Annotated in this window: 115 protein-coding genes and 1 tRNA gene (1 of these 116 cut by a window edge); 53 read left to right on the top strand and 63 right to left on the bottom strand. The window is 70.3% G+C overall.

Annotated elements, in window-relative coordinates; translation table 11 throughout:
- Positions 1–530 carry the 5' portion of a B3/B4 domain-containing protein gene (locus tag ACFLIM_RS00580; RefSeq protein WP_393160664.1) on the bottom strand. 202 nt of this gene lie to the left of the window's left edge, so 530 of the gene's 732 nt are visible here — the first part of the coding sequence; it begins with the start codon at positions 528–530; its stop codon lies off the left edge, out of view.
- Between the two features lie 35 nt (positions 531–565).
- On the bottom strand, positions 566–1,825 hold the full coding sequence (locus ACFLIM_RS00575) for an MFS transporter (protein ID WP_393160662.1): 1,260 nt from the start codon (positions 1,823–1,825) through the stop codon (positions 566–568).
- Positions 1,826–1,909: 84 nt separating this feature from the next.
- Here ACFLIM_RS00575 and ACFLIM_RS00570 point away from each other — a divergent pair, with 84 nt between their 5' ends.
- Positions 1,910–2,737 (top strand): LysR family transcriptional regulator, encoded by an 828-nt coding sequence (locus tag ACFLIM_RS00570; RefSeq protein ID WP_393160660.1) that lies wholly within the window; start codon positions 1,910–1,912, stop codon positions 2,735–2,737.
- 26 nt (positions 2,738–2,763) lie between these two features.
- Here ACFLIM_RS00570 and ACFLIM_RS00565 read toward each other — a convergent pair whose 3' ends face one another.
- From ACFLIM_RS00565 to ACFLIM_RS00550, 4 genes are all read right to left on the bottom strand, one after another.
- Positions 2,764–3,291 carry a GNAT family N-acetyltransferase gene (locus tag ACFLIM_RS00565; RefSeq protein WP_393160658.1) on the bottom strand — a complete coding sequence of 176 codons (528 nt, stop codon included), beginning with the start codon at positions 3,289–3,291 and terminating at the stop codon, positions 2,764–2,766.
- A gap of 120 nt (positions 3,292–3,411) precedes the next feature.
- On the bottom strand, positions 3,412–4,446 hold the full coding sequence (locus ACFLIM_RS00560) for a hypothetical protein (RefSeq protein WP_393160656.1): 1,035 nt from the start codon (positions 4,444–4,446) through the stop codon (positions 3,412–3,414).
- A gap of 32 nt (positions 4,447–4,478) precedes the next feature.
- Entirely contained in the window at positions 4,479–7,400 is a 2,922-nt protein-coding gene (locus tag ACFLIM_RS00555; protein WP_393160654.1) for a bifunctional [glutamine synthetase] adenylyltransferase/[glutamine synthetase]-adenylyl-L-tyrosine phosphorylase, read from the bottom strand.
- A gap of 111 nt (positions 7,401–7,511) precedes the next feature.
- A complete protein-coding gene (locus ACFLIM_RS00550) occupies positions 7,512–8,189 on the bottom strand; it encodes a type 1 glutamine amidotransferase (RefSeq protein ID WP_393160652.1) in 678 nt (225 codons plus the stop codon).
- A gap of 169 nt (positions 8,190–8,358) precedes the next feature.
- Here ACFLIM_RS00550 and ACFLIM_RS00545 point away from each other — a divergent pair, with 169 nt between their 5' ends.
- Positions 8,359–9,219, top strand: coding sequence for an alpha/beta fold hydrolase (locus ACFLIM_RS00545; protein ID WP_393160650.1), 861 nt, complete (start codon positions 8,359–8,361; stop codon positions 9,217–9,219).
- A 123-nt stretch (positions 9,220–9,342) separates the two neighbouring features.
- Positions 9,343–9,966: a TetR family transcriptional regulator gene (locus tag ACFLIM_RS00540; RefSeq protein ID WP_393160648.1), complete on the top strand. Its 624-nt coding sequence runs from the start codon at positions 9,343–9,345 to the stop codon at positions 9,964–9,966.
- A gap of 22 nt (positions 9,967–9,988) precedes the next feature.
- On the opposite strand, the gene ACFLIM_RS00535 is transcribed toward ACFLIM_RS00540, so the two are convergent.
- Entirely contained in the window at positions 9,989–10,702 is a 714-nt protein-coding gene (locus ACFLIM_RS00535; protein WP_393160646.1) for a PaaI family thioesterase, read from the bottom strand.
- 595 nt (positions 10,703–11,297) lie between these two features.
- On the opposite strand from ACFLIM_RS00535, the gene ACFLIM_RS00530 reads away from it, so the two are divergent.
- Complete coding sequence (locus ACFLIM_RS00530) at positions 11,298–11,936, top strand: AAA family ATPase (RefSeq protein WP_393160644.1); 639 nt, start codon at positions 11,298–11,300, stop codon at positions 11,934–11,936.
- A 91-nt stretch (positions 11,937–12,027) separates the two neighbouring features.
- Entirely contained in the window at positions 12,028–12,372 is a 345-nt protein-coding gene (locus tag ACFLIM_RS00525; RefSeq protein ID WP_393160642.1) for a YciI family protein, read from the top strand.
- 47 nt (positions 12,373–12,419) lie between these two features.
- On the opposite strand, the gene glnA is transcribed toward ACFLIM_RS00525, so the two are convergent.
- On the bottom strand, positions 12,420–13,781 hold the full coding sequence (gene glnA, locus ACFLIM_RS00520) for a type I glutamate--ammonia ligase (RefSeq protein ID WP_393160640.1): 1,362 nt from the start codon (positions 13,779–13,781) through the stop codon (positions 12,420–12,422).
- Between the two features lie 155 nt (positions 13,782–13,936).
- On the opposite strand from glnA, the gene ACFLIM_RS00515 reads away from it, so the two are divergent.
- Together ACFLIM_RS00515 and ACFLIM_RS00510 are read left to right on the top strand one after the other, a co-directional pair.
- Positions 13,937–14,482 carry an EF-hand domain-containing protein gene (locus ACFLIM_RS00515; protein ID WP_393160638.1) on the top strand — a complete coding sequence of 182 codons (546 nt, stop codon included), beginning with the start codon at positions 13,937–13,939 and terminating at the stop codon, positions 14,480–14,482.
- A gap of 8 nt (positions 14,483–14,490) precedes the next feature.
- Positions 14,491–15,483, top strand: a complete 993-nt coding sequence (locus ACFLIM_RS00510) for a terpene synthase family protein (RefSeq protein ID WP_393160636.1) — start codon at positions 14,491–14,493, stop codon at positions 15,481–15,483.
- 58 nt (positions 15,484–15,541) lie between these two features.
- On the opposite strand, the gene ACFLIM_RS00505 is transcribed toward ACFLIM_RS00510, so the two are convergent.
- On the bottom strand, positions 15,542–16,504 hold the full coding sequence (locus ACFLIM_RS00505; RefSeq protein ID WP_393160634.1) for a DUF5937 family protein: 963 nt from the start codon (positions 16,502–16,504) through the stop codon (positions 15,542–15,544).
- A 59-nt stretch (positions 16,505–16,563) separates the two neighbouring features.
- Between ACFLIM_RS00505 and ACFLIM_RS00500 the strand changes: the two genes are divergently transcribed.
- The 6 genes from ACFLIM_RS00500 to ACFLIM_RS00475 all read left to right on the top strand — a co-directional run bounded on the left by ACFLIM_RS00500 (position 16,564) and on the right by ACFLIM_RS00475 (position 22,399).
- Positions 16,564–17,757, top strand: coding sequence for an MDR family MFS transporter (locus ACFLIM_RS00500; RefSeq protein ID WP_393160632.1), 1,194 nt, complete (start codon positions 16,564–16,566; stop codon positions 17,755–17,757).
- 77 nt (positions 17,758–17,834) lie between these two features.
- A complete protein-coding gene (locus ACFLIM_RS00495; RefSeq protein ID WP_393160630.1) occupies positions 17,835–19,286 on the top strand; it encodes a BTAD domain-containing putative transcriptional regulator in 1,452 nt (483 codons plus the stop codon).
- Positions 19,287–19,319: 33 nt separating this feature from the next.
- Complete coding sequence (locus tag ACFLIM_RS00490; protein WP_393160628.1) at positions 19,320–21,092, top strand: NAD+ synthase; 1,773 nt, start codon at positions 19,320–19,322, stop codon at positions 21,090–21,092.
- Between the two features lie 76 nt (positions 21,093–21,168).
- Positions 21,169–21,531 carry a metalloregulator ArsR/SmtB family transcription factor gene (locus ACFLIM_RS00485; protein ID WP_393160626.1) on the top strand — a complete coding sequence of 121 codons (363 nt, stop codon included), beginning with the start codon at positions 21,169–21,171 and terminating at the stop codon, positions 21,529–21,531.
- On the top strand, positions 21,528–22,058 hold the full coding sequence (locus ACFLIM_RS00480; protein ID WP_393160624.1) for an SRPBCC family protein: 531 nt from the start codon (positions 21,528–21,530) through the stop codon (positions 22,056–22,058). The genes ACFLIM_RS00485 and ACFLIM_RS00480 overlap by 4 nt, the downstream gene beginning before the upstream one ends.
- Positions 22,055–22,399, top strand: coding sequence for a GNAT family N-acetyltransferase (locus tag ACFLIM_RS00475; RefSeq protein ID WP_393160622.1), 345 nt, complete (start codon positions 22,055–22,057; stop codon positions 22,397–22,399). Before ACFLIM_RS00480 ends, ACFLIM_RS00475 begins: the two co-directional genes overlap by 4 nt.
- Here ACFLIM_RS00475 and ACFLIM_RS00470 read toward each other — a convergent pair.
- Positions 22,389–23,024, bottom strand: a complete 636-nt coding sequence (locus tag ACFLIM_RS00470) for an SDR family NAD(P)-dependent oxidoreductase (RefSeq protein ID WP_393160620.1) — start codon at positions 23,022–23,024, stop codon at positions 22,389–22,391. The genes ACFLIM_RS00475 and ACFLIM_RS00470 overlap by 11 nt on opposite strands.
- A 74-nt stretch (positions 23,025–23,098) precedes the next feature.
- Between ACFLIM_RS00470 and ACFLIM_RS00465 the strand changes: the two genes are divergently transcribed.
- Both ACFLIM_RS00465 and ACFLIM_RS00460 read left to right on the top strand, forming a co-directional pair.
- Entirely contained in the window at positions 23,099–23,482 is a 384-nt protein-coding gene (locus ACFLIM_RS00465; protein WP_393160618.1) for a MerR family transcriptional regulator, read from the top strand.
- A gap of 293 nt (positions 23,483–23,775) precedes the next feature.
- Complete coding sequence (locus ACFLIM_RS00460; RefSeq protein ID WP_393160616.1) at positions 23,776–25,134, top strand: sensor histidine kinase; 1,359 nt, start codon at positions 23,776–23,778, stop codon at positions 25,132–25,134.
- Between the two features lie 167 nt (positions 25,135–25,301).
- Here ACFLIM_RS00460 and ACFLIM_RS00455 read toward each other — a convergent pair whose 3' ends face one another.
- From ACFLIM_RS00455 to ACFLIM_RS00445, 3 genes are all read right to left on the bottom strand, one after another.
- Positions 25,302–25,904: a TetR/AcrR family transcriptional regulator gene (locus tag ACFLIM_RS00455; RefSeq protein ID WP_393160614.1), complete on the bottom strand. Its 603-nt coding sequence runs from the start codon at positions 25,902–25,904 to the stop codon at positions 25,302–25,304.
- Positions 25,905–25,911: 7 nt separating this feature from the next.
- The gene (locus tag ACFLIM_RS00450) at positions 25,912–27,477 is read right to left on the bottom strand and encodes an MFS transporter (protein WP_393160612.1); all 1,566 of its coding nucleotides are present in this window, start codon (positions 27,475–27,477) and stop codon (positions 25,912–25,914) included.
- A 159-nt stretch (positions 27,478–27,636) separates the two neighbouring features.
- Positions 27,637–28,887, bottom strand: a complete 1,251-nt coding sequence (locus ACFLIM_RS00445) for an MFS transporter (protein ID WP_393160610.1) — start codon at positions 28,885–28,887, stop codon at positions 27,637–27,639.
- Between the two features lie 135 nt (positions 28,888–29,022).
- On the opposite strand from ACFLIM_RS00445, the gene panB reads away from it, so the two are divergent.
- The gene (panB, locus tag ACFLIM_RS00440; RefSeq protein WP_393160608.1) at positions 29,023–29,853 is read left to right on the top strand and encodes a 3-methyl-2-oxobutanoate hydroxymethyltransferase; all 831 of its coding nucleotides are present in this window, start codon (positions 29,023–29,025) and stop codon (positions 29,851–29,853) included.
- A 50-nt stretch (positions 29,854–29,903) separates the two neighbouring features.
- Here panB and ACFLIM_RS00435 read toward each other — a convergent pair whose 3' ends face one another.
- Both ACFLIM_RS00435 and ACFLIM_RS00430 read right to left on the bottom strand, forming a co-directional pair.
- A complete protein-coding gene (locus ACFLIM_RS00435; RefSeq protein WP_393160606.1) occupies positions 29,904–30,848 on the bottom strand; it encodes a serine/threonine dehydratase in 945 nt (314 codons plus the stop codon).
- Positions 30,845–32,017 (bottom strand): trans-sulfuration enzyme family protein, encoded by a 1,173-nt coding sequence (locus tag ACFLIM_RS00430; RefSeq protein ID WP_393160604.1) that lies wholly within the window; start codon positions 32,015–32,017, stop codon positions 30,845–30,847. The genes ACFLIM_RS00435 and ACFLIM_RS00430 overlap by 4 nt, the downstream gene beginning before the upstream one ends.
- Before the next feature lie 60 nt (positions 32,018–32,077).
- Here ACFLIM_RS00430 and ACFLIM_RS00425 point away from each other — a divergent pair, with 60 nt between their 5' ends.
- Both ACFLIM_RS00425 and ACFLIM_RS00420 read left to right on the top strand, forming a co-directional pair.
- Positions 32,078–33,508 (top strand): aminotransferase-like domain-containing protein, encoded by a 1,431-nt coding sequence (locus ACFLIM_RS00425; RefSeq protein WP_393160602.1) that lies wholly within the window; start codon positions 32,078–32,080, stop codon positions 33,506–33,508.
- Between the two features lie 27 nt (positions 33,509–33,535).
- Positions 33,536–34,219 carry an alpha/beta hydrolase gene (locus ACFLIM_RS00420; RefSeq protein ID WP_393160600.1) on the top strand — a complete coding sequence of 228 codons (684 nt, stop codon included), beginning with the start codon at positions 33,536–33,538 and terminating at the stop codon, positions 34,217–34,219.
- Between the two features lie 15 nt (positions 34,220–34,234).
- Here ACFLIM_RS00420 and npdG read toward each other — a convergent pair whose 3' ends face one another.
- Positions 34,235–34,888: an NADPH-dependent F420 reductase gene (gene npdG, locus ACFLIM_RS00415; protein ID WP_393160598.1), complete on the bottom strand. Its 654-nt coding sequence runs from the start codon at positions 34,886–34,888 to the stop codon at positions 34,235–34,237.
- Positions 34,889–34,988: 100 nt separating this feature from the next.
- A complete protein-coding gene (locus ACFLIM_RS00410; protein WP_393160596.1) occupies positions 34,989–36,131 on the bottom strand; it encodes a lipase family protein in 1,143 nt (380 codons plus the stop codon).
- A 172-nt stretch (positions 36,132–36,303) separates the two neighbouring features.
- Here ACFLIM_RS00410 and ACFLIM_RS00405 point away from each other — a divergent pair, with 172 nt between their 5' ends.
- Positions 36,304–36,882, top strand: a complete 579-nt coding sequence (locus ACFLIM_RS00405) for a hypothetical protein (protein WP_393160594.1) — start codon at positions 36,304–36,306, stop codon at positions 36,880–36,882.
- Here the strand turns inward: ACFLIM_RS00405 and ACFLIM_RS00400 are convergent.
- Positions 36,879–37,832, bottom strand: a complete 954-nt coding sequence (locus ACFLIM_RS00400) for a LysR family transcriptional regulator (RefSeq protein ID WP_393160592.1) — start codon at positions 37,830–37,832, stop codon at positions 36,879–36,881. The genes ACFLIM_RS00405 and ACFLIM_RS00400 overlap by 4 nt on opposite strands.
- Before the next feature lie 73 nt (positions 37,833–37,905).
- Between ACFLIM_RS00400 and ACFLIM_RS00395 the strand changes: the two genes are divergently transcribed.
- Both ACFLIM_RS00395 and ACFLIM_RS00390 read left to right on the top strand, forming a co-directional pair.
- Positions 37,906–38,157 (top strand): CBU_0592 family membrane protein, encoded by a 252-nt coding sequence (locus tag ACFLIM_RS00395; protein ID WP_393160590.1) that lies wholly within the window; start codon positions 37,906–37,908, stop codon positions 38,155–38,157.
- Positions 38,154–38,561: a cyclase family protein gene (locus ACFLIM_RS00390; protein WP_393160588.1), complete on the top strand. Its 408-nt coding sequence runs from the start codon at positions 38,154–38,156 to the stop codon at positions 38,559–38,561. The genes ACFLIM_RS00395 and ACFLIM_RS00390 overlap by 4 nt, the downstream gene beginning before the upstream one ends.
- 8 nt (positions 38,562–38,569) lie before the next feature.
- Here ACFLIM_RS00390 and ACFLIM_RS00385 read toward each other — a convergent pair whose 3' ends face one another.
- Positions 38,570–38,746, bottom strand: coding sequence for a hypothetical protein (locus ACFLIM_RS00385; RefSeq protein WP_393161609.1), 177 nt, complete (start codon positions 38,744–38,746; stop codon positions 38,570–38,572).
- A gap of 32 nt (positions 38,747–38,778) precedes the next feature.
- Between ACFLIM_RS00385 and map the strand changes: the two genes are divergently transcribed.
- Positions 38,779–39,627, top strand: a complete 849-nt coding sequence (map, locus tag ACFLIM_RS00380; RefSeq protein WP_393160586.1) for a type I methionyl aminopeptidase — start codon at positions 38,779–38,781, stop codon at positions 39,625–39,627.
- A 12-nt stretch (positions 39,628–39,639) separates the two neighbouring features.
- On the opposite strand, the gene ACFLIM_RS00375 is transcribed toward map, so the two are convergent.
- The 4 genes from ACFLIM_RS00375 to ACFLIM_RS00360 all read right to left on the bottom strand — a co-directional run bounded on the left by ACFLIM_RS00375 (position 39,640) and on the right by ACFLIM_RS00360 (position 44,160).
- Positions 39,640–40,032, bottom strand: coding sequence for a sensor histidine kinase (locus tag ACFLIM_RS00375; RefSeq protein ID WP_393160584.1), 393 nt, complete (start codon positions 40,030–40,032; stop codon positions 39,640–39,642).
- Between the two features lie 207 nt (positions 40,033–40,239).
- Entirely contained in the window at positions 40,240–42,216 is a 1,977-nt protein-coding gene (locus ACFLIM_RS00370; RefSeq protein WP_393160582.1) for a cytochrome c oxidase assembly protein, read from the bottom strand.
- A 25-nt stretch (positions 42,217–42,241) separates the two neighbouring features.
- On the bottom strand, positions 42,242–42,832 hold the full coding sequence (locus ACFLIM_RS00365; protein ID WP_393160580.1) for a copper resistance CopC family protein: 591 nt from the start codon (positions 42,830–42,832) through the stop codon (positions 42,242–42,244).
- Between the two features lie 44 nt (positions 42,833–42,876).
- The gene (locus tag ACFLIM_RS00360; protein ID WP_393160579.1) at positions 42,877–44,160 is read right to left on the bottom strand and encodes a helix-turn-helix domain-containing protein; all 1,284 of its coding nucleotides are present in this window, start codon (positions 44,158–44,160) and stop codon (positions 42,877–42,879) included.
- 468 nt (positions 44,161–44,628) lie between these two features.
- Here ACFLIM_RS00360 and ACFLIM_RS00355 point away from each other — a divergent pair, with 468 nt between their 5' ends.
- On the top strand, positions 44,629–44,790 hold the full coding sequence (locus tag ACFLIM_RS00355) for a hypothetical protein (protein ID WP_393160577.1): 162 nt from the start codon (positions 44,629–44,631) through the stop codon (positions 44,788–44,790).
- A gap of 95 nt (positions 44,791–44,885) precedes the next feature.
- Here the strand turns inward: ACFLIM_RS00355 and ACFLIM_RS00350 are convergent, their stop codons facing one another.
- A complete protein-coding gene (locus ACFLIM_RS00350; protein WP_393160575.1) occupies positions 44,886–46,379 on the bottom strand; it encodes a helix-turn-helix domain-containing protein in 1,494 nt (497 codons plus the stop codon).
- A 95-nt stretch (positions 46,380–46,474) separates the two neighbouring features.
- Here ACFLIM_RS00350 and ACFLIM_RS00345 point away from each other — a divergent pair, with 95 nt between their 5' ends.
- Together ACFLIM_RS00345 and ACFLIM_RS00340 are read left to right on the top strand one after the other, a co-directional pair.
- Positions 46,475–48,673, top strand: a complete 2,199-nt coding sequence (locus tag ACFLIM_RS00345; protein WP_393160573.1) for a molybdopterin cofactor-binding domain-containing protein — start codon at positions 46,475–46,477, stop codon at positions 48,671–48,673.
- Complete coding sequence (locus ACFLIM_RS00340; RefSeq protein ID WP_393160571.1) at positions 48,657–48,890, top strand: EF-hand domain-containing protein; 234 nt, start codon at positions 48,657–48,659, stop codon at positions 48,888–48,890. The genes ACFLIM_RS00345 and ACFLIM_RS00340 overlap by 17 nt, the downstream gene beginning before the upstream one ends.
- 104 nt (positions 48,891–48,994) lie before the next feature.
- Here ACFLIM_RS00340 and ACFLIM_RS00335 read toward each other — a convergent pair whose 3' ends face one another.
- Together ACFLIM_RS00335 and ACFLIM_RS00330 are read right to left on the bottom strand one after the other, a co-directional pair.
- Entirely contained in the window at positions 48,995–49,912 is a 918-nt protein-coding gene (locus ACFLIM_RS00335) for an excalibur calcium-binding domain-containing protein (protein WP_393160569.1), read from the bottom strand.
- Positions 49,913–50,050: 138 nt separating this feature from the next.
- Complete coding sequence (locus ACFLIM_RS00330; protein ID WP_393160567.1) at positions 50,051–50,947, bottom strand: RNA-guided endonuclease InsQ/TnpB family protein; 897 nt, start codon at positions 50,945–50,947, stop codon at positions 50,051–50,053.
- 134 nt (positions 50,948–51,081) lie between these two features.
- Here ACFLIM_RS00330 and ACFLIM_RS00325 point away from each other — a divergent pair, with 134 nt between their 5' ends.
- A complete protein-coding gene (locus tag ACFLIM_RS00325) occupies positions 51,082–51,882 on the top strand; it encodes an HARBI1 family protein (protein ID WP_393161579.1) in 801 nt (266 codons plus the stop codon).
- A gap of 5 nt (positions 51,883–51,887) precedes the next feature.
- On the opposite strand, the gene ACFLIM_RS00320 is transcribed toward ACFLIM_RS00325, so the two are convergent.
- Positions 51,888–52,298, bottom strand: a complete 411-nt coding sequence (locus ACFLIM_RS00320; protein ID WP_393160565.1) for an RNA-guided endonuclease InsQ/TnpB family protein — start codon at positions 52,296–52,298, stop codon at positions 51,888–51,890.
- Between the two features lie 61 nt (positions 52,299–52,359).
- Here ACFLIM_RS00320 and tnpA point away from each other — a divergent pair, with 61 nt between their 5' ends.
- The 3 genes from tnpA to ACFLIM_RS00305 all read left to right on the top strand — a co-directional run bounded on the left by tnpA (position 52,360) and on the right by ACFLIM_RS00305 (position 54,673).
- A complete protein-coding gene (gene tnpA / locus ACFLIM_RS00315) occupies positions 52,360–52,776 on the top strand; it encodes an IS200/IS605 family transposase (protein ID WP_393160563.1) in 417 nt (138 codons plus the stop codon).
- Between the two features lie 207 nt (positions 52,777–52,983).
- Positions 52,984–54,099 carry an alanine dehydrogenase gene (gene ald / locus ACFLIM_RS00310; protein WP_393160561.1) on the top strand — a complete coding sequence of 372 codons (1,116 nt, stop codon included), beginning with the start codon at positions 52,984–52,986 and terminating at the stop codon, positions 54,097–54,099.
- A gap of 73 nt (positions 54,100–54,172) precedes the next feature.
- Positions 54,173–54,673 carry an EF-hand domain-containing protein gene (locus ACFLIM_RS00305; protein ID WP_393160559.1) on the top strand — a complete coding sequence of 167 codons (501 nt, stop codon included), beginning with the start codon at positions 54,173–54,175 and terminating at the stop codon, positions 54,671–54,673.
- A gap of 53 nt (positions 54,674–54,726) precedes the next feature.
- Here ACFLIM_RS00305 and ACFLIM_RS00300 read toward each other — a convergent pair whose 3' ends face one another.
- Positions 54,727–55,437 (bottom strand): DUF3105 domain-containing protein, encoded by a 711-nt coding sequence (locus tag ACFLIM_RS00300; protein ID WP_393160557.1) that lies wholly within the window; start codon positions 55,435–55,437, stop codon positions 54,727–54,729.
- A gap of 133 nt (positions 55,438–55,570) precedes the next feature.
- On the opposite strand from ACFLIM_RS00300, the gene ACFLIM_RS00295 reads away from it, so the two are divergent.
- Together ACFLIM_RS00295 and ACFLIM_RS00290 are read left to right on the top strand one after the other, a co-directional pair.
- Positions 55,571–56,197, top strand: a complete 627-nt coding sequence (locus ACFLIM_RS00295) for a DUF305 domain-containing protein (protein ID WP_393160555.1) — start codon at positions 55,571–55,573, stop codon at positions 56,195–56,197.
- Positions 56,197–57,618, top strand: coding sequence for a phytoene desaturase family protein (locus ACFLIM_RS00290; RefSeq protein ID WP_393160553.1), 1,422 nt, complete (start codon positions 56,197–56,199; stop codon positions 57,616–57,618). Before ACFLIM_RS00295 ends, ACFLIM_RS00290 begins: the two co-directional genes overlap by 1 nt.
- On the opposite strand, the gene ACFLIM_RS00285 is transcribed toward ACFLIM_RS00290, so the two are convergent.
- The 6 genes from ACFLIM_RS00285 to ACFLIM_RS00260 form a co-directional block, all read right to left on the bottom strand.
- Positions 57,615–58,691, bottom strand: a complete 1,077-nt coding sequence (locus ACFLIM_RS00285; protein WP_393160551.1) for a threonine aldolase family protein — start codon at positions 58,689–58,691, stop codon at positions 57,615–57,617. The genes ACFLIM_RS00290 and ACFLIM_RS00285 overlap by 4 nt on opposite strands.
- Complete coding sequence (locus ACFLIM_RS00280) at positions 58,688–59,317, bottom strand: SDR family NAD(P)-dependent oxidoreductase (RefSeq protein WP_393160549.1); 630 nt, start codon at positions 59,315–59,317, stop codon at positions 58,688–58,690. Before ACFLIM_RS00280 ends, ACFLIM_RS00285 begins: the two co-directional genes overlap by 4 nt.
- Positions 59,314–61,455 carry a DUF6421 family protein gene (locus ACFLIM_RS00275; protein ID WP_393160547.1) on the bottom strand — a complete coding sequence of 714 codons (2,142 nt, stop codon included), beginning with the start codon at positions 61,453–61,455 and terminating at the stop codon, positions 59,314–59,316. Before ACFLIM_RS00275 ends, ACFLIM_RS00280 begins: the two co-directional genes overlap by 4 nt.
- A gap of 71 nt (positions 61,456–61,526) precedes the next feature.
- Complete coding sequence (locus tag ACFLIM_RS00270) at positions 61,527–62,183, bottom strand: response regulator (protein ID WP_393160545.1); 657 nt, start codon at positions 62,181–62,183, stop codon at positions 61,527–61,529.
- 70 nt (positions 62,184–62,253) lie between these two features.
- Positions 62,254–63,912, bottom strand: a complete 1,659-nt coding sequence (locus tag ACFLIM_RS00265) for a serine/threonine protein kinase (RefSeq protein WP_393160543.1) — start codon at positions 63,910–63,912, stop codon at positions 62,254–62,256.
- Positions 63,912–65,375: a zinc ribbon domain-containing protein gene (locus ACFLIM_RS00260; protein WP_393160541.1), complete on the bottom strand. Its 1,464-nt coding sequence runs from the start codon at positions 65,373–65,375 to the stop codon at positions 63,912–63,914. Before ACFLIM_RS00260 ends, ACFLIM_RS00265 begins: the two co-directional genes overlap by 1 nt.
- A gap of 105 nt (positions 65,376–65,480) precedes the next feature.
- Between ACFLIM_RS00260 and ACFLIM_RS00255 the strand changes: the two genes are divergently transcribed.
- Both ACFLIM_RS00255 and ACFLIM_RS00250 read left to right on the top strand, forming a co-directional pair.
- Complete coding sequence (locus ACFLIM_RS00255) at positions 65,481–67,490, top strand: hydantoinase/oxoprolinase family protein (RefSeq protein WP_393160540.1); 2,010 nt, start codon at positions 65,481–65,483, stop codon at positions 67,488–67,490.
- Positions 67,475–69,133: a hydantoinase B/oxoprolinase family protein gene (locus tag ACFLIM_RS00250; RefSeq protein WP_393160538.1), complete on the top strand. Its 1,659-nt coding sequence runs from the start codon at positions 67,475–67,477 to the stop codon at positions 69,131–69,133. Before ACFLIM_RS00255 ends, ACFLIM_RS00250 begins: the two co-directional genes overlap by 16 nt.
- A gap of 6 nt (positions 69,134–69,139) precedes the next feature.
- Here the strand turns inward: ACFLIM_RS00250 and ACFLIM_RS00245 are convergent, their stop codons facing one another.
- The 11 genes from ACFLIM_RS00245 to ACFLIM_RS00195 form a co-directional block, all read right to left on the bottom strand.
- Positions 69,140–69,718, bottom strand: a complete 579-nt coding sequence (locus ACFLIM_RS00245; RefSeq protein ID WP_393160536.1) for a Uma2 family endonuclease — start codon at positions 69,716–69,718, stop codon at positions 69,140–69,142.
- Between the two features lie 63 nt (positions 69,719–69,781).
- Positions 69,782–70,420, bottom strand: a complete 639-nt coding sequence (locus ACFLIM_RS00240; RefSeq protein ID WP_393160534.1) for an adenosylcobinamide amidohydrolase — start codon at positions 70,418–70,420, stop codon at positions 69,782–69,784.
- Positions 70,417–71,190 carry an ABC transporter ATP-binding protein gene (locus ACFLIM_RS00235; RefSeq protein ID WP_393160532.1) on the bottom strand — a complete coding sequence of 258 codons (774 nt, stop codon included), beginning with the start codon at positions 71,188–71,190 and terminating at the stop codon, positions 70,417–70,419. The genes ACFLIM_RS00240 and ACFLIM_RS00235 overlap by 4 nt, the downstream gene beginning before the upstream one ends.
- Complete coding sequence (locus ACFLIM_RS00230) at positions 71,187–72,221, bottom strand: FecCD family ABC transporter permease (protein WP_393160530.1); 1,035 nt, start codon at positions 72,219–72,221, stop codon at positions 71,187–71,189. The genes ACFLIM_RS00235 and ACFLIM_RS00230 overlap by 4 nt, the downstream gene beginning before the upstream one ends.
- Positions 72,222–72,223: 2 nt before the next feature.
- Positions 72,224–73,153: an ABC transporter substrate-binding protein gene (locus ACFLIM_RS00225; RefSeq protein WP_393160528.1), complete on the bottom strand. Its 930-nt coding sequence runs from the start codon at positions 73,151–73,153 to the stop codon at positions 72,224–72,226.
- A 199-nt stretch (positions 73,154–73,352) separates the two neighbouring features.
- Complete coding sequence (locus ACFLIM_RS00220; RefSeq protein ID WP_393160526.1) at positions 73,353–73,694, bottom strand: hypothetical protein; 342 nt, start codon at positions 73,692–73,694, stop codon at positions 73,353–73,355.
- Positions 73,691–74,200: a Gfo/Idh/MocA family protein gene (locus ACFLIM_RS00215; RefSeq protein ID WP_393160524.1), complete on the bottom strand. Its 510-nt coding sequence runs from the start codon at positions 74,198–74,200 to the stop codon at positions 73,691–73,693. The genes ACFLIM_RS00220 and ACFLIM_RS00215 overlap by 4 nt, the downstream gene beginning before the upstream one ends.
- 32 nt (positions 74,201–74,232) lie before the next feature.
- On the bottom strand, positions 74,233–75,039 hold the full coding sequence (locus ACFLIM_RS00210; protein WP_393160523.1) for an SDR family NAD(P)-dependent oxidoreductase: 807 nt from the start codon (positions 75,037–75,039) through the stop codon (positions 74,233–74,235).
- Positions 75,033–76,226: a cytochrome P450 gene (locus ACFLIM_RS00205; protein ID WP_393160521.1), complete on the bottom strand. Its 1,194-nt coding sequence runs from the start codon at positions 76,224–76,226 to the stop codon at positions 75,033–75,035. Before ACFLIM_RS00205 ends, ACFLIM_RS00210 begins: the two co-directional genes overlap by 7 nt.
- Positions 76,223–77,179, bottom strand: coding sequence for a phosphotriesterase family protein (locus tag ACFLIM_RS00200; protein WP_393160519.1), 957 nt, complete (start codon positions 77,177–77,179; stop codon positions 76,223–76,225). The genes ACFLIM_RS00205 and ACFLIM_RS00200 overlap by 4 nt, the downstream gene beginning before the upstream one ends.
- Entirely contained in the window at positions 77,164–77,931 is a 768-nt protein-coding gene (locus ACFLIM_RS00195) for a phytanoyl-CoA dioxygenase family protein (RefSeq protein ID WP_393160517.1), read from the bottom strand. The genes ACFLIM_RS00200 and ACFLIM_RS00195 overlap by 16 nt, the downstream gene beginning before the upstream one ends.
- A gap of 97 nt (positions 77,932–78,028) precedes the next feature.
- Between ACFLIM_RS00195 and ACFLIM_RS00190 the strand changes: the two genes are divergently transcribed.
- Positions 78,029–78,673 carry a hypothetical protein gene (locus ACFLIM_RS00190; RefSeq protein ID WP_393160515.1) on the top strand — a complete coding sequence of 215 codons (645 nt, stop codon included), beginning with the start codon at positions 78,029–78,031 and terminating at the stop codon, positions 78,671–78,673.
- Between the two features lie 84 nt (positions 78,674–78,757).
- Positions 78,758–79,705, top strand: coding sequence for a TIGR03621 family F420-dependent LLM class oxidoreductase (locus ACFLIM_RS00185; RefSeq protein WP_393160513.1), 948 nt, complete (start codon positions 78,758–78,760; stop codon positions 79,703–79,705).
- Here the strand turns inward: ACFLIM_RS00185 and ACFLIM_RS00180 are convergent.
- Positions 79,695–80,663, bottom strand: coding sequence for a zinc-binding dehydrogenase (locus tag ACFLIM_RS00180; protein ID WP_393160511.1), 969 nt, complete (start codon positions 80,661–80,663; stop codon positions 79,695–79,697). The two genes, ACFLIM_RS00185 and ACFLIM_RS00180, sit on opposite strands and share 11 nt — an antisense overlap.
- Before the next feature lie 58 nt (positions 80,664–80,721).
- On the opposite strand from ACFLIM_RS00180, the gene ACFLIM_RS00175 reads away from it, so the two are divergent.
- A complete protein-coding gene (locus tag ACFLIM_RS00175; protein WP_393160509.1) occupies positions 80,722–81,306 on the top strand; it encodes a histidine phosphatase family protein in 585 nt (194 codons plus the stop codon).
- On the opposite strand, the gene ACFLIM_RS00170 is transcribed toward ACFLIM_RS00175, so the two are convergent.
- The 6 genes from ACFLIM_RS00170 to ACFLIM_RS00145 form a co-directional block, all read right to left on the bottom strand.
- A complete protein-coding gene (locus ACFLIM_RS00170) occupies positions 81,299–81,562 on the bottom strand; it encodes a sigma factor (RefSeq protein WP_393160507.1) in 264 nt (87 codons plus the stop codon). The genes ACFLIM_RS00175 and ACFLIM_RS00170 overlap by 8 nt on opposite strands.
- Entirely contained in the window at positions 81,562–82,458 is an 897-nt protein-coding gene (locus ACFLIM_RS00165; RefSeq protein WP_393160505.1) for a maleylpyruvate isomerase family mycothiol-dependent enzyme, read from the bottom strand. The genes ACFLIM_RS00170 and ACFLIM_RS00165 overlap by 1 nt, the downstream gene beginning before the upstream one ends.
- A gap of 21 nt (positions 82,459–82,479) precedes the next feature.
- Positions 82,480–83,238, bottom strand: a complete 759-nt coding sequence (locus ACFLIM_RS00160) for a hypothetical protein (RefSeq protein ID WP_393160503.1) — start codon at positions 83,236–83,238, stop codon at positions 82,480–82,482.
- 43 nt (positions 83,239–83,281) lie between these two features.
- The gene (locus ACFLIM_RS00155; RefSeq protein WP_138670670.1) at positions 83,282–83,539 is read right to left on the bottom strand and encodes a hypothetical protein; all 258 of its coding nucleotides are present in this window, start codon (positions 83,537–83,539) and stop codon (positions 83,282–83,284) included.
- A gap of 88 nt (positions 83,540–83,627) precedes the next feature.
- A complete protein-coding gene (locus tag ACFLIM_RS00150) occupies positions 83,628–83,864 on the bottom strand; it encodes a DUF397 domain-containing protein (RefSeq protein WP_043632079.1) in 237 nt (78 codons plus the stop codon).
- Positions 83,865–84,686, bottom strand: a complete 822-nt coding sequence (locus ACFLIM_RS00145; protein WP_393161577.1) for a helix-turn-helix domain-containing protein — start codon at positions 84,684–84,686, stop codon at positions 83,865–83,867.
- 221 nt (positions 84,687–84,907) lie between these two features.
- Here ACFLIM_RS00145 and ACFLIM_RS00140 point away from each other — a divergent pair, with 221 nt between their 5' ends.
- Positions 84,908–85,411, top strand: coding sequence for an ATP-binding protein (locus ACFLIM_RS00140; protein ID WP_393160498.1), 504 nt, complete (start codon positions 84,908–84,910; stop codon positions 85,409–85,411).
- A gap of 79 nt (positions 85,412–85,490) precedes the next feature.
- Positions 85,491–87,911, top strand: a complete 2,421-nt coding sequence (locus ACFLIM_RS00135) for a helicase-associated domain-containing protein (protein WP_393160496.1) — start codon at positions 85,491–85,493, stop codon at positions 87,909–87,911.
- On the opposite strand, the gene ACFLIM_RS00130 is transcribed toward ACFLIM_RS00135, so the two are convergent.
- The gene (locus ACFLIM_RS00130; protein ID WP_393160494.1) at positions 87,895–88,896 is read right to left on the bottom strand and encodes an ABC transporter substrate-binding protein; all 1,002 of its coding nucleotides are present in this window, start codon (positions 88,894–88,896) and stop codon (positions 87,895–87,897) included. The two genes, ACFLIM_RS00135 and ACFLIM_RS00130, sit on opposite strands and share 17 nt — an antisense overlap.
- 85 nt (positions 88,897–88,981) lie before the next feature.
- Here ACFLIM_RS00130 and ACFLIM_RS00125 point away from each other — a divergent pair, with 85 nt between their 5' ends.
- The 4 genes from ACFLIM_RS00125 to ACFLIM_RS00110 all read left to right on the top strand — a co-directional run bounded on the left by ACFLIM_RS00125 (position 88,982) and on the right by ACFLIM_RS00110 (position 92,474).
- Complete coding sequence (locus ACFLIM_RS00125) at positions 88,982–90,028, top strand: FecCD family ABC transporter permease (RefSeq protein WP_393160492.1); 1,047 nt, start codon at positions 88,982–88,984, stop codon at positions 90,026–90,028.
- On the top strand, positions 90,025–91,032 hold the full coding sequence (locus ACFLIM_RS00120) for a FecCD family ABC transporter permease (RefSeq protein ID WP_393160490.1): 1,008 nt from the start codon (positions 90,025–90,027) through the stop codon (positions 91,030–91,032). Before ACFLIM_RS00125 ends, ACFLIM_RS00120 begins: the two co-directional genes overlap by 4 nt.
- A complete protein-coding gene (locus ACFLIM_RS00115; protein ID WP_393160488.1) occupies positions 91,032–91,835 on the top strand; it encodes an ABC transporter ATP-binding protein in 804 nt (267 codons plus the stop codon). The genes ACFLIM_RS00120 and ACFLIM_RS00115 overlap by 1 nt, the downstream gene beginning before the upstream one ends.
- Before the next feature lie 90 nt (positions 91,836–91,925).
- The gene (locus ACFLIM_RS00110) at positions 91,926–92,474 is read left to right on the top strand and encodes an NAD(P)/FAD-dependent oxidoreductase (RefSeq protein WP_393160486.1); all 549 of its coding nucleotides are present in this window, start codon (positions 91,926–91,928) and stop codon (positions 92,472–92,474) included.
- Here ACFLIM_RS00110 and ACFLIM_RS00105 read toward each other — a convergent pair.
- Entirely contained in the window at positions 92,425–93,678 is a 1,254-nt protein-coding gene (locus ACFLIM_RS00105; RefSeq protein WP_393160484.1) for an ArgE/DapE family deacylase, read from the bottom strand. The two genes, ACFLIM_RS00110 and ACFLIM_RS00105, sit on opposite strands and share 50 nt — an antisense overlap.
- A 15-nt stretch (positions 93,679–93,693) precedes the next feature.
- Here ACFLIM_RS00105 and ACFLIM_RS00100 point away from each other — a divergent pair, with 15 nt between their 5' ends.
- Positions 93,694–93,831, top strand: a complete 138-nt coding sequence (locus ACFLIM_RS00100; RefSeq protein WP_393160482.1) for a hypothetical protein — start codon at positions 93,694–93,696, stop codon at positions 93,829–93,831.
- 28 nt (positions 93,832–93,859) lie between these two features.
- Positions 93,860–94,111, top strand: a complete 252-nt coding sequence (locus tag ACFLIM_RS00095) for an endonuclease/exonuclease/phosphatase family protein (RefSeq protein ID WP_393160480.1) — start codon at positions 93,860–93,862, stop codon at positions 94,109–94,111.
- Here the strand turns inward: ACFLIM_RS00095 and ACFLIM_RS00090 are convergent.
- Positions 94,098–94,661 (bottom strand): DUF1349 domain-containing protein, encoded by a 564-nt coding sequence (locus ACFLIM_RS00090; protein WP_393160478.1) that lies wholly within the window; start codon positions 94,659–94,661, stop codon positions 94,098–94,100. The genes ACFLIM_RS00095 and ACFLIM_RS00090 overlap by 14 nt on opposite strands.
- A gap of 75 nt (positions 94,662–94,736) precedes the next feature.
- Between ACFLIM_RS00090 and ACFLIM_RS00085 the strand changes: the two genes are divergently transcribed.
- Complete coding sequence (locus tag ACFLIM_RS00085) at positions 94,737–95,057, top strand: GroES family chaperonin (protein WP_393160476.1); 321 nt, start codon at positions 94,737–94,739, stop codon at positions 95,055–95,057.
- On the opposite strand, the gene ACFLIM_RS00080 is transcribed toward ACFLIM_RS00085, so the two are convergent.
- Together ACFLIM_RS00080 and ACFLIM_RS00075 are read right to left on the bottom strand one after the other, a co-directional pair.
- Positions 95,052–96,008 (bottom strand): TolB family protein, encoded by a 957-nt coding sequence (locus ACFLIM_RS00080; protein ID WP_393160474.1) that lies wholly within the window; start codon positions 96,006–96,008, stop codon positions 95,052–95,054. The genes ACFLIM_RS00085 and ACFLIM_RS00080 overlap by 6 nt on opposite strands.
- 55 nt (positions 96,009–96,063) lie before the next feature.
- Positions 96,064–96,519, bottom strand: a complete 456-nt coding sequence (locus ACFLIM_RS00075; protein WP_393160472.1) for a TIGR02611 family protein — start codon at positions 96,517–96,519, stop codon at positions 96,064–96,066.
- 149 nt (positions 96,520–96,668) lie between these two features.
- Here ACFLIM_RS00075 and ACFLIM_RS00070 point away from each other — a divergent pair, with 149 nt between their 5' ends.
- The 4 genes from ACFLIM_RS00070 to ACFLIM_RS00055 are packed head-to-tail and all read left to right on the top strand — an operon-like array spanning position 96,669 to position 99,706.
- A complete protein-coding gene (locus tag ACFLIM_RS00070) occupies positions 96,669–97,592 on the top strand; it encodes a phosphotriesterase family protein (protein WP_393160470.1) in 924 nt (307 codons plus the stop codon).
- Between the two features lie 46 nt (positions 97,593–97,638).
- Positions 97,639–98,028 carry a PPOX class F420-dependent oxidoreductase gene (locus ACFLIM_RS00065; protein WP_393160468.1) on the top strand — a complete coding sequence of 130 codons (390 nt, stop codon included), beginning with the start codon at positions 97,639–97,641 and terminating at the stop codon, positions 98,026–98,028.
- Between the two features lie 44 nt (positions 98,029–98,072).
- Positions 98,073–99,032 (top strand): sensor histidine kinase, encoded by a 960-nt coding sequence (locus ACFLIM_RS00060; RefSeq protein WP_393160466.1) that lies wholly within the window; start codon positions 98,073–98,075, stop codon positions 99,030–99,032.
- Positions 99,029–99,706, top strand: coding sequence for a response regulator (locus ACFLIM_RS00055; protein WP_393160464.1), 678 nt, complete (start codon positions 99,029–99,031; stop codon positions 99,704–99,706). The genes ACFLIM_RS00060 and ACFLIM_RS00055 overlap by 4 nt, the downstream gene beginning before the upstream one ends.
- Here ACFLIM_RS00055 and secY read toward each other — a convergent pair.
- A complete protein-coding gene (gene secY / locus ACFLIM_RS00050; protein ID WP_393160462.1) occupies positions 99,699–100,988 on the bottom strand; it encodes a preprotein translocase subunit SecY in 1,290 nt (429 codons plus the stop codon). The genes ACFLIM_RS00055 and secY overlap by 8 nt on opposite strands.
- An 85-nt stretch (positions 100,989–101,073) precedes the next feature.
- On the opposite strand from secY, the gene ACFLIM_RS00045 reads away from it, so the two are divergent.
- Positions 101,074–101,667, top strand: a complete 594-nt coding sequence (locus ACFLIM_RS00045) for an AAA family ATPase (protein ID WP_393160460.1) — start codon at positions 101,074–101,076, stop codon at positions 101,665–101,667.
- A 10-nt stretch (positions 101,668–101,677) separates the two neighbouring features.
- Here the strand turns inward: ACFLIM_RS00045 and ACFLIM_RS00040 are convergent, their stop codons facing one another.
- The 4 genes from ACFLIM_RS00040 to ACFLIM_RS00025 form a co-directional block, all read right to left on the bottom strand.
- Entirely contained in the window at positions 101,678–102,457 is a 780-nt protein-coding gene (locus tag ACFLIM_RS00040) for a putative hydro-lyase (protein WP_393160458.1), read from the bottom strand.
- Positions 102,458–102,561: 104 nt separating this feature from the next.
- A complete protein-coding gene (locus ACFLIM_RS00035; RefSeq protein ID WP_393161575.1) occupies positions 102,562–102,774 on the bottom strand; it encodes a winged helix-turn-helix transcriptional regulator in 213 nt (70 codons plus the stop codon).
- 45 nt (positions 102,775–102,819) lie between these two features.
- A complete protein-coding gene (locus ACFLIM_RS00030; RefSeq protein ID WP_393160456.1) occupies positions 102,820–103,059 on the bottom strand; it encodes a hypothetical protein in 240 nt (79 codons plus the stop codon).
- Complete coding sequence (locus tag ACFLIM_RS00025; RefSeq protein ID WP_393160454.1) at positions 103,056–103,283, bottom strand: DUF6158 family protein; 228 nt, start codon at positions 103,281–103,283, stop codon at positions 103,056–103,058. Before ACFLIM_RS00025 ends, ACFLIM_RS00030 begins: the two co-directional genes overlap by 4 nt.
- 95 nt (positions 103,284–103,378) lie before the next feature.
- Between ACFLIM_RS00025 and ACFLIM_RS00020 the strand changes: the two genes are divergently transcribed.
- The 3 genes from ACFLIM_RS00020 to ACFLIM_RS00010 all read left to right on the top strand — a co-directional run bounded on the left by ACFLIM_RS00020 (position 103,379) and on the right by ACFLIM_RS00010 (position 106,531).
- Positions 103,379–104,311, top strand: a complete 933-nt coding sequence (locus tag ACFLIM_RS00020; protein WP_393160452.1) for a LysR family transcriptional regulator — start codon at positions 103,379–103,381, stop codon at positions 104,309–104,311.
- Positions 104,312–104,397: 86 nt separating this feature from the next.
- Complete coding sequence (locus ACFLIM_RS00015; RefSeq protein ID WP_393160450.1) at positions 104,398–105,840, top strand: S1 family peptidase; 1,443 nt, start codon at positions 104,398–104,400, stop codon at positions 105,838–105,840.
- Positions 105,841–106,457: 617 nt separating this feature from the next.
- Positions 106,458–106,531: transfer RNA gene (locus ACFLIM_RS00010), tRNA-Ile, on the top strand.
- 424 nt (positions 106,532–106,955) lie between these two features.
- Here the strand turns inward: ACFLIM_RS00010 and ACFLIM_RS00005 are convergent.
- On the bottom strand, positions 106,956–108,548 hold the full coding sequence (locus tag ACFLIM_RS00005; protein ID WP_393160448.1) for a site-specific integrase: 1,593 nt from the start codon (positions 108,546–108,548) through the stop codon (positions 106,956–106,958).
- Between the last annotated feature and the right edge of the window lie 1,253 nt (positions 108,549–109,801).

Genomic DNA, 109,801 nt, shown 5'->3' with positions numbered 1-109,801 from the left:
TTGGTCCAGCGGCGGGCATGCGCGTTCCCGAGGGCGTCCGCGAAGATGACCTCCCCGGCCGGCGGGTGCTCCGTCTCGCCGGAGAAGGTCAGGTATGTCTCGTCGCCCGCCGCATGCCGCACTTCCACATACTCCGAGATCCGGGAGGCGTCGAACACTGCCACCGGGATGGCGTACGCGATGGAGACCGCGTTGCACAGGTCGATCACGGGATGCAGGCGCGGCAGAGATCCCTCTTTCCTGAAGCGGCGCAGCAGCGACTCCGAGGCGCACCGATATCGGGTCGGCTTGAGGCCCATCTTCGAGAACGCCCGCCGCCACGCCTGGATCTCCGGCAGCTCGCCTTCCGATGCGATGGCGAGCCTCTTGGCGGCGATCTCGCCGAACCGGGCGAGCCGGTCGTCGACGGAGACGTCCGTGGAGATGCCCGGCGCGAAGATCAACCCGGGCGCCAGCTCGGGAAAGTCCCGCCAGATGGCATCGGAATGCTGGAAATACATGGTCACCTCGTCATCGCGGCCGGGGAGCACGGGCCGATCACGATACCCGCATCCTCGCCTCCGGGTCAGGCGGGGATGGCGGGGTTGGCGGCGCGGGCGCGGCGGGCGGCCAGCGCGTAGCAGGCGCAGGTCACCGCCGTCAGGATGGCCGCCGCCAGCAGGGGCCGGCCGATGACGCCCATGACCGCCACGCCGAGGGTGGCGCCGACCTGGCGGAACGCGTTCAGGACGCCTCCCGCCGTGCCCGCCGTGCCCGGCGGAGCGCTGTTGACCATGCCCGCCATCAACGCGGGCAGCACGAACGACAACCCGAAGCCCATCACCACCAGCCAGGGCGCCAGAACGTCGGTGAGGGCGACGCCCGTCAGGCCGATCGCGAGCAGGGCGAGACCCCCGAGGATCGGCGGCCGGGGACCGTGGCGGGCCACCAGGCGGCCGGTGAGCAGCGGGTTCACCGTCATGGGGAGCGTGAGCGGCAGGAAGGCCAGCCCGGCGGCCATCGGGCTGAGGTGACGGGTGTCCTGGAGCAGGAGGGTGAGGACGAACAGAGCGCCGGAGAAGGCGAAGTTCGCCACCAGGCCCGCGAGCAGCTCCGGCCAGGTGGCGGCGAGCAGGCCCCCAGGCAGCGCCGGGGCGTGGCTGCGGCGCTCCGCGAGCACCAGCGAGACCAGGACGGCCGCCGCCAGAACGCCCGCCGGGAAAGAGGAGCCGATCAGCGCATCCGCCACCAGGCCCAGGAAGGCGCAGGCCAGCGCTTGTACCGGCCAGTCGATGCGCCGCAGGCCACGCGGCGAGCGGACCTTGCGCATGGCCAGCAGGCTGATCAGGGCGAGGGGTGGGTTGAGCAGGAAGACGGCGCGCCACCCGTACAGGTCCACCAGGAGGCCGCCGAGCAGGGGGCCGGCCGCGAGCGCGCTGCCGGTGATGGCCGCCCACAGGCCGGTGGCGCGGGCACGGGCGGCCGGGTCGGGGAAGAGCTGGGCGAGCAGGCCGAGCGAGCCGCCCGTGCAGAGCGCGCCCGCCACGCCGAGCAGGGCCCGCAGCGCGATCAGCGCGCCCAGGTTCGGCGCCGCGGCGCTCAGCAGCGAGATCACGCCGAACGCCGCCACGCCCACCTTGAAGATCCGGGCCGCGCCGTACCTGTCGGCCACCGCTCCCCCGGTGAGCAGGGCGGCGGCGAAGGCGACCGTGTAGGCGTTCACGGCCCATTGCTGACCGGCCAGCGAGCCGCCGAGCGAGGCCCGCAGGTCGGGCAGCGCGATCGTGAGCACGGTGGTGTCGAGGATCACCAGGAAGTAGGCGAGGGAGAAACCGAACATTCGCATGCGCCACAGCCTGATTAACCACGACATATCCCCTCAACAGGCACAACCGCAGGGAGCGTTCGGGAGAACCGTATGCTGACATCCATGGAATTGCGTCAGTTGCGGGGGTTCGTGGCGGTGGCCGGGGCGGGCACCGTCACCGGGGCGGCGACCAGCCTCGGCCTCGCCCCCGCGTCGGTGTCGGAGCAGGTGCGCAGGCTGGAGCGGAGCCTCGGCGTGGCGCTCTTCGAGCGCACGCCTCAGGGCATGCGGCTGACCGAGCCGGGCGCCACGTTGCTGCCCCGGGCGCAGGGCCTGCTCGACCATGCCGACGACGTACGCCGCGCCGTCACCGGACGCCGCCGCCGGGTGCGGATCGGCGCGCTGGAGATGCTGGCCGCGGCCAAGCTGCCCGCCGTGATCCGCCGCCTCTCGGAACGCCGCCCCGACCTGGAGGTGGACGTACGCTCGCGCACCAGGCAGTCGCTGCTGGCCGAGGTGGCCGGCGGCGAGCTGGACGCGGCGCTGCTGCTGGACTCGGGGATGCAGATCGGCGGGCTGGGGTTCACGCCGCCGCCCGACATGGACTTCCTGGACGTGGGCGAGGTCGGGTTGTCGCTGGTCGCGGCGCCGGGCGGCGACAGGGAGCCGCTGCTGGTGAGCGCGTCCGGCTGCTCGATCCGGCTGGCGGCCGACCGGGTGTTCGGCCCGGGGGTGCCGCGCAGGGAGCTGACCAGCATCGCCACCGCCCGCGAGTGGGCCAGGCAGGGGCTCGGCAGCGCGCTGCTGCCGGACTTCGCGCTGGAGCCCGACCTGGCCTCCGGCGCGCTGGTGGCGCTCGACTCCGACGCGCCCAGGCTGGCGTTGCGGCTGGTCTGGCTGCGCAGCCGCGAGCCCGCCCTGCGCGACGTCCTCTACGCCATGAGCGCCTGAGAGCGCCACGAGCGCCGGGCGTCGGCCTACGGGCGCTTGAGCCGGTAGAGCACGTGGCGCAGGAGGGGGCTGTCCGCGGGGAGCCGGGTGTGGTCGAAGTCCTCGGCGGGGTCACGCGTCATCCCGAGACGTTTCATCACGGCCTGGGATCGTGTGTTCCGCATGGCCGTCATGGAGATGATGTCGTCGAGCCCGGCCTCCTCGAACGCGTACCTGACGGCCTCCCTGGCCGCCTCGATGGCGTAGCCGTGGCCCCAGGCCGGGCGGGCCAGCCGCCACCCGACCTCGACGGCGGGCAGGAACGGCAAGTCGAAGGTCTGCAGCGCCAGGCCGGTGAAGCCGATGAACTGCCCGCTCTCGCGTACCTCCAGCGCCCACCACGAGTAGCCGAGCCGGTCGAACTGCTGCTCGATCGTGTCGACCATGGCGTCGCTCTGCTCACGGGTGAGCAGAGCGGGGAAGTGCTCCATCACCTCGGGGTCGGCGTTCATCGCCGCGAAGGGCTCCCGGTCCTCGTCGCGCCACCTGCGCATGATCAATCGCTCGGTTTCCATCCGAGCTAGAGTACGCGGGCTGCTCGGGTTGTCCAGGACGTCGGCGGGCGTGCATCCCGGTCGCCTGCGACGAGGACGGCCCTGCTCCCGATGCGCCGGCCACGGGCGGCACCACCCAGGTCAGCGCCTCGGCTTGATCCCCGTGATGCGGCGGAACACGTCCCACCAGAACGGCGCCCCGAACAGCAGCGCCACGTACGTCAGCAGGTAGCCGGGCCAGTGGCTCGGCGTGATGATCCGATCCCACCACAAGCCGCCGTTCCAGTGCATGGCCGGGTCGCCCTGCGCCGGGATCGACACGCTGACCAGCGCCTGGTCGAGCATCTTGACCAGCGCCGGCTGGCTGAGCGTCTCGGTGACGCACGGCACGGGGGCGCCGCCCGTACACTGCGCCTTGAGCTCGTTGTACGCGTCCGGCCCCGCCTCCGCCACGGCCGTCACCGACGCGCGGAAGGCGTTGTCCCGCAGCAGCGTCTTGGCGTATTCCAGCCCGTCCATCGAGAACAGCAGCGTCACCACGACGCCCAGCACGGCCACGACCCACTTGACGTACCGCTTGTAGAGCATGGACAGCCGCTGCATCTCCCCGTCGAACCAGATCTCGACCCCCTGCCTGAACCGGTCGAGGTCGCGCTGGGCCATCTCCCACACGCCCTTGAGGTGACCGTAGAGCGGGCTGCGCATCGCCTTGAGCTTGTCCAGGAAGCCTTCGACGCCGTCCGGATCCCCGGCGGCCATCTCCATCAGGGCGACCGCGAAGCGCCCTGGGGGGATGTTCGCGATGCTGGTCCGGCCCCTCTTGGGGTGGTCGATCTCCTGGACCCGCTGGTAGAGCAGGTTGACCATGGCGTCCTCCGCCTTGGTCTCGTGTGCGGGCAGGGCTCCCGGCTCGGCGGGCGCGGGCTGGTCGCTGTGCTTGGGCCGGGGGTCGCGGACGAACGGCAACGCGGCGAAGACGTCCCGCAGCTTGGCCGGCAACCACGACCTGCCCTGCGGGTCCGAGCCGTCCATGGTGTCCCTGAGATACGCCCACAGGAACTTGCTGCGGATGGCGAGCAGCCGTACGACCGCCTCGTTGAGCCCGCTCACCAGCAGCGACAGCAGCAGGAACGACACCACCAGGCCCAGGGCCAGGTCCACGTAAATGGAGATCACGCGCGCCTTGATACACCCTTTCCGGCACGCGATCAAGCCCCGTAGAAGACCCGATCCACCACTTGCCGTGCGCGGCGCGTCACGCGGCGGTAGTCGTCCAGGAAGTCCTCCGAGCCGTCCGGCGGGTAGCCGAGCGTCTGGGCGATCCGCTTGCGCTCGCCGGACTCGCGCGGCACGCTGTCGCCGGGACGGCCCCTGACCAGCATGATCGCGTCTCTGATGCGGGAGGCGAAGCGCCACGCCTCGGCCAGCACCGCCTCGTCGGTGGGGGAGAGCAGCCCCTCGGCCACGGCCGAGCGCAGGGCGTCCAGCGTACGGGTGGTGCGCAGGGAGGTCAGCGTGCCGGCGTAGCGGAGCTGCAGGAGCTGGGCCACCCACTCCACGTCGGACAACCCGCCGGGGCCCAGCTTGGTGTGCAGGGCGGGGTCGGCGCCGCGCGGCAGGCGTTCGGCCTCCATGCGGGCCTTCAGCCGCCTGATCTCCCTGACCGCGTCCTCGTGCAGCCCGCCCCGCGGGTAGCGCAGCTCGTCGATCATCGACGTGAACTCCCTGCCCAGCCCGGCGTCCCCCGCCGAGAACCTGGCCCGCAGCAGCGCCTGCGCCTCCCACGGCGACGACCAGCGCGAGTAGTAGGCCCGGTAGGAGGCCAGCGTGCGCACCAGCGGGCCCTGCCGTCCCTCGGGACGCAGGTCGGGGTCGATGATCAGGGGCGGGTCGGGGGCGGGCAGCGACAACAACCGGCGCAGCTCGTTGGCCACGGCGAAGGCGGCGTCGGTGGCCTCGCGCTCGGCCACCCCCGGCAGCGGCGAGTGGACGAACATGACGTCGGCGTCGCTGGCATAGGAGCACTCCATGCCGCCGAGCCGGCCCAGGGCGATGATGGCGAACGAGGTGACGTGTTCGGCCTTGCTGAGGGCGGCGTCGAGGGCCGCTTGGAGGGTCACGTCGGTCAACGTCGACAGAGCGCTCCCGACGGTCTCAATGTCGATAAGTCCGGAAATGTCGGCTACGGCCGTACGGAACAGCTCCCTGCGCCTGAGACCCCGCAGGGCCGCGACGGCGGTCTCGGGGTCGCCGCCATGCCGGGAGAGCGCGGCGGAGGCCTCGCCGAGCAGCGACTCCGCGGGGCGTACGGCGAGCTCCTCGTCGGAGCCCAGCATCGCGACCGCGTCGGGCGCGTGCATGAGCAGGCCGGTCGCGTAGCGGCTGGTGCCGAGCACGCGCGCCATCCTGGCCGCGACCGCCGTCTCGTCGCGCAGCAGCCGCAGATACCACGGCGTGCTGCCCAGCTTGTCGCTGACCTGCCTGAACCCGAGCAGCGCAGCGTCCGGATCGGGCGCGTCGGCGAACCAGCCGAGCATGACGGGCAGCAGCGTCCGCTGGATCGCGGCCCGCCTGGACACCCCCGTGGTCAGGCCGGCGATGTGGCGCAGCGCGCCGTTGGGATCGACGTAGCCGAGCGCCTCGAGCCTGGCCACCGCGGCCGTGGTCGACAACCGCGCCTCCGTCTCCGGCAGCCGCGCCACCGCCTGCAGCAGCGGCCGGTAGAACAGCTTCTCGTGCAGCCGCCGCGCCTCCATCGCGTGCCGCCGCCACCGCTCCGTGAACTCCCCCACCGGATCGACCTGCATACCGAGCGCCCTGCCCAGCCTGCGCAGGTCGGCCTCGCCGGAGGGCACGATGTGGGTGCGCCGCAGCCGGTGCAGCTGCAGCAGATGCTCGACCTGCCGCAGGAACGAGTACGCCTCCGCCAGCCCGCGCGCGTCGTCACGCCCCACATAGCCGCCACGGGAGAGCGCGGCCAGCGCCGGGAGCGTGGCCCTGCGGCGCAGCAGCGGATCGAGCCGGCCGTGCACGAGCTGCAGCAGCTGCACCGCGAACTCGATGTCACGCAGCCCGCCGGGACCCAGCTTGAGCTGCCGCTCCCCCTCGGCGCGCACGTGCGCCTCGACCCGGCGGCGCATGGCCTGCACGTCCTCCACGAAGTGCTCGCGGGTGGCCGCCGACCACACCAGGTCGTTGACCGCCTCGACGTAGGCCGCGCCCAGCTCCAGGTCGCCCGCCACCGGCCGGGCCTTGAGCAGCGCCTGGAACTCCCACGTCTTGGCCCAGCGCCGGTAGTAGGCCAGGTGGCTGCCGAGCGTGCGCACCAGCGGGCCGGAGCGTCCCTCCGGCCGCAGTCCCGCGTCCACCTCCCACAACGAGCCCTCGGAGGTGGTCGTGGTGCAGGCCCGCATCATGGTCTGGGCCAGCCTGGTGGCGGTGCGCAGGGCCTTGGTCTCGTCCGCGCCCTCCTTCGGCTCGGCCACGAAGATCACGTCTACGTCGCTGATGTAGTTGAGCTCCCTGGCGCCGCATTTGCCCATGCCGACGACCGCCAGGCGTACCTCGCTCGCGTCGATCTCGGCCCGCGCGATGGCGAGCGCGGCCTCCAGCGCGGCGCCCGCCAGCTCGGACAGCTCGGACGTGACCTCCCCCAGGGTGGCCTGGTGGGTGAGGTCGCGGGCGGTCAGGTGCATCAGGCGGCCCCGGTAGGCGACGCGCAGCGCCACCAGCGCGTTGGAACCGTATGCCCGGGGCTCGGGGTCGCCGGGCTCGGCGCCGACCGCGCGCAATAGCTCGGCCCGGGCCTCGCCCAGTTGGGGTACGCCCAGCAGCGCCACCTGGTCCGGATGGCGCACCAGATGTTCGCCGAGGGCGGCGCTGACGCCGAGCACGGCCAGCAGCCTGGACCTGAGGGGCTCGTCGTGGCGCAGGGTGTCGAGCACGGCCGGTTCGCGCTCGGCCAGGCGGGTCAGCGAGGTCAGTGCCAGGTCGGGGTCTGCCACGTCTACCAAGCATTCCAGGAGATCGTGCAAATCGCCGCCTGCTTGCCGTACGAGCTGGGCGGCCCTGGCGCCGTCGGCGAAGCCGAGCTTGGCGAGCCTGGCGGCGGTGGATTCGATCCTGGGCACCACTCCATCTTGACACCACTCTGGCATGTCGCCGTAACATGTGAACGCAACGTTGCGTTGCGTTTCTGGGGTGTCAGATGGAACGGGTTCCCGATCGTTGGCGGGCGAGGCTCAGGCGCTGGATCTGATCACATCCGCGAACGCCTCCGCCATCGGCCGCCAGGTCGCGATGAGCGCGCTCTCCGCGGCCTTGACCTCGGCGTTGAGCTCCTCGGCCGAGTCCAGTTCCGTCTCGCCGGTCCAGGAGGCGAAGATCTCCGGCGTGGCCTCCGGGTGGAACTGGACCGCCCAGGCGGCCTCGCCGAGACGGTAGGCCTGGTTCGGATACTGGGATCCGGTCATCAGCGGCACCGCGCCGTCGGGCAGGCGCGTCATGGCGTCCTGGTGATACTGGACGGCCACGGCCGTATCGACCCCCGACAGCAGCCGATCGGAGGCGGCGGCCGGCAGCGCGACGACTTCGCGGGCGCCCACCTCGAGACCGTTCGCACCCCGCTCGACCGTGCCGCCGCAGGCCATGGTCAGCAGTTGCGCACCCAGGCAGATGGCCAGCGTGGGGGTGGCCTCGTCAACGGCGCGGAGCAGCAGGTCGCGGGTGGCGGGCTGCCAGGGGCTCCGCTCGTCCTCCCAGGCGGCCGCCGCGCCGCCGAGCACGATCAGCCCGTCCGCCGGCCGCGCGGGAATCTCCTCACCCAGGTACGGCCGCACAACCTCACAGGCCAGCCCCAGCCAGCCACCCAGGTACCCCAGCCCAGCCTCGGCCTCATGCTCGATCACGGTGATACGCATATCGGTAATTATCCGGACTTTTCACACAGCAAATCCCACACCCTCTACCTCTCCAGCACCTCCTATATGACTCGCGCCTGGAACGTCGGGCCCCGGAAGCCCACAGGAGTGCCCGAGCCGCAACCCGGGCGACATACCACAAACGGACATTTGTCTCTAAGCTCCGGCTATGAGCTTCGAGTTCGAGGATGTCGGCGGGCTGCGCATCGCCACGTTCGGGGCGGGACCACGGCTGATCATCGCGGTCCACGGGATCACCGCCTCGCTGATGGCGTGGGGTGCGGTGGGGCGGCAACTGCCCGATGGGTGGTCGCTGGTGGCGATGGACCTGCGCGGTCGCGGGCACAGCGCGGCGCTGCCGGGACCGTACGGCCTGCCCAGGCACGCCGAGGACGTCCTCCAGGTCGCCGAGCACGTCGGCGCCGGTCCGGACGCGGTGCTCACCGGACATTCGATGGGCGCGTACGTGGCCGCCCTGGCCGGCGCCGAACGGGACTTCGCACGAGTCGTACTGGTGGACGGCGGGCTCCCGCTGCCACCGCTCCCCGAAGAAATGGACCCGGACGCGGCGCTGGAGGCCGCGCTGGGACCCGCGCTCGCGCGGCTGCGGCAAACGTTCCCCACGGCGGACGCGTACGTCGATTTCTTCAAGGCACATCCGGCCTTCATCGGGCACTGGAACGCCGACGTCGAGGCGTACGTGCGGTATGACCTGACGGGACCCGAGGGGGCGCTGCGGTCGCGTGCGGCCGGGGAGGCCGTGATGCAGGACGGCCGGTGGATGCGGCTGGAATCGGAGCGGATCGCGTCCGCGCTGGCTTCGATCAAAGCACCGTTGTCCCTGCTCAGGGCCCCGCGCGGACTACTCAACCAGGACGTGGGCCTGCTACCCGACGAATTGGCGCTCCCCTGGGCCGCCCGGCTTCCCGGCTTGAAGGAGGAGATGGTGCCGGACTGCAACCACTACACGATCCTGTTCGACGACCGCTGCGTGTCGACCATCGTGAACCGGCTCACCACCCCGGCCTGACCCCCTCGCGACTTGCCTTCCCATCGCTATGCGGTGGCCCACGTTTGCCGACCGGCTTGCCAGAGTCGGCCCAGAGACCATACGTTTGACTTGGAAGAAATACAGACGTATTGGCGGCAATACATGCGACCAGCAGAGGATCTCACGGCCAAGGCCCGGATCAGGGACACGGCATTGCGGCATTTCGCCGAGCACGGGGTGAAGGGGGCGACCATGCGCGCCATCGCCGACGATGCCGACGTGTCGCTGGGTCTGGTCCAGCATCATTTCGGCTCCAAGGAAGGTCTACGGGACGCTTGCGACGCCTACGTCGTCGCGTACATAAGGCAGGAAGTAGCAGAGGCGATCGACAAGGGGAGGCTGGAGGATCCCTCCTTCGTCGAGCACACCAGGCTCAGCTCGCCCCCCGTGCTGCGGTACCTGGGGCGGGCCCTGGTCGACGGATCGCCGACCGCCGCGTCCATATACGACCAGCTCGTGGCGGTGACCGAGCAGTTCTTGGCGGGCCGCGAGGACGCGCACGGGCATGCGGCCGTGTTCACCACCATGAAGCTCGGCATCTACGTGCTGCACGAGCACCTGTCCCGCGCGCTCGGCACCGACGCCTTCTCACCCGAGGCGATGTCGCGCGTCGGCTCGGCGATGTTGAACATCGTCTCACCCGAGTTCGTCGGCCCCGACCTCGTCGACCAGGCCCGCTCCGGTCTCGACAGTTACACCGCCGGGCAGGAGGCCCGAAATGACTGATGCTCCTGCTCATCCATGGGGGTCAGCGTGGAGCGATCCAGGTGGCGCGGGCGGCGGCCACCAGGGTGCCGTCCGCCTCGTAGATGGCGCTCTGGCCGTACATCTTGCGTCCGTCGCGACCGGTCGGGCGGGCCACCACGGAGTAGCGGCCGCCGGGCTGGACCGGGCGGTGGATCTGTACGGCGAGCCGCCCGAGCAGCGCGCTCTCGCCCGGACCGAAATGGGCCCAGCCGGTGATGCAGTCGAGCACCGCGCCCACGATCGAGGCGGGCACCCCGTCCTCCCCCGCCACCGTGAACGGCACCCGCCACCCGGCCGCCACCAGATCCGTACCCTCCACCGGACCGGGAAAGATGCGCAGGCCGTCACCGGGCTCACGCAGGCCGCAGGCGAAGCACTCGGCGAACGGGTGCACCTGCAAACCGACGAACCCGGCCTCGGCACGGGCGGCGTCGTTGAACGGCACGAACCCCGGCCCCTCCAGGTCCTCAGCCACGGGGATGGCCTCGACCAGCAGCTTGTCGCCGTCCGAGAGGGACACGGAGTTGGCCACGTGTTCCAGCCGGAGCTCGGTCTCCAAAGGTGTCGGCGCATGCAGCGTGACCTCGACCGCTGATCGACAACCGTTCAGAGCCTCCGCCATGGTGCCCGCTATCCAGCCGCCGTTGGCGACTCCCACGGGGCCCCGGAAACGCTCGGGAACGGTCAACACGGTCTGCAGGGCAGCCGTCGTCATGCCACACCCTCCAATATCGCCCATGAGGCGAGAAGTCCGGAAATATCGTAAAGAGCAGGCCGATTTTACCTGGACTCCCGATCATCCAGAGGTTGGGGGTCCTGACGCTGCCCGGCACCACTGCGTAACGCCCCAGAGCGCTCCGAAACTTCCCGCCCATCCCGGCCATCCCTGTCACCAGGGGTACCTGGGACGCTATGCGCCACACATCGCCTGGATGTGACTCGTGGGTCAGAAGCAACGAAAATCGGCCTCACTCCGAACCGCTCTGCGGAGTGAGGCCGATCAAGGCGTTGGCAGTACCCTATCCCGGGTTTCCGGCACCCCGCGACCAATCCGCCCATACAGCCGATGCGACAGGCGGCACCGCCCTCTTCATGGCCGTCGTAGGCAGCATCGCGGTCCTGGACGCGGAGCGCTCGATTCCCGACGGGAACATCAGGCGACGCCCTGTGGTGGTCGCTCGCGACCATGACCACGGTCGGGTACGGCGGCCATGGAGCGCCCATAATCCGCGCACATTGCCCCAACCTCGGGAAAGCTGGGAGGCACGCGTCGCTATCCTGGCGACGCGAACAGGTGAAGAGAACGGGGTGTGCCTGTGCAGGAGGCGACGTTGCGGTATCCGCCCGGTTCTCTGGTCATCCTGACCGGGCTCCCAGGCGCGGGCAAGACCACCCTGCTGCAACGCCTGTACGGGCTGCACGGCGCGGAGAGCCTGCCCGTCACCATGGGCACGGTCGTGGTGATCGACTCGGTCCAGTCCAGACGGCACTGGTACGGCAGGCTCGACTGGGCCCCCAATCCGGTACGCCGTGCCGTCGTCTTCGTCACTCACCTGAGCCGCATCCGCCAGGCCCTGACCCGCGGCCACTCGGTCATCGCACACAACCGCGGCTGCGGCCCGTACGTGCTCAGGGGTTTCGCCTGGCTGGCCCGCAGGCACCGCGCGAGCTTCCACCTCCTCCTGCTGGACGCCCCGCCGGAAGTGGCGCTGGCAGGGCAGCGCGCCAGGGGCAGGGTGGTGGCGCGGAGGACGTTCGCGCGCCATCAGCATAGGTGGCAGAGCCTGGTGAGCCGGGTGAAAGCGGGCGATCCGGCCCCGGCCACCGGCGCGCGGATCGTCGACAGGGCGGACGCCCACCTGCTGGAGACCATCGTGTTCGACGCAGCGCGCACCGGCAACCCCGGGGCGGCCAATCTGGCAAGTCGGAAATTCCGGATAACAGAATAACTTCATTCCCATCGGCTTTTCCGTCGGTGGATGTCGACCCGGGAGGGTGCCGTTCGTGTAAGGGGTGAGACCGCACGGAAAGGAATGTCGTATGAAGCACTACGTGCTCAGCATGTACCAGCCCGACGGAGAGCCGCCCGGGCCCGAGGTCCTCGACCCGATCATGCGTGACCTCGGCGCCCTGGAGCAGGAGATGAGGGACGCGGGGGTGTGGGTCTTCTCCGGTGCGCTGCGACCGCCGGCCCAGGCCGCCGTGGTACGGCTGAAGGGCGGCGAGGCGTTCACCACGGACGGCCCGTACACCGAGGGCAAAGAGCACATCGGCGGGTTCACGATCATCAGGGCGCCGGACCTGGACACGGCGCTGGAATGGGCCCGCAAGATGGCCACGGCGGTGGCCCTGCTGCCGATCGAGGTGCGGGAGTTCCAGGGCTGAGCGGCCCGGCGGGCGCCGCCCAGAGCGGCGCCCGCAGGCTCACAGCGTCAGAGCACGGGCAGGTAGCGGCCGAGCTCGAACTCGGTGACGGTGCGGCGGTATTCGCGCCACTCCGCCCGCTTGTTGCGCAGGAAGAAGTCGAAGACGTGCTCCCCGAGCGTCTCGGCCGCCAGCTCGCTGCGCTCCATGACCGCGATCGCCTCGTCCAGCGACCCCGGCAACGGCTGGATCCCGAGGGCCCGCCGCTCGGCGCTGGTGAGCGTCCACACGTTGTCCTCGGCCGCGGCCGGCAGCTCGTAGCTCTCCTCGATGCCCTTCAGCCCGGCCGCCAGGATCAGCGCGAACGCCAGGTAGGGGTTGCACGCCGAGTCGAGCGAGCGGAACTCGATGCGCGTCGAGCCCCCCTTGTGCGGCTTGTACATCGGCACCCTGACCAGCGCGGAGCGGTTGTTGTGGCCCCAGCACACGTAGGACGGCGCCTCGCCGCCCTGCCCGGCGATGGCCTCCGCCCCGCCCCAGAGCCGCTTGTACGAGTTGACCCACTGGTTGGTGATGGCCGTGATCTCGGCGGCGTGCTTGAGCAGCCCCGCGATGAACGAGCGGCCGATCTTGGACAGCCGGTACTCGGAGCCGGCCTCGTAGAAGGCGTTCCGGTCGCCCTCGAACAACGACATGTGCGTGTGCATGCCGGAGCCCGGGTGCTCGGTGAACGGCTTGGGCATGAACGAGGCCCAGATCCCCTGCTCCAGCGCGACCTCCTTCATGACCAGGCGGAAGGTCATGATGTTGTCGGCCGTGGTCAGCGCGTCGGCGTAGCGCAGGTCGATCTCCTGCTGCCCCGGCGCGCCCTCGTGGTGGCTGAACTCGACCGAGATGCCCATCGACTCCAGCATCATGATCGCCTGGCGCCGGAAGTCGTGGCCGGAGCTGTGCGGCGTGTGGTCGAAGTAGCCGCCGGAGTCGATCGGCTCGGGCCGCTGCCCCGCCTCGGGCCGGTTCTTGAGCAGGAAGAACTCGATCTCGGGGTGGGTGTAGAAGGTGAAGCCCATGTCGGCGCACTTGGCGAGCGTGCGCTTGAGCACCCAGCGCGGGTCGGCGTGGGACGGCGAGCCGTCCGGCATCAGGATGTCGCAGAAGATGCGCGCCGCGCCCGGCGTCTCACTGCGCCACGGCAGGATCTGGAACGTCGCCGGGTCGGGCTTGGCGAGCATGTCGGACTCGTAGACGCGGGCGAAGCCTTCGATGGCGGAGCCGTCGAAGCCGATTCCCTCGGCGAACGCGCCCTCAAGCTCGGCGGGGGCGATCGCCACGGACTTGAGGAAGCCGAGCACGTCAGTGAACCAGAGCCGGATGAACCGGATGTCTCGTTCCTCGAGTGTGCGGAGCACGAACTCCTGCTGGCGATCCACAGCATCCCCTCGTTCGACAGATAGTGCAGGTCTCCCTATCAGGATGCCGTGTCCGTGTTTCGCACACGTTACGGGGGGTGCCGGTGCGAGCCTCGCTGACAAAGGGCCCGCCCCGACTTACTGTGATCACGCAGTCAGTCTCGGGGGAGGCATTGGTGGCTATCGACCTGCTCAATCACAAGCTCGATCGGGCGTTCGACCACATCGACGCGAGCGGCAACGGCGTCGTCGAGCGTGAGGACCTGCTGGGGCTGGGCGCCCGCATCCTGGTGGGCTTCGGGGAGTCCCCCACCTCGGTCACCGGGGCCAGCCTGGTCGACAGCTTCGACGGCATCTGGTCCGCCCTGTCGCAGGCGCTCGAACGCGACGGCTACTCCGGCATCGCGCGCCCGGACTTCCGTGCCGGGATGAGGGCGGCGTTCGTCACGGGCGACCGGTACGACACGGTGTTCAGACCGGCCACGGTGGCCGTGGCGGAGTTGTGCGACGGCGACGGGGACGGCGACATCGGGCCGGGCGAGTTCCGCACGATGCTCAGCGCGTTCGGCATCGCGTACGACGACGTGGACGAGGCGTTCGACCGGCTGGATCGGACGGGCAGGGGCACGCTCACCGTGGACGAGCTGGTCCTGGCCGCCTCCGACTACTACCGCAGCGACGACCCGAACGCCGCCGGCAACTGGCTTTTCGGACCCCTGTGAAGACGCCGGTGAAGACTTCTGTTAACACCACCGTGTTCGCGACGGTGCGCACCGCGCTACGCAATGTGATGCACTGGAAGCCGATGATGCCGCTGCCCCGCAGGGGCGGATCGGCGGCTCTGGCGCTGCTGCCGCTCACCGAGCGGGTGCCCGCGATGGCCGCGCCGTGCCGGATGCACCCGGCCGTCTACGCGATCGAGGCCGCGGTCATCGACTGGGCCAGGCGCACCGGGTTGCGGGCCGATCCCGGGGTCGGCTTCCACCGGATGGCGGGCCGGGCGTTCGCCGAGTTCGACGCGGCCGCGGCGGCGTTGTTCGCGCAGTGGCTGACCTGGCTGTTCCACCTGGACGACGAGCTGGACGAGGGGTCGTGCCAGCCGGACATCTTCCAGGGCATGCTGGAGGGCGCGGCGCGGCATCCGCTGGAGGCGGCGTTCGCGGACCTGTGGCGGGTGACGAGCGCGCGGATGAGCGACCGGTGGCGGGCCAGGTTCGCGCTCGGGTTGCGGCGCCAGCACGACGCCTGCCGTACCGAGGCCGACAACCGGGCGTCGGGGCGGATGCCGACGCTGGAGGAGTACCCGGCGCTGCGCAGGGGCACGGTGGGGCCCTACGTCTATGACCTGGTCGAGCCGTGCCTGCGGGTGGAGGTGCCGGTCTGGGTGCACGAGGGCGAGCCCTGGCAGCAGCTCGTGAACGCCTGCAGCGACGTGACGGCGTGGTGCAACGACGTGGCCTCGCGGCCGAAGGAACGCGGCGACGTGCACAACTTCGTCGTGCTCGCGATGCGCCAGCTCGGGCTGGGCGAGCGGGAGGCGACCGCCTGGGTGCTGGACCGGATCGCCGGGCGCTGCCAGGACATGCGCCAGGCCGCCAGGCGGCTGCCGCTCGACGACCTCGAGCCGAAGACGGCCAGGGACGTCAGCAAGGTGGCCTGCGCGTATCTGGCCGCGCCGCGCGCCCACCTCGACTGGCTGCTGGAGTCCAAGCGCTACGCCTGACGTGCGCTGCCGGTGTCCAAGCGCCGCGCGTAGCGGGTCATCCGCTGCGCGTAGCGGCTCAGACCTGGCCGGCGAGCATGTCGCCGGCGGGGGTGCGGCGGTAGAGGACCTGCTTGCCGACCCGCATCCCCACCGCGAGCCCGCCGCCGCTGAGCACCCCGAGGTGCTGGCTGATCGCGCCGGGCGTGAGCGCCATGCGGGCGGCCAGGGCGGAGGTGGTGGCGGGCTCGGCGAGGGCGAGCAGGATCTGCGCCCTGCTCCTGCCGATCAGCGCGGCCAGCGCGCCGGGCGCGGGCGGCGGGCCCTGCTCCCACAACGTGCCGACGCCGAGCACCGGGTAGACCAGCATCGACTGGTACGGCGCCGACATCACCGCCACCGACGGCCACCAGAACGCGCTCGGCACCAGCACCAGCCCGTCCCCGTGCAGCCCGCCGGCCTCGCACCACGGCCGGTCGACGAGCAGCCGCTCCCCCGTCCAGACCACGGCCGGATCGAGCCCGGCGAACAACTCCCGCGCGCCGCCCTGCGCGAGCTGCCGCGAGCGGCGCAGCACGTCGCGCTCCAGCAGCGCGTACACGCGAGGCCAGAACTCCGCGAAGCACGCCTCCCAGTACGCCTCCAGCGCGTCGGCCACCCTGGCCACCCCCGCCTCGGGGTCGGCCATGAACCGCTCCAGCACGGCCCGGTCGGTCCCCTCGATCGTGGCGGCCTCCTGGCGGGCCAGCTCGGGAGATGTGCGCCGGACCCGGCCGAGTTCGGCGGCGAACTCCGGCAGCGGCGTGTCGGGCGGCGGCGTGATGAAGTCGGCGAGGTAGCCGCTCGGCGGCACGAGCGCGAACAACTCGGCCAGGTCCAGCCCGCCCAGCAGCGGCCGGACGGCCTTGATCCACGGCAGGTGGATCGACTGCCTGGCGGGCCCCTGGAGGGTGCGCAGGCTGGCGACGAGCTCCCACATCGGCGAGAACGCGAACCGGATGCGCGCCACGTCCTCCGGCTTCAACATCCAGGTTATGGACATCCTTTTAGTGTGCACTAAATCGTTCGCGTAGCGAAACCGGAAATATCACTCTTTATCGCGTGTCGAGCACCATCGTTGAGAAGCCGTCCTTCCTCCAGTCCAAGATCGGCGGCCTGCCCCGCCCTTTCTGGGCCCTGTGGGGCGGCACGCTCGTGAACCGCCTGGGCACCATGGTCATCCCCTTCACCGGCGTGTACCTGACCCAGAGCCGCGGCCTGTCGCTGACCGCGGCGGGCCTGGCGATGGGCGTGTTCGGCGCGGGCTCGCTGCTGTCGCAGCTGCTCGCGGGGGTGCTCACGGACCGGATCGGCCGCCGCGCCACGCTGTCAGGCGGCATGCTGGCCACGGCCGCGATCATGCTCGCGCTCGGCTACAGCACCTCGCTGCCGGCGATCGTGGCCTCGATGTTCGTGCTCGGCCTGGTGATCGACGTCTACCGGCCCGCCTCGAACGCCCTGGTCGCCGACCTGGTCTCGCCCGCGGAGCGGCCCCGGGCGTACGGGCTGCTGTTCTGGGCGATCAACCTCGGGTACGCCGTGGGCATGACGGCCGGCGGCTGGCTGGCCGGGCAGGGGTTCGTCTGGCTGTTCTGGGTCGACGCGCTGACGAGCGTGGTGTTCGCCGTGCTGGTCTGGCGGGCGGTGCCCGAGACCAGGCCGGAGGCGCACGAGTCGGCCGGCGGCTTCGGCGTGGTGCTGAGGGATCGGGTGATGATCGGGTTCACGCTGGTCGCGCTGGGCAACGCGCTGGTGTACTCGCAGACGATGACCATGCTGCCGGTGGCGATGACCAAGGTCGTGAAGCTGACACCGGGGCAGTTCGGGCTGGCCATGGCGCTGAACGGGGTATTGATCGTCATCGTCCAGCCGCTGGTGTCCGGCTGGCTGGGGCGCCGGGACGCCTCCCGTACGTTCGCGCTCGGGCTGGCCGTGATGGGGCTCGGGTTCGCGATGACCGCGTTCGTGAGCGACACGTTCGGACTGGCGGTCACGATCGCGGTGTGGACGGCGGGCGAGATCGTCACGGCGGGGATCCCCGGCGCGGTCGTGGCCGCGCTCGCGCCCGCGGAGCTGCGGGGGCGGTACGCGGGCCTGTTCGGGTTCTCGTGGTCGCTGGCCGCGGTGCTGGCGCCGCTGCTCGGCGGGCCGCTGCTGGAGATCGGGCCGCGGGTGTTGTGGTTCACGATCGGCGGGGTGGGCGTGCTGTCGGCGGCCGGCATGCTGCTGCTCGGACCCGCGATCCGACGCCGTTGAGAGAACTCCACGCCGAACTCCCGCTGTGAGATTTCGCCATATGCCCGGACACGTTCTCCCTCTACAGTTGCCCTGACATGTTGACATTCACCGCGCTGGGACCGTTCCAGGCCTGGGCCTACGGCTCCCCACTCGACCTCGGCGGACAGCGGCAACGGGCGGTGCTCGCGCGCCTGCTCGTGGCCGGCGGCCGCGCCGTGCCCGTGAACACCCTCATCGACGAGCTCTGGCCGGGCAATCCCCCCGCGCAGGCCCTGTCCACGATCCAGGGCTACGTCTCCCGCCTGCGCCGCGCCCTCGAACCCGACCGCGCGCCCCGCGAGGAGGCCGGCGTGCTGGTGTCCGCCCCGCCCGGGTACGCCCTGCGGGCCGGGATCGAGCAGGTGGACGCGTGGCGGTTCGAGGGCCTGGTGAAGTCGGACGGCGCTCCGGCTCAGGTGTGGACGGCCATGGACACCGCGCTGAGGTTGTGGCGGGGGCCGGCGCTGGCCGAGTTCGGGGAGCTGAGCTGGGCCGCCACCGAGGCGGGCCGGCTGGAGGAGTTACGGCTGATCGCCATTGAGCGGCGGGCCGGCGCCGGGCTCACGCTGGGGCGCGCGACGTCGCTGGTGGCCGACCTGGAGGCGCACGCGACGGCGTACCCGCTGCGTGAGGAGGCGTGGCGGCTGCTGTCGCTGGCTCTGTACCGGATGGGCCGCCAGGGCGACGCCCTGGCGGCGCTGCGCAGGGCGCGCGCGGTGTGGCGGGACGAGCTGGGGCTGGACCTGTCGGCCGGGCTGATGCGGCTGGAGGCCGACATGCTCTCCCAGCGCCTGGAGGAGCCGCCCGCCGCCGCCGCCGCCGTGGACGGCGCGGACGCGCTGCGGGTGCTGGTGGCCGACGACCAGGCCCTGGTACGGGCGGGGCTGCGGGCGATGCTGGACGCCGAACCCGGGGTAACGCTGGCCGGCGAGGCGGGCAACGGCGAGGAGGCGATCGCGCAGGTGCGCGAGACGCGGCCCGACGTGGTGCTGCTCGACATCCAGATGCCGCACCTGGACGGCCTGGCCGCCGCCCGCAGGATCCTGGCCGGGCACCGGCCGCCGAGGGTGGTGATGATGACCACGTTCGGCAGCGACGAGAACCTGTATGCGGCGTTGCGAGCGGGAGTGAGCGGGTTCGTGCTGAAGACGTCGGCGCCCGAGCAGTTCCTGGCCGCGATCCGGGCCGCGGCGGCCGGGGACGCGCTCATCGACCCGGCGGTCACCACGCGGTTGATCTCGGCGTTCGCCGGGCGCACCGACCCGGCTTCTCCCCCGGCGCTGGCCGGATTGTCCGACGCCCGGCTCGACGTGCTGAAACTCGTCGCCCGCGGCCTGACGAACCGGCAGATCGGCCAGACGCTCTCGCTGCCGGAGGAGGAGGTGAGCGTCATGGTCAAGTCGCTGCTGGAACACCTCGGATTGTTCGACCGGGCGCAGCTGGTGATGGCCGCGTACGAGTCCGGATTGGTGACACCTGGCGAAAAGGCCCACTTTTCGTCGCTTTGACGATAAAAATCATCGCGTATTAGGCTTGGTCGCGTGGCACAACTGCGCATTGCCCTGGCACAGACGAACCCGACCGTCGGCGACCTCTCCGCCAACGCGGACCGGCTGGTCGCGTGGACCCGCGACGCCGCCGACCGCGGGGCTCACCTCGTCGTCTTCACCGAGATGTTCCTCACCGGCTACCCCGTGGAGGACCTCGTGCTGCGCACGTCCTTCGTGGACGCCAGCATCCGCACCCTGGAGGAGGTGGCGCGCAGGCTGAAGCAGGAGGGCCTCGGCGACCTGCCGGTGGTGGCCGGCTACGTCGACCGCCTGGGCCTGGCCCCGCGCGTGGGCCAGCCGAAGGGCGCCCCGCTGGACGCGGCCGCGCTGCTCTACCGGGGCGAGGTGGTGGCCCGCACGTCCAAGCACCACCTGCCGAACTACGGGGTGTTCGACGAATACCGCTACTTCGTGCGCGGCGACCGGTTGCCGATCTTCCGGCTCCACGGGGTGGACGTGGCCATCGCGGTGTGCGAGGACCTGTGGCAGGAGGGCGGTCCCGTGGCCGTCGTCGGGCAGGCCGGAGCCGGGCTGCTGGTGGTGCCGAACGCTTCGCCGTACGAGAAGGAGAAGGACGACGTGCGCCTGGAGCTGTGCGCGCGCAGGGCGCGCGAGGCGGGGTGCGCGCTCGTCTACGTGAACCAGGTCGGCGGGCAGGACGAGCTGGTCTTCGACGGCGACTCGATCGTGGTGGACGGCTCCGGCTCGCTGGTGGCGCGGGCGGGGCAGTTCAAGGAGGAGCTGCTGGTCGTGGACCTGGACCTGCCGGTCTCGGACTCGGAGGTCGGTTCGTTCCCGTACGACGCGGGCGACGGCTCCACGATCACGGTGGACCGCCTGGCGCTGGCCTCCGACCCGGTCGAGCCCTACGCGCCGGCGCCGGCGCGGATCGCGGAGCGCCTGAGCCTGCAAGGGGAGGTGTACTCGGCCCTGGTGCTGGCGGTCCGGGACTACGTGGCCAAGAACGGCTTCCAGTCGGTCATCCTGGGCCTGTCCGGCGGCATCGACTCGGCCCTGACGGCCACGATCGCCGCGGACGCCATCGGCCCCTCCCGGGTCAACGTGGTGCTCATGCCCTCCCGATACTCCTCGGACCATTCCCTGGCCGACGCGGCGGACCTGGTGCGCCGGCAGGGCCTGGCGTCGCAGGTGGTGCCGATCGCCGAGATCGTCAACGCGTACGAGAAGGAGGTCGTCCTGTCGGGCCTGGCCGCCGAGAACCTCCAGGCCAGGGTACGCGGCATGATCCTCATGGGCCTGTCCAACGAGCACGGCCACCTGGTGCTGACCACGGGGAACAAGAGCGAGCTGGCAACCGGCTACTCCACCCTTTACGGCGATTCGGCCGGAGGTTTCGCCCCGATCAAGGACGTACCGAAGACGATGGTGTGGGAGCTGGCCAAGTGGCGCAACGCCCACACGGACCCTGAGTTCCTCCTGAAGGCGGAGACGCCGATCCCGGAGAACTCGATCGTCAAGGAGCCGAGCGCGGAGCTACGGCCGGACCAGCGGGACACGGACTCCCTGCCACCGTACGAGGTCCTGGACCGGTTGCTGGACGACTACGTGGAGAAGGACATGGGCTCGCAGGAGCTCATAGCGGCAGGCCACGACCCGGCGCTGGTGACGAGGGTCATCCGCTTGGTGGACCTGGCCGAGTACAAGCGCCGCCAATACCCTCCAGGCCCCAAGATCACCCCCAAGAACTTCGGCCGAGACCGCCGCCTACCCATCACCAACCGCTGGCGCGAAACCACGGGCTGAGGACCGGCGAGGAAGCCTCGCGCTGTCGGACGGAGGAAGCCTGGCTAACGCGTAACCGATGCGTTACGCTTTTTGGGTGGACGAGGTGGCAGGGGCGATCGCGGATCCGGTGCGGCGGCAGATCCTGGTGATGCTCCGGGATGGGCGCCTCTCCGCCGGAGAGGTCGCCGAGCGCTTCGCGATCAGCCGGCCCGCTGTGAGCCGCCACCTGCGCGTGCTCAGGCAGAGCGGGCTGATTCGCGCCGAACTCGTCGGCAGGCAACGCTTCTACACGCTCGATCCCGAGCAGTTCACCGAGCTCATTGACTGGCTCGACCACTTCGTCCGGCCCGCCGGGTGGGAGCACCGCCTCGACGCGCTGGAGACGGAGGTCTACCGAACACGCCGCGAACGCCGCCCGCGCGGCGCGACCGACGGCAGGAAGGAAGATACGGCATGAACCGGATCCCCACCGGCAAGCTGTTCCGGACGAGCGCGGGAACGGATCTCGTTCTCGGCCGGACGTTCCGCGCACCCATCGAGGACGTGTGGGCGAGCGTGACTGAATCCGACCGCACGGCCCGCTGGTTCGGCCCGTGGGAAGGCGACGCCGCGCCCGGCCGGACGATCAAGGTGCAGATGCTGTACGAGGAGAAGGCCCCCTGGTTCGAGATGCGCATCGACGCGTGCGACCCGCCACGCCGGCTGGCGGTGTCCTCGCTCGACGAGTTCGGGGGCTGGCACATGGAGCTGCTGCTGTCCGAAACGGACGGCTCGACGACACTGCGGTTCGTACAGCACCTCGACACCGAGGACGGCATCGGCGAGATCGGCCCCGGCTGGGAGTACTACCTCGACGCGCTCGTGGCCGCCCGCGACGACTCGCCCAAACCGGACTTCGACGATTATTACCCCGCGATGAAACCGTACTTCGACCAGCTCGCCGGCGAACACGGGGGCCGATCGGCCCCTGATCCGTCGCCATGACCGACACCCTCAGGGATGTCGACCTGCTCCGCATCGAGATCGGCGTGATCTGGACCCTCGACGACCATGGCCGCCTCCCCGGACCCGAGGACGTGGTGATCGGCGTGGCGGCCGACGGCATGATCGGGGCGGTGGGCAGGAACGTGCCCGAGGCGGGCACCTGGACCTCTCCCGCGTTCCGTGGCCGTGGGTACGCGGCCACGGCCACCGCCGCCTGGGCGGATCTCTTCTCGGGCACCCGCCTGTTCTACAGCACGAGCGCCGACAACCATTCGTCCCAGCGGGTGGCCGCGCGGCTCGGATTGCGCAACATCGGCTGGCTCTGGAAGCTCACGCGCTGACGCCGCTGTGCAGGATTTCGAGCTCCCATTCGTCCCGGGGCTGGGTGTGCAGGCGCCAGTAGTGCTCGGCGATTTCGTCGGGATCGAAGTCCGTGCCCGGCGCGACCGGCCCGGCGACGGTGACGCTGGCCACGTGGACGCCGGAGGGTCCGTACTCCTCGTCGAGCAGCGCCACCAGCGTCCGCACGCCCGCCTTGCCGAGGGAGAGGCTGACGTACCGTGCCTTGGGCTCGGGCATCCCCCCGGTGATGATGAACGTACCGCTGCCGCGCCGCGCCATCGCGGGCGCGACGTGCGCGGTCGCGACCAAAGCACCCACCACGTTGACCGCCCAGGCCTCCAGGTGAGCACGTACGGTCGCCTCTCCCGGTGTGTCTGGCCGGATGATCGCGGCGTTGTAGACCACGACGTCCGGCGTGCCGAGCTCTGCACCGGCCGCGTCGAGGGCCGCGCGGAGTTGGGTCTCGTCGCCGCTGTCGGCCGTGTACGCGAGCACCCCCTCCAGACCGAGCGTCTTACCGGTACGTGAGACAAGGGCGACCGGCAGCCCTTCTTTCGCGAACCGCCGGGCGACCGACCGGCCGATCCCCGGCCCCGCCCCGATAATCACCGCTCCCGGCATCATCGGCTCCTTCCCGTTGTTGCACCTGGACACAGCGACGCTAAGGCGTCACATCGATGTGAAGGTCAAGGGAGCAGATGAGGATCGGAGACCTGGCCCACGAGACCGGGGTGAGTCGGCGGCTGCTGCGGTACTACGAGGAGCAGGGCCTGCTCCGGCCGCTGCGACTGCCCAACGGCTACCGCGAGTACGGCGAGTCGGACGTCGCCGCGGTCCGCCACATCCGTACGATGCTGGCGGCCGGCCTGCCCACGGCGGTCATAGCCAGGCTGCTGGACTGCGTCCACGACGACGGCGACCGGATGGTGCCGACGGCCTGCCCGGGCATGGTGACCAATTTGCGACGAGAGCGCCGGCGCATCGCGGAGACGATCGAACGGCTCCAGACGTCCCAGCAGGCACTCGACACCATGCTCGCCGCCGCCCAATCAGGGCCTCGGCCGACGTCGGCCGCGCGATGAACTACGCAGGTCAGACGGACCCCACGCAAGGGGTCGGCTCAAGCCGCCTCCTTGGTCCGTCCATCGACAGATCACGTGGAGTCCCCGCATTCCCGGCCGGTGCGATCACCAGGTCCATCAGCTCTCGCCCCCGGTCGGGGGCGCGGACTCACCCAGCGCCGCAGCCCCGTGCCGAGCCGACGAGAGCGGGTTACGCAGCCGTGGAGGGGATTTGGTGAGGTGTTGGCCGAATGCGTTCTTTCATCTCACGAATGGCCAAGGGCACGCCTCTAGCCTGGTAGTAGGGGCAGACCATGATGACGCCATGGCGCCGCTGGTCGGTGCGGACTTCTTTGACCTTGGCGACGGTAGTCGTGATGAGTGTCCTGTGCGTGGCCATCAGCGTGCTGATCCTGGCGATGGTCCACAACAACCGCAACATGGAGCGCAATCGCGTCAATCAAGGCGCGGCCACGCGTGTGGTCGGTCTGCTCGCACGCAATCAGCTTCCCCCGATGATCGACGATCGTTCGGTTGCCGCCCTTCAAGTCCTCGCCCCCACTGGCCGGATCGTGTCCGCGAGCCCCACCATGGTCGGCCACCCGCGCATGGCCTCATTCACCCCGCCACGACCACAACGCCTGGGCCGCGCACAGACCGTGTGCCACGTGCCCGGCTTCGGGGATGCGTGCCTGCTCGTCTCGGTCCAGCGTGCCCCCAGGCCGGACGGCGACTGGATCATCTACGCAGCCGCCCCCGCCTCGCCCTGGTATGTCAACGATCAGCTCCCTGCGAGCTTGCTGGCGGGATCCGTGCTCTTCGTCGCAGTCACGGCGATCAGCGCGCGCCGTATCGTCGGCCGATCGCTCAAGCCGGTCGATGGCATCCAGGCGCAACTCTGCAAGATCACCTCAACCGACCTCAGATACCGGGTTCCGGTGCCCGTACCGCATGATGAGATCCGCGACCTGGCCTGCACCGTGAACAGCGTCCTGGACCTGCTGGAGACGGCGCTGCACCGCGAGCGGCGCTTGACCGCCAACGCCTCACACGACCTGCGCAGCCCCATTACCGCGATGCGCACCCAGATCGAAGAGGCACTCTTGTACCCCCGGGACACCGACTGGCCCGCCGTCGCCCAGGCCGTCCTGCAAAGCCTCGATCGCCTCCAAGTGATCGTCACCGACCTGCTGCAGCTCACCCGCATCGACGCGGGCGAGACCGGTGCGATGACGCCAGTAGACCTGAGCGACCTGGTACGCCGCGAACTGGCACGCTACCCCCGCGCGGTGAACATCGACTCTGACCTTCAGCCTGCCCTGGTCTATGGCCACAGCCTTCAGCTCGGCCGGTTGCTCACCAACCTCCTCGACAACGCCGAACGCCACGCCTCCTCTACCGTGACGGTCCGTCTGGATCGTGACAACGATCAGGCTGTGCTGGTGGTCCACGACGACGGCCCCGGCATCCCTGCCGATCAGCGGGATGTGGTGTTCCAGCGCTTTTCCCGGCTGGACACCGCCGGAAACAGGGACGCCACAGCCTCCGGCCTCGGGCTGCCGATCGCCCGGGAGATCGCCAAACACCACGGCGGAACGCTTACCCTTGAGGATTCCGAGCACGGCGCCCGTTTCGTCGCGCGCATCCCCCTCCACAACGCACAGTCGGACTAGCGCGCGCCGCGCGATCAGCGCCTCGATCGTCCTCCTGGTCGCGGCGGTGCTGTTCGTTAGGGCTTTTCAGATGGCGTATGGCGCCCAGGCCCGTGTGGCACCTGGAAATGACTCACGGAGGCGGCCACAGGGCTGCCTCCGTGAGCGGATCCAAGACTCCGCGAAACTCAGGGGGCCATTCCGGCCAGGGCCGCGTCGACGACGCGTTCGGCCAGGTCGGGGGGGAGATCCCCGGCGGGGCCCCACTTGGTGTGCCAGAGCATGACGCCCGAGAGCAGGGCCATGCCCATGTCGACGTCCAGGTCGGCTCTGAGCTCGCCGGAGGCGATGCCGCGCTCGATCACGGCTCGCATCGCCTCCCTGCGGGGCTCGATGGCCCGCTTCACGAAGCGCTCCATCAGCCGCGGGTAGCGGTCGGCCTCGCTCATCGCGATGTTCATCACGCAGCGGGAACGGGTGTGGCCCGCCTCCCTGCGCATCGCGTCGAGCAGGGAGATCAGGTCGTCGCGCACCGAGGTGCCGGTGAGCGGCGGCAGGGGCGCCTTGAGGGTGGAGAGCGCGTCGACGACCAGGTCCTCCTTGTTGGACCAGCGCCGGTAGATCGTGGTCTTGCCGACACCCGCCCTCGACGCGATCGCCTCGATGGACAACTCGGAGACTCCCATGCCCTCGCCGATCAGGTCGAGAGTCGCCTCGATGATCGCCTTTTCGGCCTTCTCGCTGCGCGGACGGCCCGCCGGACGGGCAGTCCCTGATTCCTGGATCGTCATCGAGGCCTCACACTACAACTGATTCCTTCTGTTCCGCGTGCTTGACTGGGCGCGGCTTTCCCGGCATCCACCTGGCGACCACCGCGACGCCGATCAGTGCGATCACGGCCGACACCAGCGCCGTGACGTGCATGCCGTCGATGAACGCGGCGAACGCGGGCTTGATCAGCGCCTGCCCCCTCTCGCCCAGCTCCTGGGCGAGGCCGAGCGTGGCCACGACCGACTCACCGGCGGCGTGTTGCGCGTCGGCGGGCAGCCCGGCCAGCGTGGGCGCCATCTCACCGCGGTAGCTGGAGGACAACACCGAGCCGAGCACGGCCACGCCGAGCGCGCCGGCCACCTGGCGGACGGTGTTGCTCATAGCCGAGCCGACACCGGCCTTCTCCCTGGGCAGCGACTCCATGATGGCGGTCGTGGCGGGCGGCATGATGTTGGCCATCGCGGCGCCCTGGACGAAGAAGATGATCTCGATCAGCAGGACGGGCGTGCTCTGGTCCATGATCGCGTAGCTGGCCAGCGCCCCTGTCACCACGATCATGCTGACCGTGGCCGACAGCTTGCCGCCGAACCGCTGGTGCACCCGCTGGCTGAGCGGCGCGAAGATGAGCTGCGCCGCGGCGAACGGGATCATCAGCGCCCCCGCCTGCACCGGCGAGAAGCCCAGCACGACCTGCAGGTAGAAGGTCAGGAAGAACATCCCGCCCATCATCGCGAAGAAGACGATGCCCATCATGCCGATGGCCGAGCTGAAGCGGACGTTGGTGAAGTTGCGCACGTCGAAGACCGGGTGGTCGATGCGCCGCTCCCACCACACGAACACGCCCAGCACCGCCAGCCCGATCAACGTCGGCACCAGCACCTCGGCGCTCGCCACCGTGGCCAGCTCGCCGCCGCGGATGATGCCGTAGACGACGGCCACCAGGCCGATGATCGACAACACCACGCCGAACGGGTCCAGCCTGGACGGCTTCGGGTCCCGCGACTCGGGCACGACGGTGGCGATAAGGATCATGCTGATGATCACGATCGGCACGTTGATCAGGAAGACCGAGCCCCACCAGAAGCGCTCGATGAGAAGTCCGCCCGTGATGGGGCCGATGGCCACCGCGAGCCCCACGCCACCGGCCCACACGCCGATCGCCTTGCCACGCTCACCGGGCGGGAAGATATTGGAGATGATGGCCAGGGTCGCCGGCATGATCGCCGCGCCGCCGATGCCCATCGCCGCCCTCGCGAAGATCAGTTGCATCGGATCCTGCGAGTAGGCACTGGCCAGCGAGGCCAGGCCGAACAGCGCCATACCGATGAACAACATGCGCTTTCGCCCTGTTCGGTCACCGATCACGCCGAACGTGAACAGCAACCCGGCGAACACCAGCGTGTAGGAGTTGATCGCCCACTCCAGCTCGCTCTGCGTCGCCCCCAAGCCGACCGTCTTGTCGGCGATGGTCTTCATCGCCACGTTGAGGATCGTGTTGTCCAGTACGACCGCCAGCAGGCTGAACACCAGCACGCCGAGGATTCCCCAGCGGCGTGGATGCCCTGTACTCGGGTCCACGACTACGTTCTTCATGAAAGTATCCCTAATTTCGATACGCCTGAGTTTCGCAACGTCACCGTATCGCAAGCTATTCCGATACGCAACGGTCCCGTTTCGTAAACCCTAGGTTAACTCCCCACCACCTCTCCCGGACGAGCCGGTGCGCACCCCCGGGCATCGCTCCGGGCGCGCTCAGGCCCGGGACGATGAGGCCGTTTCTGGTGTGTCCGCCACGGCCGCCACCACCCCTTCCACATCCATGACCGGTGCCGGGGAGACCGCCGGGCGGCGGCGCCAGAACGGGGCGGCGATCGCCACCATGGCCACCCCCACCAGGCCCGCCACCACGAACGCCCACGCAGGGCCGCTGCCGTCGATGATGGCCCCGGCGATGGGTGCCGACGTCGCGCCGCCGATCAGCAACGCGGTGCCGTGGAAGCCCATCGCCTCTCCCCGCGCCCCGGCGGGCACCCAGCGGGTGAGCGCGTCGACGGTGGACGACAGGGACGGCGCGCAGAGCAGACCGGCGGGCAGCAGCGCCAGGACCAGCCAGCGCCAGTCGCCTGTGGCCAGGCCCACCGGGACGGTCAGCAGGCCCATGGACGCGATGAGGACCAGGGGTGAGAAACCGCGCGACAGGCCGCCGTACACGAAGCCGCCGATCAGGGAGTAAACGCACCAGATGCCCACGGCGAGGCCCACCCACGCGGTCTGGCCCGCGTGGTTCATGGTGGCGACCAGCGACAACTCGCTCGCGGTGAGCACGAACGTGGCCGCCGCCGTCGTCCCGAGCAACGCCGCGAACCCCGGGGTGAGCCACTGCCGCCTGGGCACCTTCACCGCCTGCTCCGCGAGCTCGACGGCCGAGCGGGTGGGCGGATTGAGGACGATCAGGCCCAGGCCCGCCGCCGTCATGCCGACCCCGATGACCGTCATCGTCACGCCGCTGCCCAGCGTCGTCACGCCCGCCACCGCCAAGGCGGGACCGGTCATATAGGACAGCTCGACCAGCATCGAGTCGAGCGCGAACCCGATGCGCCGCTGCGGCACGGGCACCAGGGCGGCCAGGCACTGCCTGGTCACGCTGAACACCGGCAACGCCAGCAGCCCCGCCAGCGCCGCCGCCCCGACCAGCGCAGGGAACGGCAGCGCCCACGCGCACGCCCAGAACGCCGCCTGCACCACAGTGGTGACGGTGAGCACGGGACGCAGGCCGTGCTTGTCGACGAACCTTCCCGACAGCGGGGAGCCGATCGCCATGCCGATCGTGCTGGCCATCGTGATCAGCCCGGCCTTGCCGTAGCCCAGCTTCATCACCTCGGCCACGTGCAGCGTCAGCGCCATGCCCGTGGCCGTGTAGGGAATCCGCGCCAGCAGTCCCACCAGCAGCAACGTCGGGACGCCCGGGATCTTGAGCAGGCGTCGGTAAGGGTCGAGAGCCATGGGTTTCGTTACCTCCGCACTGATTCTGGCAAGCGGCACCGACAGTTTCGCCACAGGTTTTCCGCGCGTGACATCATCGGAGATGTCCGGGGACGCCACCGGGGCGCCTCGAGACGTTTCTGGAGGTTCTTGCGCATGTCCTCTTCAACCACGCTGTACGGCGGCGCCTCAGGACGAAGAGTCACCGTCCGCGACCTCACGGCCGCCAAGGAGCGCGGAGAGCGGTGGGCCATGGTCACCGCCTACGACGCGATGACGGCCGGGGTGTTCGACCGGGCGGGCATCCCGGTCCTGCTGGTGGGCGACTCGGCGGCGATGGTCGTCTACGGCTACGACTCCACGCTGCCCGTCACGGTCGACGACCTCCTGCCTCTCACGGCGGCCGTGGTACGCGGGTCGTCGCGGGCGCTCGTGGTCGCGGACCTGCCGTTCGGGTCGTACCAGTCCTCGCCCCAGCAGGCGCTGGAGTCGGCGGCGCGCTTCATGAAGGAGGCGGGCGCGCACGCGGTCAAGCTGGAGGGCGGCCGCCGGGTCCTGCCGCAGGTCGAGGCGCTGGTCTCGGCGGGCGTACCGGTCATGGCGCACCTCGGGCTGACCCCGCAGTCGGTCAACGTCCTGGGCGGCTACCGCGTGCAGGGGCGTGGCCAGTCGGGTGACGAGCTCACGTCGGACGCCAAGGACCTGGAGCGGGCCGGGGCGTTCTCGGTGGTGCTGGAGTGCGTGCCCGCCGATCTGGCGCAGCGGGTGACCACGTCGCTGGCGATCCCGACGATCGGAATCGGGGCGGGGGCGGCGACGGACGCGCAGGTCCTGGTGTGGCAGGACCTGATGGGGCTCACGCCACGCCCGGCCAGGTTCGTCAAGCGATATGCGGACCTGGCAGGCGAGATGGACCGCGCCGTCCGCGCCTTCGCCGCCGACGTGACGTCGGGGGCCTTCCCGGCTCCGGAACACACGTACAGCTGACTCAGGGACTCGGGCGGGCGTCGAGACGACCGCGCCCGCCCCGCGGCTGGTCAGGTGGTCAAGGTGGCAGGGTCGGTGTTGGAGCCGCACACCACGACCGCCACCCGCTCCCCCGGAGCCGGGGTGTAAACCCCCGACAGCAGCGCGGCGTACGCGGCCGCGCCCGCGTGCTCGGCCGCCACCCGGTGCCGCGCCCAGAGGGTACGCCGGGCCGCCACGATCGCCTCGTCGCTCACCAGCACACTCTCCACCCGCGCCCCGGAAGCAGGCCCCGCCAGGATCTCGAAAGCCAGGCCGCCGAGCTTGGTGGCGCCCAGGGCATCGGCCGCAACCCCGCCGACCTCGACCGGCACCGGCTCTCCCGCCCGCAACGCCGCGTGCAGGGTCGGGCACCGCTCGGGCTCCACGGCGACGATCCGCGGCCCCGCCGAAGAAGGCGCCGCCGCCGAGGACGTGCCCAGCGTGATCCCCGCGGCGAAGCCGCCGCCGCCGACGGCCACCACCACCGTGTCCACACCCCCGGTCTGCTCCATGAGCTCCAGCCCGGTGGTCCCCTGACCGGCCACGACCTCAGCCTGGTCATAGGCGTGCACCGCCAGCGCCCCCGTCTCGGCGGCCCGCTTGGCGGCGGCTTCGGCGGCCTCTGAGTAGATGGCCCCCGTCTGGGTGATGTGCGCGCCGAGCGCCTCGAGCCCGGCCACCTTCACCGGGCTCGCCACCTCGGGCACGAAGATCTCGGCCCGCACCCCCAGCTCCCGTGCCGCATAGGCGACGGCCAGCCCGTGATTGCCCCCACTGGCGGCGATCACCCCGCCGGCGGGCAGCGCACCGGCGGACAGGATCCGGTTGAACGCCCCGCGCACCTTGAAGGTCCCAGAGTGCTGGAGCAGCTCCAGCTTGAAGAACAACCCCGGAGAGACCTCGAGCACGGGCGTGCGGAGCACGAGCCCGGAGATCCTCCTGGCCGCCGCCGGCACGTCCTCGTGGGTGATCACGACAATGCCTGGGACACGTCGGCCCACAGGTCCTCGGGGTTCTCGATGCCCACGGAAATGCGTACGGTGCCCTCGCCGATGCCGTTGCGCGCCAGCTCATCGGCGCTGAGCGAACGATGCGACGTGGTGGCGGGATGCAGCACGAGCGTCTCGACGCCGCCCAGCGAAGGGGCGAGCAGCGCCAGACGTACGGAGCTCATGAACTTCTCCCCCGCCGCCCGCCCACCGGCCAGGTCGAACGAGAACACCCCGCCGAACCCGGACAGCAGCTTGCCCGCCAGCGCGTACGAGGGATGCGACTCCAGCCCCGGCCAGTGCACGGCCGCGACGGCGGGATGCGAGGCGAGCCGGGTGGCCAGGAACTCGGCGTTGGAGCAGTGGCGTTCCATGCGCACGGCCAGGGTCTGCAGCCCGCGCAGCGTCAGCCACGACGCGAACGGCTCGGCCGTGGCCCCCAGCGAGATCGCGAAGTGCCACACCTTCTCGTAGAGCGACGAATCGGCGAAGACCGCGATCCCGCCCACCACGTCGGTGTGCCCGCCCAGGTATTTGGTGGTGGAATGCACGACGACGTCCGCCCCGTGCTCGATCGGGCGGCACAGCAGGGCGGTGGCGAACGTGTTGTCCACCACCGACACGAGACCCAGCTCGCGGGCCGCCCCGCACATCCCGGGCAGATCGGCCACCAGGGTCATCGGGTTGCTGATCGTCTCCAGGTAGACGAGCACGGTCTCCGGGCGTACGGCGGCGCGCAGGGCGGCGGGGTCGTTCTCCGGCACATACGTCACGGTGATCCCGAACCTGCCCACCAGTTCGTTGATCATGGCGGCGGTCCCGCCGTACAGGGACGTCTGGGCGATCAGGTGGTCGCCGGGCTTGAGCAGGCCGAGCAGGACGGTGTTGATGGCCCCCATGCCCGAGCCCGTGGCGATGGCGCCCGCGCCGCCCTCGAGCCCGGCGACGGCCAGCTCCAGCGAGCGGACGGTGGGGTTGGTGTAGCGCCCGTACACGTACGCGCCGTCGGGACGTCCCATGGAGTCGGCCATCAGGGCGGGGTCGTCGAAGACGAACCCGGAGGTCTGGTAGATGGGCATGGTGATCGGACGGCTGCCCTCGACCATCGGCTGCGGCAGGTGCACGGCCCGGGTATCGGGGCGGAAATCGTTCATATGACCAGGATCCCTTGCGACGGGGATTCCGCGTCAGAGCCAATGCGGGACAATTGGTTCATGAATGGGGCCAATCTTGATGACCTCGTCGATCTGCTGGGGCGGTGGGCGTCCGGGCGTGGGCCACTCTACCTGCTGCTCACGGCCAGGTTGCGGGCGCTCATCGACGACGGGGTGCTGCAGCCGGACGAGCAACTGCCGCCCGACCGGGTGCTGGCCAAGCGGCTCGCGGTGGGCCGGGGCACCGTGGTCGCCGCGTACGATCTGCTGCAGCAGGAGGGCCGCGTGGTGCGCCGCCAGGGCAGCGGCACCCGGGTGGCCGCGCTCGACCTGCCCGCGACCAGGGCCGCCGACGGCGTGGTGACCAACCCGCTGCTGCTGCACCTCCTGCATCCGCCGGACGGGGTGCAACTGCTGACGTGCGCCGCTCCGCCCGACCCGCCGCGGGCGTTGTTCGAGGCGTACGAGGAGGCGGGCGCGCAGCTGGCCGACGTACGGGAGCTGGGCTATCAGGTGGCGGGCAATCCGGCCTTGCGGGCCGCGCTGGCCGCGTACTACACCGGGCGCGGCCTGCCGACGACGCCCGAGGAGATCATCGTCACCACGGGCGCGCAGCAGGCCCTCACCCTGCTCACCGGGCTGCTGGTGGCGCCGGGCGACACCGTGCTGACCCAGGCGCCGACGTACCCGGGCGCGCTGGAGGTATTCAGGCACGCGGCCGCGGTCGTCCGCCCCGTGCTCCTGGACCAGGCGGGCTCCGCCATGCGCGAACGCCCCTCGCTGGCCTACTTCGTCCCCACCGCCCGCAACCCGGACGGCGCCGTCATGGACAACCCGGCCCGCAGGCGGCTGGCCGCGCTCGCCGCCGAGCACGACGTGCCGCTGATCGACGACGAGGTACGCGCCGAGTTGTGCTTCTCGGGCGAGACGCCGCCGCCGCTGGCCGCGTTCGGGCGAGATGAGCAGGTCATCACGATCGGCTCGATGAGCAAGCTCGTCTGGGGCGGCATGCGGGTGGGCTGGATCCGCGCGGCGGCGCCGCTGGTGTCGCGCCTGGCCAGGCTGCGGGCCGTACACGATCTCGGGGGCGAGGTCTTCAGCCAGCTCGCCGCCGTCGCGCTGCTGCGCCGCCTGGACGAGATCCGCAAGGAGCGCGTGCGCACGCTGCGCGAGCGCCACGACCACCTGTGCGCCGAGTTGCGGGCGCACCTGCCGTCCTGGTCGTTCGAACCCGCCCGCGGCGGCCAGACCATCTGGGTACGCCTACCGCGCGGCGACGTCGACTCGTTCGTCCAGGTGGCGCTCAGGCACGGGGTCGCGGTGCCGCCGGGGAGGGCGTTCGACCCGCTGGGCGGGCACGGCGACCACATGCGGCTGCACTTCCTGTTTCCCGAGGACGAACTTTCGCGGGCGGTGAACAACCTGGCCGCGGCCTGGGCCGCCTACGACGGAGCCGGTCGCACGGTCTCCCGCCACACCCTCATCGTCTGACAGTGTGGAGTCATGGAGAGTGCAGCCATGGTTACCACTTTCGTCCTCGTGCACAGCCCCTCCGTCGGGCCTTCGACGTGGGCGCCCGTGGCGGAGTCGCTGGAGCGCCGGGGGCACGCGGCCGTGGTGCCCGACGTGACCGGCGCCGCGACGGGCGGGGCGCCGTACTGGCCGCGGGTGGTGGAGGCGGTGCGCGGCGCCGCCCCTGACACCCCCGTCGTGCTGGTCGTGCACAGCAACGCCGGATTCTTCCTGCCAGTGATCAAGGAGGGACTGGGCGATCGGGTGGTGGCGTGCGTGTTCGCCGACGCGCACATCCCGCCGCGCGACGGGCTGATCAAGGTCGCGAACGAAGGGTTCCTGCCCTTCCTGCACGACCTGGCGGGCCCCGACGGCGTGCTGCCGCGCTGGACCGACTGGTGGGACGAGGAGGACGTGGTGGCCATGCTGCCCGACCCCGCCGTACGCGTGCGGGTGGCGGCCGAGCAGCCCCGCCTGCCGCTCGACTACTACACGCAGACCCTGCCGGTGCCCGCCGACTGGGACGACGTCAGGTGCTCGTTCCTGTGGTACGGCCCCCCGTACGACGAGGTGGCCGAGGAGGCGGCCAGGAGGGGCTGGCCCGTGACCCGCCTGCCGGGCCTGCACCTGCACCAGCTCATCGACCCGGAGGGCGTCACGGACGCGCTGCTCAAGCTCTCGCGGAAGTGAAAGAGCCGGCGGTGATCAGATGTCGGTGATCCGCAGCCCCGCGTGCGCCTTGTAGCGGCGGTTCACCGAGATGATGTTGGCGGTGAGCGCCTCGATCTGGTGGGCGTTGCGCAGCCGGCCGCCGTAGACGCCGCGCACGCCGGGGATGACCTCCGCCAGCGCCTGCACCGTGTCCGTGGCCTCGCGGTCGTCCCCGAGCACCAGGACGTCCAGATCCACCTTGTCCACCGCGGGATCCATCAGCACGACCGCCGACACATGGTGGAACGCCGCCACCACCCGGCTGTCCGGCAACACCGCCGCGGCCTGCTGGGCGGCGCTGCCCTCCTCGACCGGCAGCGCGTAGGCGCCCTGCTTGTCGAACCCGAGCGGGTTGACGCAGTCGACCACGATCTTCCCGGCCAGCTCGGCCCGCAGGGACTCCAGCAATGCCTTGTGCCCTTCGTACGGCACCGCCACGATCACGAGGCCGGCCCGGGCGGCCACGTCGGCGTTCTCGCCTCCGGTCGCCCCGGACCCGATGGAGCCGGCCGCGTCATGAGCGCGCTGGGCGCTGCGCGACCCGATCAGCACCGGGTGCCCCGCCAGCGCGAACCGTCGCGCCAGCCCTTTCCCCTGGTCACCGGTGCCGCCGAGAATCGCGATGGAAAGCCCGTTCACGTCAGTCATAACCCAGATCATGCCAGCCCCGCCGAACGGCACCCGAACCCGCCCGTCACTCGTCCAGCCGGGAGCCGGGCCCGGATCGCCGGGCCCGGCTGGAATCGAGCTAGCAGTTGCCGAAGGCAGGCAGCCCGAGAATCCGCAGCGCCAGCCACTCGATGGCCAGCGGACCCCCTTCGATCGCCCCCGTGACATGGTCGGGCGCGGGCAGCGCGGTCCAGCGCACGTTCACCCCGGCCCGGCAGTACTCGGACCGCAACGTGGACCCGACCGCCAGCGGGATGATCTGGTCGCCTCTCGCGTGATACAGGAACATCGGCACCCGCGGCGCCATGGCCCCGAGCCGGTTCTCGCCGAGCCGCGCCAGCCACTTCGGCTGGTTGAGCAGGTCGACCGGGCTCAGGTCGGAGAAGCGCAGCCCGGCCAGCTTGCTCAGGTCGCCCACGCAGTCGTCGGCGGCGTCGGCGAGCAGGGCGCGGCCCCGGTCGTTGAGGTCGGCTTCGAGGTCGAGCTCGGGGTAGGCGGCGTCGAACCCGACCCCGGCGGCCGCGGCCAGCCCGAAGTCGGCTCCGCCGTCCAGGTGGTCGGCGACGGCGTGCAGGTCGGCGGGCACGCCTCCAGCGGCGACGCCCTTGAGCCGGAGGTCAGGCGCGTACGAGGGCTGCAACTGGGCGGCCCACCCGGCCGACGAGCCGCCCTGGGAGTAGCCCATGACGGCGACCGGCGCCCGGGTCGACAACCCGGCGCCGGACACCCGCGTGGCTGCCCTGATCGAGTCGAGCACGGCGTGCCCCTGCGAGATCCCGGCCATGTACGTGTGCTGGCCCGGCGTCCCGAGCCCCTCGTAGTCGGTCATGGCCACCGCGAACCCCTTGAGCAGGAACAGGCTCACCAGCGCGAGCTCGGCCTCCTGGCCCTGGCTCATGCTGACTGAGGGCGCGCACTGGTCGCCGAGGCCGTGGGTGCCGACGGCGTACCCGATGATCGGGCGGGCGCCGAGCGGGTAGCCGCTCTTCGGTACGAGCAGCGTGCCGGACACCGTGTTGAGAGCGCCGGTGGCGGAAGTGGAGTGGTAGAGGAGGTGCCAGGCGTTGACGGGCACCTCCAGCAGTTTGCCCGGTAGGAGGTAGACCGTGGTGGGTTGTGCGGAGACCACGTCCCCAGCGGCCGCGGCGCGGGCCGGGGTCGTGGTGAGGGACATGATCGATAACAGGATCATGGACATGCTGACGCGGACACGTAAGTTCATGTGCCGCCCCTCTCCGTGATGATCACACACTGGGACGGCGGCGCCGCCAGCCGATCGTTACCCGTGGGTAACCCCATGTCAAGGCCCGAAATGACGGAGACACACACCTCGTGTCAAACCATCACTCCCGAATCAGCCACCCCGCGTGTGCCGGTCGGGCACCATGGAGAACATGGACTCCGGATCGGTGGCCTTCCTGCGCGAGCTCCTGGCCGACAGCGGCTGGCTGGAGCGCGCTCGCGAGCTGGGCCTCGCCCTGCGTGCCACCCGCTCGCCCGGCGGCCTGCTGCTGGTCGGCACCCCCGACGACGAACCCTGGCACCTGACCGCGCATCTCAGCGACGAGGCCAGGCTCTCCGGCCTGCCGCAACTCTCCCCCACCCTGGTGCGCTGGGCGCCGCCCGCCGGCGCGCCCGCCCACCTGAGCATCGGCCTCGAACGCCTGGAGCAGGCGGCCCGGGGCGAGACGTTGTTCGTGCTGTCCGAGCAGCAGGCGCCGGTACCGCTGCTCGAACGCGTCGACGACGCCCGCCGCACGGGGGCGACGATCCTGGCGATCGAGGGCGGCGATCCGGAGCTGGCCGGGCTGGCGCACGACGCGATCGCGGTGCCGCGGGAGGGGCTGGTGACGTTCGACGGGGCCCAGCACCTGGTGAGCGCGGCGGCCGGCCAGGTCGAGCAACGCCCCAGCCTCCGGGCGCGCCTGGCCCGCCTGCTCGCGAAGGTCAGCGGCCCTCAGGTGACCGACTAGGAGTCGAGGGGCTCGGGCGTGCCGAGGTGCCCTCGCAGCGTCGTCTCCAGCGCCGCCGTGGCCTCCTCGATCGCGCCGATCACCACGGCCTGCACCGGGTCCGGCTCCCCCGACCTGGTACGGCTGACCCGCGTGACCGCGTCCAGCCTGCGTGCGCCCACGTCACGGACCTCGCTCACCCGTACCTCGCCCTCGGGCACGTCCAGCAGGGCCAGCGCGGGCACGATCGCCACCCCGTGCCCGGCCGCCACCAGCGCCAGCGTGGGCCCGAACTCCGTGATGACGTGCACCTTGCGCGGCTCGAACCCGTGCAGCCCGGCCAGCCGCTCCAGTGCCTGCCCGCACGCCTGGCTGGGCTCGCCGGCCACCCATGGGAGCTGCATCAGGTCGGCCGTGCCCGGCGGGTCCGGCCAGTCAGGGGGTAGCACGACGCGGTATTCGTCCACGTACAGCAGCCGCGTGGTCAGCGACGGCTGCGACAGGGCGGGCTGGCCCATGTCCTGTTCGGTGATGAGCAGATCCACCGCCCCCAGCCGCAGCTCCTGCAGCGCGGGCTGCCCGTAGATCTCGTGGATGATCGGCGTGATCTTGGGATGGCGTACGGCCAGGTCACGCATGGCGGGCACCAGCACGTGCTTGATGACCGTGGGAAAGGCGGCGATGCGTACCGGCCCGGCCAGGCGCTCGGTAAACCGGGTGAGCTCCCGCCTGGCCTCGATCAGCTCGTCCTCCACGCGTTCGGCGTAGCCGGCGAGCACGCGCCCGGCCGGGGTGAGCGACACGCTGCGCTGGGAGCGGTCGATGAGGGCGAGGCCGACCTCGCGTTCGAGCTGGGCGAGTTGCTGGGAGACGGCGGAGGGGGTCAGGTAGAGCGCCTCGGCGGCCCGCATCACACCGCCGCGACGGGCGACCTCGTGCAGGACACGCAGCCGCCGAGGATCAATGTCCATGCAGGTCAGCTTACGCGACCCTTTAGGTAACTTTAATTGTGCTTTATATCGAAAAATCCTGACAATAGCCCCTATGGATCTCCTCCTCGCCGCCGTCGGCTGGATCGGCGCCGCCCTGCTGCTGATCGGCTACGCCCTGGTCTCGTCGTCCCGCATGTCGGGGGACGGGCCGGCGTACCAGCTCATCAACCTCGCGGGCTCGGTCGGCCTGATGCTCAACAGCGCCTACAGCTCGGCCTGGCCGTCGGCGGGACTCAACCTCGTGTGGGCCGCCATCGGCGTCGTCGCCCTGGTCAAGCTCGCGCGAGTGGGGGTGGCCAAATGATCGCCGAACTGAGCCACCGCATCGTCGACGGCATGATCACGTATCCCGGCGTACCCGCCCCGAGGCTGAGCGTGCACCTGAGCAGGGAGGACTCGCGCAAGGTGTACGCGCCGGGCACCGACGCCTACTTCCACGGCCATCCCTACCTCGCGCCGGAGTCGGCGGCCTGGCTGGCCGATCAGGGCGCGGCGCTGGTCGGCATCGACTCCCTGAACATCGACGACACCCCGCCGCATGGCGAACGCCCCGCCCACTCGATCCTGCTGAAGGCGGGCATCCCGTTGGTGGAGCACCTGACGGGCCTGGCGGCGCTACCCGGCGAGGGCTTCCGTTTCCACGCCGCACCACCGATGGTCGCGGGCATGGGCACGTTCCCCGTCAGGGCCTACGCCATCGTGCCCTGACAGGACACCTAGTCGTCGTCTTGGTCGGCCTCGTCCCACGCCTTGTTGCGTTCGGCGGCCCGCTGCAGTGCCCCGGACGCCTCCTGCTCGGACACGTAGGGACCCATCCGGTCCTTGTTGGGGCAACCCGCGTCGGGCTCGACCCGCATGTGCTTGAGACAGAACCACCACTGGCCTTCGCTCACGAGGTCAATTCTGCCCCGTAGACTCAGGTTTCATGACGACACTGCTCCAGCCCGGGCGAGTCTCGCCCACCCGGAAGGTCCCCGCCCACATCGAGCGGCCGGAGTACGTCGGCAAGAAGCGCCCCAAGACCGGCGAGTCCGACGTGAAGAGCCTCGAGATCATCGAGCTTATGCGGGTGGCGGGCAGGATCGCCGCCCAGGCGCTCGAGGAGGTCGGCAAGCACGTCCAGCCGGGCGTCACGACCGACGAGCTCGACCGGATCGGCCACGAGTTCATGATCGACCACGGCGCCTACCCGAGCACGCTCGGCTACAAGGGCTACCCGAAGTCGCTGTGCACCTCGATCAACGAGGTAATCTGCCACGGCATCCCCGACGACACCGTGCTGCGCGAGGGCGACATCGTCAACGTCGACATCACCGCCTACATCGGCGGCGTCCACGGCGACACCGACGCGACCTACCTGGTGGGCGAGGTGGACGAGGAGTCGCGGCTGCTGGTGGAGCGCACGCGCGAGGCGATGATGCGCGCGATCAAGGCCGTCGCGCCGGGCCGGCAGCTCAACGTGGTGGGCCGGGTCATCGAGGCGTACGCCAAGCGCTTCGGCTACGGCGTGGTGCGTGACTTCACCGGCCACGGCATCGGCACGAGCTTCCACTCCGGCCTCATGGTGCCCCACTACGACGACCCGTCGCTGCGGGTGGAGCTGGTGCCCGGCATGACGTTCACGATCGAGCCCATGCTGACGCTGGGCACGATCGACTACGACATCTGGCCCGACAAGTGGACCGCCGTGACGAAGGACCGCAAGCGCACGGCCCAGTTCGAGCACACGATCCTGGTGACGGAAGCGGGCAGCGAAATCCTCACCCTCCCCTGAGCCGGCGCTGCGTCATCGGCGTTTGGCAGGCACCACCCCGGTCACCGTGGTGCCCTCTCCCAGCACGCTGTTGACCGACAGACTCCCGCCGATCTCGGCGAAAGCCGCCCGCATCCTGGCGATCCCACGCCCCGCCCCCGTCGCGGGAAAGCCCTGGCCGTTGTCGCTGACCGTCATCCGCAGCCCACTCTTACCAACGGTCACGGCGATGGACACGGTCCTGGCCCTGCTGTGCTTCTCGACATTGGACAGAGCCTCACGCATCGCGGCCATGACGCCGCCGGAAACATTCGACGGCACGTCCGTGGCCGGCAGTGCCCAGGTCTCGACCTCGATCCCCGTCCGCTCCGACCACTCGGCCAGGTAGCTCTCGAGGGCCTCGGCCAGGCTATGCCCCCCGCGCATCCGCGTCTCTTCCGACAATGGTTCTCGCCTTCCTCGGCACCCCGGGCCTGCGCCGGCCCCACTCCGGCGCTCCCACGTCGCGGTGCGCATCCCCCCTCAAGGCCTGCGCACGCTAGCTGATGGGGTTATGCCCGTCTCCCCTGTTAGGAAGGCTACCTGGCGGTCCAGAGACTTGTAGTGGGAAGATAGGAGGCCATGACCGAACGGCTACTCGCCCTTGTCAGCGCGGTTGAGACGGGCGAGGTAGGCGTTGTAGGAGTCGAGTTCTGGATCTCCGGCGCCGGTGCGATCGGCCCTGCGGTCGGCGCGCCGCGCCTGCCTGTCGTCGTCCTTGTACCACTGCGCGGCGATGGCCAGCAGCACGATCAGCGTCGGGATCTCACCGAACCCCCACGCGATCGCCCCTCCGTCCCGCTGCGTCTGCAGCAGCGTGTCCCCCCACGTGCGCCCGAGCTGCTCGTACCAGCCCGAGGCGATCACCGTCCCCATCATCATCAGCGCGATCCCGAAGAACGCGTGGAACGGCATGGTGACGAAGAGCGTCAGCAGCCGCCCCACGTACGGGAGCCGGTTGGGCCCGGGATCGACCCCGATGATCACCCAGAAGAACAGGGACCCGCTGATCAGGAAGTGCAGGGTCATCCAGATGTGCCCGAGGTGCTCGGTCATGGCCGACTCGAACAGCGGCGTGAAGTAGAGCGCGTACGTCGAGGCGATGAAGATCGAGGTGGCGACCAGGGGATGCGTGATCACCTTGGTGAACCGGCTGTGCAGGATCGTCGTGATCCACTCCCGCGGCCCTCTGTCGCCCCGCCGGGCGGCCGGTTTCAGGGCACGCAGCGCCAGCGTCACGGGCGCGCCGAGGACGAGGAAGATCGGCACGATCATGGAGAGCGTCATGTGCTCGATCATGTGCACGTCGAACATGACCTTGGCGTACCGGGCCAGCCCGCTCTGCGTGGCGAACACCAGCAGCGCCACCCCGATGAACCACGCGGCCGTACGCCCAGGGGGCCAGCGGTCGCCGCGCCGCCGGAGCCGGAGCACGCCGAGCGCGTAGAGGCCGGCCAGCGCGGCGGCGACCGCGGCGAAGAACAGGTCGAACCACCACAGAGAGAACACGTTCCCGAGCGTGATCTCCACCGGGAGGGGGAAGCCGAGCAGCTCGAAGGCCCGGTCGGCGGGGACGCTGAACTCGGGCGGCGGCGTGCGCGACAGCGCCACGGCCACGCCGATGGTGGCGAGCATGAGCAACATCTCGCCCCCGGCCAGCCGGGTGAACGCCTTGGGCCGGCCCGCTTCGAGGTCGGCCAGCGTGCGCTGCCGGTGCCAGTAGCCCACGTAGCCGAGCAGCACGAACGCCACGATCTTGGCCACGGCCAGCAGCCCGTATTGAGAGGTCCACAGGTCGGACACCGCGCCCAGCCGCGCGACCAGGCTGAACACCCCGGACAGCCCCACCCCGGCGTAGCACCACAACGCCATCCTGGAGAAGCGGGCCGCGGCCACCTCGAGCTGCGGCCGCCTGCGGATCGCGTGCAGGGCCAGCACGGCCAGCCCGCCCACCCACAGCGCGAGCGCGAGCAGGTGCAGCGAGACCGCCGACGTGGCCAGGTCGTGGTTGGGCGAGGAGGAGGTGTGCCCGGTGAGCGGCGGCGGCAGCAGCGTCGCCAGCGCGAACACCAGCAGCCCCGCGGCGGCGCCCGCCGTGATCGCGCCGCGCGAGAACAGCGCGATCGCCACCCCGAACAGGACCACGAGCGTGAGCGCCACGCCCTGCGTGGTCTGGGTGGCGTAGCTGGTGAGGATGGTGCGTTCGAGGATCTGGGGCACCGTCCTGCCGATGGACTCGGCGGCCCCGAACACGATGGCCAGGAACGCCGACCCGGCCCAGGTCAGCGCCGCCCAGGAGGCGGCCTTGACGTAGTCGACCGCGGTCTTGCCGAGCACGCCCTTGTCGTTGGGCAGCAGCGCGGCGGCCATCAGCAGCAGGCCGACGGTGGCCACGCCCGCCACGTCCATGAGCAGCTTGGACAGCGGCAGCCCCCACCTGACGACCGCCCCGGAGTCGGGCAGCCCGGGGATGATCCTCGGGAACGCCCTGCCCCCGGCGATCATCCCGATCACCAGGGCGACGACCGCGGCCGCCGCCCCCGCCAGCGCGAGACGCGCCGCCCTGCTCATGGCTTCACTCTCCGGACGCTGGTGCTCATAGCTTCTTTCTCCGGGCGCTGAGCAGGAACCCGATGCCGATGCCGACGAGCGCGCCGATCACGATGATCAGCCACACCGGGAACGTCGCCTGTTGGGCGGCCGACGCCTGGTCGGCCGCCGGCGTCGTCGCACCGGCCTGGGCGGGCGGGCTCGCCGACGCCTCAGCGGAGCTAGGGGGCGGGCTGGAGCTGGGGGGCGGGCTGGAGCTGGGGGACGGCGTCTCCGCCCCCTCCACCTTGAACGGGATCTCCCCCTCGATCGGATGCCCGTCGGAGGACACGACCCGGTAGGCGATCGTGTATTTCCCGTCGGGCAGCGGCCCCTCGACCGCCTGCGTCACCACGGCACCGTCCACCTGGGGCTTGCCCCGCTGGTGCTGGGCGTCGTCCGCGCCCCGCACGATGACGAACGGCAAACGCACCGTGGCGCTGAACTCGAGCCTGACCTCGTCCAGGGCCTTGACCTCTGCGCCCTTGGCCGGGGAGCTGCTCTTGAGCGCGTCGTGCGCCAGCGCGGGCGCGGCGGTGCCGGACACGAGCAGGGCGGCGAGAATCGCGGTGAGGGCCGCGAGCGGGGATCTCTTCATGGCACCCCCAAGGCTACCGACGCCACTGCCCGGTCCGGACCTCGCTACAGCCCGGCGCAGGCCAGAGCTCGCTGATATGCCTCCACGGCGCCGTCGGGGTCGCCCAGCTGCTCCATGGTCTCGGCCGTGGCGTACCAGGTCGAGGCCGAGCGTCGGGAGTCTGGCAGCGGCGTCAGCCAGTCACGCACGGACGCCACGTGCGTGATTGCCTCGGTGGAGCGCCCGACGGAGCCGTTAACCCTCCCGAGCAGGAGATTCGCCTCGGCTCCCAGCGCGTGCCCGAACTCGGGGACCAGATTCCTGCCGATGATGGCGTGCTCGACGGCCTTGTCGAGGTCACCGGCCATGTATTCGGCGTAGGCCAGCTCCACGTGGACCTTCGCCCGGTCGATCGTGCTGGTCGAGGTCTGCTCGAATTCGGCGACCGTCGCGCGCAACATGTCGCGTACGGCCGGGGCCTCGGAGGGCCGGGCCTTGAGCCGCTTCTGCAGGAGCGCGAGGCGCATCCTGGCGACGCTGCGGGGGTGGCCGTTCTCCAGTTGCACCGCCATGGCCCGCTCGGCGAAGGACAACGCCTCCTCGTTGTGGCCGGTGATGTAGGCGACGTTGGAAGCCATCCAGTTGGCTGCCACGATCGAGCGCGGCGTGCCGAGCGCGTCGGCCGCGTTGAGGAGCTCGGCCGCGAACTGACGAGCGCGCAGCAGGTCGCCGCGGTGCATGTAGGCCGACAGCAGGGTGGCGGCCAACTCGACGAGCGGATCGGTCCAGGGCAGACGGGCGCTGCCGCCGAGCATCTGCTCTCCCACCTCGACGGCCTCGGTCAGCCGCTCGCTATCCCGGTAGGCCCGGCAGAGCACCATGGCCACCTCGACGCGGCGGTCCTGGGACAGCTCCTCGTCGCGGAGCTTGAGCAGGATGGAGATCGCCTTGTCGAGGTCGCCGCACGACTCGTTCGCCAGCGCGAGGCCGAATTCGGTGTCTTGACGAAGAGTGGTGAGTCCTGTCAGGTTGTTGTTCGCTAGCAGCTCGGCGAAGCGGGTGCGGGCCTCGTTGACCTCACCGTTCTCGAGCGCCAGCCGCGCGTAGCCGAGGGCCAGCTCGATGTCCTCCATCTGCTCGGCGGTGACACCGTTGATCAGATAGGACAGCGAGCAGTCCAGTTTCTGGGCCAACAGCTCCAGAACCGCAGGGGTGGGGGTACGCTTGCCACTCTCGATCAACGAGACATAGCTGTCCGACAATTCGGGATGCGCCAGCTGTGCCTGCGACAGCCCACGTTGTCGCCGAACCGTCTTAATACGGAGTCCGACCAGGTCAGATGTGGTCACAGCCGTCGCTCCCTGAGAAGATGAAGTCCGAGCAACCCCACATAGGCGAGGGAGAACCCCCATGCGTATGCGTATTGCCCTATCCGCACTGGTCGCCGCATTCGCGGTCGCGGCGACCGTTGGAGGTAATGTTACGGCCGCGAGTGCCGAAACGTCTTCCCCCATCACTAACCAGTCGGACACCATCGACTGCTGCTGAGACTAGCTGGGCAAGAGGGGGCACACACCCAGCCTTAGGGCACGACACCGCACCGTGCCCGGCCAGACGAGCCAACCCCTCAGCAGATGACGACACCGCCTCGTCGTGTTGCCCCCTCTTCCTACCTCGCCCCCACTTCCCATTCAGACGACAGTCTAGCGAGCGACTTCTATATTCGATCTACATCTCCCCGTTGCCGTTCACGTGAACGGGAGAGTGGCTATTCTGTCTTGCTGACAGGGGGTTGAGAGGCGGCACCGGAGGTCTGCGTGAGCGAGGGGATCTTCATCCGCCTGCTGGGCGCGGTGAGCGCGGTGCACGGCTCCCGGCCCATCGACCTCGGCCCCGCCCAGCAGCGGACCGTCCTGGCCATCCTCGCCTCCGCCGCCGCCCATCCCCTTCCGATGGACCAGCTCGTCGCCGGGATCTAGGGTCGCTGCCGGCGGCGGGCTCGGGCGCGCCCGCTGGGAACGACGGCTCGAGGAAGAGCAGGCCGCCGGGCGAGAGGCGCGGGGTGCGAGCAGGGCTACCGGGGTGTTCCCGTGTCCCTGAGCGCCAGGAAGAAGTCGACCCTGTCCGCCATCGTCGCCAGGTTCCTGCCGGTGAGCTCCTCGATCCTGCGGATGCGGTAGCGCACGGTGTTCACGTGCACGTGCAGCTGCTCGGCGCAGGCGTTCCACGAGCCCGCGCAGTCGAGGAAGATCCCGAGCGTACGCACCAGCTCGGACTGGTGCCTGCGGTCGTAGTCGAGCAGCGGCGACAACAACCGGGCCGCGAACGAGCGGCGCACGTCTCCCGGCACCGTGGCCAGCAGCAACGCATGCGTGTAGATCTCGTCACTGGTCACGACACCGCCGGCGCGGGCCTCCGCCAGGCGCCTGGCGTGCCCGGCCTCCTCCACGCCTCCCTTGACGGCCGCGGCCCCGGTCAGCGCGCCGCTGAGCCCGACGCAGACGCGGGTGTCGGGCAGGGCGGCGAGCACCTCGGCCCCGGCCCGCAGCCGCTCTGCCAGCTCGGCCGTGGTGCGCTCGCGCAGCGGCACCACGGCGACCGCGCCGTCCGCGCCCGCCGCCGCGACCACCTCGCGGCCGAGCAGCTCCTCCACGATCTGCCCGCCGAGCGTGGCGGGGTCGGGCCCGCGGGTGGCGCCCGGTCTGGGGGCGGTGGCGTTCACGATCGCGTACGGCTCCGCCGCGTCGATCCCGCACGTCCGCAGCCTGGCGTTGAGCTCGGCCACGTCCGCTTCGGCCAGCGCGGCCACGATGAGCTGCTCGGTCAGCCGGCGCTCGACCCTGCGCCCCTCCTCCATGCGGCTGCGTTCGAGGCCCACGCAGGCGGCCAGCTCGTAGCCGATGTCGGCCCGGCTGATCATGTCGCCGTCGCAGGCCAGCGCCCAGCCGCCGGCCCGGTGCCCGCGGCCGACCGCGAAGATCGTGTGGTCGCCGACGTGCGCGGGCAGCCGCGGCGCCGTCAGGTACGCCCGCGCCAGGCGTACCGGATCCTGGGCCGCGCCGACGATCACTTCTCCCGAGGCGGACAGGACGGCGCCGGTGACGCCCAGTTCGGCGGCGGTGAGCTGGAACAGCTCGCGCAGGTCGGCGCCCTCGGCGATGGCCGCGACGAGCCTGCGGTGGCGGCCGAGCGCGTCGCGCACGTCGCCGGAAAGTCGGGGCACGACCAGCTCGGTCAGCGTGCGGAAGGACACCTCGGTGGGCACCTCGACCAGCGGCAGGTCGGCGGCCTGGCACGCGGCCACCAGGTCGGCGGGGACGTGGCCGAGCCAGGCCGCGCCGGCCCCGAGCGCGGCGACCCCCGCCTCGGCCAGCGCGGCCACGAACCTGGCCGAGTCCTCCGGCGCGTGCCGCCACAACAGCCCGGTCAGCACCAGCTCGCCCCCGGACAGGTAGCGGCCCGGCTCCGGCAGATCGGTGATGTGCACGGTGCTGAACTCGCGGGCGGGGTCGCCCACGAGCAGGGTCAGGTCGAGTTCGTCGATGGCCAGCAGGTCAGAGATGCGCACTTGGAGGAATATACAAGCCCGCGCGAGGAACCGCTGACCTGGATTTGACGTCACGCGCATAGGACGGGCCACGCGGCGGGTGCTCTACTCGGAAGATGACGGAGACGGCGTACACGACCCTTCATGGCGTCGGCGAGAGTGCGCGGCGACCCGACGCGGCGCTGAAGGTGACCGGCGAGTTCTCCTATGCCTCTGACCTGTGGCTGGACGGCATGGTGTGGGGCGTGACGCTGCGCAGCCCGCACCCGTCGGCGTGGATCCGCTCGATCGACGTGGGTCCGGCGCTGAAGATCGCGGGCGTGCTGACCGTGCTGACGCACGAGGACGTGCCGGGCGCGAAGTTCTACGGGCTGGAGCACAAGGACCAGCCGGTGCTGGCCATCGACCAGGTTCGCTACCAGGGCGAGCCGGTGGCGCTGGTGGCCGCGGACCACCCGGAGACGGCCCGCAGGGCGGCCGCGGCCATCGTGGTCGAGTACGAGCTCCGCGAAGCCATCACCGACCCCCGCAAATCCCAGAATTTCGTGAGACATCAGCCGGTGCGGCGCGGTGACACGTTCGAGGCCGAGGTCGTCGTCACCGGCGAGTACGAGGTCGGCATGCAGGACCAAGCCTTCCTCGGCCCGGAGTCGGGCCTGGCGGTCCCGGCCGAGGACGGCGGCGTGGACCTCTACATCGCCACCCAATGGCTGCACGTGGACCGCGACCAGCTCGCCCCCTGCCTCGGCCTGCCCCAGGACAAGGTACGCCTGACGCTGTCGGGCGTCGGCGGCGCGTTCGGTGCCCGCGAGGACCTGTCGATGCAGGCGCACGCCTGCATGCTGGCCCTGCGCCTGAACCGCCCGGTCAAGATCGTCTACGGTCGCGAGGAGTCGTTCTTCGGCCACGTGCACCGCCACCCGGCCTGGATGCGCTACGAGCACGGCGCCACCCGCGATGGCCGGCTCGTCTACGTCAAGGCCGACATCCTGCTGGACGGGGGCGCGTACTGCTCCTCGTCGCCCGCCGTGGTGGGCAACGCCGCGTCGCTGGGCGCGGGCCCGTACGAGGTGCCGAACGTGCGGGTGGACGCCACCGGCGTCTACACCAACAATCCGCCGTGCGGCGCGATGCGCGGCTTCGGCGCGGTGCAGGCCTGTTACGCCTACGAGTCGCAGATGGACCGCCTGGCCGAGGCGTGCGGCCTGTCCCCCGTCGAGATCCGCGTGCGCAACGCCGTCTCGCAGGGCTCCCGCCTGATCACGGGCCAGCTGATCGACTCTCCGGCCCCGCTCGCGGACATGCTGCGCGATCTGGAGGCCATGCCGCTGCCCTCCGGATCATCCGAGGACCTGCGGTCCATGCCGGGCGGCGTCTCCCAGACCACGCACGGCGAGTCCGTGCGCCGTGGCGTCGGCTACGGCGTCGGGATCAAGAACATCTGCTTCTCCGAGGGCTTCGACGACTTCTCCACGGCCAGGGTGCGGGCCGAGCTGGTCGGCGGGGAGCCGCACGTCACGGTGCACACGGCGGCGGCCGAGGTGGGCCAGGGCCTGGTGACGCTCCAGGCCCAGATCGCCCGCACCGAGCTGGGCATCGCCGACGTCCGCGTGGCCGCCGCCGACACCACGGTGGGCTCGGCGGGCTCGTCATCTGCCTCCCGGCAGTCGTACGTCACCGGTGGAGCGGTGAAGGCCGCCTGCGAGGCCGTACGGGAGCGGTTCAACGGGCTGCCCGCCAGGGAGGCACTGGAGAAGTTCGGGCCGATCGAGGAGACGCGCGAATACCGGCACCGCCCCACGTACCCGATGGACCCGCTCACCGGCCAGGGCGACTCGCACACCCAGCTCGCGTTGTGCGTGCACCGGGCCGTCGTGGACGTGGACGTGGAGCTGGGCCTGGTCAAGGTGGTCGAGCTGGCGGCGGTGCAGGACGTGGGCCGGATCCTGAACCCGCAGGCGCTGGAGGGCCAGATCCACGGCGGTTCGGCGCAGGGGCTCGGGCTGGCGCTCATGGAGGAGATCCAGATCCGCGACGGCCTGCTGCTGAACCCGTCCTTCACGGACTACTTGATCCCCACCATCCTCGACATGCCGCCCATGACGATGAAAATCCTGGAAAATCCAGACCCGGCGGCTCCGTACGGGCTGCGCGGCGCGGGCGAGCCCCCGACCCTCTCCTCCACCCCGGCCATCGCGGCCGCGGTACGCGCGGCTACCGGGCTCCGGTTGACGCGCGTTCCGATTAGGCCGGAAGATATCGCGTTGTTCGATAAGGGGATCGACAAGGGGGTATCTGATGGCAAGCTCGCGTGAAGCGGCCGAGGCGGAGTTCAGGCGCTTCGACACCGATGGCGACGGGTTGCTGACCGCCGGCGAGATCCGGCAGGCCAACGAGGCGCTGGGCGCGCACGGCGCGTCCGAGAGCGAGATCGAGGCGTTCATCAAGTCCGCCGACAACGACGGCGACGGGACGATCGGGCTCGAGGAGTTCGTCGGCCTGGTGGGCCACGGGCGGCACGAGAAGGCGTGAGCCGGTCCCCCGCCCGGTAGGCCACCCGGCATTCCTCCACTCGCAAGGGGAATGGCGGTGCTCGACAGTCGGCTGACCGGGCGGAGGACCACCGAGCTCTTCGGCTAGCGCACGTCGGCGCTGTTGCAGGCCACGCCGTTGTTGTCGACGTCGGTGTACCAGGAATATTCCTCGTGGGTGCCCTTGTAGTAGGGGCCGTCGCCGGCGGCCACGGCTTCCTTGCAGCTCGCGTAGCGCTTGTCGAGGGCCCGCCCCGTCCCGCCCGGCCGCGTCGCGCCGGTGCCCGTCGCGCCGGAAGTGGCAGGACCGGTGCCGGTCGTGCCGGAGGTGGCCGGAGGGGTGCCGGTCGTGCCGGTCGAGGCGGGGGTGGTCGGCGAGGTGGAGCCCGGCGCCGGGGACGGCCCGGTGTTGCTCGGGCCCGGGCTCGGTGTCGTGCCGATCAGGCGGGTGACCAGCGCGTCGGCCTCCTCCTTGGTGTAGCCCGCGATGCTCATGCTGTCGCCGTCCAGGCTCTGGGTGACGACGGGCGCGGCCAGCACGGTCTTGGGCACGCCCGGGTCCTCGGGCGCCAGCACGATCGCCACCTGCCGCTGGTCGGGCACCAGCTCGTCGAGGAGCTGCACCAGCCGATCCTTGAACGCCGGCGCGATCGCGATGCGCACGGAGTATTGGCCGTCCTTCTCACGCACCGGCTCGATCTGCTGCACGGCGCCGACCGTGACGCCGTCCTCCAGCAGGTAGCAGGTGCGCTGCTCCTCGTCGAGCACGGCCGGGTCACCCGGGCAGGGCGCGGCCTTGGTCTCCCTGACGGGGGCGAAGTGGATGGGCACGGCGAGCCGCAGCGGGGGCGTGCCGCCTAACAGCGGCGTGTCGGGGCTCCTGGTCATCAAAACCGCCACCGTGCCGAGCACTCCGGCGACCAGCACGACGAGGACCAGCGAGACGATCAACACGATGGTGGTGAGTCTGCTGGCCTTAGGCTCCCCCGGATCCGCGGGTGGCGGCTCTTCCGGCTTGTCCATCGATGACGACCCCATCCTGACGTTCGGGCTGCCGGTGAGCCTATCGAGGACCGGCGGGAGCAGGGTAATCAGTTGACTTCCCCCCGCCATAAATGACGGGGATTCTCCCGCCTCGCGGCGGGGTGTTTACTGCTGCTTCTACGCCGCTTGCGTGGCGCAGGTTTCGGGCGGTGCCAGGGTCGGGATTGCCTCGCCTGGTCTTACCTGCCCTTCACAGTCGTTTCGGGTGTCCGCCAGCCCGGCGGCCACGTCGTTCGGGGGCCTCAGGCGGATGCCTTCGGCGAGGATGTTGAGTGCGGCGGCGATGTCGCAGTCGTGGTGTTCGCCGCAGCAGGGGCAGTCCCATGCGCGGACGTCCAGGGCGAGTTTCCCGATCTCCCAGCCGCAGCAGAGGCAGAGCTGGGAGGAGGGATACCAGCGGTCGATGGTGATGAACGCGCGGCCGTATCGGGCTGCTTTGCCTTCCAGGAGCCGCAGGAACGCGCCCCAGGAGGCGTCGTTGACGGACTTGGCGAGCATGCCCCGTGCCAGGCCCCGCACGGCCAGCCCTTCGACCGTTACCGCTTGGTTCTCGCGGATGATCGTGGTGCTGGTCTGGTGGAGGAAGTCTCGGCGGGCGTCGGCGACTTTGGCGTGCTGACGGGCGACTTTGATCCGGGCCTTGGTGCGGTTGGCGCTCCCCTTCTTCTTGCGTGACAGGGCACGCTGGAGTTTCTTGAGCTTGCGTTCCCGGCGGCGCAGCCACTTCGGGTTCGCGATCTTCTCGCCATCAGAAGTGACCGCGTAGTGCGTCAGACCGAGATCGATCCCGGTCTCGGTGTCAAGGTGCGGGAGCTTGTGGGCGTCGTCGTCGAGTTCGATGACGAAGGAGGCGAAGTATCTGCCCGCGGCGTCCTTGATGACCGTCACGCTGAACGGTGGAGCGGGTAGCTCGCGCGACCACCGGACCTCGATCTCGCCGATCTTCGCAAGATACAGGGTGCCGCCGGCGCGGAGCTTGAAGGCATTGAACCTTTCCCGGTGATCGTTGATCACGCTGGGTAGCTCCCGGACGGCTCTTGCCTCCTGGCCACAGACATGGGTGAAGCCCCTGCTAGAACTGGTCTTTGCGAAGAGATCAAGTTCACAGCGAGAGGCTTCACTTGCCGTCCAGTATCACCTACACCGCCGTGCTCGACGTCCGCCGGGAGACCGTGCTGCACCTGTCGCACCTGCTGCGCCAGCGCCGCCACAGGGTCGGCACGCGCAAGAACCGGCGAGCATTGGGGTGCTTCAAACAGGCCGTCATGGTGCTCCGCTGGTTTCTGGACGGCACCCGCGTCAAGCAGCTGACCAGGGATAACAACATTGGTAGATCGACGGCCTATCGGCTGCTGCACGAGGGCATCGACGTCCTGGCCGCGCAGGCACCGGATCTGAAGACCGCGCTGGAGCGCGCCGCCGAGGCCGGGCTGACGCATCTCAATCTGGACGGCACACTGATCCACACCGACCGAATCTCCACCCCCGGACCCAACGGCGCCGACCTGTACTGGTCGGGCAAGCACAAACACCATGGCGGCAACCTCCAGGTCATCTCCGCTCCGGACGGCTGGCCGATCTGGGTGTCGGCGGTCCGGCCGGGGCGTGAGCACGACCTGACCTGCGCCCGTACCCATGGCCTGGTGGAAGCCCTGTCGCTCGCCGCCACCGAGACCGATCTGATCACGCTCACCGACCTGGGATACGAGGGTGCCCGGGAGATGTTCAGGATGCCGTTCAAGAAGCCCAAGGACGGCCTGCTCACCGAGCCGCAGCGCTCGTTCAACCAGCTCCTGCGCGGCATCCATGGAATCGGCGAACGGGCGAACACCCTGCTCAAGACCACGTTCAAGGCCCTGCGCCGAGTCAGCCTCGACCCGAGCCGGATCATCCAGATCGCCGCCGCGGCCCTCGTCCTGCTTCAGCTGGAGCACGGACGGACCGTGTAAGGCAATCACGAACCGCCATGACCGGTTACAGGGAAAGGTTCAGTGGTGGTGAACCGGGCCGACTGGCGGTGATCACGGCGAGACTTGAACACGGGCAGACCCATCTTCGGGCCTTTGCGCTTCCCCGACACCGAGTCGAAGAAGTTCTTGTACGCCACATCCAGGTCCCGCAGCGACTGCTGCAACGGCACCGGGGACACCTCCCCCAGCCATTCCCGCTCAGGGGTCCGCTTCGCGGCGGTGATGCAGATCTGCTGCAACTGCGTGCCGCTGATCCGCGTCCGGCCGGCCTTCCACGCGGCCTTGCGCCGGGCGAGCGCGTCGTTCCACACCGCGCGGACACACCCGAACATCCGGGCCAGCGACTCCCGCTGAGGGGCGTCCGGATACAGCCGGTAGTTGTAGCGCAGCTTCACCGAACACCACCCCCTCGCGACACTTACGTCCCACAGACTCGAACATATTATCATCTGGTCTATGACACCGTCAGGCGAATACCGGCACGGCAGGCATGTGGTTTCCGCGATGCACGTCCACCTGGTCTTCGTGACCAAATACCGCAGGAACGTGTTCAACGACGAGATGCTGCGCCGCTGCGAAGAAATCATGATCGAGGTCTGCGACAGCTTCGAGGCCGAACTGCGCGAGTTCAACGGCGAGGACGACTACGTCCACCTGCTCGTCCACTACCCGCCAAAGGTCGCGATCTCCAAACTCGTCAACTCCCTGAAGGGCGTCTCCTCGCTCTACCTGCGCAAGGAATTCACCGGCCGCGTCAACCATGCCATCATGCACGGCCACTTCTGGTCACCCAGCTACCTCGCCGCCTCCTGCGGCGGAGCACCACCGACCATCATCAACGCCTACATCGAACAACAGCGCCGGCCAACCTGACCGTCCCCGCGCTACGCGCTCCGGGCTGCCCCGCCTTCCGGCGGGCCCTGTACGCGCACGGCATCCCCCTGACGGTGACCGCATTCATCCCTGGCCTGAGCTGAGGGCCGAGGCTTTCTGCGGGCCTTCGGTAAATAATCCTCACCGATCGGCGAGGCGAGGGGAAGAATGGAGGCAGTAGCGCGAGATATCGGGAAGAGTTGTCCCATGAAGGTCGGTGTTCCCCTAGAGGTCAAGAACAGCGAATATCGAGTGGCGCTGACCCCCGCGGGGGTGCACGAGCTGGTGCGCCACGGCCATCAGGTCTTCGTCGAGCGGGAGGCGGGGGCCGGCTCCTCGATCCCCGACGCCGACTTCGTCTCGGCGGGCGCCGTCATGATCCCGGAGGCGGACGAGCTCTGGGCCACCGCCGACCTGGTCATGAAGGTCAAGGAGCCGATGCCGGAGGAATATCACCGGCTGCGCAAGGGGCAGGTGCTGTTCACGTACCTGCATCTGGCGGCCTCGCGGGAGTGCACGCGGGCGCTGCTCGACGCGGGCACCACCGCGATCGCCTACGAGACCGTGCAGACCCCGGACGGCGCGTTGCCGCTGCTCGCCCCCATGTCCGAGGTGGCGGGCCGGCTGGCGCCGCAGGTGGGCGCGTACCACCTGATGCGCTCGGCGGGCGGCAGGGGCGTGCTGATGGGCGGTGTGCCCGGCGTGCGCGCGGCGCACGTCGTCGTGATCGGCGCGGGCGTGTCCGGGATGAGCGCCGCCGCCATCGCCCTCGGCATGCAGGCCGAGGTCGTGCTGCTCGACAAGAACATCGACAAGCTGCGCCAGGCTGACGTGATCTACCGGGGCCACTGCCAGACCGTCGCCTCCAACACCCTGGAGATCGAGCGCGCGGTGCTGGAGGCGGACCTGGTCATCGGCGCGGTCCTGGTGCCCGGCGCCAGGGCTCCCGAGCTGGTGAGCAACGAACTGGTGAGCCGGATGAAGCCGCGGTCGGTGCTGGTGGACATCTCGATCGACCAGGGTGGCTGCTTCGAGGACTCCCGGCCGACCACGCATGAGCAACCGACGTACCGGGTGCACGACTCGATCTTCTACTGCGTGGCCAACATGCCGGGCGCGGTGCCGCACACCTCGACATTCGCCCTGACGAACGTCACGCTCCCGTACGCGCTGGCCATCGCCGACCAGGGCTGGCAGCGCGCCCTGCGCGAGGACCGGGCGCTGGCGCTCGGCCTGAGCACCCACGAGAGCCGCCTGACCAGCCGCCCGGTGGCCGAGGCGCACGGGCTGGAGGCCACGCCCCTGGGGGCCGTGATCGGCTGACCCGTTCTGTCCATCCTCGCCAGAAAGAGTTACGCTAAGTAGCGATCAATTACTTAGAGTGACAGATGGAGCGATGATGTCCCGGAAAGACTTCCGCGAGAGCGCGGAGCGGAACTTCAACGACCTGGACGCCGACGGCGACGGCTTCCTGACCAGGTACGACTACATGGCCCTGGCCCAGCGGCGGCTGGAGCAGACCGGCGTGCCCGCCGACACACCCGAGGGCGAGGCGGTCGTGGACGCGTTCCTCAACGCCTGGGACACCCACGCCCGCGCCCTGGACACCGACCGGGACGGGCAGATCAGCAAGGAGGAGTACGTCCAGTCCTTCGAGACGCTGGTGCGCACCGGCGCCCTCGAAGCGGTGCTGGCGCCGATCTCCCAGGCCACCTTCGCCGTGGCCGACCGCGACAACGACGGCTGGATCAGCATCGAGGAGTTCCGCTCCGTGTGGAACCGCCCGGGCACCGACCTCGCCGCGGCCTTCTCCAGGGTGGACGCCGACGGCGACGGGCGCATCTCCTTCGAGGAGTACGCCCGCGCCCGCCAGGGCCTGCTCATCGGCGACCACTGACCGGGCGCGGCTCAGGGCCCGCGGCCGCGGGGGGCGGGCCCTGAGCCCTTGGACTACTGCTGGGACTGGCTCGGCGACGGGGCGAGGGTCTCCGTCGGCGCCTGCTGCTGGCCCGTGGGCGCGGGCGGCAGCGGAGCCTGGTCGGCCGTGGTGGTGATGGCGTCGGGACCGCCGCAGGGGGCGCCGGGCTCGGGCGTGTCCGCGCCGTTCTGGTATTTCTTGATGAACGCCCCGAGCTTCGGGTCCTCAGGGCTCTGCAGCTTGAGCTGGTGCCCCCACGACGACGCGACCACCGGCGAGGGCAGGTTGGGGAACGGGCTGACCAGCATGTAGTCCTGCTGGCCCGTCGACGACGCCACTTCCTTCAGCTTGTCGATCTGCGCCTTGGGCAGGTCGGGCCGGTAGGTGATCCAGACGGCGCCGTGCTCCATCGAGTGCACGGCGTGCTCGGAGTGGATCGGCTTGTCGTAGATCGCGCACTGCTGCCAGTAGTTGTTGTGCTCGCCGCCCACCGGCGGCGTCTCCTTGTACTTGACCGAGGCCGCCACATGCTGCCCGGCGTCGTACTTGACGCTGGTCACCGCATCCAGCGAGGTCTCGCGAGCCTGGTTGACCAGGTAGAAGCCGACCACGCCGACGAGCACCACGATGATGAGCCCGCCCGTGCCCCACATCAGCACCGCGGCGCGGCGTTGTTTGCTCTGCTGGGCGGCCCGCATCTGCTGCAGATGCTCGCGCCGCGCCTGCGCCTTCTCCTTCGTCATCGTTCCTCCATCGGCGTACCAACTCCGGGTCACCCTATGCCCTCCTGGCGTATGCGGAGAATAAGAGCCTTATAAGCGTGCGATCACGACCTCTCCCCCAGGTGGGTACGCTGGACGGGCCATGGAAAAGCCCGTGAGAAAACCAGTCCTGATCATCTGCGGCGTGCTGGTGCTCGCCGTGGCCGCGTTCCTGTTGTTCGGCCGTGACGGCACGCCGGGTGACGCGTCGCCGGAGGCCGGGTTCGCCCGCGACATGGCCACGCATCACGCGCAGGCGGTCGACATGGCGTTCACCGTCAGGGACAAGGGTCCCGCCAAGGAGATCAGAAACCTGGCCTTCGACATCATCAGCACCCAGTCCAACCAGCGCGGCATGTTCCAGGGCTGGTTGCAGCAGTGGGGGCTCGACCAGGCGACCGACCAGCGGCCGATGGCCTGGATGAGCGGCCACGGGCACGGCGGCGCGGCGGCCGCTCCTGGGATCGCGCCCGGCGCGATGCCCGGCATGGCCACGCCGCAGGAGCTGACCAAGCTCAAGGAGGCCCAGGGCACGCAGGCCGAGGTGTTGTTCCTGCAGCTGATGATCCGCCATCACGAGGGCGGCGTGCAGATGGCCCAGGGCCTGCTCAAGCTGTCCACGCGGCCCGAGGTGGTGAGCATGGCGCAGAAGATCGTCCAGGGACAGAGCGGGGAGATCAAGCTCATGACGGAGCTGCTGCGGCAGCGTGGCGCGCAGCCCTATCCGTCCATCGTGAAGTGATGCGCCCCGACGCCGTCGTCGTGGGGTCGGGGCCCAACGGGCTCGTCGCCGCCGTCATGCTGGCCCGCGCCGGGCGCAGGGTGCTGCTGCTGGAGGCGGCCGAGCGGTTCGGCGGCGGGCTGCGGTCCGGCGAGCTGACGCTGCCGGGGCGAGTGCACGACCTGGGCGCGACCGTGATGGCGATGGCGCTGGCGTCTCCCGCGTTCCGCTCGTTGGAGCTCAAGGGGGTCGAGTTCGCCCATCCTGCGGTGGTCGCGGCCCATCCGCTCGACGATCGCCCGGCCGTGCTCGTGCACCGCGACCCGCGCCGCACCGCCGAGGGGCTCGGGCGTGACGCGGGCGCATGGCTGGCGACCGTCGGAGCGACGGCCCGGGCCGGGTTCCCGCTGGTGGAGCTGCTGCTCAAGCCGCTGGGACCGTGGGGGACAGGGCCTTCGCGGCCAGGGTGGGTGGGGCCGCGGGTGCTCGCGCAGGCGGTCAGGTTCGGGCTGGCGGGGGTGTTGCCCGCCACGACGTTCGCCAGGCGGGCGTTCAGGACCGTGGAGGGGCGGGCGCTGATCGCGGGCATGGCCGCGCACTCGATGCTCGACCTGCGCTCGCCCATCAGCGCCGGCTACGGCCTGCTGCTGGCGTCCCTGGCCCACCTGGTGGGCTGGCCGCTGGTACGGGGCGGGTCGCAGGTGCTGGCAGACGCCCTCGTGGCCGAGCTCAGGTCGCTGGGCGGCGAGGCGGTCACCGGTCACCGCGTACGGCGGCTGGCGGAGCTGGACGCGCCGACCGTGGTGCTCGACGTGTCGCCCAGGCAGCTCCTCACGATGGCCGAGTGGCCCGCGGGCTATCGCAGGCGGCTCCAGCGCTTCCGCTATGGGCCCGGGGTGTTCAAGGTGGACTGGGCGCTGGACGGGCCGGTGCCGTGGCGGGATCCGGCGGTTGCCGGCGCGGGCACGGTGCACCTGGGCGGGACGCTGGAGGAGATCGCGCTCAGCGAGGCGGAGATGGCCGCCGGACGGCACTCGCCGCGCCCGTACGTGCTGCTCGTCCAGCCGTACGCGGCCGATCCGACCAGGGGCGGGCACACGCTGTGGGCCTACTGCCACGTCCCCAACGGCTCGCCGGTGGACATGACGGACGCCATCGAGACCCAGATCGAGCGGTACGCCCCCGGGTTCCGCGACCGCGTGCTGGCCAGGCACACGATGGGCCCGGCCGACCTGGAGGCGCTCAACCCCAACCTGGTCGGAGGGGACATCGGCGGCGGGCTGGCCGGCCTGGTCCAGTTCGTCAGGCGGCCCGTGTGGTCACCGGCGCCGTGGCGCACGCCGTTGCCCGGCGTGTTCCTCTGCTCGGCCTCGACGCCGCCGGGCGCCTCCGTGCACGGCATGGGCGGCTGGCAGGCCGCCCGCCTCGCCCTGCGCGACTAGGAGCCCGCCTCCCCGGACGGCCCCGCGGCGTTCAACTCCTCGGCGAGTGCGGCCGCGAAGGCGTCCACGTCGGTCTCCGTGGTGTCGAACGCGCACATCCACCGCACTTCGCCGGTGGCCTCGTTCCACGTGTAGAACCGGAACCGCTTGCGCAGCCGCTCGGCCACGTCCCCGGGCAGCACCGCGAACACGGCGTTGGCCTCGACGGGCCGGGACACCTCGACGCCCGGGAGGCCCCGGACGGCCTCGGCCAGCCGCCGCCCCATGGCGTTGGCCTGCCGTGCGTTCCGCGACCACAGATCCCCCGACAGCAGCGCCTCGAACTGCGCCGACACGAACCGCATCTTCGACGACAGTTGCATGAACGTCTTGCGGAGGTAGTCGATCCCGCTGGCGGCCTCGGGGTTGAGCACGACGATCGCCTCGCCGTACAGGAGCCCGATCTTCGTGCCGCCGAAGGAGAGCACGTCGACGCCCGCGTCGGTGGTCAGCGCCCGCATCGGGACGTCCAGGGCGGCGGCGGCGTTCGTCAGGCGGGAGCCGTCGAGGTGCACGAGCAGGCCCAGGTCGTGGGCGTGTGAGCAGATCGCGGCGACCTCGGCGGGCGTGTAGAGGGTGCCCAGCTCGGTGGTGTTGGAGATCGACACCACACGCGGCTGGGCCCGGTGCACGTCGCCGAACCCCCACGCCTGCCGGTCGATCAGCTCGGGCGTCAGCTTGCCGTCGGGCGTGGGCACGGTCAGCAGCTTGATGCCGCCCGCCACCTCGGGCGCGCCGCCCTCGTCGGTGTTGATGTGGGCGCTCTCCGCGCAGATGACCGCCTCCCAGTGGGCGGTCATGGCGCGCAGCGAGACGACGTTGGCGGCCGTGCCGTTGAACACCGGCCACGCCTGCGCCCGCTCGCCGAAGTGCCGCTTGAAGACGTCCTGGAGCGCCTCGGTGTAGACGTCGTCGCCGTAGGAGATCTGGTGGCCGCCGTTGGCCGTGGCGATGGCCTGGAGGATCTCGGGGTGGACGCCCGCGTAGTTGTCGCTGGCGAACGCCTTGAGCTGGGGGTCGTGCCGGGGAATCAAGAAGTCAGGTCCAATCGGGTGCCGTTGATTTCGGTGGCGGGGCGGTCGTAGAGGCCGCCGATCGCCGTCGCCAGGTCGTTGACGTCGGTGAAGCCGGGGAACCCGCCCTCCGGCCGCTCGGCCCGCATGGCGTCGTTCACCAGGGCCTTGACCACCAGGATGGTCGCCGCGCTGGGAGTGTCCTTGAGCGCGTCGGCCAGGGAGAGCGTCCACGCCTCCGCCGCGGCCTTGGCCGCCGCGTAGACGGCGCCGCCCGCGGTGGGGTGCCCGGCCGCCTTGGCGGAGACGATCACGAAGCGCCCGTTGTCACTGCGGCGCAGCAGCGGCTCGAAGGCCAGCGACACGTGCTGGAGCGTGCGGATCAGCAGGTCGTGCAGCAGGTCCCAGTCGTCGAGGCTGGTCTCGGCGAACGTGCCGGACCCGCGCCACCCGCCGACCAGATGCACCACGCCGTCGAGGCGCCCGTGCTCGCGATCGATCCGGTCCGCCAGGTCTTGTACGGCCGCACGATCGAGCAGGTCGACGTCGTCCTTGTCGACACCGATCACGGTGTCACCATTCTTCCGGAAATATTCGGAAACAGCAGCACCTGTGGGCCCTGCTGCCCCGGTAACCAGAATGATCATGCTCGGAGTCCCTTAGTCGATTCGACCACATCGGCCAGCTTACGGCGCAGCGCCTCGTAGAACATGCTCAGCGGGAACTCGTCCGCCAGCACCGCGTCCACCTTGGCCTTCTGCTCCTCCGGCAGCGCCTGGACCCCCTTCGCCCAGGTCGAGCCGGGATGCGGCTGCACATAGGAGCTCACCAGCTCGTACGCCGCCAGCCAGTGCGCCAGCTTGGACCGGTCGATGCTGTCCCGATACAGCTTCTCGACCTCGCCCCGCAGATCGGCGACCCCGTCGGCCACCCGCTCCCAGTCGATCGTCAGCCGGTTGTCCGTCCACCGCACGACGTCGTTGCGATGCAGGTACGCGAACAACAACTGCCCCCCGAGCCCGTCATAGTTCCGCACCCGCTCCCCGGTGACCGGGAACCTGAATAGCCGGTCGAACAGGATCGCGAGCTGGACGTACCGGGCGTGCGGCACCCCCTGCCCCGCCAGCTTCACCGCCTCCCCGAACGCGGTCAGGTCGCAGCGCAGCTCCTCCAGCGAGTACAGCCAGTACGGCATCCGCTGCTTGATCATGAACGGGTCGAACGGCAGGTCGCCATGGCTGTGGGTGCGGTCGTGGACCAGATCCCACAACACGAACGTGTCCTGCGCCAGCCGCTGCGACGCCAGCAGTCGTTCGGCGTCGGGCGGCAGGTCCAGCTTGAGCGTGTCGGCCGCGGCCCTGGACACCCGCCTGAACCTGGCGGCCTCCCGGTCGGCGAAGATCCCGCCCCAGGTGAACCGCCCCGGCGCCGTGCGCACCGCGACCGTCTCGGGGAACAGCACGGCCGAGTGCGTGTCGTAGCCGGAGGTGAAGTCCTCGAACGCGATCGGCACGAACATCGGGTTGTCGTAGCCGCCCGCCTCCAGCCGGGCCAGCCAGCCGGGCCAGATCGTACGGACCCAGACGGCTTCGAGGTTGCGGCCGGGGTTCCCGTTCTGCGTGTACATGGGGAAGACGACGACGTGTTCCAGGCCGTCTTCGCGCTGGGTGTCGGGGTGGAACAGGTTGAGCGAGTCGAGGAAGTCGGGCACCCCGAGATCCTGGTCGGCCCACTTGGCGAGATCGTGCTGAACGGCCTGGAGGTAGGCAGCGTCATGCCGGAAATATCCCGAAATTTCGCCCACCCGCTCGGCGATCACGCCCACCAGGGCCTTCGCCCGCTCCTTCTCCTCCGGCACCGACCCGTCCTTGGCCTGGAGCGGCCTGAGCTCCTCGACGGCCGATTTGAGCGGGGCGAACAGGGCTACCTTGTCCTGGTGCCGGGCCTCGTCCCGGGCCTCGGAGCCGCCGTCCGGGACGCGGGCGGCCCAGGTGATGACGTTCGTCCAGAGCGTGCGGTGGTCGTAGTCCTCGATGGAGTCGTCACCGAACAGATCGGAGTCGGCGAACACGACCACGCGGCCCCGGCCGTGCCTGACGGCGACGGCCAGCGGCGCACCCGCCGGGTCAGCGGCCGGCGAGGTCGCGAACAACACGCTCGCGCCCTCGCCGGACGTCCCTGTGGAGCCGAGCGTCCCACCGGAGGCCGGCGCGACGTCGGGGGCGGGCGTGGCGCGGCCGGTCAGGCTCAGGACGCCGGAGCGGTAGAAGCAGGCCGTGCGCACCCCGGCGAGCAGCCCGTCCGTGGTGGCGCGCTCGGCCAGCACCCAGGTGGCTACGTCCCGGTGCGCGTGCTTCGGGTCGCGCACGGTCGTGTGCCGCACGCCGACCCCGAAGCGGGCGAGCAGCTCGTCCAGGTTGTTGCCGTACTTGTCCTGCTCCTCCTCGGCCAGCACCACCAGCCCGCCGCCACCGGCCACGAAGCCCTGGACGGCGTCCAGCTCGGCTCCCGAGAAGACGGGACTGCCCTGCCCGGTCGTCCGCTCCCACCGCTCCCCCGACGGATGCGCGATCACCAGCACGTCCTGTCCCGACAGGACCTCAGGATCCAGCGCCCCGGACGTGTGGGCCGTGACCGTGTGTCCCAGGTGCCGCAGCAGCCCGGCCGCGCGGGCGTAGCTGTTGTCGTCGGGATGCGCGGGATTGATGGCCTCGGCCACCTCGCGCCGCACGGTCCACGCCTCGTTGTGAGCCTCGTCGAACAACACCCGGGGGAACGAATGCATGAAATATCTCCTGTATCTACCACCTTCTTACGGAAAATATACACACGAATCGCGGGTGCCCCAGCAATCCCTCAGGCGGCGCCCGGCCGTACGACGCCGGACTCGTACGCGAAGACCACGGCCTGCGCCCGGTCGCGCAGGGACAGCTTCATCAGCACCCGAGCCACGTGCGTCTTGACCGTGGCCTCCCCGACGTACAGATCGCGGGCGATCTCCGCGTTCGTGAGCCCGCGCGCCAGCAGCCGCAGCACCTCCAGCTCGCGCGGTGTCAGCTCGGCCAGCCTGGGCGAGGGCGTCGGCTCCGCCCGGCCGGCGAACGTGGCGATCACCCGCCTCGTCACGGCCGGGTCGAGCAGCCCGTCACCGGAGTGCACCACCCTGATCGCCTCCAGGAGCTGCTCCGGCGGCGACACCTTCAGCAGGAACCCGCTGGTGCCGGCGCGCAGCGCGGCGTAGAGGTTCTCGTCGGTGTCGAACGTGGTCAGCGTGATGACCTTGGGCGGCGACGGCGTGTCGAGCAACTCCTTGGCCGCCGACAGGCCGTCGAGCCTGGGCATCGAGATGTCCATGAGGACGATGTCCGGCCGGGTGCGCCTGGCCACCGCGATGGCCTCGCGCCCGTCGGCCGCCTCGCCGACGACTTCCATGCCGGGGTCGCTGTCGACGACCATGCGCAGCCCGGCCCTGACCATCGCCTGGTCGTCGGCGATGACTATGCGAATGCCCACAAGCCGGAGGGTAGACGCCGGGTGCCCGCCTTGAACACCCGGGCGCAGCCGTACGCAAGTGAGTTACAAGTCATGACACCTGGACGCTCTGCCTGATGCGGGTCTGGGTGGCGTCGTCGCAGGTGGCCTTGGCGCAGAAGTACATCACGAGCATGGTCTTCGGCCGGCGGTCGATGACGTAGCTCACGAAGCCCAGCCTGGTGCCGGTGGCCGGGTCGTGCAGCGCCCCGTCGAAGCGGGTGGCGGGGCTGGTGCCGGCCTGGTCCTGTACGGGTTTCTCGACGTCGACCTGGCCCGGCAGCAGGGCTTCCATCTTGGCCTTCATCTGCTCGGAGTTGCCGCTGGCGTCGAGGGTGTCGGAGACCTGGACGTACACGCCGGAGGCGCTGTCGGGATCGTCGGCGACGATCGAGGAGACCGCCGACCAGTCCGCGCCCGGCCCGGCCACGAACAGGGACTCGAACTCGGTGGCGTGCGGGGAGACCACCGCGAACAGGTCCTGGTGGGTGCGTACGGTCCAGTCGCCCGGATATTCGAACGTGAGCGGCGCGGCGGAGCTGGTCTGGTAGCGGGACCAGGTCTCGCTGCGGTGGTTCATGATGATCATCGCGACCAGCGCGAGCGCCGCGACGGCGGCGACCAGCGTGGCCGCGACAATCGGGATACGGCCGGGACGCCTGCTGGGCGTGGAGGGCTGCGTGAGCGGGCCGGGCCCGCTGAGCTGAGCGCTCGCCGAAGCCTGCGCGAACGGGGAGGCGAGCTGCGGACCCGAGTGCGGCCCGGAGGTGGGGCCCGGGTGGGGCACGGGATGCGGCCCTGAATGCGGGCCGGCGCTGGGGCGGGGCACGAAGGGCGGGCTCGTGTGGGGGCCGCTGGCCGGGTCGGGCTGGTTGCCGCCGATCGCGTCACGCAGCGCGGTCACGAACTCCGTGCAGCTCGCGTAGCGCTGCTCGGGCGCCTTGGCCAGGGCGCGCATCATCACGGCGTCGATCTGCGGCGGCAGCTCGGGCCTGAGCTGCGACAGCGGCGTGGGCGTCTCGGCCAGGTGGGCCCAGAGCAGTGCGATGTCGTTCTCACGCTGGAACGGCAGCCGCGCCGACAACGCCTCGTAGATGACGCAGGCCAGCGCGTACTGGTCGCAGCGGCCGTCGATGTGCTCCTTGTTGATCTGCTCGGGCGACATGTAGCGGGGCGTGCCGATGAACTGGTCGGTCTGGGTCAGCCCGGAGATCGACGAGCGGTGCTTGGTGATGCCGAAGTCGGTGAGGTAGACGTGGTTGTCGGCCAGCAGGATGTTGGCCGGTTTGACGTCCCGGTGGATCAGGTCGTGCGCATGGGCGGCGTCGAGCGCGGCGGCCACCTGGGCGAAGATCTGGTTCCCCTGGCCGATCGGCAGCGGCCCCCTGTCGTAGATGAGACGGCGCAGGTCGAGGCCGTCGACGTAGCGCATGGCGATGTAGAGAACGCCGTCGGCGTCGGCGTTCGCCTCGTAGATCGGGATGATGTTGGGGTGCTCGATACTGGCGACCGTCCTGGACTCCAGGATGAACCGCTGCCTGAACCGGTCGTCGACGCTGAGCACCGGGTTGAGGATCTTCAGCGCGACCCGGCGGCTCAACCTCGGGTCGAGCGCCAGATAGACGACGGCCATGCCGCCCTTGCCGACGATGTCCTCGATGTAGTACCCGGCCACCTCCTGGCCGATGAGCGATCTTTCGTTCAATGGCATCACATCTCGATGGGGTGGCCGCAGTAGCCGCAGAAGCGATGCGCCGGCCCGAGTCTCATGCCGCACGAGGTGCAGTATTTGATCGCCGGATCCGGCGCGGTCATCACCTGCTGCTGTTGCGGGACCACTTGGAACGACTGCGACCGCCGTACGACCACGGTCTGGTTGGCACCGTCGTCGAGCGGTGGACCGGCCGCCACTGGTTGTGGCAGTCCTGTCGGTCTCTCAGGAGTGCGGCGGCGCCACAACAAATACGCCCCACCCCCGGCCGCTATGAAAAGTATCCCGGCCGCCACGATGAACGGCCACAGCGGCGTGGACCTGGCGGGCGGGCTCGCCGCCTGCTTCGTGCCCTGGTCCTCCGGGCCGCCCCGCTTGGCCAGCGAGGTCTTCAGCAGCGCCGCGGCCACCACGTTGCCGGGATAGAGCTCCAGCACGCGCTGGAAGCCGGGCGCGGCCTCGGTGTAGTACTTGGTGTGGTAGCGGGTCAGCGCCGCCTCGAACGCCGTGTCGATCGCGCCCCTGCGCGGCGCCACCTTGGCCGCCGCCAGGATGCCGGTGACCTCCCTGATGCCGATCATCTTGCCTTCGTTGCCGCCGCCCACGAGCAGGCCGATGACGTGGCCGTCCTTGTCGCCGATCACCGGCGCGCCGACCAGGCCCTTGTCGGCGAGGCCGCCCAGCTTGACCGGCTCGTCCACCTTCTTCTCCGGGTCCGCGAACGGCCTGCCGCCGTCTCCGGCCGCGCCGCCCTTGGCCAGGTGGGCGATCTCGACCGTGTGCGCGACGTTCGGGCCCGGCCTGCCGAGGAAGCCGGCCACGTTGGTGGGCGAGCCCTCCTGCTCGGGCACCTTGTCGGCGAGCGGCGCGGTGGGCATGCCGACGCCTCCGGCCGCCGGGGTCAGCGGGACCAGCACGGCCGGGCTGTCGGGCGTCTTGCCCGCCTTGATGCACTTGACCTGGTAGCCGTCAGGGCTGGCCGGCGACACGTTGGGGAAGGCCGTGATCTCGGTGGTCACGTCGATGATGCAGGTGGCGGTGTCGGTCTTGGGCGGGTAGCACAGCTGCAGGTGGTGGTCGAGCACGTCGTCCGAGACCTTGTGCTTCTTGTAGTCGACGGGGATCTTCACCTTGTGGTGCTCGGCGAAGATCTTGTTGGCCGCGTAGATCGCGACGTCGTTGTCGTTCACCGCCAGGCGCCGGAGCGCGACGATCGTGCCGTCGGGGTTGACGACGGTCCCGGTGCCCACGGCGAACGGGATGTCGTAGGACCGCTCCACATGTTTGATCTCACCGACATGGTCGAGCAGGGTGATCTCCACGTGGGACACGGCTTCCAACCGCACCACGGCCGGGCTCACCAGGTCGGTGATCCCGCTCGGGTGCTCATGCGCCGTGGCCGGCATCGCGATCAGCACGAGTGCGGCCGCGACGCCACCGGCAAGAGCTGTGAGGCGCGCCATCTCTCCGCTCCAAACGCAGGAATGAATCCAGGGTCCCAATCACATGCGGTAAGTCAATAGACCGCCACATAGACAAGCGCTTGCTCGGGGACATAACGTACCTGAATGGGGTACACGATCGGCGTCGATGTCGGCGGCACCTTCACCGATGTGGTCCTTAGAGGCACGTCCGGCGCGATTTCCGTGGCCAAGTGTTTGAGCACCCACTACGACCCCATCGCGGGCATCGTCACCGGCGTTACGCGCGCGCTCGGCGACCTCGACCCGGCCCAGGTCACGCGGGTGGTGCACGCCACGACGCTGGCCACCAACGCGGTGCTCGAACGCAAGGGGGTCAGGGTCGCCTATGTCACGACACAGGGCTTTCGCGCGGCCATCCCGCTCGGCCGCTACGCCCGGGTCGAGGAGGACCGGTACGACCTGCGCTTCTCGCCGCCCGCCCCGCCGGTGGCGCCGGGTGACTGCTTCGAGGTGGTGGAACGTGTCTCGGCGGGCGGCGCCGTACTGACGCCGCTGGATCTGGCTTCGGTACGGCACGCGGCGCGGGAGATCGCCCGGCGCGGCATCGAGTCGGCGGCCGTCTGCCTCCTGCATTCCTACGCCAACCCCGCACACGAGCAGCAGGTGGCGGCGATCCTGCGTGAATCGATCCCCAACGTGGTGACGTCCGCGGAGGTGTGGCCGGAGATCCGGGAATACGAACGCGCCACGACCACCATCATGTCCGCTTATATCGGTCCATTAATGGGATCTTACCTTTCGCGGCTACGAGATCGGCTGGCGGAGATCGGGATCGCCGCGCCCATCCACGTGATGGAGTCCAGCGGCGGCGTGATCTCCGCCGAACTGGCCGCTAGGCGGGCGGTGGCCACGATCGAGTCGGGTCCCGCGGCGGGGGTGCTGGCGGCGGCGGGGACCGGGTTCGCGAACGTGATCTCGTTCGACATGGGCGGCACCACCGCCAAGACGTGCGTGGTGCGCGGAGGCCGGCCGGAGATCACACACGAGTTCCACGTCGGGGGCAAGGGCAGCTTCGGCGGGCGCCGGGCGGGCACCGGGGTGCCCATCAAGACGCCCGCCATCGACCTGGCGGAGGTGGGGGCGGGCGGCGGCAGCGTCGCCTGGCTCGACCCGGCCGGCGCGCTGCGCGTCGGCCCTCATTCGGCGGGCTCTTCGCCCGGTCCCGCCTGTTACGGCCTGGGCGGCTCGGAGCCGACGGTCACGGACGCCAACCTGGTGCTCGGCTACCTCTGCTCGGCCTCGTTCCCGCTGTCGCCCGCCCTGGCGGACAAGGCCCTCGACCGGCTGGCGGGGCCGCTGGGGGTGTCGCGGGAGGAGGCCGCGTACGCCGTGCACGAGATCGTGAGCGCCTCGATGGCGTCGGCGGTGCACGTGGTGACGGTGCAACGCGGGATCGACCCGCGCGGCTTCGCCCTGGTGGCCTTCGGCGGGGCGGGGCCGATGCACGCGGCCAGGGTGGCGGAACGGTTCGGGATCGCGACGGTGGTGGTTCCGCCGCACTGCGGGGTGGCGTCGGCGGCGGGCCTGCTGTCGGGCGCCCTCTCGACGGACCGCGTCCTGTCCCGCCCGAACGCCCCCGACCCGGAGGCGATCTTCACCACGCTGGCCTCGGAAGCGGCCACGGACCTCGGGGTCTCGCTCTCGGACCCCGGCGTGCGGGTGCTGCGCTCGGTGGACATCCGCTTCAAGGGCCAGTCCCACGACCTGACCGTCGACTGGACGCCCTCCCGCGAGACCCTGGAATCCCGCTTCTTCGAGCGGTACGCCGAGGTCTACGGCATCACGCAGCAAGGCGAGATCGAGCTGGTCAGCTACCGCGTCCGCGTCACGACCCCCGCCGACCCACCGCCCCCGCCCAGCGCCGGTACGGCTCAGCGTGGTACCGCCGGCGCGAGAAGGGCTTACTTCCCGGAGGCGGGCGGCTACACGGAGGTCCCGGTCCACACCAGGGACACCATGGGGACCGGGCTCCACGGCCCGGCCATCGTCGAAGACGCCGAGTCCACGATCGTCGTCCCACCCGGCTGGACCGCCACCCTGACCGGGACCCGCGCCGTGCACCTGGTCAGGAGCGGACGATGGCCGACGCCCTGACCGCCGAGGTGCTCAGGAACGCGCTGGTGGTGGCGGCGGAGGAGGCCAGCATCGTGGTGGTGCGCTCGGCGTACTCGACGTTCATCGTCGAGGGCTCCGACGCCTCGGCCGCCGTCCTCGACGCCCGGGGCCGCCTGATCGCCCACTCCACGGCCACCACGCTCATGAACAGCATGGCGCTCAAAGCGGCCCTCCCCGAGCTCGTCAAGGACCTCCCCCTGGACACGATGAGCCCAGGCGACGTGTACGCGCTCAACGACGCCTACCGAGGCGGCGTGCACACCAACGACCTGCTCGTCTACCGCCCGGTCTTCGTCAGGGGCCACCCGGCGTACTTCACCGCCACCATGATCCACGTCTCCGACCTGGGCGGCCTGTCCGCCGGCGGCATGGCGCCCCTGGCCACGGACATCTTCCTGGAGGGCCTCCAGCTCCCCCCGGTACGCCTGGCGACGGACCGGGGAATCGACCCGGCCATGGAAGCCATCCTGAAGGCCAACAGCCGTACCCCGGGCAAGGTCATGGGCGACGTACGGGCCCTCGTGGCCGGCACGGCGGTGGCCGCCACCCGCCTGGAGGCCCTGATCGGCGAGTACGGCGAGCAGGGCCTGGCGGCGGGCATCGACGACTACCTGGACTACACGGAGACCCGAACCCGCACGGCTCTGGCCGAGTTGCCGAAGGGCCGGTTCGAGGCGGCGTACCCCATCGACGACGACGGCATAAACCCCGAAAAATACCACCACATCCGCGTGGCCGTCACCCTCGGGGACCAGGCGGTCCTGGACTTCGAGGGCACGGACCCGCAGGTCCCCGCGGCCATCAACGCCTCGGCCGCGCAGTCCCTGGCCGCGGCCGTCTTCGCGGTCCGCTGCTTCCTGGACCCCACGATCCCCATGAACGACGGCTGCCTGCGCGCCATCGAGGTACGCCTCCCGGAGGGCTCCCTGCTCAACGCCCGATCGCCTTACCCCTGCGGCGGCCGGTACGTCCCGATCTACGCCGCCATGGAGGCCGTCTTCCAGGCCATGTCCGACGCGGTGCCCGAACGGGCGATCGCCGCCAGCGGGATCCTGCAGCCGTTCTCGATCGCCGCGGTCGGGGCGCCGTACTGGATCCACCTTTCCTACGATTTCGGCGGCGTAGGCGCCCGCCGGGGCCTGGACGGCCCGGACGCGACGGGCGTGCACTTCGGCATCGGCCGCAACTCGGTCCCGCAGGCGGAGCCGGTGGAGAGTCGTTGCCCGCTGATCGTCGAGTCCATCGAGACGGTCCCGGACTCGGGCGGGCCCGGCCGGTATCGGGGCGGGCTGGGCTCGCGAACGGTGTACCGCTTCCTGGCGGACTGCCACGTCACCACCCGGGGCGACCGCCTCCGCCTCCCACCCCCGGGCCGCGACGGCGGGCTACCTGGACGGCTGGGCGGCTTCTACAAGCGCCACCTGGACGGCACGGTGGAACGCCTGGCGTCGAAGGTGAACAACGTGCGGTTCGCCGCGGGCGAGGCGTTCATCGTGGAGACGACGGGAGGGGGCGGCCTCGGCCCGCCGGGCGAACGGGATCAGGAGGCGATCCTGGCCGACCTCGAGGCGGGGCGCGTCACGCCACGAGGAGCGGCCGAGGATTACGGGTTCGAGATGTGACTTCTTTCAGTCGAGATCGACCAGCTCGGCAGGGTCGAAGCTGACGGAGAAGGGCACCGACAGGGAGACCGTGGTCCCGGCCTTGTGGGCTGTCGGCGCCTTGTAGGCGTCACCGTCCAGCTCGTAGACGTAGAGGGTCGGTCCTTCGTCCAGCTCGACTCGCCAGTAGGTAGCGATGCCTGCCGCAGCATAAGCCTCGGTCTTGAGGCCTCTGTCACGTGCCTTGGTGCTCGGGCTGACGACTTCGACAGCCAGCAACACATGACTAGGCGAGAACATCAGCTTCACGGATTTGGCTGAAGCCTTGGATACGACGACGAGGTCAGGGATGTAGAAGTCCTTGTCAGTCGCGCGCACGTTGACGGTTGAGAACTCCATCAAATGCTGCGGCACCGACTGATGGAGGATCATCTGCAAGCGAAAGATCGCGTTCTGGTGCAGAGGTGTGGGGGCAGGACTCACTACTAGGCTCCCGTTGAAGAGCTCGTAACGGTACCCGTCGTCTGGGATTTCGAGCAGGTCATCGACAGTAAACGGCTCACCGAAGTGAGCACCGCGCTTTGTGGTCGGTTCGATCGTCGCCATTGCGGTCACCCACCCAGTATCGGGAATCAAGCCCTCGCCCACATGCTACTTGCCCAAATTCCGTCACCCAAAGTCACGAGGCCGCCACGCATCGGCGGCGCGCCGTACCGCCGCGTGCACGGCCCGCGCCACCCGAGCCCCCCACTCCGACCGAGGCCCTCCAAACAGTTCCTCGGGCCCGTCGGCCGGCACAACCACGCAGACCGCGTCAGAAGCGGTGCCCGTGCACGGGAACCCCGCCTCGATCAGCGCCTGCGACTTGGCCTCCGTGACCGTCATCACCGTGTTGACCAGCGCCGCGTCCGTCATCGCCACGGGCAGCACGGTCACGATGTTGATCGTGCCCACCCGCGTCGGCGCCAGCTCGGGATCCGTGGTCCCCTCGGGGGCGGCAGCCCAGGTGGGCACGCGCAGGCCCACGGTGGCGTAGCACGACACGCCGCCGTCCGAAGCCCGCACGTAGCGGTCCACCGACGCGGCGGTCATCATCCCGACACCGTCCCCACCGGGCCCCAGCGAGACCAGGTGCTCGACCGGGTCCATGCGTGAATAACCGGCCACCACCTGCGCGTTCAGCACCCACTCCCGCGCCCCGATCCCCCCGCCCAGTATCGCGGAGGAGATCATCCGCCAGCCCGGCCCGAACTCCCACAGCAGGGCCCCCAGCCGCGCCCCCTCCTCCACCCGATAGGTGAGCTTCACGGTCCTCCCCTCACCAGGTGCACGACGGGCCGCCCATCGGGCCCGGGCTCGATCTTCACATGGGCGTCGAAGTGGCGTCCCACCAACGCCTCGGTGAGCACCTGGGCGGGTTTGCCGGAGGCCACCGCCCGTCCCTCGGCCAGCAGCATCAGGGCGTCGGCGTACAGGCCGGCGACGGTCAGGTCGTGCATGGTGGTGACGACGGTCAGCCCGTCGGCGCGCCTGAGCCGGTCCACCAGCTCCAGCACCTGCTGCTGGTGCCCGAGGTCCAGCGCGGTGGTGGGCTCGTCGAGCAGCAGCACGGGCGCCTGCTGGGCGAGCGCCCTGGCCAGGACCACCCGCTGGCGTTCCCCGCCGGACAGCTCCCCGACGTGGCGCATGGCCAGGGCGGTCAGGTCCAGCCGGTCGAGCACGGACGCGGTGACGTCCCGGTCGTGGCCGCTCTCACGACCTAAATAAGGGATGTACGGGGTACGCCCGAGCAGCGCGTAGTCGAAGACCGTCATGTCGGGCGGCAGGGCGGGGGTCTGGGGCGCGTAGGCGAGCAGCCGGGCCCGTTCGCGCGGCTTGAGCCCGGCGGCGGGACGGGCGTCCAGCGTGACCTCGCCCCGGTGCGCGACCAGCCCCATGACGGCCTTGAGCAGGGTGGACTTGCCCGCCCCGTTGGGCCCGATGACGGCCAGCCATTCGCCGCCGCGCACCCGCAGGTCCACGCCGGAGACCACCTCGCGGTCGCCGAGCCGTACGGACAGCCCCTCGGTCGTGATCACGTGACCGACCGCCTGGTCATGCGCAGGACGCCGACGAAGAACGGCGCCCCCACGAACATCGTGACCACGCCGATCGGCAGCTCGGCGGGCGCGATCACGGTGCGCGCGATGAGGTCGGCCAGCACCAGGAACGCCGCGCCGCCGATCAGCGAGAGCGGCAGCACGATCCGGTACGAGCCGCCCGCCAGCCGCCTGACGACGTGCGGGATGACGATGCCCACGAACCCGATCAGCCCGCTCACCGCCACGGCCGCCGCAGTGGCCAGCGACGCCGCCAGCAGCACGGTGAACCGTACTCTGGCCGCCCGCACGCCCAGGCTGGTCGCCTCCTCGTCGCCGACCGAGAGCACGTCGAGCATGCGCCCGTGCAGCAGGAGCAGGACGGCGGAGACGGCGGCGTACGGCAGGACCAGCCAGAGCTGGTCCCACCCGCCGCCGACGTCGCCGAGGATCCACGAGTAGATGCGCTGCAGCTCCTCCACGTTGAACTGCTGGATGAACGTCTGGATCGCGGTCAGGAACGACGTGACGGCCACCCCCGCCAGCACCAGCGTGGCGGTGCCGCCCGCGCGCCCGGCCGCGTTGCCCAGCGTGTACGCCAGGAACACGCCGCCCACGGCCCCCACGAAGGCCGCGACCGGGATGCTCCCGGCCACGGAGGGCAGCAGCACGATGGCCACGGTGGTGGCGAGCCCCGCGCCCGCCGCGGCCCCGAGCAGGTACGGGTCGGCGAGCGGGTTGCGGAACACCCCCTGGTACCCCGCCCCGGCCATGGCCAGCAGCCCCCCGACGACGGCGGCGACGAGCACCCTGGGCAGCCGCAACTCCAGCAGCAGCCCCTGCTCGACGGGCGCGAGCCCCGAGTCCACGTGCACGAACGGCAGCCAGTCCAGGGCCTGGAGCACCACCTGCCAGGGCGAGATGTCGGCGGCCCCGTCGAGGAGCCCGGCGACCATGGAGACGGCCAGCACGCCGAGGGCGCCGAGCACCCATAGGGGTCTGGCCCTGGACGGACCGGCCTGCGCAACCATGGTCAGGCCTTGGCCACCGCGGCGGCGACGGTCTCGGCGAGCTGTACGACGCGCGGCCCCCAACGGGAGGCCAGGTCGTCGTCGAGCTGGATCACCTGGTCGTTCTTGATGGCCGACAGGTTCTTCCAGCCCGGCCGCTGGGCCAGGGTGTCCTTGCTCTGCTTGCAGCACTTGACGTCGGCCAGGAAGATCAGGTCGGGGTCGGCCTGGGCGACGAACTCGGCCGACAGCTTGGGATAGCCGCCCGCCGCGTCCGGCGCCTCGTCGGCGACGTTGGTCAGGCCGAACATGGCGTAGATCTGGCCGATGAACGTCTGCGACGTGGCGGCGTACGGCGTCTGGTCGAGCTCGTGGTAATAGGTGAGCTTCTTGTCCTTCGGCGCGTCGGCGGCCAGCTTCTCCATGGCCGTCCGCATGCCGGAGGCGACCTCGTCCGCCTTGGCCTTGTTGCCGGTGGCCGCGCCGAGCTCGGCGATCTCCTCGTACGCGTCGTCGAGCTTGACGGCGGCGGGCTGGACCAGGACGGGCACGTTCACCTTGCCCAGCTCGGCGACGATCTTGTCGAGGTCGTCGGAGACGATGACGAGGTCGGGCCTGTGGGCGACGATGGCCTCGACGTTCGGCTTGAAGCCGGACAGGTCGGTCTTGGGGGCCTCGGGCGGGTAGTTCGACTGGTCGTCGACCGCGACCACCTGGGGGCCCGCGCCGATGGCGAAGAGCGTCTCGGTGTGGGTGGCCGACAACGAGACGATCCGCTCCGGCTTCTTGGTGAGGGTGACCTTGCCGTTGCCCGCCTCGATCGTGACGGGGAAGCCGGCGGAGGAGGCCGCCGGGGTGCCGGAGGGGGAGGCTGTGGGGGTGGTCTGGCCGCATCCGGCCAGGACGAGCGTTCCCAGCAGCGCGCCCGCTAAGGCCGTGCGTACGGGCCTCACGAGTAGTCCTTTCACACTGTCGGAACCGAGAGACCCGCGTAAAGCGACGGATCACCCTTTTCCACGAGGGTTGATGACGTCGGCGCAGCGGCAGGCGACCTGGCTATGACAGTTGCGGGACAGCGCCGGACTCGCACCGGACTTCGCTGCAACGCTGCGCGTCAGATAGACGGTATCAATCCCCCAGATGTGAGCGGCGTCAAGGGGCGAGTTGGGCCTCCGCCTCGGCGATGATCCGCTGGAGCCTGAGCCCGTGGGCGGCGTCCAGCGGGTGCCCGCCGCCGTTCCGCACGGTCTGGGCGAACTCGGCCGCCACCGTCTCCAGGGGGTCCTCGTCGAAGGCCGGCAGCACGGCGCTGCCGGTGCGGCCGTACACGGCGATCGTGGCGGGCGGCAGGTCGCCGACGGCGGCCTGGCACAGGGACGCCTCGCTGACGGCGCCGCCCTCGTGCTCCAGCAGCAGCCCGGTCCAGCCGAGCGGGTCGCCGTGCGCGCGCACGCCGGTCACCCTGCCCAGGGCGGCGTCCAGCAGGTCGATCACGTGCGGGCCGACGTCGAGCAGCGCGCCGCGCTTGAGCCGCCACGGGGTGGCGAAGGGGTGGTCGCCGATGAGGGAGCCGGAGACGTTCGCGGCGTGGCGCCGAACGCCTGGATCTCGCCGCAGCGGGCCAGGAACGCGCGGGTCTGGGGGGCGTACCGCATGGTGAGCACCATCTGGGAGGCCACGCCCGCCTCCGCGACGGCGTCGGCCAGGCGCTGGGCGTTGTCGAGCGAGTCGGCCAGGGGCTTCTCCAGCAGCAGCGCCTTGCCCGCGCGGGCGGCGAGGACGCCGAGCTCGGCCTGTACGGCGGGCGGCACGCTGAACGCCACGGCCTCGCAGGCGTCGAACAGCTCCTCGATCCGCTCGAACACCGGCGCGCCGAGCCTGGCCGCCGACTCGGGGCGGCGCGCCCACACTCCGGCCAGCCGCCCCCTGGCCAGCATCGGCGCGTGCGCCATCTCGGCCCACGGGCCCGCTCCGACCAGCCCGACCGCCACCGGCTCCATGAGATCCTCCTAAGTACGGCAATATGCCGACCTTAGTGGGTGTCTCGCCACTGGTGGATGGCGTGCTGCGGGCGGTGGGCGAGCGTGCCGGAGTCGATGACGATGCTCTGGCCCGTGATACAGCGGGCCTCGTCGGAGGCCAGGAACGACACCAGATCGGCCACGTCGTCCACCGTGCATGGCCACGGGAGCAGGCGTTCGGCGGCCTTGTCGGCGAGCTGGGCGGGCGTGAGCGCGCGCTGGGCGGCGGCGGTCATGACGAGCGCGGGGGCGACGGCGTTGCAGCGGATGCCCCGGGAGCCGTACGCGGTGGCGACGTAGCGGGTGAAGCCGGTCAGGGCAGCCTTCGAGGTCCCGTACGCGGCGTGGACCGTGTCGCCGACCAGGGCCGACACCGAGGACATGAGGACGATGGCGCCGCCGTCGGGCATCACGGGGACCGTGTGCTTGACCATGAGGAGGGCGCCGCGCAGGTTGACCTCCATGGTGCGGTCCCAGACGGCCGGGTCGAGGGAGTCGAGCTCTCGGTCGCGCCCGTACACGTCCGGGTCGAGTGCGGCGGCGTTGGCGTGCAGCACGTCCACCCGGCCGAACGACGCGACCAGGGTCGCGACCGCCTCCTCGACCTGCTTGTCGTCGGAGACGTCGCAGGTGAGCGCCATGGCCGTGCCGCCCCGGGCGCGGATGGCGGCGGCGGTGGCCTTGGCGCCGGCCGCGCGGAGGTCGAGCACGCCGACGAAGGCGCCCTCGGCGGCCAGCCGGGCCGCGCAGGCCGCGCCGATGCCCGAGCCCGCGCCCGTCACCAGCGCGACGCGGCCGTCGTACCGGCCGGTCACCATCGCACCGGCAGGGAGGTCAGGCCGCGGCCGACGAGCGACCTGCGGTAGGCGATCGGCTGGCCGGGGACGAGCCCGAGGTGCGGCAGGCGGCGGCCGAGCACGTCGAGCGCGGTACGCAGTTGCAGGCGGCCGAGCGCGGCGCCGACGCAGAAGTGGATGCCGTAGCCGAAGACCAGGTGCTCGGCGGCGTTCGGCCGGTCGATCAGGAAACGCTCCGGGTCTGGGAAGACGGTCTCGTCGTGGGCGGCGGAGTCGGTGGAGAGGAGGACGAGGGATCCCGCCGGAATTTTCACATTATGTAACGAAATATCCGTTATGGCGTAGCGGAACGACCCCAGGGACGCGCCGTCGATGCGCATGCACTCCTCGGCGGCGTTCGCGACCAGCTCCGGCGGCACCGGCCAGACGCCTTCCCGGAGCAGCCGCAGGACGGTGTTGCCGAGCTGGTTCGGGACGGTGTCGTTGCCGCCGAGCAGGATCGTCGAGATCAGCTCGACCACCTCCCGGTGGCTCAGCTCGTCGCCGATCAGCGAGGTCATCAGGGACGTGAAGTCGTCCTGAGGCTCCTTGGCCCTGGCGGCCACCAGGCGGTCCACGTAATCCAGATATGTCAGGAAACTGTCGGCGAGTTCGAGTTGCCGCTCGGGTGGCTGCGGCGAGAGGAAGAGCTGGAACCAGTCCTTGACGTGCGCCTGCACGAACGCCTCGTCGGGCTCCGGCACCCCGATGAAGCGGGCGGTCAGCTTGATCGACGGCTCGTGGCCGATCTCCGCGACGAAGTCGGCCTGCTTCCGCGCCGCGATGCGGTCGAGGAGATCCTCGTTGAGCCGCCTGAACGCCTGCTCCATGGCAGCGACCGCGCGCGGCGTGAACGCCTTCGACACCGACCGGCGCAGGCGGGTGTGGTCGGGCGGGTCCACGTTCGCCACGAAGCTGGACAGGAACGAGCCGTGCTCCCCCAGCCTCTCCTTCGTCTCGGCGGTCAGGCTGCGCGAGATCGTCAGCGAGCCCTTGGAGGAGAACCGGCGCGGGTCGCCGTACGCCGCCCGCACGTCGGGGTGGCGGGTCAGCACGTACGCGCCGAGGTGCTCGCTGTGGAACACCGGCGACTCCGCGCGGAGCCTGCGCAGGAAGTCGTACGGGGCGGCGACGTGCCAGTCCGCGCCGACGTCGAAGTCCTCTGTCATGCGAAGATCCTCCGCGGGTTGCCGACGAGCATCTGGTGGATCTGGCCGTCCGTGACACCCCGCTTGCGGAGCTCGGGCAGGACGTCGCGGGGTATGTGGAGGAGGTGGTAGTTCGGGTGGCGCTGGCGTACGACTTCGGCGTCGAACCGGTCGTTAAAACAGTAAGAATCGTGACTTAACACCATTTTTCCGGCGTGTCCGCGTTCGCACATCGTCGCCACGATCGACACGCGGTCCTCGAACGAGCTGATCGTCTCGATGCCGAAGCGGTCCATGCCCAGGTACGAGCCGTTCGCGATGAGCTCCTCCAGGTAGGCCGCGTCGGTCGAATCCCCGGCGTGCCCGATGACGACCCGGCCCAGGTCCACGCCGAGGGAGGCGAGCAGGCGCTGCTGTTCGAGGCCGCCCTTGGAGGCGCTGTGGGAGTGCGTGGTGATCGGCGCCCCGGTCTCCAGGTGCGCCTCCGCCACCGCCCGGAACACGCGCTCACAGCCTTTGGTCATGCCCAGGTGGTCGGAGGCGCATTTCAGCATGCCCGCCCTGACGCCGGTCCGCCCGATGCCGTCGACGATGTCCCGTACGAAGAACTCCGCCAGCCGGTCCGGCCCGCCGAACAACGATCCAGGACCCCGGTTGGCGAAGTACGGCGGCAGCAGGTCGTAGGTGTAGAGGCCGGTGGCGACCACGATGTTCACGCTGGTCAGCTCGGCCACCCTCTGCACCGCGGGCACGTACCGGCCGAGGCCGACCACGGTCAGGTCCACGATCGTGTCGATGCCCTCGTCCTTCAGCGCGTCGAGCTTGCCCGCCGCCTCTTGCGCCCGTGCCTCCAGGTCCCACTTCTCCGGGATGTCCGGCCAGTTCCAGAGGATCTCCGGGCTCAGCCCGAAGACGTGCTCGTGCATGAGCGTCGCCCCCAGGTCGGCGACCGGGCCCTTCACGGTGTCAGGCACGGGAACCTCTCGTGCTCGAACGGCCGGTTCACCGTCAGCCCGAGCCCGTCGGTCTGCCGATACGGGAGGCCGGTGTAGAGGGCGTCGGCGTCGAAGTACGTGACGGTGAAGGACAGGCGCGGGCTGTCACGGCGGTTCGCGGGGGCGCCGTGCACGGTCAGGGCGTGGTGCACGGTCGCGTCCCCGGCCTTGAGGTCGAGTGGCGGCGACAGCTCCAGTTCCTTGAGCCACGGGTGCTGGCTGAGCTGGTCGTCCCCCGGGCGGGTGAAGCTCCGGCCGAGCAGCCCGTACCGGTGCGAGCCGTCGTAGAACCGCAACGCGCCCATGTCGGCGGGCACGTCGGCCAGTGCCAGCCAGACGGTCAGCATCGCCGAGCGGTCCATCGGCATCCAGGGGAAGTCCTGGTGGAACTCGGTGGCGCCGTGCTCTCCCGGCTCCTTGACCAGGAGGTTGGTGACCTGCACGCGTACCGCCCGGACGCCGCGCAGCAACCGTGCGGCGTTGCGCCCCATGGCGGGGCTCATGGCCAGCGCGCCGAACGTCTCATCGCCGTCCGCGACGTCCCTCGACTGCCCGAACGCCTGGTCGACGAGTGTCTCCTTGCTCTTCGCGCGGCCATCCAGGTAGCCGATAGCCCGCTCGCGCAGCGCCGCCGCGGTGCCGGGATCGATCAGCCGGCCGAGGCGTACCCAGCCGTGCTCTCCGAAGAACGCCACCTCGTCGTCCGTCGCCTGGCGCACCGGGATGTCCATGCCCCCAGTCTGGCACCGAAGCAAGCGCTTGGTAAGACCCGCCGCTTGAGTAGCCCCTACTCATGCGCGACCCATCACCCGCGCTCACCCTCAAGGCATGACCACAGTTGAAACACCCTCCACCACCGCCGGCTTCAGCCGGTACGCGATGATCGTCTGCGCGGTGGTCTCCCCACTCGCCATCGCACTTTCGCTGCTGTTCGCCCCGTTCACCGTCACGACCGAGGGCGAGCCGTACATCCAAGGCATGATCGCCAACCTCGACGCCTACGCACTGTGGAGCTGGGTCGGCGCCCTGAGCGCCGTCACCCTCATCCCGGCGCTCTACGCGGTGAGCAAGGTGGCCAGGTCCGGCAGGCCGGTGCTCGGCCTGGTCGGCATGATCCTCGCCTTCATCATGGCCATCCCGGTCAGCATGAACACCGACGACGTCATCTACGCCGCGGCCAAGGCCGGCCTGGACGTGCCCACCACGAACAAGCTGATCACGCAGCTCGAGGACGGGCTGCCGACGTCGGTGCTCGGGTTCTCGTTCTTCCTGGGCCTGCTCGGCCTCGTCCTGCTGGGGATCGCCGCCCTGAGCAGCGACGCGCCGAAGTGGGCGGCCGTCGCCATGATCGTGGCCCCGTTCCTCATCCCGATCGCCTGGTTCGCCCAGTTGCCCAACACGGTGGCCGGCGCGGCCTGGATCATCTTCGCCGCCGCCTCGGGCGGCATCGCCCTCGCCCTCCCCTCCCGCTGACACCGGCGGCTTCCGAATGAGCGCGTCCGGAAGCCGGCCGGTCAGGCACCGCTCGCCGGGCGCGGGGATTTCGCGCGTACAGTTGTGGCCAAGCGCTTGCTCTGGACGATGGGAGAGGTCGTGCGGCGGTTCAGGTTCGGGGCGGTGGTACGGGAGGCCGAGTCGGGCAAGGCGTGGGCCGAGAAGGCCAGGCGGCTCGAAGGGGCCGGGTTCGATGTGCTGCTGGTGCCCGATCATCTGGTCGGGCCGCGGTTCGGGCCCATCGCGGCCCTCACCGCGGCCGCCTGCGCCACCACCAGGCTGCGGGTGGGAACGCTGGTGTTCGCCAACGACTTCAGGCATCCGGCCGTGCTGGCCAAGGAGGCGGCCACGCTCGATCTCCTGTCCGATGGCCGGCTCGAGGTGGGGATCGGGACCGGGTGGATGGCGGGCGACTACGCGGGGGCCGGGCTGGCGCTGGAGCCGCCCGGGGTGCGGGTCGAGCGGTTGCGGGAGGCCCTCGCCGTGCTGAAGGGGCTCTGGGGGGATGGGCCGTTCAGCTTCGAGGGGAGGCACTACCGTGTCTCCGGGCTCGACCAGCAGCCCAAGCCGGTACGCAGGCCGCACCCGCCGCTGCTGCTCGGCGCGGGTGGCCCGCGGATGTTGCGCCTGGCGGCCGAGGAAGCGGATGTCGTGAACATCGGGATGCGGGTGAAGGGCGACGGCAGCGGCCCCGACACGCGCGACGGCGGCCTGGAGGCGTTCCTGCGCAAGCTCGGCATCCTGCGCGCGGCCGCCGCCGACCGCTACGACCACCTGGAGCTGGGTACGAGCGTGGTCCAGGCGGGGGAACGGAAGGCGGAGGAGTCGTGGAGCGCGGCCGACAGCTCGGGCCTGGACGAGACGCCTCAGGTCCTCCTGGGAACGCATCACGACATAGTCGATAAAGTCCGCTATTGGCGGGATGAGCACGATATTTCGTATTTCGTGGTCCACCACGAGCGCGACCTCCCCGCCTTCACCCCCGTCGTCGAGGAGCTGGCTACGGAATGAGGACGACCTTGCCCATCGTGTTCCTGGTCTTCAGCGCCTCGTGCGCCTCGGCGGCCCCGGCCAGCGGGAACGCCTGAACCCCGGGCGTCAGGGACCCGTTCGCGACCGCCTCCAGCGCCCGGGCCTGCAGATCGCCCACACCCCCGTCGCGACCGAGCAGGTAACCGATCCCGTCGAACACCGTCACGCCACGCGCCGCCGCCTCCTCGGCATCGGGAAAGAACCACTCCCCCGCCGCCGACCCGAACACCACATGCCGCCCGCCATCCCCGACCAGCTCGTACGCCACCCGCCCCAACTCCCCGCCAACCCCGTCGAAGACCACACTCACCTCCCCGACCGCCTCCCGCACCACCTTGTCCCACCCCGGCAACCGGTAATCGACGGCCAGGTCGGCCCCCAGTTCCCTGACCCGCGCCACCTTCGCGGAACCACCGGCCGCCCCAACTACCCGGGCCCCGACCGCCTTCGCGTACTGCACGAGCAACGTCCCGATCCCCCCGGCGGCCGCCGTGGCCAGCACCACGTCGGCGGCGCTCAGCGGGGCGATCTCCAGCAGCCCGAACGTGGTGGCCCCGGTCGTGCTCATGGCGACCGCCGCCCCAAAGTCCACATGATCGGGAAGCGCAGCCAGCGTGGTGGCATCGGCCACGGCGAGCGAGGCGTACCCACCGGAAACCACGTCCGACGTCACCACGCGCCGCCCCACGAGATCGGGAGATACGCCGTCGCCCACCGACTCGACCACCCCCGCGACCTCCTGCCCGAGGATGGCCGGCAGGGGCGGCGCGGGATGCGGCCCGACGGGCTGCCCCTGCCGCAGCAGGGTCTCGACGAAGTGCACCCCGGCGGCGTGTACGGCGATGCGAGCCTGCCCGGCCCCCGGCACGGGATCGGGCACGGTCTCGAAGCGAAGGTTTCCGGCAGGCCCATATGTGTGCAATCTGATCGCGTCCATGGGGTCAGCCTGCTCCCTCAAGCTAGGTTGAGGTCAACCGTGCCGGATGATGGACTTCATGGATGAGATGCTGCTGCTCCGACACGGTGAGACCGAATGGAGCAAGGCGGGCAAGCACACGGGACGTACCGACCTGCCTTTGACGGAGCACGGCGAGGACCAGGGCAGGGCGCTGGCGCCGCTGGTGAAGGAGCAGGTGTTCGACCTGGTGCTGGTCTCCCCGGCCCAGCGCGCCCGGCGTACGGCGGAGCTGGCCGGCCTGACCGGTTACCGGGTGGACGCCGACCTGTGGGAGTGGGACTACGGCGGTTACGAGGGGATCACCACGGCGGAGATCAGGAAGACCCGGCCCGGCTGGTACCTGTGGCGCGACGGCGTGATCCCCGGCGACGCCGAGCATCCCGGCGAGAGCGCCGCCGCCGTGGGCGCTCGCGCCGACCGGGTGATCGAGCTGGCCAAGGGGGTCGAGGGGCGGGTGGCGCTGGTGGCGCACGGCCACTTCCTGCGCATCCTGGCGGCCCGCTGGCTGGGCCTGCCGCCCGAGGAGGGCAGGGCGCTGAAGCTCGACACCGGCACCTACTCGCGGCTCGGCTTCGAGCACGAGGAGCCGGTGCTGCTGACGTGGAACGCCCCTGTCAGCTGACCTTGGAGCGCAGGGCCGACTCGTGCAGCGCCCTGCTGACCAGCCAGCCGCGCAACGACCCCAGGCCGGGGTCGTAGGACAAGGGTTGTTCCCACAGGGCCACGAACACGCTCTGGGTGACCTCCTCGGCGAACGCCTGGCTGCCGGTGACCTTGACCGCGACCCCGTACACGTACGAGCCGTGCTCGTCATAGGCATCGGCCAGCGCGTCCAGGTCACCGGCCGTCAGGCGCGCACACAACTCCATGTCGCTCATCAGTCGCACCCCAGCGTGGCGGCGGCGGCGATCATGTCGCGGGCGAGGAGGGGGTCTCCTTCCGCGGCGTACGGGAAGGTGTCGGGAGGCCATCGGTTGCCCAGCAGCCGGCAGAAGGCCACCGCGTCGGCCGAGATGAGCACGGCGACGTGGTCGGAGGTTTGTGAGAGCGGGATCGTCCAGGTGCCGCCGCCGGGCCCGGTCAGCACCACGGTGGCGGAGACGTCGCGGCGCGGCCCCTTCATGGCGCGGGGCAGCAGCGCGAGCCCGAACTCGGCGATCATGTGCACGTGCTCGTCGCGCGGCGCGGCCTGGGAGCGGTCGGTGGCGGCCCTGATGTCCTCGGCGTGCGTCCACGTCTCGAACGTGCGCTGGACCATGGCCTGGCGCAACGGCGCACGGGCGGGCCGCGCCCCCGCCAGCGCCACTTCGACGCCGAGCAGCACCTCGCTGCTGGCGGACACCCGTTCCAGCAGGGATCCGGCCTGCTCGCGCCAGCGCCGGTGCACCGGCGCCGCGCCCAGCCCAGGAACGCCTTTGCCGCGGGCGCCCATGAAATCAGCAACCGTGGCGTCGTTCGCGGCCAGGTGCTCCATCAGGTCCCTGACCGTGCCGTGCCGGGCGATCGGGGTGTCCCACTGCGGCCCGCTCAGCTCGGCGAGCAGGTCGTCCATGAGCGCCACCTGCTCGGCGTACGGAACCGCCACGGATGCCACGCCCACCACGGCGGGGCTGCGCCGGCGGCGCGCCATGGACAACACCGCCTCGCGCAACGTGGGCGGCGGCTCCGCCGCTGTGTCCGGCTGGTCCAGGAGCGCGATGGCCGCGCTGCAGTCGGGGCACGAGGCGACGTGGTCGTCGGGGCTCTGCCCGTTGTAGAGGTAAGAGTCCGTCATGGCTACCCTCCGCAGCCGACGTTAACCCGGCTGGCCGCCCAGCGCCAGGCGGCAACCGGGGAACGGTGCCAGCAGCGTCTCACGCCAGCGGCCTTCCAGGTAGTCGCGAGCACGCTTACCCCAGTCCAGCAGCCGGGAATCGGGCGCCACCTCGTCGTCGAGGCCCAGCGCGGCGTCGCGGGCGCGCTGGGTGGCCAGGTGGTCGTCGAGCGAGACGGCCCAGAGGGTGACCGCCTCGGTGTCGCAGAACAGCACCTCGTACAGGCCGGCCAGGGTGTGGCCGTGCTCGGTGAGCAGCGGGGCGCGTTCGGCGCGTACCGCCTCCAGGTAGTCGAGTGCGGCTCCCGGACGTACGCGGGCGCTTTCGAAGAGGTAGAGCTCGGCGGCGGGCGCCTCGGACAGCGGCGGGCAGCCCGGCGCGGCGCCGAGTGGCCGGGAGAAGGCGGAGAAGCGCAGGTCGTCGATGTCGGACAGGAACAGGCGCTCGTCCACCCCTTGGTAGATCTCCATCATCTGCCGCCAGCCGCCCTCCCAGCCGCCGTGGCAGTCCCACAACGTGACGGCCTTGAACTGGGGGTGGCCGGTGATGCCGACGGCGTAGAAGGCGCCCACGAGGTCGATCTCGCGGGACCTGATGGACATGCCGGAGGTGAGCGAGGGAGCGGTGCGGGTCTCGTCCTCGCGTTTGTATCGGGTCAGCCAGGTGAGGTATTCCAGCGGCCTCCTGGAGTTCATCGGCCTGAAGTCGACCTCTTCGAGCAGGTGGATCGCGCGCCGCACCACGCCTCCTCTACCAAGCGGTTGCTCGGCTAGAGAATAGCGATCAGGCCAGCGCTTGGGAAGGTTGCGGCCCCCGGCCGGTGAGCCACTCCAGGACCCTGCGGTGCCCCGAGGTCGCGTCCTCGAAGTGCCCCCAGTGCCAGTAGCGCGGCTGGTCGCGGATTCCGGTCACCCAGGTCCGGTAGGAGACGGAGGCCCCGGTGGTGGCGGGCGCCACGCCATAAGTGCGGATCACGACCTTGCCGCCCGGCGCGAACAGCACGTCGTCGGCGATCGGATAAAGGGTCATCTGGTCGAGCATGCCCCTGATCCTGTCCGCAGGAGGAGGCCGGGCGGTTACGCCTCCGGCGCGCCCCCGTTAAGCAGGCGCGCCGGAGGTAACAACGCTGTTAAACGAGCAGGCCGTCGAACTCTCCGTCCTTCACCCCGAGCACCAGGGCCCGGATCTCGTCGCGGGTATAGATGAGGGCAGGGCCATCGGGAAAACGCGAGTTACGCACTGCGATCCCGCCGTCGGGAAGCTCCGCGAGCTCCACGCAGTTGCCCTGCGAGTTGCTGTAGCGGCTCTTGCGCCACGCGACCTGCGTCAGGTCCGCCGCGGGCATGCCGTTGTAGGTCTGGTTCATCTACATCTTTCTGAGAAGACCGCCGATGAGCTCGACGGTGCCCCCTGGCGTGGTGCTCTCCACGCACAGTTGCTCCATAGCCGTGAGGTAAGGGTCGATGTCCTCACGTTTGTCCAGGTAAAGGGCACCCCAGAGCTGCTCGACGTAGACAACGTCCGTCAAGTCGGACTCGGGAAACCGCAAGATGCTGAACGCGCCCCCTTCAGCGGCGTGCTTGCCGAACCTGAAGGGCATCACCTGGATGGTGATGTTGGGAAGGGCAGCGACTTCCAGCAGATGCTGGAGCTGCTCGGACATGACCTCCCGCCCGCCGATGGTCCGTTTGAGAGCCGCCTCGTCGATGACGGCCCACATGCGAGGACCGTCCTTCTGGGTGAAGCGCTCCTGACGCTGCATACGCATATGCACGCGGCGTTCTATCTTGTCCGGACTCGCATCGGGGTTGCCAAGCTGGAAGACCGAACGCGCATAGGAGGCCGTCTGCAGCAGGCCGGGCACGAACTGCACCTCATAGGTGCGGACCACGCTGGCAGCCTCTTCCAGACCCACGTACGTGGTGAACCACGCGGGCAACTCGGCCGAGTACTTGTGCCACCACCCGGGGGTGTTGGCCTCGCGAACCATCTCTAACAAGGCACGGCGCTCGGCATCGTCGACGACGCCGTACAGGGTGAGCAGGTCTTCCACGTCACGTGTCTTGAAGCCGACGCGGCCGAGCTCCATGCGGCTGATCTTGGACTCGGACGCCCGGATGTGGAATCCGGCCTGTCCACGGTCGAGCCCTTTGGCCTCACGCAGGCGCCTGAGACTCGCCCCCAGCATGATGCGCCGAACGGTCGAACCGGAACCGGGCGGATCAATGGACACGTGCTGCTCCTTGTTCGTTTCCTTGCGACATAGTCTGTCACTTCACGGCCGAAAGATCATGGGCCGCGGACAAGATCCCCTTTCCCCCATATTGACCATTTGAGGCAACCGTAGCGTGTGCACGGTTTGTCTGCACGTGCATTCGCTCTTGCACCTGCACGAGAGTTTGCCGCAGAATGATCAACGTGCAATCCACCACGGTGCCCGGCCAGTGGACCGCGTTCGACTGGTGGCCTCCGGTCGGCTGGTGGCCTGAGGCGGCCCGCGATCTGCTGGTCCCCGGCCCGTCCGCGAGCGCCACGTTCGTGCTCCCGCCCGCCGCGTCCTCGGTCCATTCCGCCCGTAGCTTCACCTCGGGATGCCTGTCGGGCTGGGGGCTCGCCGAGCTGACCGACAACATGGAACTGGTGGTCTCCGAGCTCGCGACCAACGCGCTGCGCCACGGCCTGTGCCTGGACGATCCCCGCCGCGAGCGTACCGTCCACATGTCTTTGGTACGCCGGGGACCGCTCGTCACCAGCGCCTTCACCGATCCAGGCTCCTCGGTGCCGGTGCTGCGATACCCTGGGCCCCTTGACACCGGCGGCCTCGGACTCCACATCGTCGAATCGATCAGCCTCCGCTGGGGCTGGTCCGCACTCGCACCACACGGAAAGATCGTCTGGGCAGTCCTCTCCTGACCGGGAGTGATCTGCATTACCGTGGATGGTCATGGCTCACGGTGAGTCCCAGCGCGCGACCCCATGAGAGTGCTGACAGATGGAAGATCACCTGCTCGGCTGGCTGCGAACACTAGACGAAGACAGACTCGGCCGCGTCCTGGCCAACCGGCCCGACGCCATCGCCGCGCCCTGGCCACGGCGGCTCGACACCCTGGCCCAGCGGCTCGGCAACGGGTTCGCCGTGATGGAGACCCTGCGCGGACTGCCGCTGCCCTGCCTGCAGCTGGCCGAGGCGGCCCTGGCCATGAGCCGCCCCACGGCCGAGACGCTGGCGGCCTTCGTCGACGCACCGGCCGGCGAGGTGACCCCCTGGCTCGAGCACCTCTACGACCACGCGCTGGCCTGGCCGGACGACGACGGCGTGATCCATCTCGCGGAAGGCGTCGTGCGCTGGTGGGCCGCGCCGCTCAGCCTGGGCGAGTCGCTCGACCACTACCTCAACTCCTGGACGATCAGCAACGACGCGCTGCACTCCCTCGCCCGCAACCTCGGCCTGCCCGCGCACGGCAACAAGCGCCGCATCATCACCCGCGTCACCGAGACGCTCAGCGACATCGAGCGCGTCAGGTCGCTGATGGGGGGCGCCCCGGACGGCACCGTGCCGCTGCTCGACCGGTTCGCCTGGGACGGGCCCGCGCTCAGCGTCGACGGCGGCAGGTTCGTCACCCCCGGCACGCCGGAGAAGTGGTGCGCCGACCACGGCCTGCTCTTCCGGCCGAGCTGGCACGTCGCGGAGGTCCCCCGCGAGGTGGCGATCTGCCTGCGCGGGCCCGGCTACCACCCCGCCTTCCTGCCCGACGCGCCCGAGGTGGTCACGATCCCGGTCGATCCGGAAGAGGTCGACCACCTGATGACGCTGGCCGCGCCGCACGTGGTGGAGCGGTGCGCGGCCCTGCTCGACAACACCTCCAAGACGCCGCTGCCGCTGCTCAAGAGCGGCGGCGTGGGCGTGCGCGAGGTTCGCAGGGTGGCCAAGGAGACCGGCTGCGACGAGGACGAGACGCGGCTGCTGCTGGAGGTCTGCGCGGTGGCCAGGCTGCTGGCCTGGGACGAGCCGTCCGGCGGCATGATCCCCACCGACCGGTTCGACCGCTGGCGGCTCGACGAGGGCTCGGCCAGGCTGCGGGTGCTGCTGTCGGCGTGGTGGCGCATGGAGCGCTCCTCGCTCCGCAAGCTCGACGGCAAGTACGGCACCGTGCTCGGCGACGACCCCGCTGGCAGCGCGGTGGCCCGGATCCGCAGGTCCGTGTTGTCGGTGCTCGCCCACCTCCCCTCGGGCACGGCGTTCGCCGATCGCGTCAGCCTGTTGCGCAACGTGCACTGGCACGCGCCGCTGCTGGACAGGGAGTTGCTGTTCGCGTGCGCGCCCGCGGTGCTCGACGAGGCCAAGCTGCTGGGCCTGCTGGCCAACGACGCGCTCACCGACCTCGGCCGGGCGCTGGCCGGGCTCACCGCCCAGCCGGGAGACGAGAACGACGACGCGGTGCCCATGGTCGAGCACGATCCGGTGCTGGCCCAGGCGTCCACGCGGGCGCTGGCGAGCGTACGCAGGAGCGCGTTGTTCGGGCCCGACCTGACCGCGGTCGTGACCGGTCCGCCGTCGGCGGAGCTGGCGGCGCTGCTGGACCGGGTCGCCGAGCGCGAGTCGCGGGGTGCGGCCTCGGTGTGGCGCTTCACCACCGAGAGCGTGCGCCGCGCGCTCGACCACGGCTACGAGGCCGACCTGCTGCTCGACGAGCTGGCCGGGGTCGGCACCATCCCGCAGCCGCTGGAATACCTCGTGCGCGACACCGCGCGCCGGCACGGCGAGGTGACGGTCACCACAGTGGGCTGCGTCATCCAGGCCACCGACACCACGCTGCTCGCGGAGATCGCCGCGCACCGGCGGCTGGGCAAGCTGGGCCTGCGGCTGCTCGCCCCCACGGTGCTGGTGAGCGGGGCCGGAGCCGACCGTACGCTGGCCGCGCTGCGCGAGGTCGGCTACTCCCCCGTGCCCGTCTCCGACACCGGCGAGATCACCATCCACCGGGCCAGGGCCGAGGAGCCGCAGAACGGCAAGCTGATCCTGCTGCCCGGCGGCCAGGTGGCCGAGCTGGCCGGCTTTCCCGGCATCGCGGAGCTCGAGGCGCCCCCCTACATGCTGGCCGAGCCGACGCCCGACCCGCACGAGCACGCCCGCCGGCTGCTGGCCGCCTCGCGGCAGGACGCCGAGAAGATCGGCCGCACCTGGGCGATCATCGGCAGGATGGCGACGAGGTTGCCGACGGCGCAGCAGTCGCTGCTCGGGTTCGTGGTCGACCGGGGTGTGCGCGCGGGCATCACGCTGACCGGCGGGCTGACCGCCACGATCAGCCACGGCGAGCTCAAGGGCGGCGCGCTGGACGCCTGGTGCGAGGAGGCAGGCGACTACCTGGAGTTCCCCCTCGCCGAGATCGTCGAGGTCAGGGGAGCTTACTAGCCTTCTCCAGGTTCGCCACCAGCCCTTCGAGGAAGGCGGCGTAGCCCTGATAGCTGTAGGGCGCCTCGGCGTTCCACGGATAGAGCTGGCCCGCCTCGACCGCGGGGAGCTTGGCGAAGGTGGGCTTCTTCATCATCTCCTCCGGTTTGAGCGACTGGGTGCGGGTGTCGTAGAGGATCACGTCGGCGTCGTACGTGTCCGCGTTCTCCCAGCTCAGCGTCTGGAAGAAGCCGCCCTCGTCCACCTTCGAGGGCTTGACGACGTCCAGGCCGGCGTCCATGAGGTGCACGACGTCCGGGTACTCGGGCGGGTTGACCACCCACATCGCGTCGGGGCCGCCGGACATCATGAGGATCTTGAGGTCCTTGAACCTGGCGAGCTCCTTGGTGGCCGCCTCCATGCGGGCCTTGGCCTCGGGCACGCCCCGCATGTCGGCGCCGAGGGACTTGGCCAGTTCCTCGTACCTGCCGATCACCTGGGTGGCGCTGCGGCCGGTGAGCATGATGCCGGCCGTCGGGGCGACCTGCTCGATGGTGTCCTTGGACTTCTCGGGCGCGTACCAGAGGGTGCCCTTGATGTACATGCTGCTCACCAGGAGGTCGGGCTGCAGCGAGATGTACTTCTCCACGTTGAACTCGTCCCACACGTTGCCCAGACCCTCGACCTTGGTGATGTCGACGTTGCCCACCTGCGGGTCCTTGGTGCCGTCCTTGAGCTGGTGCGGGCCGAACACGGCGATCGGGCGCACGCCGAAGTCCCACAGGGCGGCGGCCGCGCCCACCTGGGCGACGATCCTGGAAGGGCGCCTGGGCTGGTCGAGCTGCTTGCCGCGGTCGTCGGTGAACGTCCAGCTCTGGGGGGCGGCGGAGCCTGTTGCCGTGGGGGTGGTCTCCGTGCCGCCGCCGCAGGCCGCCAGCGTCAGGGCCGCCGCGAGGCCCGCCGTGGCCGACAGGAAACCCCTTCGAGCCAGTACCGGTCCCGGCATGTCCATCTCCTAAGGTTAGGCTTGCCTCATTATCAGGGCATTAGATTAGCCTTGCCTAAGTTTGACCGCTACGAGAGGGGGTCGGGTGCGCCCGGCTGAGGACACGGTCACGACCGTCCGCGCCGAGCCCAGGGGGCGTCCCGCGGTGCTGGTCGCCGGGCTGGTCGTCGCGGTGGCAGCGCTGGCGTTGATGGCGATGGCCAGCGTGGCGCTGGGTGCGCGGTCGGTGTCGTTCGCCACGGTGATCGACGCCTTCCTCGCCCCGGACGGCTCCAACGACCACACCGTCATCCGCGAGTTACGCGTCCCGCGCACGCTGCTGGGTCTCGGCGTGGGCGCCACGCTGGGGCTGGCGGGCGCGCTCATGCAGAGCCTGACCCGCAACCCGCTGGCCGACCCGGGGCTGCTGGGCGTCAACGAGGGCGCCGCGCTGGGCGTCACGCTGGCGCTCGGCCTGTTCGGGCTCTCCGACCCCGCGGTCTACGTGTGGTTCGCGTTCGGCGGCGCGGCGCTGGCCTCCGTACTCGTCTACGCGCTCGCGTCCGCCGGCCGCTCGGGCTCCAGTCCGGTACGTCTCGCGCTGGCGGGCGTCGCGCTCGGCATGGTGTGCACGGCCGTGGCCTCGGCCATCCTGCGCATGGACGCCCAGACCTTCGACCGGATGCGCTTCTGGCTGACCGGCTCGCTGGCCGGGCAGACGGCCGACGTGCTGGCGCGGCTGGCGCCGTTCATGGCCGTCGGGCTGGTGCTCGGGCTGCTGCTGGCCAGGCCGCTCAACATGCTGGCGCTCGGCGACGACGCGGGCAAGGCGCTCGGCGTGGCGGTCAACCGGACGCGGATCCTCACCGGCGTGGCGGTCACGCTGCTGTGCGGGGCGGCCACCGCCGCCGCAGGGCCGCTGTGGTTCGTCGGGCTGATCGTGCCGCACGCCGTACGCGCGCTGGTGGGGCCCGACCAGCGGTGGGTGCTGCCGTACTCGGCGCTGGCCGCGCCGGTGCTGCTGCTGGGGGCCGACGTCGTGGGCCGGCTGATCGCCCGCCCCGGAGAGGTGCAGGTGGGGATCGTGTGGGCGGTGATCGGCGCGCCGATCTTCATCATGCTGGCCAGGCGGAAGCGGGTGGCGGCGCTGTGACCATCCGGGTCGGCCCCTGGTCCGTACGGCTCGCGCCCCGCGCGCTGCTCGTCGGCACGGCACTGATCGCGGTCGCCTGCGTGGTGACCGTGGCGGCCCTTTCTACGGGCGAGCTCACCGTGCCCGTGCCGGACATCGCAGGCGCCCTGTTCGGCCAGGGCACGCCGGTCGCCGAGCTGATCGTCAGCAAGCTGCGGGCACCTCGGGTGGTGACGGGGTTGCTGGTCGGGGCGGCGTTCGGGGTGAGCGGCGCGATCTTCCAGAGCCTCACCAGGAACCCGCTGGGCAGCCCGGACTTCATCGGCTTCACCGCCGGCGCCTCGACGGGCGGCATCATCGCGGTGGTGGCGGGGGGCTCCGCGATGACGATCGCGGGGGGCGCGCTGGCCGGGTGTGTGATCACGGCCGTGCTGGTCTACGCGATGGCCTTCCGCGGGGGCGTGCAGGGCTACCGGCTGGTGCTGGTCGGCATCGGGGCCAACGCGTTGCTGCTCGCGCTCAACTCGTACCTGCTGACCAGGGCGAACATCAACGACGCGGCCACCGCGGGCGCGTGGCTCACCGGCAGCCTGAGCGGGCGGGGGTGGGACCACGCGATCCCCGTGGCGCTGGCGCTGGCCATGCTGCTGCCGCTGTGCGCGGCCGTCGCGCGGCCGATGCGGATGATCGAGATGGGCGACGACGCGGCCAAGGCCATGGGCATCCGGGTCGAGGCCGTGCGGGCGGTGGCCATCACGGCGGGCGTGCTGCTGGCCGGGGTGGCCACCGCCGCGGCCGGTCCGGTCGTGTTCGTCGCGCTGGCCGCGCCGCAGCTCGCCCGGCGGCTCACCCGTTCGCCCGGGGTGACGCTGGGAGCGTCGGCGCTGATGGGAGCCGTGTTGCTGACCGCCGCCGACCTGGCCGCGCAGCGGCTGCTCGCGCCCACCCAACTGCCCGTCGGCGTGCTGACCGCCGCGATCGGCGGCACGTACCTCGCCCTGCTGCTGCGAAAGGACCGCCACTGATGGCCACTTCCCGACTGTCGGGCTCCGACCTCACCCTCGCCTACGACCAGCGGGTCGTGGCCGACGGCCTGAGCGTGGCGATCCCCGACGAGTCCTTCACCGTGATCATCGGGCCGAACGCCTGCGGCAAGTCCACCCTGCTGCGGGCGCTGGCCAGGATGCTCAAGCCCAGGACGGGCGCCGTGCACCTGGACGGGAGCGTCATCACGTCGTTGCCGTCGAAGGAGGTGGCGCGGCGGCTGGGCCTGCTGCCACAGAGCTCGATCGTGCCCGACGGGATCACCGTGGCCGACCTGGTGGCCCGCGGCCGCTACCCGCACCAGCGGCTCATGCGGCAGTGGTCGAAGGCCGACGAGGCGGCGGTGGCCGAGGCCATGCTGGCGACCGACGTGGCGGAGCTGGCCGACAGGATCGTGGACGAGTTGTCGGGAGGGCAGCGGCAGCGGGTGTGGCTGGCCATGGCGCTGGCGCAGGAGACGCCGATCCTGCTGCTGGACGAGCCGACCACGTTCCTGGACATCTCCCACCAGATCGAGGTGCTGGACCTCTGCGCCGACCTGCACGAGGCCGGGCGGACCATGGTGGCCGTGCTGCACGACCTGAACCAGGCGTGCAGGTACGCGACCCACCTGATCGTGATGCGGGCCGGCGAGATCGTGGCGGAGGGCGACCCTACCGAGATCGTCACGCCTGACCTGGTGCGTCACGTGTTCGAGCTGCGCTGCGAGATCATCCGGGATCCGCAGTCCGGCACGCCGCTCATCGTCCCCGAGGCCCGCCGCCGGGTGACCGCCTCGGCCTAACCCGTCAGGGCCTCGGCCAGGGCGGTGATGCCCCGCGCCGCTCTGGCCTGGCCGTACTGCTCCCTCAGCACGCCCGCCGCCTCCGCTCCCATGGCGGCCAGCAGCGTGTGGGACAGGACGTCGGCGTCGCAGCCGGGCCTGGATTCGGCCAGCAGGGTCGTCACTGGCGACATCCAGCGAAATGCCCGTCACGTCCACAACGGGCACCGGCTGGCCCGTGGCGACAGCGGCCCGAGCGGGCTGCTCGTCAGCCGGCCGCTGCTCGAAGGGCAGGTACGGCGCCGGGTAAGCGCGCTGCCGGGCGTACGGGTGCTGGCGAACAGGATCGCCACCGGCCTGCTGTCCCAGGAGGGCCGGGTCACGGGGGTGCGGCTGGCCGACGGCGAGCCGATCCCGGCCGATCTCGTCGTCGACGCGGGCGGACGCGGCTCACGCACGCCGTTCTGGCTGGGCGAGCTGCGCATGGTGAACGCGTACCTGGAGCGCTTCCACGCGGCCGCCGCCCACGACCCCGAGCTGGCGCTGCGCTTCCTGCGGGTGGCGAACCTGTACGACCCGCCGCCGTCGCTGATGACCCCGGGCGCGCTGATCAGAGTGCTCCGCAGCGGCGCACCGCGAGCAGTGCCAGTGCCCGCGTGACCTCGCGCAGCTCCCGCAGCTCGACCTGCTCCCTGGGGGCGTGCGCGAACCGCACGTCCCCCGGGCCGTAGTGCAGCGTCGGGATCCCGCCCGCCGCGTAGAGCCGCAGGTCGCTCCCGTACGGCGCGGCCGACTCCCGGGGCCGCTCACCTGTCGTGTCGGCGACCGCCCGGCTGACATCGTCGAGCAGTTCGTGTCCTGCGGGTAGCCGGCCGCTGGCGAACTGCCCGCCCGGCCACGTCACCACGGGCGGGTTCGCGCGCAGCCAGGGATCCGTGACGTTCGCGACGGCCTCTTCGAACGCGGCCCGCGCCGCCGCCGGGTCCTCTTCCAGCCGCACCCCGAGCCGCCCCTCGGCGACCAGCAGGTCGGGCACCGTGCTGGCCCAGTCACCCGCGCGCACGGTCCCGACCTCGATCGGGTACGGCATCGTGTTGCCGCCGAAGACGGCGGGGACGTCCCTGTTGCGTTCGGCCTCCAGCCGCCTGATCGCCTGGAACACCGGCCAGAACACCTCGATCGCGTTGACCCCTTCGTACCGGGTGGCGCCGTGCGCGGCCCGCCCGGCGATCTCCAGCCGGAACGTCAGCGCGCCCGCGTTGGCCGTGATCACCGCGCCGCTGGTGGGCTCGGTGATGACCGCCGCCTCGGCCGTGTGTCCCCTGGCCAGGGTGGCGAACGCGCCGAGCCCGCCGTCCTCCTCGCTGATCACGCAGTGCACCGCCAAGGGCCTGGCCAGCTTGACCCCCGCTCGCTTGAGCGCTCTGACGACGGCCAGGTTGGCGACGAGCCCGGCCTTCATGTCGCAGGCGCCCCTGCCGTGCAGCACGTCGCCGGTGATCCGGGCGGCGAACGGGTCGCTGCCCCGCCACTTGGCCAGGTCGCCGGTCGGGACGACGTCCACGTGGCCCTGGAGTGCCAGCGCGGGCGCGCCCTCGCCCGCGGTCACGGCCGCGACGCCGTACCCCTCGGTCCTGGGGGCCTCGGTGCCGGGGAAGCCGGGGCGGGCGGTCAGGCCTTCGAGGTCGAGCTTCCAGACGTCCACGTCCAGGTCCGCCTCGGTGAGCAGGCGGGCGAAGCGGTGCTGCAGCTCGGACTCGGCGTCGGTGCCGGTGACGCTGGGGATCTTGACGGTCTCGGCCAGCAGGTTCACGGTCTCGGCCGCGTCGATGGCGTTCAGGACTCTGGCTTCGACGTCGCGCATGGTGCACACCTTCTCATGAACTCGAATCGTGCTTTGTGGCGATACAAGGGCGTGCGTACATGGGTGAGCTGGATCGTGGTGGCGCCGTTCGCCGGGTGGGCGGCGCTGCGGCTGAGCGGGCTCGAGCCGGACTGGCCGTGGGTGTACCGCTGAAGGGGGTCGGCGGGTCCGCCCTGTACGGGTGCTGGCGGGCGACTTCAACGCCACGCTCGACCACCTGCCGATGCGCGACCTGCTGGCGGCCGGGTACCGGGACGCGGCCGACGTCATGGGGCGCGGGTTCCTGGCGACCTGGCCCCAGAGCTCGAAGATGCCCGGCGTGACGATCGACCACGTGCTGGCGGACTCGCGGATGGCGGTGCGGGAGTTCGGTGTGGCAGGCCTGAAGGGCACCGACCATCGGCCGGTGTTCGCCGAACTCAGGCTTCCGTGATCTGGATGTCGTCGAAGCGGACGGCGAAGCCCTTGCCGACCGGGGCGGCGGCCATGGCGCCCGCGAGCGCGGGCGCGCCGGGCGGGAAGTAGGCCAGGCGCAGCATGGTCTCCGGCGGGTCGTCGTCCAGGCCGTAGCGCACGGTGACCGCGTCGCCCACGCGCTCCAGGCCGAACGTCACCCGTCGCGCCGGGCGTGCCGACGGCAGCACCGACCAGTCCGAGACGTGCCTGGTCACGACCGTGCTGAGGTGGAAGCCGCCGTCGACGTACTCCACTCCTGCCTTGATCCAGTTGTCCTCGTCGATCCTGAGCACGGCTCCGGCCTGGTCGTACTGCTCGGCGTAGTCGCCGGAGAAGGTGACCGTGAGCCGCAGGTCACCGGGGAGCGTGCGACCGAACAAGTGGGCGGTGTCGTAGGTGTAGCCGTAGTGGGTCTTGCGCCACATGTCCGTGCCGGGGTCGCAGAACAGGCTCAGGCCGTCGTCGGCGGTCCATTCGCGGGGGGCGTTCAGCCATTGCCAGCCGGTCTCGCCGAAGGCCATGATCATGGAATCATCCTGCCACGGCCGGGCTTGTGGTGGTAAGCGGGTCTTGCGGGTCCGGCGGCTCGTAAACTTGAGCCTGTGCTAGAGCCCAAGTTCGAGATTCAGATGCTGCACGACCGGGTCATGATCAGGCTGGAGCAGGAGACCGAGGAGCGGCGCAGCGGCTCCGGGATCGTCATCCCCGCGACGGTCAAGATGGCCAACCGGCTGGCCTGGGGCGAGGTCTGCGGCGTCGGCACGAACGTGCGCTCGGTCAAGGTGGGCGACAAGGTGCTGTTCAACCCCGAGGAGCAGTACGAGGTGGAGCTGCACGCGCAGGTCTACCTGGTGATGCGCGAGCGCGACCTGCACGCGGTGGCCACCCAGGAGACCGACCACGGCACCGGTCTCTACCTATGACGTCCGGGTGAAGGACAGCCACAGGTCCGCGGCCCACGTCTTGCGGGGCACATCGGCGAGCACGCGCGTCACCTTGCCCGAGAGGTCGAGCACCGACAGGCGGTAGGCGCTCTTGCCGGACATGACGGCGATGACGTGGCTCTCGTCCCACCAGCCGAACAACGCCTCCGGCTTCGCGTTCACCCGGCGGGCGATCTTGCCGGTGGCGGCGTCGACCAGGCAGAGCTGCTCCTTGAAGCGCGACGGGCACCAGGTGGCCACCCGCCTGCCGGACGGCGAGAACGAGTCCTCGGGGCCCGTCGGCAGGCCGGCGCCCGCGTAGGTGCGCACGACCGTGCCGTCGGCCGGGCGATAGACGCGCAGGCCCGTGCCGTACCGGGAGACCAGGTTGCCGTCGGGGCTCCACCAGAAGCCCGCGCTCCTGCTCAGGCCGGAGATCCGGACCGTGCGCGCGGTCTTCGCGGCCACGTCCACGACGGTGTAGCCGAGCACGCGCCACCTGCCGCTCACCTTCTGCTCGACCGTGAGCGCGACCTTCTTGGCGTCGCGGGACCACGAGGCGTAGGAGGCGGTGAGCGGCTTCTTGACCGTGCGGATGCTGGTGGTCCCGCCGGTGGTGCGGTCGGTGACGACGAGCGCGTCATAGCCCGATCGGTACGCCCTGGGCACGCCCGCCGCCAGCCGGCCGCCGGGCGACACGGACACTTCGGAGAGGGTCTTCTCCCAGGCGAAGGCGTTGCCGATTATGGGGCCAGTAGTGGACCTGAGGTAGGTTCGCCGGGTGCCGAGGCCGTAGGCGGTGAGTCGTACCGGATCGCCTGTTTTTTCGTGATATTTCATGTCAGCGGTGCCGGGGAGCGCGAGATCCACCTGGGCGGCGGCCGGCGTGGAGAGCGGTGCGGCCTGGGCGAAAAGCGTCAGGGACAGCGCGATGGCGAATTTGGCGATCACGCCCCGCAGAATAGGCAGGGAATCGCGAAATCTCGGGCGGCGATAACGACCTGGTCTAGATGAAGCGCTGGGCGATCTCGATCACGTCCACGCCGAGCGTGCGCAGGCCGAAATAGACGATCACGGCCGCGGCGGCCACGGTCACGATGAGGACGAGGATGCGGAGGGTCCAGCCCTGCCGTTTGTACCACTGCGTCCAGGTGTGCAGCGTCTGCTTGCCGAACTCCAGCACCCTGTGCGCCCAGTGGAACTCCGTGGCCAGCACCGCCAGCCCCGCGAACACCACCAGCCACCCCGGCCCGGGGAACGGCACCATGATCAGCCCGCCCACCACCATGATGGCGCCGATCAGGCCGACCACGATCTTCAGCGTGAGCGCCCCCGCACGGGTGGACCTGACGCCGTCCAGCCAGCCCCGGATGCCCGTGCGGCGCTCGGGCATGCTGGAGCGATCGGCGGCCCCGTGCTTGATCACGTCGGCGTCGCCGGTGTCGGAGTCCTGAATCTGCACAATTCCCCCCGGCAGTCGGTGTGCCACCCAGGATACGGCCCGGCCCCCCGTGGCCACTTGCAGACGACTAGCAAATCACCAAACCACCCAGAGGGTAAACTTTCCTGCCTAAACGGGCGGCTTGCGGCAAATATCGGTTAATGTCTGCTATGCCCGAGGTCTTGCTACGCACCGTCACCGGTCCTGTACGCGCAGCCGCCGTCAACGGTGCCGTACTCCCCCACGAGCACCTGCGCACCGACATGCGCTGGGCGGCCGGCATCGACTCCGACCCGCACCGCTGGCTCGACGAGGAGCACACCGTCAGCGCCGAGCTCCGCGAGCTGCGCCAGTCCGACCAGCTCGGCCTGGTGGTCGAGCTGTCCTGCCTGGGCATGGGCCGCGACGCCGCCTCCCTGGCCCGCATCGCGGCGGGCAGCCGGGTGCCGGTGATCGCATCGACCGGCCTGTACGCCGAGCCGTTCACGAACGTCGGCGACACGGACGTGGACACGCTCACCGGCCAGCTGATGGACGAGATCCTCAGCGGCGTGGACGGCACGGGGGTGTTCCCCGGCGTGATCGGCGAGGTCGGCTCCTGGGGTGCCGAACCCACGCCACGCGAGGAGCGCTGCCTGGTCGCCGCCGCCCGCGCCTCCATCCAGTCGCGCCTGCCCGTCGCCACACACGGCAGGAACGCCCTGGTCCTGCTGGAGATCCTGCTCGGCCAGAACCTGCCGGGCTACCGGGTGGCCGTCGGCTACGCGGGCACCGACCTGGGCGCGGCCAGGAAGATCGCCGAGGCGGACGCGTACGTGAGCCTGAGCGTCCTCGGCCTCGGCCCGGACCAGGCGGCCAAGATCGCGCTCGGCCTCATCGAGGACGGCCACGCCGCGCGCCTGCTGATCAGCACGGGGCTGAGCCGGGTGGCGCAGGCGCAGCGGTACGGCGGGCCCGGATACGCCCAGCTGTTCCACGCCCTGCTGCCGCGGCTGCGCGAGTCCGGGGTCGAGGAGGAGACGATCCGCCTGGTCACGCACGACAATCCGCTGCGCTGGCTGACCTCCGGGCTGACCCTCCCCGAGCCCGCCTGAACGCCGGCTTGACCTCAACCGATGTCAAGGTTGCACACTGAGGTGCATGATCTTCACGAAAGCGGAACTGGACTACCTGGCCACGCAGCACCTCGGGCGCCTGGCCACGGTCTCATCTGACGGACAGGCGCAGAACAACCCGGTCGGGTTCTTCGTCGACGCCGAGGGCGGCACGATCGTCATCGGCGGGCACGCTCTGGGCAAGTCGAAGAAGTTCAGGAACATCCAGCAGGGCAGCACGGTCGCGTTCGTCGTGGACGACCTGGCCTCGGTCGATCCATGGACGCCGCGGGGCATCGAGATCCGCGGCACGGCGGTGGCCCTGACGGACCAGGAGCCGCCCTTGCCGTACTTCTCCCGCGAGATCATCAGGATCACCCCGTCCAAGATCATCTCGTGGGGTCTGGACGGGCCGCGGGAGAGCCGGAAGGTGTGAAAGCTCGTTAGGATCGTGGCTACACGAGCCTGAGCGGGTGAGGGATGGCGACGGAGCACACGCGGTGGGGCGGGCGCCTGCACAGGCCGCTCGCCACGCTGTCGCGCCTGAGCCGGTTCGGCGACGTGCCGGTCGTGGTGATGCTGGCGTGGGCGGGCTGGCTGGCCGTCCCGTGGTCGTTCAGCGGCCTGGCCCAGGCCCGCGCCGCCGCGGCGGCAGCCGCCGAGCCACCGCAGGTCCACCTCTCGGCCGACGCCTCCCAGGATCCGCCGGCGCGCTCGGCCCGGCACGGCGCTCCGGCGGAGTTCGTGCGCCAGGGGCCGTCCGCACAGGCGGCGTGGGGCATCCCCGCCGCACCGGCCGCACAGCTCAGGACGGTACGCCCGGCGCGCCATCCAAGCGACCGGCAGGACGCGGCCGGCGTTGATGCGGTGGCGCTGGAGCGGGCCAGGATCGCCGGGGAGGTGCATGACGCGGCCGGGCACGGGCTGGCGGCCATCGCCATGCAGGCCGGGCTCGCACTCGTCACGCTCGACGACGATCCCGAGCAGGCGCGGGCGTCCCTGCAGGCGATCAGGGAGACCAGCACGGCGGCGCTGGCCCACCTGCGGGCGGCGCTCGACGGGATCGATCCGCCCGGTGGCGACCTGCCGAGGCTCATCGACGGTGTGCGGGCGGCGGGGCTGCCGGTGGATGTCGAGCCCGCGGACCTTGCCGTGCCCGCCCATCTCCAGAGCACCGTCTACAGGGTGGTGCGCGAGTCGCTCACCAACGTCCTGCGTCATGCCGGGCCGACCAGGGCGCTCGTGCGGGTGGGCGGCGATCCGCGCGAGTTCGTGCTGGAGGTGGCCGACCGGGGCGCAGGCTGGACGGGCTCGGGCGAAGGGCGCGGGCTCGCCGGGATGCGGGCCAGGGTCACCGAAGCAGGCGGCCACTTCACCGCCGGACCACGCGAGGGCGGCGGCTTCCGGGTGCTGGCCAGATTCCCGCAGGTCTCGGCGTGACCGCCGACGACGCCGCGGCGGGCGTGATCAGGGTGGCCGTCGCCGACGATCAGGCGGTCGTACGGATGGGGTTGCGGGCGCTGCTGGAGCGGGAGCCTCGCATGGAGTGCGTGGGCGAGGCGGCCGACGGCGCGGCGGCAATGGCGTTGCTCCGCCGCACCCGGCCGGACGTGCTCCTGCTCGACATCCGCATGCCTGGCATGGACGGACTGGCCACGTTGCGGGCCATCGCCGCGGATCCGGAGCTGCGTGGCACCAGGATCGTCGTGGTCACGACGTTCGCCGTGGACGACTACGTCTTCGCCGCCCTGCAGGCCGGGGCCAGCGGCTTCGTGCTCAAGGACAGCGCCCCCGACGAGCTGGTCAACGCCGTGCGGGTGGTCGCCGCCGGAGAGGCGCTGCTGTCTCCAGCGATCACCAGGAAGGTCATCGGGCTGTTCGGACGGCACGGCACCGAGCCGGTCGAAGGGCTCGACACGCTCACACCCAGGGAGCGGGAGCTAGTGGCGTGGGTGGCCACCGGCAGGTCGAACGAGGAGATCGCCAAGGAGCTGGTGATCAGCCCCGACACCGTACGCACCCACGTGAGCCGCGCCATGGTGAAGCTTCGTGCCAGGGATCGGGCCCAGCTCGTGGTGTTCGCCATGCGAGCCGGGCTGACCGTCTCTACCTGAGGAAGCCCTCGTAGTTGCGTTGCTGGAGCTGGGCCTCGATCTGCTTCACGGTGTCCAGCCCCACCCCGACCATGATCAAGATGCTGGTCCCGCCGAACGGGAAGTTCTGCTGCGTGCCGGGGTCCCGGAGGATCGCGAACGCCACCAGCGGCAGCAGCGCCAGCATCCCCAGATAGACGGCCCCGGGAGCGGTCAACCGGGACAACACGAACGCCAGGTACTGCGCGGTGGGCCGGCCGGGCCGGATGCCTGGGACGAACCCGCCGTACCGTCGCATGTTGTCCGCCACCTCCTCGGGATTGAAGGTGATCGACACGTAGAAGTAGGCGAATCCGACGATCAGCAGCACGTACACGGTCATGTAGAGCGGATGCGTCCCCGAGGTCAGGTTGCGCGACACCCACCCTCCGGCCTCGTCCCCCAGCAGCGGCGCCGCCAGCGTGGGGAGGTAGAGCAGCGACGTGCTGAAGATGACCGGCACGATCCCCGCCTGGTTGACCTTCAGCGGGATGTACGTGCTGCTCCCCCCGTACATGCGCCGCCCCACCATGCGCTTGGCGTACTGCACCGGGATGCGCCGCTGCGCCTGCTCCACGAACACCACGGCCGCCACCAGGAACAACCCGGACACCGTCATCACCACGAACCCGCCCGGGCTGAGCATGAAGATCCTCGACAGGTACGCCGGGAACACGGCCACGACCTGGGTGAACATCAGGATCGACATGCCGTTCCCGATCCCCCGATCGGTGATCAGCTCCCCCAGCCACATGACCACGCCGGCCCCCGCCACCATGGTCAGCACGATCACGATCACGGACAGCAGGCCGTCGTCCCGCAGCAGCGGCCGGGCGCACCCGGGCAGCAACTGCCCGGCGCGGGCCAGCGCGACCACCGTTCCGGCGTTCAGCACGGCGAGCCCGACGGTCAGGTACCGCGTGTACTGCGTGATCTTCGCCTGCCCGCGCTGCCCCTCCTTCCGGAGCAGGGTCAGCCGGGGCACCACCACGGCGAAGAGCTGCATGATGATGCTGGCCGTGATGTACGGCATGACGCCGAGCGCGAACACCGACAGCTGCAGCATCGCGCCCCCGCTGAGCATCTGCACCATGTCGAACAGGCCGCCCTTGGCCGACCCGACGCACTCCCGCACGGCCACCACGTCCACCCCTGGCGCGGGCATGAGCTGCCCCAGCCGGAACAGCCCGATGAGGCCGAGAGTGAACAGCAACTTCCCACGCAGCTCCGGCACCCGGAACGCCCTGGTCAAGACGGTCAGCATGGGCAGGAGTCTGGCCGTATTCACGGAAGAGGTCGTCCGCTGAGACGAGGCACCGGCGTACGCAAATCCGCGTAGGCTTCCTGAGGTGGACGTCTGGGTGATCAGCGGCCCGCCCGGGGCGGGCAAGTCCACGGTGGCGGCCGCGCTGCTCGCCCGCCTCTCCCCCGTGCCCGCCCTGCTCGACAAGGACACCGTGTACGGCGACTTCGTGGCGGAGGTCCTGAGCGCCCACGGCCGGCCGGACGGCGAGCGCGAGGGCCCCTGGTACGACCAGCACATCAAGCGGCACGAGTACGCCGGCCTGACCAGGATCGCCCGGCACATCCGCGAGCACGGCTGCCCGGTGATGCTCGACGGCCCGTTCACGAGCCAGGTGCACGACCCGGGCCTGTGGGCGGAGTGGGTGAAAGACCTGGGCGGGCCGCCGGTGCGCCTGCTCTGGGTGCGATCCGACGGCCCGACGTTGCGGGAACGCCTCGTGGCCAGGGGGTTCGGGAGGGACGCGGGCAAGCTGGCGGCGTTCGGGGACTACCTGAGAAACATCCGGGTAGACGAGCCTCCGGCCGTACCGCATCTGGAGATCGACAACCGGTGCGGCGCGGCACCCGTCGCTGAGCAGCTCACGGCGGCAGGCATACCGCCGCGAACAGGGCGGGCAGGCGAGGGACCAGCCGGGTGAAGCGACCTCGTCAAATCGCTAGAAGGTCGTCGTCTCGGATGTCCATGATCGCCATGTGGCCCGGCAGGTGGCCGATCGCGTACTCGACGCCGCTGGCCATGACCGCCGCCTGCGGCGTCACCCCGCAGGCCCAGAACAGCGGCACCTCCCCCGCGCGCACCTCGACCGGGTCGCCGAAGTCGGGGCGGGCCAGATCGCGGATCCCGATCGCCGCGGGGTCGCCGACGTGCACCGGCGCCCCATGCACCATCGGGTAGCGGCCGCTCACCTCGACGGCGGTGTCCACCAGCTCCTCGGGCACCGGCCGCATCGACACGACCAGCGGCCCCGCCAGGCTGGGCGTGGCCTGGCACGGGACGTTCGTGCGGTACATCGGCACGTTCGTGCCCAGCTCCAGGTGCCGCACCGGCACCCCGGCGGCCAGCAGTGCCCGCTCGAAGGTGAAGCTGCAGCCGATGAGGAACGGCACCAGGTCGTCGCGCCACTCCGCCACCACGTCGTCGAGGTCGGCGACCACCTCGCCGTCGCGGTAGAGCCGGTATCCGGGCAGGTCGGTACGCAGGTCGCCGGCGAACAAGGCCGTCGACCAGGCCCCCGGCTCCCCGACGTCGAGCACCGGGCACGCCTGGGGGTTGTGGTGGGCGAACAGCAGCAGCTCGTATCGCAGCGACTTGGGCACCGCGATCAGGTTGGCCTGCGTCCAGCCCCGGCACCAGCCCGCGGTGGGCACCCGCTCGCCGGCGCGGAAGCGCTCCCGCGCCTGCGCGGGAGTCAGATCGGCGACATCCACTCCCTGACATTACTCCTGACAGTCGCACTTCCGCTGCTCGGACCCGCTTTCGCGGGATGAGGAGGTTGCTTCGCGGAACGGGTGGCGGGATCTCGTCATCGGGTTCAGACGGATCTGACCGGCTCGACCGGTTTGCCGGCCCGCTCGTCGTAGGCCTTCCTGGCGGCGATCACCTCGTCGGCGTGCTCGCCCGACCACACGCCGATGGCCCTGAGCAGGTCAGAGGCGCTCCTGCCCAGGTCGGTCAGCTCGTATTCGACCGGGATCGTCGGGTAGACCGTGCGGATGGCCAGGCCGTCGCGTTCGAGGGTGCGCAGGGGGAAGCTCGTCCTGGAGATCTGACGGCCCTTGAGCGGGATAGGTCAGTATTCGACCTCGAACGTATGCGGCCCCAGTCCATACCCGTCGTCGCCCTTGGGCACCACGTACCCGTCCTGCACCAGCGTGGCGAGGCTCCGGCGTACCTCGTCCTCGGTCAGCCCCGACGCCCGCACCAGCCCCGCGAAGCAGGCCTCGCCCGACTCCACCGTCTGGGACGCCACCGCCTCGTACACGTAGATGTCGACGTCCGTCAGCTCCTGCACATCGTGGCCTTCGGTCATCGCCGCTGCCTCGCTCCCTCCCTCAACCGCAACGGGTCGACCTCGCGCTCCGGATTGCGGCGGAGGTATTCGGCCTCCAGCTCGTTGGTGCGGGAAGTATGCGTCGCCAGAGCGTCGTCCGATCCGTGGAAGAAGGTGTCGCTGCGGGTGGCGTGCAGTTGCCGCAGCTCGCGTACCACGTCCTCGTCGCTGAGCTGGGCCGGATCTATTCCCATCGTCGTCATGGGTTACCCCTACCCCAGGGGCCCTCGACAATATCTGTCACAATTCCTGACATATAGCCATTGTTTGTAAGAGATCGCCCCTTTACCTTCCCTTTATGGACCTCGAGCTCAGGCACCTCAGGATCGTCCGCGCGGTCGCGGACGCGGGAAGTGTGAGCAAGGCCGCGTCCCTGCTCGGGCTGGCACAACCGGCCCTGACCGCGCAGCTCAAGCGCATCGAGAGGGTGCTCGGAGGCGCCCTGTTCGAGCGTGACCGCCATGGCGCCAGACCCACCCGTCTCGGCGAGCTGGTCGTCGCCAGGGCGCGGGTGCTCCTCCCCGCGGCCAAGGAACTGCAGGACGAAGCCGTACGATTCGCCCACGCCCCCTCCCCCGGATTCCGCATCGGCGCCACCAACGGCCCCATACTCGGCGGCCTGGTCGACCGGCTCGCCGCGGAGCGCACGGTCAGCACGTACACCTCCTGGTCGACGCACGAGCTGACCAGCATGGTCGAGCTCGGCCGCCTCGACTACGTACTGACCGGCGCCTGCGGCGACTCCGGCACCCCCACCGGCACGCTCCTGTGGGAGACGATCAGCGTCGACCCCGTCTTCTGCCTGGTCGCAGAGGACCATCCGGTCGCCGGGGAGAAGGAGGTGGAGCTGGCCGACCTGGCGGCCGAGCAGTGGGCGGTGACACCCGGTGACGGCTGTTTCGCGGACTGTTTCGCGATGGCGTGCGCGCGGGCCGGGTTCACGCCCGGCACGATCTACGAGACCGACGTACCGACGTGCACGCACCTCGCGCAGGTCGGCCGCGCCGTGGTGCTCTGCCAGGCCACCCACCAGGCCGCCCAGGGCCTGGCCATGGTCCCGATCGCCGGCGCGCCGCTGCGCTGGCGGCAACTCCTCGGCCGCCACCCCACCGCCCCCGAGGCCGCGTGGGTGACGGGTCAGGCGAAACAGGCCCACATGGACTCCGTACGCCGAAGCCAGGTCTACTACGACTGGCTGGCACGAAACCCGGGTTATGGCACCGCTCCATAACACGGTGATAGGGGCAAAGTAGTACTCCTCCGCTCCTGGCATCCGCCGTTACCGTGACGGCACCCCCCAGCAGCAAGGAGACACAGATGCTCCGAACCCCGGCGCTGATCGCGATCGCGATCGGCGCGTTAGTCATGACGGCAACCCCCGCCGTCGCAACCGCCAAACCGCCGTCCGGCGTGGTCGACTCCCTGCAGCGCGACCTCGGCATCACGAAGGAACAGGCGCTCAACCGCCTGGCGAACGAATCCCGCGGCAACGCCGCCGCACCGGCCCTGAGCAAGAAGCTCGGCGACCGCTATGCCGGCACCTGGTACGAAGGCGCCGAGAGTGCCCTCGTCGTGGCCAGCGTCGACGCGTCCGACACGGCCGAGATCACCCGGGCGGGCGCCAGGGCGCGCATCGTGTCCCGTACGTTCGCCCAGCTCACCACCGTCAAGGAAAGCTTGGACCGAGCGGCGCCCCCGGCATCGGTCCACAGCTGGGCCGTCTCCCCTCAGGACAATTCGGTCACCGTCCAGACGAGCGACCCCCAGGCCGCACAATCCTGGATCGCCGCCAGCGGCGTCGACGCCTCCGCCGTGAAACTCGAACAGTCCGCCGAACGCCCGCGCCTGTTCTACGACATCCGGGGCGGGGACGCGTACTACACCTCGCAGGGCTACCGCTGCTCGGTCGGCTTCGCGGCCCGGCGCGGCACCCAGCTCGGCTTCACCAGCGCCGGCCACTGCGGCACCTCCGGCGTCACCACGACCGGCTACAACCAGGTGTCGCAGGGGACGTTCCAGATCTCGTCGTTCCCCGGCAACGACTATTCGTGGGTGGCGACCAACTCCAACTGGACCGCCCCCGGCGTCGTGAACGGCTACAGCGCCGGCATCCTCCCCGTACGCGGCTCGACCGTCACCCAGCCCCAGGGCTCGGTGTGCCGCTCCGGCTCGACCACCCAATGGCACTGCGGCACGGTGACCGCACTCAACACCACCGTCAACTACCCGGAGGGCTCGGTGTCGGGCCTGACGCGTACCACGGTGTGCGCGGAGGGCGGGGACTCGGGCGGCTCGTTCATCTCGGGCGACCAGGCCCAGGGCATGACCTCGGGCGGCTCGGGCAACTGCACCAGCGGCGGCACCACGTACTTCCAGCCTATCGGCGAGCTCCTCTCTGTAGGCGGCCTGACCCTGGTCACCGCGGGCGGCACGGAACCGCCGCCGACCGGATGCCAGAGCTATGAGGAGACGTACTCGGGTTCGCTGACCTCGAACCAGAGCGCGTACCAGCCGAACGGCTCGTACTACCAGACCACGGTCTCCGGCAACCACGCCGCCTGCCTGGACGGGCCGAACGGCACGGACTTCGACGTGTACCTGCAGAAGTGGAACGGCTCAGCCTGGGCGGTCGTGGCCAGCGCCACCAGCCCGAACCCGGACGAGACGCTCAGTTATAACGGTACGGCTGGGTATTACCGGTATCGCGTGCATGCGTACAGCGGATCGGGCTCGTACACCCTGGGCCTGAACCGCCCATGACCACGTAGGGGGTCCTGGAGGGGCAGCGAGTGGCCAGTCCGCTCGCTGCCCTCACCCTGCTTCTTCGGGCAGGGCGGTCTTCTTCCTTCGGGCAGGGTGGTGTGGAACGTACGGCCAGGTCAGCAGACAGAAGTGTCACGCCGTCGACGTGCCTGCCCGGTAAGGCCGCAACCTCCCCCGTTGCAGATGCCGTAGTCGCATTCCCTCAGCCGCCGAGCGAGCCTGATCTCCTCGCCGCCCCAAAGACAATCTCCACCGTCTGAACGGCCCGCCACAGGTCGGAGGCATCCACCTCCGCCGCCGTGCCCCGAGCTCCGGCGAAATCCGAACCCATTGGATAGCCGACACGCTTCGACCCGCGCCGACACCAGACGTGACGCAACCCTCCACCTACGCACCCTTCTCCGCCGGGCCCACCTGCGGGCCCCCTCGGCTGAGACGCGATTATGATCGACTCAGGCTCCAACAACCCTGCTGGGCATGGAATGATGTCGGCGGAGACCCGTCTCCCGTTCGGCCGGGCACCACGACCGGATCCGATGCTTTAGCCTTAGCATGCGCGGGGGCTCAGCATGATCCTCTCGACGTCCCCACCGCACGCCACACAATTGAATCAAGGGGCGGTAGCTCAGCCGGTCAGAGCATCGGACTCATAATCCGTGGGTCGTGGGTTCAAGTCCCACCCGCCCTACTCTCCAACACCGCCGCTGACCTGGGGTTTCTCAGTTTTCGCTGGCCTCTGGGCTCGTTGTTGATCATGGTTGGTTGCTCGGTGGTTGCTCTTGTGTACGGACCGTGTATCGCGGTAGATCATTTAGACCGTCACTGTCAGCTCAGACCCCAGAGATGACCATCAGAAGATCAAGTCAGAAGGCCTGCACGGCGTCGCTGGTCAGCGGTAGCAGGATGTGCGGTCAAGTCTCGTCCAAGTCGGCTCGTCTTGCCCTCTGGCCGTTCGTGACCAGCAGATAAAAGATCCGCTGCTTCTCGAAGCGCTTACTCTCGGCCCGTTCACGCGAGGCTCAGGATCGATCGGCTACATCACCTACGCGACAGCCGCTGAAGACAAAGGCAGGCCCGCCGGAGGATCGGCGGGCCTGCTGGGTTTCGGTGGTTCAGGTGGTGGTGTCGCCGATGTGGGTCGGCAGCGTGATTAGCCGTGCTGTCTGGGCACCTGCGGCTGCGGTGTTGACGAGGGCGGCGGTGGATTCGGCGGCGGCGCGGGCCACCTCGGGATAGACGCTGGTGTAGGTGTCACGGGTGAAGGTGGAGGATACGTGGCCGAGAGTCTCCTGCACGACCTTCAGATCGACCCCGGCAGCCAGCATGAGCGAGGCGGCCCCATGGCGGAGATCGTGCAGCCGCACCGGCGGCAGCCCCACCTGGAAGGCCAACTGGTAGAACTGGTCACTGACCTGCTGCGGATGCAGCGGCCCGCCGATCTCATCGGTGAAGACGAACCCGCTGTTCGTCCAGGCCTCGCCCGCAGCCAGCCGCTCAGCAGCCTGCCGCTTGCGGTGCCCGCGCAGCGCGCTGACGGTGTCTTCGTCGAGAGCGATGGTGCGGTCGCTGGCTTCGGTCTTCGGTCTGCCCTGCACCGGCTCCCAGCCCAGTTGGGTGATCTGCCAGTGCACTCCTGCGGTCCCGGCGGCCAGGTCGACGTCCTTCCAGCGCAGCCCGACGGCCTCGCCCCGGCGCAGCCCCCGTAGAGCGATCAGCCGATAGAGAGCCGACAGCCGGTGCGTGGCCGCCTTGGCGAGGAAGACGTAGGTGTGCGAGGGCGTCCAGACCATCACCGGCGACGGCCTCGGCACGGACGCATACACGTTGATCATGCTGGCGCGGCTGAGCCGGGACCCGCGCCGCTGCTGCTCCACAGCCAGCCGGTGCTGCAGGTGACGGTTCCAGTCGGCGACCCGCTCGTCGGTCCACACCAAGGCTTTGGGACGGTCGGCGTCGGGGAGTTCGACCACCGCGGCCGGATTGAAGTCGATCAGCCGGTCCTGCTTGATCGCGATGTTCAGCGCGTGCCGGAGCGTGGCGCGGATGCGGTGCATGGTGGCCGCGCCGACCGGCCGCCGATACCGCACCCTAGCCCGCTGCTCCGCATCGCCGCTGGCACGGGCGGTCGTGATGACGTCGTTAAACTCCTCGATCGCATCGAACATCCCCGCCACATCCGACACCCGCAGCCGATCCAGCCGGATGTCACCCAGGTAGGGGGTGAAATACAGCCGGATGTGCGCCTCATACGAGCGCCGGGTGGTGGCATCGATCTTCCGCTTACGGCGCAGAAACTCCTGCATCCACTCCGCCACGGTCACAGTGGGGTTGAGGTCTTGCCGAGTGCGGACCTTGCGCCGGACTTCCTCCACCGCAGGAAGGGCCTTGCTGTCCTTGAGCATGGACAGCATCAGCTCGGCGATCTTCCGCTGGATGTGCGGGTCCTCATCCAGCGCCAGCAGGGCGCGGGCGTGCTCCAGCTTCGCCTCGACCTCCTCCAGCGTGGCAAAGCCCCGGCGGCGCAGCGGGTTGCGCCGCCTCCCGTCCGCGTGCGCGGGCAGTTCGAGTTGGTAGACCCACCTGCCGTGGGTGCTGCTCCACCACTCTCCGCCGCCTGGGCGGCGCAGCTTCGGGCAGGCCTTGCCCAGCCTCTTGCCGGTCGCCTCGTCCCGGCAGGAACACGTCTTGAAGGTGGTTCCGTTCATCGTCGCTGTCGCGCCTTTCCCTGGTTCGCTGATCTCGCGTCGCCGCTTGCCCGACGTCGCGCTTCCTGCGGCGCTCCCCCATCCCCGCGCCCCCGCCGAGCGCTGTCGGCGTTGGTATGACCGGTGCCGGACGCCACCGGCGGCATCGCGTACCCGGCCCATCACCGCGCACGCCGCCGCCCGGCGGCCCGGAGTGGGGATTGCCGTGCCCCGGGCCGAAGGGCAGCCCCCAACGGCCCGCACAGGCCCGTCATGAGCCGCAGCGGGGACGTTCGGGGCCACCGGCTGGCCCGGGGCGGTCGGGTATCGACGCCCACCTTCACCACCCATGTCAAGCGATATCCGCTGGTCACATTGCCCCGGCGCACGTTCCGGCCGAGCCCGGGGCATCCGGTTGCCTGCCTCGGCCGGAGAACGCCGGCCTCACGCAGAGGGCCCCGCGCTGATCGCATGGCGGCGGCCTCAGCGTCACTTATTGAAATACCGGCCAGAAAGGCCGAGTTAGGACAGCGCGATAGGTCAATCTTTAGTCAAACCACATCGGCACCTGCACCGAACAACCAACAGCGGCACACGGTTTCGAATCCATGACATTCACGGACAAATCGCCGCCAGTGCTTCATGAATGAATGTCCAGATTCGATGCATTTGCGCTGGCACTTCTGAACCCCATGCGACAGAACACGGCACGCTCTGGCATGCGGAAACAAAACTGCGGACTTTTAATCCGTAGGTTCCGGGTTCGAGCCCCGGGCGCCCTACCACTCCATACCCCATCTGACCTGCACTTTCTCGATTCTCGAGTATCTTCTGCGAGGTCAAAGATGGCCGAGTTCATGCTCGCCACATGCTCTTCGGCACGCGTCCGGCACATTGGGCGGGCCGGGTAGCGAGAGCGAACTGTCCGGTTTGCGATGTCGGCCATCGGGCCCCTCGGGCCTGACAGTAATGCCAGCCCCAATTGGCACCCTATAAAAGGTCCTGATAGGAAGGGTCGGAGGGCGGGACACGCCCGGCTTCACCACAGACACACCCAAGCACCGGTCAAGCCCGTGGGGCTCAAGAACTCGAATCGCTTCCATCGCAGAGATCTTCGTCTCGGGGCGGCAGGGCCGGGGGTATTGAGGTAAGCATTCAGCAGATCAAGATCATGATGGCGTGAGTGGTGTCCCTGCAATGGGATGATCTTCGTGTGTCGAAGACCCCGGATCGCCGCCCGTCATATGACGAGCTCGCGGCGCTGGTGGTCCGAC

Origin of the sequence: Nonomuraea marmarensis (genome assembly GCF_043197025.1) — a bacterium.
GTDB lineage: Bacteria > Actinomycetota > Actinomycetes > Streptosporangiales > Streptosporangiaceae > Nonomuraea > Nonomuraea marmarensis.
Note: the sequence above shows the minus strand (reverse complement) of the source record. Positions and strands in the feature narration are given on the sequence as shown.

Coding starts and splice junctions, on each gene's coding strand:
- ACFLIM_RS00575 (WP_393160662.1), bottom strand. CDS start 1,825: ATGCGAATGTTCGGTTTCTCCCTCGCCTACTTCCTGGTGATCCTCGAC.
- ACFLIM_RS00570 (WP_393160660.1), top strand. CDS start 1,910: ATGGAATTGCGTCAGTTGCGGGGGTTCGTGGCGGTGGCCGGGGCGGGC.
- ACFLIM_RS00565 (WP_393160658.1), bottom strand. CDS start 3,291: ATGGAAACCGAGCGATTGATCATGCGCAGGTGGCGCGACGAGGACCGG.
- ACFLIM_RS00550 (WP_393160652.1), bottom strand. CDS start 8,189: ATGCGTATCACCGTGATCGAGCATGAGGCCGAGGCTGGGCTGGGGTAC.
- ACFLIM_RS00545 (WP_393160650.1), top strand. CDS start 8,359: ATGAGCTTCGAGTTCGAGGATGTCGGCGGGCTGCGCATCGCCACGTTC.
- ACFLIM_RS00540 (WP_393160648.1), top strand. CDS start 9,343: ATGCGACCAGCAGAGGATCTCACGGCCAAGGCCCGGATCAGGGACACG.
- ACFLIM_RS00535 (WP_393160646.1), bottom strand. CDS start 10,702: ATGACGACGGCTGCCCTGCAGACCGTGTTGACCGTTCCCGAGCGTTTC.
- ACFLIM_RS00525 (WP_393160642.1), top strand. CDS start 12,028: ATGAAGCACTACGTGCTCAGCATGTACCAGCCCGACGGAGAGCCGCCC.
- ACFLIM_RS00505 (WP_393160634.1), bottom strand. CDS start 16,504: ATGTCCATAACCTGGATGTTGAAGCCGGAGGACGTGGCGCGCATCCGG.
- ACFLIM_RS00495 (WP_393160630.1), top strand. CDS start 17,835: ATGTTGACATTCACCGCGCTGGGACCGTTCCAGGCCTGGGCCTACGGC.
- ACFLIM_RS00480 (WP_393160624.1), top strand. CDS start 21,528: ATGAACCGGATCCCCACCGGCAAGCTGTTCCGGACGAGCGCGGGAACG.
- ACFLIM_RS00475 (WP_393160622.1), top strand. CDS start 22,055: ATGACCGACACCCTCAGGGATGTCGACCTGCTCCGCATCGAGATCGGC.
- ACFLIM_RS00470 (WP_393160620.1), bottom strand. CDS start 23,024: ATGATGCCGGGAGCGGTGATTATCGGGGCGGGGCCGGGGATCGGCCGG.
- ACFLIM_RS00465 (WP_393160618.1), top strand. CDS start 23,099: ATGAGGATCGGAGACCTGGCCCACGAGACCGGGGTGAGTCGGCGGCTG.
- ACFLIM_RS00460 (WP_393160616.1), top strand. CDS start 23,776: ATGATGACGCCATGGCGCCGCTGGTCGGTGCGGACTTCTTTGACCTTG.
- ACFLIM_RS00455 (WP_393160614.1), bottom strand. CDS start 25,904: ATGACGATCCAGGAATCAGGGACTGCCCGTCCGGCGGGCCGTCCGCGC.
- ACFLIM_RS00450 (WP_393160612.1), bottom strand. CDS start 27,477: ATGAAGAACGTAGTCGTGGACCCGAGTACAGGGCATCCACGCCGCTGG.
- ACFLIM_RS00445 (WP_393160610.1), bottom strand. CDS start 28,887: ATGGCTCTCGACCCTTACCGACGCCTGCTCAAGATCCCGGGCGTCCCG.
- panB (WP_393160608.1), top strand. CDS start 29,023: ATGTCCTCTTCAACCACGCTGTACGGCGGCGCCTCAGGACGAAGAGTC.
- ACFLIM_RS00430 (WP_393160604.1), bottom strand. CDS start 32,017: ATGAACGATTTCCGCCCCGATACCCGGGCCGTGCACCTGCCGCAGCCG.
- ACFLIM_RS00425 (WP_393160602.1), top strand. CDS start 32,078: ATGAATGGGGCCAATCTTGATGACCTCGTCGATCTGCTGGGGCGGTGG.
- ACFLIM_RS00420 (WP_393160600.1), top strand. CDS start 33,536: ATGGTTACCACTTTCGTCCTCGTGCACAGCCCCTCCGTCGGGCCTTCG.
- npdG (WP_393160598.1), bottom strand. CDS start 34,888: ATGACTGACGTGAACGGGCTTTCCATCGCGATTCTCGGCGGCACCGGT.
- ACFLIM_RS00410 (WP_393160596.1), bottom strand. CDS start 36,131: ATGAACTTACGTGTCCGCGTCAGCATGTCCATGATCCTGTTATCGATC.
- ACFLIM_RS00405 (WP_393160594.1), top strand. CDS start 36,304: ATGGACTCCGGATCGGTGGCCTTCCTGCGCGAGCTCCTGGCCGACAGC.
- ACFLIM_RS00400 (WP_393160592.1), bottom strand. CDS start 37,832: ATGGACATTGATCCTCGGCGGCTGCGTGTCCTGCACGAGGTCGCCCGT.
- ACFLIM_RS00395 (WP_393160590.1), top strand. CDS start 37,906: ATGGATCTCCTCCTCGCCGCCGTCGGCTGGATCGGCGCCGCCCTGCTG.
- ACFLIM_RS00390 (WP_393160588.1), top strand. CDS start 38,154: ATGATCGCCGAACTGAGCCACCGCATCGTCGACGGCATGATCACGTAT.
- map (WP_393160586.1), top strand. CDS start 38,779: ATGACGACACTGCTCCAGCCCGGGCGAGTCTCGCCCACCCGGAAGGTC.
- ACFLIM_RS00375 (WP_393160584.1), bottom strand. CDS start 40,032: ATGCGCGGGGGGCATAGCCTGGCCGAGGCCCTCGAGAGCTACCTGGCC.
- ACFLIM_RS00370 (WP_393160582.1), bottom strand. CDS start 42,216: ATGAGCAGGGCGGCGCGTCTCGCGCTGGCGGGGGCGGCGGCCGCGGTC.
- ACFLIM_RS00365 (WP_393160580.1), bottom strand. CDS start 42,832: ATGAAGAGATCCCCGCTCGCGGCCCTCACCGCGATTCTCGCCGCCCTG.
- ACFLIM_RS00345 (WP_393160573.1), top strand. CDS start 46,475: ATGACGGAGACGGCGTACACGACCCTTCATGGCGTCGGCGAGAGTGCG.
- ACFLIM_RS00340 (WP_393160571.1), top strand. CDS start 48,657: ATGGCAAGCTCGCGTGAAGCGGCCGAGGCGGAGTTCAGGCGCTTCGAC.
- ACFLIM_RS00335 (WP_393160569.1), bottom strand. CDS start 49,912: ATGGACAAGCCGGAAGAGCCGCCACCCGCGGATCCGGGGGAGCCTAAG.
- tnpA (WP_393160563.1), top strand. CDS start 52,360: ATGACACCGTCAGGCGAATACCGGCACGGCAGGCATGTGGTTTCCGCG.
- ald (WP_393160561.1), top strand. CDS start 52,984: ATGAAGGTCGGTGTTCCCCTAGAGGTCAAGAACAGCGAATATCGAGTG.
- ACFLIM_RS00305 (WP_393160559.1), top strand. CDS start 54,173: ATGATGTCCCGGAAAGACTTCCGCGAGAGCGCGGAGCGGAACTTCAAC.
- ACFLIM_RS00300 (WP_393160557.1), bottom strand. CDS start 55,437: ATGACGAAGGAGAAGGCGCAGGCGCGGCGCGAGCATCTGCAGCAGATG.
- ACFLIM_RS00290 (WP_393160553.1), top strand. CDS start 56,197: ATGCGCCCCGACGCCGTCGTCGTGGGGTCGGGGCCCAACGGGCTCGTC.
- ACFLIM_RS00280 (WP_393160549.1), bottom strand. CDS start 59,317: ATGATCATTCTGGTTACCGGGGCAGCAGGGCCCACAGGTGCTGCTGTT.
- ACFLIM_RS00275 (WP_393160547.1), bottom strand. CDS start 61,455: ATGCATTCGTTCCCCCGGGTGTTGTTCGACGAGGCTCACAACGAGGCG.
- ACFLIM_RS00265 (WP_393160543.1), bottom strand. CDS start 63,912: ATGCCATTGAACGAAAGATCGCTCATCGGCCAGGAGGTGGCCGGGTAC.
- ACFLIM_RS00260 (WP_393160541.1), bottom strand. CDS start 65,375: ATGGCGCGCCTCACAGCTCTTGCCGGTGGCGTCGCGGCCGCACTCGTG.
- ACFLIM_RS00255 (WP_393160540.1), top strand. CDS start 65,481: ATGGGGTACACGATCGGCGTCGATGTCGGCGGCACCTTCACCGATGTG.
- ACFLIM_RS00250 (WP_393160538.1), top strand. CDS start 67,475: ATGGCCGACGCCCTGACCGCCGAGGTGCTCAGGAACGCGCTGGTGGTG.
- ACFLIM_RS00245 (WP_393160536.1), bottom strand. CDS start 69,718: ATGGCGACGATCGAACCGACCACAAAGCGCGGTGCTCACTTCGGTGAG.
- ACFLIM_RS00230 (WP_393160530.1), bottom strand. CDS start 72,221: ATGGTTGCGCAGGCCGGTCCGTCCAGGGCCAGACCCCTATGGGTGCTC.
- ACFLIM_RS00215 (WP_393160524.1), bottom strand. CDS start 74,200: ATGGAGCCGGTGGCGGTCGGGCTGGTCGGAGCGGGCCCGTGGGCCGAG.
- ACFLIM_RS00210 (WP_393160523.1), bottom strand. CDS start 75,039: ATGGTGACCGGCCGGTACGACGGCCGCGTCGCGCTGGTGACGGGCGCG.
- ACFLIM_RS00205 (WP_393160521.1), bottom strand. CDS start 76,226: ATGACAGAGGACTTCGACGTCGGCGCGGACTGGCACGTCGCCGCCCCG.
- ACFLIM_RS00195 (WP_393160517.1), bottom strand. CDS start 77,931: ATGGACATCCCGGTGCGCCAGGCGACGGACGACGAGGTGGCGTTCTTC.
- ACFLIM_RS00190 (WP_393160515.1), top strand. CDS start 78,029: ATGACCACAGTTGAAACACCCTCCACCACCGCCGGCTTCAGCCGGTAC.
- ACFLIM_RS00180 (WP_393160511.1), bottom strand. CDS start 80,663: ATGGACGCGATCAGATTGCACACATATGGGCCTGCCGGAAACCTTCGC.
- ACFLIM_RS00175 (WP_393160509.1), top strand. CDS start 80,722: ATGGATGAGATGCTGCTGCTCCGACACGGTGAGACCGAATGGAGCAAG.
- ACFLIM_RS00170 (WP_393160507.1), bottom strand. CDS start 81,562: ATGAGCGACATGGAGTTGTGTGCGCGCCTGACGGCCGGTGACCTGGAC.
- ACFLIM_RS00165 (WP_393160505.1), bottom strand. CDS start 82,458: ATGACGGACTCTTACCTCTACAACGGGCAGAGCCCCGACGACCACGTC.
- ACFLIM_RS00155 (WP_138670670.1), bottom strand. CDS start 83,539: ATGCTCGACCAGATGACCCTTTATCCGATCGCCGACGACGTGCTGTTC.
- ACFLIM_RS00150 (WP_043632079.1), bottom strand. CDS start 83,864: ATGAACCAGACCTACAACGGCATGCCCGCGGCGGACCTGACGCAGGTC.
- ACFLIM_RS00145 (WP_393161577.1), bottom strand. CDS start 84,686: ATGCTGGGGGCGAGTCTCAGGCGCCTGCGTGAGGCCAAAGGGCTCGAC.
- ACFLIM_RS00140 (WP_393160498.1), top strand. CDS start 84,908: ATGATCAACGTGCAATCCACCACGGTGCCCGGCCAGTGGACCGCGTTC.
- ACFLIM_RS00135 (WP_393160496.1), top strand. CDS start 85,491: ATGGAAGATCACCTGCTCGGCTGGCTGCGAACACTAGACGAAGACAGA.
- ACFLIM_RS00130 (WP_393160494.1), bottom strand. CDS start 88,896: ATGCCGGGACCGGTACTGGCTCGAAGGGGTTTCCTGTCGGCCACGGCG.
- ACFLIM_RS00115 (WP_393160488.1), top strand. CDS start 91,032: ATGGCCACTTCCCGACTGTCGGGCTCCGACCTCACCCTCGCCTACGAC.
- ACFLIM_RS00110 (WP_393160486.1), top strand. CDS start 91,926: ATGGCGGCCAGCAGCGTGTGGGACAGGACGTCGGCGTCGCAGCCGGGC.
- ACFLIM_RS00105 (WP_393160484.1), bottom strand. CDS start 93,678: ATGCGCGACGTCGAAGCCAGAGTCCTGAACGCCATCGACGCGGCCGAG.
- ACFLIM_RS00100 (WP_393160482.1), top strand. CDS start 93,694: ATGAACTCGAATCGTGCTTTGTGGCGATACAAGGGCGTGCGTACATGG.
- ACFLIM_RS00090 (WP_393160478.1), bottom strand. CDS start 94,661: ATGATCATGGCCTTCGGCGAGACCGGCTGGCAATGGCTGAACGCCCCC.
- ACFLIM_RS00070 (WP_393160470.1), top strand. CDS start 96,669: ATGCCCGAGGTCTTGCTACGCACCGTCACCGGTCCTGTACGCGCAGCC.
- ACFLIM_RS00065 (WP_393160468.1), top strand. CDS start 97,639: ATGATCTTCACGAAAGCGGAACTGGACTACCTGGCCACGCAGCACCTC.
- ACFLIM_RS00060 (WP_393160466.1), top strand. CDS start 98,073: ATGGCGACGGAGCACACGCGGTGGGGCGGGCGCCTGCACAGGCCGCTC.
- secY (WP_393160462.1), bottom strand. CDS start 100,988: ATGCTGACCGTCTTGACCAGGGCGTTCCGGGTGCCGGAGCTGCGTGGG.
- ACFLIM_RS00030 (WP_393160456.1), bottom strand. CDS start 103,059: ATGACCGAAGGCCACGATGTGCAGGAGCTGACGGACGTCGACATCTAC.
- ACFLIM_RS00025 (WP_393160454.1), bottom strand. CDS start 103,283: ATGACGACGATGGGAATAGATCCGGCCCAGCTCAGCGACGAGGACGTG.
- ACFLIM_RS00020 (WP_393160452.1), top strand. CDS start 103,379: ATGGACCTCGAGCTCAGGCACCTCAGGATCGTCCGCGCGGTCGCGGAC.
- ACFLIM_RS00015 (WP_393160450.1), top strand. CDS start 104,398: ATGCTCCGAACCCCGGCGCTGATCGCGATCGCGATCGGCGCGTTAGTC.
- ACFLIM_RS00005 (WP_393160448.1), bottom strand. CDS start 108,548: ATGAACGGAACCACCTTCAAGACGTGTTCCTGCCGGGACGAGGCGACC.